The following is a 114,447-nucleotide window of genomic DNA, read 5'->3' as shown; positions in this document are numbered from 1 at the left end:
GCCGGCGGCGTACGGCAACGGGAACCCACCGCCGATATTGAGCACCGAAAGACTACCGAAGCCGGCGAATACCTCTGCTGCAGCATGGATTCCGACGTTCCAGGCGGACGGGTCGAGCTGCTGCGAGCCGACGTGGAAGCACAGCCCCTCCGGTCGCAACCCCAGCTCGCGCGCTTTCTGCAACAGCCCGACGGCCGCGTCGGGGGGGCAGCCGAACTTGTGCCCGAACGGCGTCACCGACACCGGAAACACCGGAGCCACACGGCATTCCACGACCGCCCCGGGCGCGTGCTCGGCGATCCGGGCCAGCCCGTCCTCGGTGTCGAAGGCGAACCGGCGCACCCCCCGGGCATACGCGTGGGCTATCGCGGCCGGCTTCTGAATCGGATTGCCGAATGCCAGGGCGCCACCGGCGATGCCGGCCCGCACGCACGCGTCCACCTCCCCGGACGAGGCGGCGTCGAATGCGGTGCCCGCCTCCGCCAGCAGGCGCAGAATGGGCTGCGCCGGATTCGCCTTGACCGCGTAGCGGATTTCGGCGTTGGGGAGGACGGTGCGCAATCCCTCAACCGCCACCCGCACCCGGTCGAGGTCGATGGTCAGGTAGGGCGTCTGAGGCACACCTGCAGACTAGTTCGGTGGATGCGCGGGCAGGGAGAAGTGTTCGGGCGGCACGTTGGGGCCGCTGGGGGCCTGGGTGGACAGGGGTGTGCTGATCCCGTCCACCACTTCGGTGACGTTTCCGGTGAGCCGCTCGAAGTTCAACGTTCCATGCTGGAAGTTCTGCGAAATCCGTAGCGGTTCTTGGATCTCGGCGCTGGTGGGCAAGCCCAGCGGTCCGCGCTCGTAGCTCTGTGACGCCCAGGCGTCATAGAGCGCCCCGGTCACCGGCTCGGCGCCGATCCCAGGCGCCCAGTACATCGCGCCCTTGGCGAACGTGGCATATCGCGCTCCGCCTGCGGCGTCGAGTTCCGGCGAGGTCGGAGCCCCGAGCACGCTGCCCATGCCGCCGATCTGTTGCCAGTGCTCATAGATCGCGCCGCCCTCGAGCGCCTTGATCAGCTCTTCCGGCGGATCGTTGAAATGCGATGCGATGTCTCGGATTTCATCCATCAGCGCATAGGCGGCATTGCCCGGGCAATCGGTGTTGCCGACGTCGCGGTGGGTGAATATGGTGGGCAACTTCGCTATCGCCCCGGCCGGGAATGTGGTGTAGGAGCCACCCACCGACTCCAGCTCCACCGTGCCCTTGGGATCGACGTCGTCCATGCCCAGCCGCCAACCGAGCAATCGGCCGACGGTACGCAGCTGGATCGGGGTGGGCGCCACGTCGTCGAAGTTGCCGAGCATGGCCACGCCCCAGGTCTCCCGGTTGAAGCCGCCGGTATGGAAGGCCTCGACGGGTTTCGTCAGGCCGCCGGCACTGCCCTCGAACACCTGGCCGTACTTGTCGACCAGCGCGTTGTAGGCGATGTCGCACCAGCCCAGCGTCTTGCTGTGGTAGGTGTAGATCGCTTTGACGATGCCCGCGGATTCCAGCGGCGAATAGTCGTTGCTTCCCGCGGTGTGGTGCACCACCCCCGCACGCACGCCCCGGTCGTATTGCGGTGTGCCGCAGCGTAAGGATTCGTCGGCGCCCCACTCCGCCCGGCTGATGATGGGCGGTGCCTGGCCGGGCATGTTGACTCCGGTCGGCGGGGTCCAATGCGTTTCTACCGGCGCTTGCGGCGGCGAGATGAGGATCGCCGAGATGTTCTGCCCGAACGGCTGTTCTTTCGTCACCGGGCGGTAACCCAGGTTGCCGGTGTCCGGCTTCGGGGGCGGCGGGGGCGGGGACTGGGTCACCGGCGCGTCGATCGGGCGAGTGACCGCGATCTGCACGGTGGTGGTGGTGCCGACGAACACCGGATCGGTGCTGCGCGGTCCGGAGCCGGGCTGACCGCCGTCGGGCGCGGCGGTTTCGTATTCGGCTTGGTACCAGGGTCCCCACGAACCGTCGGGCCGCTTGGCCCGGACCCGGGTCGACGTACCGGCCAGGTCGCCGGTCAGTGCGATGAGGGAGAACGGGGCGTTCTGCGTCAGCTCCCGAACCGTGACACCGCCACCCAGTCCGACCAGCGGCTGTTCGGCGAGCTGGGTTTCGGCGGGGTGAGGCAGCTGATGGTTGTCGTCAGCGGGGCGGTACAGCACCGACGCGACGATGACAACCGTCGCCGCAATAGCGGTGACCAGCATCGTCGGTGCGCGGTTGCGGGACGGCACCAGGCGATGTTACGTGTGTGTCTAATGTTTCCGATGGGACGACACGGTACTTAAGTGGAGAAACCTGTCGACGACACCGCAGGCAACCCTGCGGTGTCGTCAGGTGACAGGCTTTGTCAGACCGGGGGGAGCGCCGGAGCGGGCGCCGGGACCGCAGCCGCGGCCGCGGGCAGCGCGGCCGCACCGGGTACCGCCGCCGGCAGCGCCGGGACGCCGGGTACCGCCGCCGGGACTCCGGGCACGGCCGCCGCGCCGGGCAGTGCCGGCACCCCGGGAACCGCCGCCGGCAGGGCCGGAGCGGCCGCGGCCGGTGCACCCGCGGCGCCGCCGTTTTGCACCCCTTGCATGATCGCCGGCATCACCAGGCCCTTGAGCAGGTCGATGGCCTGACTGGCGCCCAACTGGTTGGCCGCCTGCATCAGGTCGTTGACCAGCCCGCCGCCGCCGCCGGATCCGCCCGAGCCACCGCCGCCGGTGCCCACCGGGCTGACCGGCCCCAGGCCGGTGCCGCCGCCCAGCGACGGGTCACCCAGGATGGGATAGGTGCCGTCGGCGCCGGGGTCCAACGCCGCAGGTGCGGTGATCGGAACCTCACCCGTGCCGGCCGCCGGGCTCACGCCTGCCGGACTGGTCAACCCGGGAGCGGCTCCGGTCGGACTGGTGAGCGCGGGGTTGGGCAGCCCGGGAGTGGTGGCCGCTCCGGGCGTGGGAGACGGCAGCCCGCCTCCGGGCGAGGCCAACGCGCCGGGCGTCGTGGGCGTCAGACCGGGCAGAGCGGGACTGGTCAGACCGGGGCTCGCCAGGCCGGGGCTGGTCAATCCGGGACTGGCGAGGCCAGGGCTGGTCAACCCGGGGCTGGCCAACCCAGGGGTCGTCGCGCCCAGGCCAGGGGTGCCCAGGCCGGTGCTGGCGCCGCCCGCACCGCCCAACGCGGGCACCGGTGGCAGGTTGACCCCGAACTGCGACAGTCCTTGCGACAGTGCGCCGATCAGTTCACCGGGCAGGTCGCTCATCAACGCCGCCTGTTTGAACTCGTGGTGCTGCGGCGGTGGATTCGAACTCGTCGATTCGTAGACAAGGAAGTAGGCACATGGACTCGCGACTGCCAGGGCGGCGACCGCGCTCATGGCTGTCGAAAGCTTGCGTCGGCGTCGGTTCGGCACGGAAGTCTCCTCAATCTGGATTAGGCGGTGCGTCGGCTCACGCCGATCTCGACCTTCGAGTGCACGGCAGGAAACCCACACGGTTGATGGTACGAGTGAGAATGGTGTGACTAGAGTGATGAGATCGAATCGTGAGGCAATCGCGACGTCAGTGGTTCATAGGTGTGACGTTCCGCTGATGTCGCCAAAGCGGGTTTTGGCCGCAGGGTCAGATACCCTAGGCAACCGATGACTTCTCCTACCGGTCGCTTTGACCTCTATGTCGTCGGCTCCGGCTTTTTCGGCCTGACGATTGCCGAGCGCGTGGCGACTCAGCTCGACAAGCGTGTCCTCGTGCTCGAGCGGCGCCCGCACATCGGCGGCAACGCGTACTCCGAGCCCGAGCCGCAGACCGGCATCGAGGTGCACAAGTACGGCGCCCACCTGTTCCACACCTCCAATAAGAAGGTGTGGGACTACGTGCGGCAGTTCACCGAGTTCACCGGCTACCAGCACCGCGTGTTCGCCATGCACGGCGGCCAGGCCTACCAGTTCCCGATGGGCCTGGGCCTGGTGTCGCAGTTCTTCGGCAAGTACTTCACGCCCGACGAGGCACGCCAGCTGATCAAGGAGCAGGCCGCCGAGATCAAGCCCGAACAGGCTCAGAACTTCGAGGAGAAGGCCATCTCGCTGGTCGGCCGACCGCTCTACGAGGCCTTCCTCAAGAACTACACCGCCAAGCAGTGGCAGACCGACCCCAAGGAACTGCCGGCGAGCAACATCACCCGGCTACCGGTGCGCTACACCTTCGACAACCGCTACTTCAACGACACCTACGAGGGGTTGCCGGTCAACGGCTACACCGCGTGGCTGCAGAACATGGCCGCCGACGACCGCATCGAGGTGCGGTTGGACACCGACTGGTTCGACGTGCGCGACGGGCTGCGCGCCGAGAACCCCGACGCCCCGGTGATCTACACCGGCCCGCTGGACCGCTACTTCGACTACGTCGACGGCCGATTGGGCTGGCGCACATTGGATTTCGAGGTCGAGGTGCTCGACACCGGAGACTTCCAGGGCACCCCGGTGATGAACTACAACGACGCCGACGTGCCCTACACCCGCATCCACGAGTTCCGCCACTTCCACCCCGAGCGCACGTACCCGACCGACAAGACGGTCATCATGCGGGAATTCTCGCGGTTCGCCGAAGACGACGACGAGCCCTACTATCCGATCAACACCGAGGCCGACCGCGCCCTGTTGGCCGCCTACCGGGCCAGGGCCAAGGCCGAGACCGCATCGTCGAAGGTTCTCTTCGGCGGCCGCCTGGGCACCTACCAATACTTGGATATGCATATGGCCATTGCCAGCGCTTTGAGCATGTACGACAACGTCCTTGCGCCACACCTGCGCGACGGCGCCCCCCTGAGTGAAGAAGGTTCGCGCGCATGACCGCCGTCAGCCTGCTGTCCCGGATCATCCTGCCGCGTCCCGGCGAACCGCTGGACGTCCGCAAGCTCTACCTCGAGGAGTCGACCACCAACGCGCGCCGGGCGCACGCGACGACGCGCACCTCGCTGCAGATCGGCGCGGAGTCCGAGGTCTCGTTCGCCACCTATTTCAACGCGTTCCCGGCCAGCTATTGGCGCCGCTGGTCGATCTGCAAATCGGTGGTGCTGCGCGCCGAGCTGACCGGATCCGGCCGCGTCGACGTCTACCGGACCAAGGCCACCGGGGCGCGCATCTACATCGAGGGGCAAGCCTTCTCCGGTACCGACGACACCCCCGCCGTCGTCGAGATCGAGGTGGGCCTGCAGCCGTTCGAAGACGGCGGCTGGATCTGGTTCGACATCACCACCGACACCGCGGTCACCCTGCTCAGCGGTGGCTGGTATGCCCCCACCCCGGCACCGGGCAGAGCCAACATCGCCGTCGGCATCCCCACCTTCAACCGGCCCGCCGACTGCGCCAACGCGCTGAGCGCGCTCACCGCCGACCCCCTGGTCGACGAGGTCATCGGCGCGGTCATCGTGCCGGACCAAGGGGTGCGCAAGGTCCGGGACCATCCGGACTTCCCCGCCGCGGCGGCCCGGCTGGGCAATCGCCTCTCCATCCACGACCAGCCCAACCTCGGCGGTTCCGGCGGCTACAGCCGGGTCATGTACGAGGCGCTGAAAAACACCGACTGCCAACAGATCCTGTTCATGGACGACGACATCCGCATCGAGCCCGACTCGATCCTGCGGGTGCTGGCCATGAGCCGGTTCGCCAAGACCCCGATGCTGGTGGGCGGCCAGATGCTCAACCTGCAGGAGCCCTCGCACCTGCACATCATGGGTGAGGTGGTGGACCGGGCCAACTTCATGTGGACCGCCGCCCCGCACACCGAATACGACCACGACTTCGCCGAATACCCGCTGAACGACAAGAGCGACAAGAGCAAGCTGCTGCACCGCCGCATCGACGTCGACTACAACGGCTGGTGGACGTGCATGATCCCGCGGCAGGTCGCCGAAGAGCTCGGGCAGCCGCTGCCGCTGTTCATCAAGTGGGACGACGCCGACTACGGCCTGCGCGCCGCCGAACGCGGCTACCCGACGGTGACGCTGCCGGGCGCGGCGATCTGGCACATGGCGTGGAGCGACAAGGACGATGCCATCGACTGGCAGGCCTACTTCCACCTGCGCAACCGGCTGGTGGTCGCGGCGATGCACTGGGACGGTGACGTGTCCGGCCTGGTGCGCAGCCACCTCAAGGCGACGCTGAAACACCTTGCCTGCCTTGAGTATTCGACGGTGGCGATCCAGAACCGGGCCATCGACGACTTCCTGGCCGGCCCCGAGCACATCTTCTCGATCCTGGAATCGGCGCTGCCGGAAGTGCATCGCCTGCGCAAGCAGTACCCCGACGCGGTGGTGCTGCCCGCCGCCAGCGAGCTGCCGCCACCGGTGCACCAGAGCAAGGCGATGAAGCCGCCGGTCAACCCGATATCGATCAGCTACCGGCTGGCCCGCGGGATCCTGCACAACATGACAAAGGCCGACCCGCAAGCCCATCAGCGCCCGGAGTACAACGTGCCGACCCAGGATGCGCGCTGGTTCCGGCTGTGCATGGTCGACGGGGTCACCGTCACCACAGCCGACGGCGCCGGTGTCGTCTACCGCCAACGCGATCGCCGCAAGATGATGACGCTGCTGCTGCAGTCGTTGCGCCGGCAACGGCAGTTGGCCCGCCGGTTCGACGAAATGCGCCGCGTCTACCGCGAGGCGTTGCCCGTGCTGTCCAGCAAGCAGAAGTGGGAGACGGCCCTGCTGCCCGCCGCGGACCCGCCCACCGACAAAAAGCGAAAACATGCCTGAAGCCCCTTCCTCAGGGGCGCCGCGCGGTGAAGTGGCCGCGATGGTGGCCGTCCAGTCGGCGTTGGCCGACCGTCCCGGAGTCTTGCCCGCGGCGCGCGCCCTGTCCCACTTCGGCGAACACAGTCTCGGCTGGCTGAGCGTGTCGCTGCTCGGCGCGCTGCTGTCGGTTCGCCGGCGCCACGACTGGCTGCTGGCCGCCGCCGGCGCGCTGGCCGCGCACGCGGCCGCCGTCCTGGTCAAGCGCGTGGTGCGCCGCCGACGTCCGCATCACCCGGCCGTCGCGGTCAACGTCGGGACCCCCAGCCGGCTCAGTTTCCCGTCGGCGCACACCACCTCGACCACGGCGGCGGCGGTCCTGATGGGACGGGCCACCGGGTTGCCGCTGCCGGCCCTGCTGGTGCCGCCGATGGCGCTGTCGCGGGTGCTGGCCGGGGTGCACTACCCCAGCGACGTCGCCGCCGGTGTGGCTCTGGGCGCCGCCGTCGCCGCCGTGGCGGTCCGGGCCGACGCCCTGATCGAAGGAGGTGCGGCCGGATGAGCGAAGACGTGGTCCCGGTGACCCAGCCTCCGGGCAATCTGATCGCCGGTGTCGTCAAGGCGATCCGTCCGCGGCAGTGGGTGAAGAACGTGCTGGTCCTGGCCGCTCCGCTGGCCGCGTTGGGCGGCGGCGTCCGCTACAACTACACCGAGGTGCTGATCGAGGTCGGCGTGGCCTTCGCGGTGTTCAGCCTGGCCGCCTCGTCGATCTACCTGGTCAACGACGTGCGCGACGTGGAGGCCGACCGCGAACACCCCACCAAGAGGTTTCGCCCCATTGCGGCCGGAGTGGTGCCGGAGTGGCTGGCCTACACCCTGGCGGCCATCCTGGGCGCCGCGGCGCTGATCATCGCGTGGCTGCTGACGCCGAACCTGGCGTTGGTCATGGCGGTCTACCTGGCCATGCAGCTGGGCTACTGCTTCGGCCTCAAACACCAAGCCGTCATCGACATCTGCATCGTCTCCTCGGCGTACCTCATCCGGGCGATCGCCGGCGGCGCGGCCACCAATATCCAGCTGTCGCAATGGTTTTTGCTGACGGCGGCGTTCGGGTCGCTGTTCATGGTGGCCGGCAAGCGGTATGCCGAGCTGCAACTGGCCGAGCGCACCGGCGCGGCCATCCGCAAGTCGCTGGAGAGCTACACCAGCACCTACCTGCGCTTCGTCTGGACGATGTCGGCCACCGCGGTGGTGCTCTGCTACGGCTTGTGGGCCTTCGAACGGGATCGGCACTCCGGCTCCTGGTTCGCGGTGTCGATGGTCCCGTTCACGATCGCGATCCTGCGCTATGCGGTGGACGTCGACGGCGGACTGGCCGGGGAGCCCGAAGACATCGCGCTGCGCGACCGGGTGCTGCAACTGCTGGCGCTGGCGTGGATCGCAACAGTTGGTGCTGCCGTTGCCTTCGGCTAGCGCCACACTCAAGACGCTGCGCGCCGGTGTGCTGGTTCCCCGACGGCCGGTGGTGCGCCGGGTCAGCTGGCCCACCTTCCCGTATGACCCCTTGGTCCGCATCAGCCTGTGGAGCAGCGTGGTCGTCGTCGTGGCGCTTTTCGGCTACGGGGCATGGCAACGACGCTGGATCGCCGACGACGGACTGATCGTGCTGCGCACCGTGCGCAACCTGCTGGCCGGCAATGGGCCGGTGTTCAACCAGGGTGAGCGGGTGGAAGCCAACACCTCCACGGCCTGGACCTATTTGCTTTACGTGGCCAGCTGGGTAGGCCAGCCGATGCGGCTGGAGTACGTGGCACTGGTGATGGCGCTGACGCTGTCGCTGCTGGGCGTCGCGTTCCTCATGCTCGGCGCTGCCCGGTTGTACGCGCCCAGTCTGCGCAGCCGCCGGGCGATCATGCTGCCGGCCGGGGCGCTGGTCTACATCGCCGTGCCCCCGGCCCGCGACTTCGCCACGTCCGGGCTGGAGAGCGGGCTCGTGCTGGCCTACCTGGGCCTGCTGTGGTGGCTGATGGTCTGCTGGGCGCAGCCGCTGCGGGTGCGGCCGGAGAGCCCGGCATTCATCGGCGCCCTGGCCTTCGTCGCGGGCTGCAGCGTGCTGGTTCGCCCGGAGCTGGCGCTGATGGGCGGATTGGCGCTGATCATGATGCTGATCGCGGCCCGCGACTGGCGTCGCCGCGCGCTGATCCTGCTGGCCGGCGGGCTGCTGCCGGTGGCCTACCAGATCTTCCGGATGGGTTACTACGGGCTGCTGGTGCCGGGCACCGCGCTGGCCAAGGATGCCGCCGGGGACAAGTGGTCCCAGGGCATGATCTACCTGTCCAATTTCGACCGGCCCTACCTGCTGTGGGTGCCGCTGGTCCTGCTGGTCCCGCTGGGCATCGTGCTGATGGCCGCTCGCCGCCGACCGTCGTTCCTGCGTCCGCTGCCCGCGCCCGACTACGGCCGGCTGGCCCGCGCGGTGCAGAGCCCGCCGGCCGCGGTGGCCTTCGTGCTGGTCAGCGGGCTGCTGCAGGCGCTCTACTGGATTCGCCAGGGCGGTGACTTCATGCACGGCCGGGTGTTGCTGGCGCCGCTGTTCTGCTTGCTGGCGCCGGTCGCGGTCATTCCAGTGGTGATCCCAGACGGCAAGGACTACTCGAAAGAGACGGGCCGCTGGGTGGCCGGTGTGGTCAGCCTGCTCTGGCTGGGTGTCGCGGGATGGTCGCTGTGGGCGGCGAATTCGCCTGGAATGGGTGACGACGCGACGCACGTCACCTACTCCGGGATCGTCGACGAGCGCCGCTTCTACGCCCAGGCGACCGGGGTTGCGCACCCGCTGACCGCGGCCGACTACCTCAACTACCCGCGGATGGCCGCCGTGCTGGTCGCGATCAACAACACCCCGGAAGGCGCGCTGCTGCTGCCGTCGGGCAACTACTACCAGTGGGACCTGGTGCCGATGATCCCGCCGGGCAGCGCGCCCAACGTTCCGGCCACCCAAAAGCCGCAGCACGCGGTGTTTTTCACCAACCTGGGCATGGTCGGCATGAACGTCGGACTGGACGTCAGGGTGCTCGACCAGATCGGACTGGCCAACCCGGTGGCCGCGCACACCGAACGGCTCAAGCACGGCCGCATCGGCCACGACAAGAACCTCTTCCCGGACTGGGTGGTGGCCGACGGTCCATGGGTGAAGTGGTATCCGGGCATCCCGGCCTATCTGGACCAGCAGTGGGTGGCCGAGGCGGAATCAGCCCTGCACTGCCCGAAGACCGAGGCGGTGCTCAACTCGGTGCGCGCCCCGATGACCCCACACCGGTTCGTCTCCAACCTGGTGCACTCGTTCGAGTTCACCCAATACCGGATCGACCGGATTCCGCTCAACGAACTGATCAAGTGCGGACGACCGGTGCCCAAGACGCCGCCTACGCCACCGCGCGGGGACTGATCTTGATCGGCTGCCTCGGGGTGCGAGAAAAAATTTTTTGCCGCACCGTCCGACCAGCGCCGAAAGCCGGTCTCCGGCGTGGCGCCGACACTGACAGCAACCTCACATCTAACCCGTTACCAGCGGCCACGCGGTGCTCGGCACATGCGGAAACCGCGCTGCCGGAGGCCGTTTCGGGCGCTCGAATCGACGCCGGTTTTGGCCCGGTAAGGTCGCCAGCGACATACTCGAGGAGAGCGCGGCCACAAAGGTGTGGTTGACTACACGGGCACTGCCGAGCACTGCGCGTGCAGTTCGACCTAGTTCAGGATGCGCCCAACACATACGGATGCGCCTAAAAGAATGAGGATGAGGAAGCAAGGATGAAGCTTGTTGACAGGTTTCGTGGCGCCGTGACCGGCATGCCGCGCCGTCTCATGGTGGGTGCCGTTGGTGCGGCCCTGCTGTCGGGCCTGGTGGGTGTCGTCGGCGGATCGGCGACCGCGGGGGCGTTCTCGCGCCCGGGCCTGCCGGTCGAATACCTTCAGGTGCCCTCCGCGGCAATGGGTCGCAACATCAAGATCCAGTTCCAAAGCGGTGGTGCCAACTCGCCGGCGCTGTACCTGCTCGACGGCATGCGCGCGCAGGACGACTTCAACGGCTGGGACATCAACACCCCGGCGTTCGAGTGGTACAACCAGTCCGGCATCTCGGTCGTCATGCCCGTCGGTGGACAGTCCAGCTTCTACAGCGACTGGTACAACCCGGCCTGCGGTAAGGCCGGCTGCACCACCTACAAGTGGGAGACCTTCCTGACCAGCGAGCTCCCCGCTTACCTGTCGTCGCAGAAGGGCGTCAAGCCCACCGGTAGCGCCGCTGTCGGTCTGTCGATGGCCGGTTCCTCGGCGCTGATCCTGGCTGCCTACCACCCCAACCAGTTCATCTACGCCGGCTCGCTGTCGGCGCTGCTGGACCCCTCGCAGGGCATGGGCCCGTCGCTGATCGGTCTGGCCATGGGTGACGCCGGTGGCTACAAGGCCTCGGACATGTGGGGTCCCTCCAGCGACCCGGCGTGGCAGCGCAACGACCCGTCGCTGCAGGTCGGCAAGCTGGTCGCCAACAACACCCGCATCTGGATCTACTGCGGTAACGGCAAGCCGTCCGACCTCGGTGGCGACAACCTGCCCGCCAAGTTTCTGGAGGGCTTCGTGCGGACCAGCAACATCAAGTTCCAGGACGCCTACAACGGCGCCGGCGGTCACAACGCGGTGTTCAACTTCGACGCCAACGGCACGCACGACTGGCCGTACTGGGGCTCGCAGCTCAACGCCATGAAGGGTGACCTGCAGAGCACGCTGGGCGCCACGCCCGGCTCCGGTCCGGCCACCGCCGCTCAGGTCGGGGTCAACCAGCAGGGCACCGGCACCTAAACCGCTGGACGCGTGAAACCGCAACAAACGGCGGCGACCTCTGGTCGCCGCCGTTTGTTATTGCGCCGCAACCGTCCCTTTATCCAGTTGTGCACGGTGTGGTTAGCTACGTTGCGGGCCGGGGAGGCCGCGATACACATGGAGGTGGACATGAGGCGTCTGTCGGTCCTGGTGCGGCTGCTCTGCGTTGCCGTGCTGTCAATCGCTTTGGGCGGTATCACCGCGACCGTAGGGTCGGTGGGGAAGTCCCAGGCCGCCCCGTACGAGACGCTAATGGTGCCGTCGGGAGCGATGGGCCGCGACATCCCCGTCGCATTCCTGCCCGGCGGCCCGCACGCGGTCTACCTGCTGGACGCGGCCAACGCCGCCCCCGACGTCAGCAACTGGGTCACCGCCGGCAACGCGATGAACACGTTGGCCGGCAAGGGCATCTCGGTGGTGGCGCCCGCCGGTGGCGCGTTCAGCATGTACACCAACTGGGAGCAGGACGGCAGCAAGCAGTGGGACACCTTCCTGTCCAGCGAGCTGCCTGACTGGCTGGCCGCCAACAAGGGCCTGGCGCCCGGCGGTCACGCCGCCGTGGGGGCTTCCCAGGGCGGTTACGGCGCCATGGCGCTGGCCACCTTCCACCCCGACCGGTTCGGCTACGCCGGGTCGCTGTCCGGGTTCTTGTACCCGTCGGAAACCTTCACCAACGGCGCCATCCTGGCCGGCCTGCAGCAGTTCGGCGGCGTCGACGGCAACGGCATGTGGGGAGCCCCACAGCTGGGCCGGTGGAAGTGGCACGACCCGTGGGTGCACGCCGCGCTGCTGGCGCAGAACAACACCCGGGTGTGGGTCTACAGCCCGACCACCGACGCCGGAGACGCCGCCGCCATGATGGGTGCCGCGAGCGCCGCGATGGGCAACAGCCGCACCTTCTACCAGCAATATCGCAGCGTCGGCGGACACAACGGTCACTTCGACTTGGGCGGCGGCGACAACGGCTGGGGTTCCTGGTCGGCCCAGCTGGGCGCCATGTCGGGCGACATCGTCGGCGCCATCCGCTGAGCCCCAGCGGCCGCAGCGCGGAGGCCGTGCTCCGGCGAGCCGGTACGGTGTAGATCGAGCAGCAGAGGCGTCACTTTGTTGCGCGGGTGAGTAGGGCGCGACGGTGCGCGTTACCGATGCCCACCGGTATTCGCACACGGGACCGTACCGACGGACCTCCAACGCTGCTGGCAGGAGAAGATGGCCAAGACCGCGCGTCGTCGCAGACGCCACCGAATTCTGGCGTGGTCCGCGGCCGGTGCGATGGCCCTGGTCGTGGCCCTGGTCATCGTGGCCGGGGTGATGTTGCTGCGCCACAAGGACGCGCCGCCCAGCGCGGTGCCGCCCGGTGTGCTGACCCCAGGGCCCACCACCTCGCATCCGCACAAGCCGCGGCCGGCCTCGCAGGACGCTTCGTGCCCGGACGTGCAGCTGGTCTCGGTGCCCGGCACCTGGGAGTCGTCGCCGACCGACGATCCGCTCAACCCGACGCAGTTTCCCCGGGCGCTGCTGCTCAATGTGACCGGACCGATCGGTCAGCAATTCGGATCGTCGCGGGTGCAGACCTACACCGTGCCCTACACCGCGCAGTTCCGTAATCCGCTGTCCGCCGACAACCAGATGAGCTACAACGACAGCCGCGCCGAAGGCACCCGGGCGACGGTCCAGGCCATGACGGATATGAACAATAAGTGCCCCTTGACCAGTTACGTGATCGTCGGGTTCTCCCAAGGGGCGGTGATCGCCGGCGACGTCGCCAGTGACATCGGCAACGGCCGCGGACCCGTCGACGAGGATCTCGTGCTGGGCGTGACGGTGATCGCCGACGGCCGTCGCCAGCAGGGCGTGGGCAACTTGATCCCGCCCAACCCGCCCGGTGAAGGCGCCGAGATCACCTTGCACGAGGTGCCGGTGCTGTCCGGGTTGGGGTTGACCATGACCGGCGCGCGACCGGGCGGCTTCGGGGACCTCAACGCGCGGACCAACGAGATCTGCGCGCAGGGCGATCTGATCTGCGCCGCACCGCGCGAAGCGTTCAGCCCGGCCAACCTGCCGACCACGTTGAACACCTTGGCCGGCGGCGCCGGACAGCCGGTCCACGCGATGTATGCCACGCCGGATTTCTGGAGTTCGGATGGGCAGTCAGCCACGGAATGGACGTTGAATTGGGCCCACGGTCAGGTGGACAAGGCGCCGCACCCCAAACACGGTTGACCAAGCAGTCAGACACAGCCTCGGCTGCGGCGATTGTCACTCAAACGGCGGTACCTTGTGATTTGGTGTGCCGCGCACGGCCCCTTAACATTAAGAGACTTTTAAGAGCATGTGGTTGGCCCGGTCGGGTCGAGGTAGGCAACGACGGACGCTCACGTGGGAGAGCGCCGGTCGGGGCGGCCGCGCGTAGAAGTAGATGTCGGTATAGCCGGCGACCAGAGATGTTCTGACAGGAGAGAGCGGCATGGCGTACCACAACCCATTCATCGTGAATGGAAAGATCAGGTTCCCGGACAACACGAACCTGGTCAAGCACGTTGAGAAGTGGGCGAGGGTCCGTGGCGACAAGCTGGCCTACCGGTTCATCGACTTCTCCACCGAGCGCGACGGCGTGGCCCGCGACATCTCCTGGGCGGACTTCGGGGCGCGCAACCGCGCCGTCGGCGCCCGGCTGCAGCAGGTGACCCAGCCCGGTGACCGCATCGCCATCCTCTGCCCGCAGAACCTGGACTACCTCATCTCCTTCTTCGGCACCCTGTACTCCGGCCGCATCGCCGTGCCGCTGTTCGACCCGGGCGAGCCTGGCCACGTCGGCCGGTTGCACGCCGTGCTCGACGACTGCACCCCGACCACGATCCTGACCACCACCGACGCCGCCGAAGGGGTGCGCAAGTTCATCCGCAGCCGCTCGGCCAAGGAGCGCCCGCGCATCATCGCCGTCGACGCGGTGCCCAACGAGGTCGCCTCCACCTGGGAAGAGCCGCAAGCCAACCAGGACACCATCGCCTACCTGCAGTACACGTCGGGCTCCACCCGCACGCCCACCGGTGTGCAGATCACCCACCTGAACCTGCCCACCAACGTGCTGCAGGTGCTGGTCGGACTCGAGGGCAAGGAAGGTGACCGCGGCCTGTCCTGGCTGCCGTTCTTCCACGACATGGGTCTGATCACCGCACTGCTGTCGCCGGTGCTCGGCCACAACTTCACCTTCATGACGCCGGCCGCGTTCGTGCGCCGCCCCGGCCGGTGGATCCGGGAGATGGCCCGCAAGCCCGAGGACGGCCCGGACACCGAGGTGTTCACCGTCGCGCCGAACTTCGCCTTCGAGCACGCCGCGCTGCGTGGCGTGCCCAAGGACGGCGAGCCGCCGCTGGACCTGAGCAACGTCAAGGCCATCCTCAACGGCAGCGAGCCGGTGTCGCCGGCCTCGATGCGCAAGTTCTACGACGCCTTCGCGCCCTACGGTCTGCGCGAGACGGCGATCAAGCCGTCCTACGGTCTGGCCGAGGCGACGCTGTTCGTCTCCACCACGCCGATGGACGAGGCGCCGACGATCATCCATGTCGACCGCGACGAGCTCAACAACCAACGCTTCGTCGAGGTGCCCGCCGATGCCCCCAATGCCGTCGCGCAGGTGTCGGCCGGCGTCATCGGCGTCGACGAGTGGGCGGTCATCGTCGACCCCGACACGGCCAGCGAGTTGCCGGACGGCCACATCGGCGAGATCTGGTTGCACGGACAGAACCTGGGCACCGGCTACTGGGGGAAGGAGGCCGAGACCTCCGAGACCTTCAAGAACATCCTCAAGTCGCGGATCAGCCAGTCGCACGCCGAAGGCGCCGCCGACGACGGGCTGTGGGTGCGCACCGGTGACTACGGCACTTACTACAAGGGCCACCTCTATATTGCGGGCCGCATCAAGGACCTGGTCATCATCGACGGCCGCAACCACTACCCGCAGGACCTCGAGTACTCGGCGCAGGAAGCCAGCCGGGCGCTGCGGACCGGCTATGTGGCGGCCTTCTCCGTCCCGGCCAACCAATTGCCGCAGGTGGTGTTCGACAACCCGCACACCGGGCTGAACTACGACGCCGAGGACACCTCCGAGCAGCTGGTGATCGTGGCCGAGCGGGCCGCCGGAACGCACAAGCTCGACTACCAACCCATCGCCGACGACATCCGGGCCGCCATCGCGGTGCGCCACGGCGTCACCGTCCGTGACCTGCTGCTGGTGCAGGCCGGAACGATTCCCCGTACCTCCAGTGGAAAGATCGGCCGCCGCGCGTGCCGTGCCGCCTACATCGACGGCAGCCTGCGCAGCGGCATCGGATCGCCGACTGCCTTCGCTACCGAATCGAGCTAGAACCCACCACCATGGCTGATACAGACGCTGATCCTCAGGAGAACGCACCCGCCAAGAAGACCGAGATGCGCGCCGGCGACGATGCAGAGCGAAGCGATGCGGAGAAGCGGCGCATAACGACGGTCCCCGAGATGCGCGAGTGGCTGCGCAACTGGGTGGGCAAGGCCACCGGCCAGTCCCCGGACAAGATCGACGAGTCGGTGCCCATGGTGGAGCTGGGCCTGTCGTCGCGCGACGCGGTGGCGATGGCCGCCGACATCGAAGATCTGACCGGCGTCACGCTGTCGGTCGCGGTGGCGTTCCAGCATCCGACCATCGAGTCGCTGGCCACCCGAATCATCGAAGGTGAGCCGGAACGAGTCGACGACGGCAGCTTCGACGACGCCGACTGGTCCCGCAAGGGCCCGGCCGAACGCGTCGACATCGCGATCGTCGGCCTGTCCACCCGCCTGCCCGGCGACATGAACACCCCCGACGAGACGTGGCAGGCGCTGCTGGAAGGCCGCGACGCGATCACCGACCTGCCCGAGGGCCGCTGGTCGGAGTTCCTCGAAGAGCCGCGGCTGGCCGCGCGCATCAACTCCGCGCGCACCCGCGGCGGCTACCTGAAGGACATCAAGGGCTTCGACTCCGAGTTCTTCGCCGTCGCCAAGACCGAAGCCGACAACATCGACCCGCAGCAGCGGATGGCGCTGGAGCTGACCTGGGAGGCGCTCGAGCACGCCCGCATCCCCGCGTCCAGCCTGCGCGGCGAGTCCGTCGGCGTGTACGTCGGCGTCTCCAACAACGACTACAGCTTCCTGGCGGTGTCCGACCCGACCGTCGCGCACCCGTACGCCATCACCGGCACCGCGACCTCCATCATCGCCAACCGGGTGTCGTACTTCTACGACTTCCGCGGTCCGTCGGTCGCCGTCGACACCGCCTGCTCCAGCTCGCTGGTCGCCATCCACCAGGCCGTGCAGGCGCTGCGCAACGGCGAAGCCGACGTCGCGGTCGCCGGTGGGGTCAACGCGCTGATCACCCCGGTGGTGACGTTGGGCTTCGACGAGATCGGCCAGGTGCTCTCACCCGACGGCCGGATCAAGTCGTTCTCCTCCGACGCCGACGGCTACACCCGCTCCGAGGGCGGCGGCATGCTGGTCCTCAAGCGCGTCGACGACGCCCGCCGCGACGGTGACCAGATCCTGGCCGTCATCGCCGGCAGCGCGGTCAACCACGACGGGCGGTCCAACGGTCTGATCGCGCCCAACCAGGACGCGCAGGCCGACGTGCTGCGCCGGGCCTACAAGGACGCCGGCATCGACCCGCGCACCGTGGACTACATCGAGGCGCACGGCACCGGGACCGTCCTGGGTGACCCGATCGAGGCCGAGGCGCTGGGCCGCGTCGTCGGCCGGGGGCGTCCCGCGGATCGTCCGGCCCTGCTGGGCGCGGTCAAGACCAATGTCGGCCACCTGGAGTCGGCGGCCGGCGCGGCCAGCATGGCCAAGGTGGTGCTGGCGCTGCAGCACGACAAGTTGCCGCCGTCGATCAACTACGCGGGGCCCAGCCCGTACATCGACTTCGACGCGATGCGGCTGAAGGTCGTCGACCAGGCCACCGATTGGCCGCGCTACGGCGGTTATGCGCTGGCCGGGGTGTCGAGCTTCGGCTTCGGCGGCGCCAACGCGCACCTGGTGGTGCGCGAGGTCCTGCCACGTGACGTGATCGAGCGGGAGCCCGAGCCGCAGGACGAGCCGGCCGCCCCGCAGGTCCCGGTGGTGTCCGCCGGCGCCGACCTGGCCGAGGGCCAAGCGCACTCGCTGCGGTTCGACGAGTTCGGCGAGATCATCACCGACGACCTGGTCGCCGAGGAAGAGCAGTACGAGCTGCCCGGCGTCACCGAGGAGGCGCTGCGGCTCAAGGCCGCCGCGCTCGAGGAACTCGCCGCCCAAGAGCCGGCCCCGCCGGTCATTGCGCTGGCCGTCTCGGCGTTCCTGACCTCCCGCAAGAAGGCCGCCGCCGCGGAGTTGGCCGACTGGATGGAGAGCCCCGAGGGGCAGGCGTCGTCGCTGGAGTCGATCGGCCGGGCGCTGTCGCGGCGCAACCACGGCCGTTCGCGTGCCATCGTGCTGGCGCACGACCACGAGGAGGCGATCAAGGGTCTGCGCGCGATCGCCGAGGGCAAGCAGCGGCCCGGGGTGTTCAGCACCGACGGGCCGGTGACCAACGGCCCGGTGTGGGTGCTGGCCGGCTTCGGCGCCCAGCACCGCAAGATGGGCAAGAGCCTTTACCTGCGCAACGAAGTCTTCGCCGAGTGGATCGAGAAGGTCGACGCGCTGGTCCAGGACGAGCTGGGTTATTCGGTGCTCGAGCTGATCCTGGACGACTCGCAGGACTACGGCATCGAGACCACGCAGGTCACCATCTTCGCGATCCAGATCGCGCTCGGTGAGCTGCTCAAGCACCACGGCGCCAAACCCGCCGCCGTGGTCGGCCAGTCCCTGGGCGAGGCCGCGTCGGCGTACTTCGCCGGCGGCCTCTCGCTGCAGGACGCCACGCGCACCATCTGCTCGCGCTCGCACCTGATGGGTGAGGGCGAGGCGATGCTGTTCGGCGAGTACATCCGGCTGATGGCGCTGGTCGAATACTCCGCCGAAGAGATCAAGACGGTGTTCGCCGACTTCCCGGACCTGGAAGTGTGCGTCTACGCCGCCCCCACCCAGACCGTCATCGGCGGCCCGCCCGAGCAGGTGGACGCGATCATCGCCCGCGCGGAATCCGAGGGCAAGTTCGCCCGCAAATTCCAGACCAAGGGCGCCAGCCACACCACCCAGATGGACCCGCTGCTCGGCGAACTGGCCGCCGAACTGCAGGGCATCAAGCCGATGAGCCCGACCGCCGGCATCTACTCGACCGTGCACGAGGGCCGCTACATCAAGCCGGGCAGCGAGCCCATCCACGACGTCGACTACTGGAAGAAGGGGCTGCGCCACAGCGTCTACTTCACCCACGGCATCCGCAACGCCGTCGACAGTGGGCACACCACCTTCGTCGAACTCGCGCCCAACCCGGTGGCGCTGATGCAGGTGGGTCTGACCACGGCGGCGGCCGGGTTACACGATGCCCAGCTGATCCCGACGCTGGCCCGCAAGCAAGACGAGGTCGAGTCGATGGTCTCCACCATGGCTCAGCTCTTCGTCTACGGCCACGACCTGGACATCCGGACGCTGTTCACCCGCGCCCAGGGACCCGAGGACTACGCGAACATCCCGCCGACCCGGTTCAAGCGCAAAGAACACTGGCTGGACGCGCACTTCGCCGGCGACGCCGCGGTGATCATGCCCGGTACCCACGTCGCGCTGCCGGACGGTCGCCACGTCTGGGAGTATGCGCCGCGGGACGGCCAGACGGACCTGGCCGCGCTGGTGCGGGCCGCCGCCGAACAGGTGTTGTCCGATGCGCAGCTGACCGCCGCCGAGCAGCGTGCGGTGCCCGGCGAGGGCGCCCGGTTGGTGACGACGATGACTCGCCACCCCGGTGGTGCCTCGGTGCAGGTGCACGCCCGCATCGACGAGTCGTTCACGCTGGTCTACGACGCGCTGGTGACCCGGGCGGGTCAGCAGTCGGTGCTGCCGACCGCGGTCGGCGCCGGTACGGCTGTTGCCACTCCGGCGGTGGCCACCCCGGCTCCGGCGGCGCCAGAGCAGCCCGCCGAGGACCCCGCCGCCGAGACCCTGACCGACAGCCTGACCAACCGGTATTTCTCGGCCAGCATGGGCAAATGGTCGCCGGACTCGGGCGAGACCATCGCCGAGCGCCTGGGCCTGATCGTCGGCTCCGCCATGGGCTACGAGCCCGAGGACCTGCCGTGGGAGGTGCCGCTGATCGAACTCGGCCTGGACTCGCTGATGGCGGTGCGGATCAAGAACCGCGTGGAGTACGACTTCGACCTGCCGCCGATTCAGCTGACCGCGGTGCGCGACGCCAACCTCTACAACGTCGAGAAGCTGATCGAGTACGCGGTCGAGCACCGGGACGAGGTGCAGCAGCTGCACGAGCACCAGAAGACGCAGACGGCCGAGGAGATCGCCCGGGCCCAGGCCGAGTTGGTCAGCGGCGCATCGGCGGCTTCGCTGGTGGCGCCCGCCCCGGATCCGCAGGCCGAGCCGGAGACCCAAGCCGAGCCGCAGGAGCAGTCCGCCGCGCCGCCGGCGTCGGACATCCCGATTCCGCCACCGCCGACGGACCCACGCGGCCCCGCGGGCTCCAACGGCAGCGCCGAGCAGCGCAACGGCACCGCGGATCTGAAGGGTGCCGCCGAGGCGCTCAACTCCGAAGCCGTCGCCAAAGCGCTGAACTCCGACGTGCCCCCGCGCGACGCCGCCGAGCGGGTCACGTTCGCCACCTGGGCGATCGTCACCGGCAAGTCCGCCGGCGGCATCTTCAACCCGCTGCCCAAGGTGGACGAGGCCACCGCCACCAAGATGGCGCAGCGGCTATCCGAGCGCGCCGAAGGACCCATCACCGCCGAGGACGTGCTGACGTCGAAGAACATCGAGGAGTTGGCCGACAAGGTGCGCGGCTACCTCGAGGCCGGTGTGGTCGACGGGTTCGTCCGCACCCTGCGGCCCCGGCAAGAGGGCAGCTCGAAGATTCCCGTTTTCGTCTTCCACCCGGCGGGTGGGTCGACGGTGGTGTACGAGCCGCTGCTGAGCCGGCTGCCCGCGGACACGCCGATGTACGGCTTCGAGCGGGTCGAAGGCACGATCGAAGAGCGTGCCGAGCAGTACGTGCCGAAGCTGATCGAGATGCAGGGCGACGGGCCCTACATCCTGGTGGGCTGGTCGCTGGGCGGGGTGCTGGCCTACGCATGCGCGATCGGGCTCAAGCGGCTGGGCAAGGACGTCCGGTTCGTCGGGCTGATCGACGCCGTGCGTGCGGGTGAGGAGATCCCGCAGACCAAGGAGGAGATCCGCAAGCGCTGGGAGCGCTACGCGCGGTTCGCCGAGAAGACCTTCAACGTCACCATTCCCGAGATCCCTTACGAGCATCTCGAGCAGCTCGACGACGAAGGCCAGGTCCGGTTCGTGCTGGAGGCGGTCAGTCAGAGCGGGGTGGAGATCCCGGCCGGGATCATCGAACACCAGCGCACGTCGTACCTGGACAACCGCGCCATCGACACCGCGCAGATCCAGCCCTACGACGGGCATGTCACCCTCTACATGGCCGATCGATACCATGACGACGCGATCATGTTCGAGCCGCGGTACGCCGTTCGCCAACCGGACGGCGGCTGGGGCGAGTACGTCTCCGACCTCGAGGTCGTGCCGATCGGTGGCGAGCACATCCAGGCCATCGACGAGCCGATCATCTCCAAGGTGGGGGCACACATGACCCAAGCGTTGGCACAGGTTGAGGCCGAGGCAGCAGCCGGACACGTCAAAAGTTAGGTAGGCAACCAGTGACAGCCGTAGAGCCGTCTCGCGCCCACACGACAGCTGAGAAGCTGGCCGAGCTACGCGCTCGCTTGGAGCTGGCCAAGGAGCCGGGTGGCGAGAAGGCCGCCGCCAAACGCGACAAGAAGGGCATCCCGAGTGCCCGGGCCCGCGTGCATGCGCTGGTCGACCCGGGCAGCTTCTTCGAGATCGGTGCGCTGTGCAAGACCCCCGGTGACCCCAATGCGCTGTACGGCGACGGCGTGGTCACCGGACACGCGCTGATCGACGGCCGCCCGGTCGGGGTGTTCTCCCACGACCAGACGGTGTTCCAGGGTTCGGTCGGGGAGATGTTCGGCCGCAAGGTCGCCCGGCTGATGGAGTGGTGCGCGATGGTCGGCTGCCCGATCGTCGGTATCCAGGACTCCGGTGGGGCTCGCATCCAGGATGCGGTCACCTCGCTGGCGTGGTACGCCGAGCTGGGCCAACGTCATGAGGCGCTATCGGGAGTGGTGCCGCAGATCTCCCTGATCTTCGGCAAATGCGCTGGGGGCGCGGTCTATTCGCCGATCCAGGACGACTTGCTGGTTTCGGTGCGCGACCAGGGCTACTTCTTCGTCACCGGTCCCGACGTGATCCGCGAAGTCACCGGCGAAGAGGTCACCCTCGACGAACTCGGCGGCTCCGACGCCCAAGCCCGCTACGGCAACATCCACCACGTGGTGGACTCGGAAGCCGAGGCGTTCCAGTACGTGCGGGAATTCCTGTCGTTTCTGCCGTCCAACTGCTTCAGCACGCCGCCGGTCATCAATCCTGGGCTGGAACCGGAGGTCACCCCGACCGACCTGGAACTGGACTCGATCGTGCCGGACTCCGACAACGCGGCCTACGACATGCACGAGATCTTGCTGCGCATCTTCGACGACGGCGACTTCCTGGAAGTCGCCGCGCAGCACGGCCCGTCGATCATCACCGGGTATGCCCGGGTCGACGGGCGCCCGGTCGGCGTGATCGCCAACCAGCCGATGCACATGTCCGGGGCGATCGACAACGAGGCCTCCGACAAGGCCGCGCGGTTCATCAGGTTCTGCGATTCGTTCCAGATCCCGCTGGTGTTCGTGGTGGACACCCCCGGTTTCCTGCCCGGTGCCGAGGAGGAGAAGCGGGGCATCATCAAGCGCGGCGGCCGGTTCCTGTACTCCGTGGTCGAGGCCGACGTGCCGAAGGTGACGATCACCATCCGCAAGTCCTACGGCGGCGCGTACGCGGTGATGGGCTCGCGGCAGCTGACGGCCGACTTCAACTACGCCTGGCCCACCGCGCGCATCGCGGTGATCGGCGCCGAGGGAGCCGCGCAGTTGCTGATGAAGCGCTTCCCGGACCCCACCACGCCCGAGGCGCAGCAGATCAAGAAGGACTTCATCGAGGGCTACAACCTCAATATGGCGATCCCGTGGACCGCCGCCGAGCGCGGATTCATCGACGCGGTGATCGATCCGCACCAAACCCGGCTGCTCATCCGCCGGTCCATGCACCTGCTGCGAGACAAGCAGCAGTGGTGGCGGGTGGGCCGCAAGCACGGCCTGATCCCGGTCTAGGTCGTCGTTTGGGCGCGAGCAGACACAGAATCGCGTCCGTTACGACGGATTAGCGCGATTCTGCGTCTGCTCGTCGAGGCACAGCGCGCCCGCGACCAGCTCGTCGAAGCGCTCCAACGCCTCGTCGGTGTCCGCGTCGATGCCGCGCAACGGCCCCGGGTCGGCGAGGTAGCGCCGCGCGTACAGGCGAGCGACCAGCGCCTTACGGTCGGTGCCGCGGGTTTCCCGCTCCCAGGCCGCCTGCTCGGTGAGCAGCGCGCCCGCATAGACGTCGCCCATGAACTGGGCCAGCGGCAGCAACCGCGCCTCGGCGATGTCGCCGTCCAGCTTCGACCATGCGGTGATCGCCGCGTCGAGATCTTCGATGCGCCCGGCGACCAGCCCGGTGGTGTCGTCGTCGTGGGACACCGACACCGCGTCGCGCATCCGCGCCAGCAGTGGTTCGTGGGCGCGGGACTGTTCGATACCGCGGCGCACGTCCAGCGACAAGATGTTGTCCGAGCCTTCCCAGATGGTGTTGACCTGCGCGTCGCGCAGTAGCCGGGCAACCGGCCAGGTCTCGATGTAACCGTTGCCGCCGTGCAGCTCGATCGCGTCCGACGCCGCGGTGATCCCCAGCCGGCACACCTTGAGCTTGGTCACCGGCACGGCGATGCGTTGCCGGATGGCTTTGGGCTGACGGTGGTTCGGGAAGCCGATCCCGTCGAACACCATCGCCTGGGTGGCTTCGACGTCGACGATCAGCTCGGCCAGCTTGCGCCGCACCAGGGGCTTGTCGATCAGCGCGCCGCCGAAGGCCTGGCGTTGCCGGGTATAGCACAACGACTCGACCAGCGCCCGGCGGGCATTGCCCAGCGCGAAGGCCGCAATACCCAGCCGCAGCCGGTTGGTCAGCTCCATCATCCGGCCCAGGCCCTTGCCGTCGGACGGGCCGGCTTCACCCTGGGGTGCACCGGAGAGCAGGAACGCCTCGGCGTCGACCAGCTCGATCTCACCGGAGGCCACCGAGCGGGTGCCGAGCTTGTCCTTGAGCCGGCGGATCCGCACACCGTTGCGGGAACCGTCGCGGCGCGTGCGCAGCACCAGGAAGCTGGCCACGCCCCGGCTGGAGTCGGGCGCCCCCTCGGGCTTGGCCAGGGCGATGAACGCCTCGCCGGCGCAATTGGAGGCGAACCACTTGAAGCCGTTGAGCAGCCAGGCATCGCCGTGCGGTGTGGCGGTGGTTTCGATCGCGCCGAGGTCCGAGCCGCCGGTGCGTTCGGTCATCAGCTGTGCCGCTTCGCCCTCCCACTCGCCGGAGTCGAGCTTGGCCAGCACGTAGTCCCGCACGTCGGTCGGGGCGAAGGCGCTGACCAGCGCGCGGACCATGTTGCCGCCGGTGCCCAGTGCGCACGCCAGCCCGATGTCGGCCTGGTTGAGCAGATAGTTCGACGCGAACAGCGGCAGCGACGCGCGAAAACCGGCCCGATGCGCCTCCTCTCGCAGCTCCTGCTGCGCATCGAGCACGGCGCGCTTGGATTGGGTGAACGAGGCCGGCATGACCACCCGGCTGACATCGTGGCCCCACCGGTCGTAGCGCTCCAGGTACGGCGGGTTGCGGTCGGTCTCCTCGGCCCAGCGGGTGACCGGGCCGCCCATCAGTTCCCCGATACGCACCAGATGTGGCTCGGCGACGGCCAATTCGTCGGGCGGCAGGTAGTAGGACATGATGAACTGCAGCGTCGGATCGGTGCGATACCAGTTGAGGCCGGTGGCGCCCTGATAGTTCTCCGTGCGGTAACGCTGTGCCTTCTCCGGAGTCGAGAACGGTAGCCGGTCGACGGCCTCGAACCCGTAGTGCGGGTCGTACTCACCCATGACGCGACCGTATTACAGCCGCGAGCTCAAAACAGCTATACCGGCACCACGAAGTCCGACGTGTACACCTCGGCCGGGTTCTGCGAATTCTCCGCGGGACGTGCGATCCAGATCCAGGTCCCGGTCTGGCCCGGTCGAATGGGCGCGGTGACGGTCGCGTTGCCCTGGCCGGACTCGTCGGTGACCAAGCTGGTGAAGGCGGTGCCCGGATCACCGGGCCCACAGGTGACCGACGAGGGCAGCGGCGCCTGGATCAACCCGACGTCGTAGCGGGTGCCCGGCTGGTTCTGCACAATCAAGTGGACATCGGCAATCACCGACGAGCCCGCGGTGCGCACCATGGCCATGCCGCCGCCCAGAGCAGGGGCTCGGATCTGGGGCGCAACACTGGACGCTCCGTAGTCGCAATGTCGCAGCACACTACGAAGGGCGACTCGGGTGGCGCTGCCGTCCGGTGCCGCGGTCGCGAAACCCGCGTCCCACGTGCCCAGACACGCCGCCATAGCGGTCGCGACGGCGAGTTTGCCCATCCGTTTCAGTCCGCGCATCTGCCGCACCCACTTCATCGTTGATCGAGTACTGACGAAACGTGAGATTAACCACATGGGCCCGTCAGGAAACATCAACGGTTTGCTACCTATGCCGGCTGACGTAGTCGGCGAGTGCGTCGCCGACCGCGGCGGCGCCCAGCGGCGTCGGGTGCAGGGGCACGGCGGGATCCTGGGTCACATAGCCTTCGACGTACCGGTCGGCGGGTGCGGCGCACATGTCGTGGCCCTCATGCAGGGGCCTGGTGTCGAAGAACTCAATTCCTTTGTCGGCAGCCAGTTTCCGCTGCCGGTCGTCGAGGTCGTTGAGCTTGGTCTGCAAGTAGTCGGAATCCTGCGGCAACACCGGTTGGGCGGGATAGCACCCGCCCGGGCGCAGCAGAATGCCGTAACCGACCAAGATGACGCGCGCTTTGCGCGCTTTGGCCCGCACCCGGTCGATCAGCGTGGCCCAACTCGGCGCATGGGCTTCGGTCAGGGCGGCGACGCGATCGACGTCGCCGACGACGAACTGCGTCTTGCACGGCGTGGGGTCGGGGCTCTTGACCTCGCACTGGCGCAGCTCGGTGACGAGCTCGATGTCGTTGGCGCCGATGGTGATGGTGACCAGATCGGTTGCGGCGGTGACGGATTCGATCTGCGGATCCACCGGCCCGGTCGACGTCTGCTGGGCGGCGCGCAAGATGTTGTCGGTGGTCGCGCCGCTGCAGGTGGCGTCGACGAAGGCGGCGACCTTCAGGCGGCGGGCCAGGATCGAGGGGTAGTTGTTGGTCGACTTGTGGCAGCCCTCCGGTGACCCCGGATCCGGTACGCCGGGGTCTGCGGCGACGGAGTCGCCCAGAGCGACGTAGTGGAGCCGTTCGGGGCTGGTGCCGGGCGGAGCGCAGGCCACGCCCAGCACCCCGAGCACGGATGCGATGACCAGTCGCCTCGAGCCCACGGGTGTCGGACTTAAGGCTTGATCCGGATCTGGCCGGGCGACCACAAGCCGCTGCGGGTCGCGGTGCCCAGGTCCAGGCGCGCCGGCGGGGCGTCGACCAGGGTGTCGAACTTGCGCAGCGATCCCCAGTCGCGCGCCCAGTCGCGGGACAGGTAGGTCGCCATCACGTGGGCGCGTAGCAGCAGGTCGGTGATGCCGAGCAGGCCCCCGTTGACGCCGTCCTCCCAGGTGTCGGTGTCCAGCTTCTTGGCCGAATAGTCCGGCGTAATACGGAATTTCGGGATCTCGGTGACGCCGTTGGTGTGCAGCATCGGCCGCTGGCACGGGAAGGCCAGGCCGACCGCCCAGTCCAGCAGGACCGGCTGGGTGGATCCCACGTATTCCTGCAGTGAACGCAGCTCGGGCACCCGCGGCGGGGTAACCGCGATCCAGTCCTCCGGGGTCAACGACAGGTCGTCAGCCACCACCCGCACCGCCACGGCGTCGGCCGGCATCTTCTCTCGGGCGAAGCGCAGGTTGCGCCACGCCTTGGGCTGCTCGCCGTACAGGTCGTCGGGCACCATCCGCCCGGCCGGCACCAGCGCGCCGCCGGGGCCGGGCTTGGCGTATTCCAGCTGCACGGTCTGCCCGGCGGTGTAGTGGTGCAGCACGCTGTTGCCCGCGATCTTGCCGGCGGCGGTGATCACCACCAGTGGGTGCCCGTCGTCGGCTTTGGGCAGCTGGTACCACGCGGACGCCAGCCGGCTTTGTTGCTGCGCGCCGGTGGTGTAGGTGCCGGCCAGCGGCACCCGGGTGGGGTCGAGTTGGTAGGGCAGCGGCACCGTCGACCCGTTGATGCCCGGGGATGTCAGCTTCGTCGGCGCATCCCAGTCGTAGTCGGTGCCGGGCTGGTTGGGCTTCATCACGATGGCTTCGGCCACCGTGTGTTCCGGTACGCCGTCGGGCGAGAAGCCGACGGGGTTGGTGCCGCCCAGCGGACCCAGCGGTCCGTAATCGCCGGGTAGCGGGGTCATGAAGCCGGCGTTGGGATCGGGTTCGACCAGCACGTCGTCGGCCAGCCCGCAGCCGCCGGTGAACGCACGCAGGTTGGACCAGCCGTTGGAGTAGGTCGGGTACTGACGCACGATGCCGATGCCCATCGATGCGACGAACACCAGCGCCATGAAGCCCGCCGCCAGCGATATCGGCGCGGTGGTCAAGGCGCGGGTGATCCGCCCTTCCCCGGCGTCGCGGGGCGCGAAGTGCAACCACGCCGCGTACAGCGCCGCGAACACGAACAGCGCGAAAAACATTGCGCTGACGGTGATTCCGGCGATCTTCGGCATGGCGCTGTTGAACGGGACGCCGTAGCTCGAGACATACCACCACCCGTTGGTGGTGGCGAAGCACAGCGCCAGCATGAACAGCAGCGCGGCCAGGAACGCCATCCGGTTACGCGACCAGCGCAACACCGATGGCGATACCAATACCGTCGTCAGCGCGGCCATCGCGGCCCCCACCGCGGCGAACAGCCCGAAGTGGTGCACCCACTTGGTGGGGGTGAACATCAGGAAGAACATGGTGCCGAAGATGACGCCCATCAGCCGCCAGGCCGGCCCGCGGGCCACACCCGGAACCCGTTTGCGGCGCAACATGATGAACACCGCGGTAAACAGGCACAGCGCGGTGATCAAGAAGCCCAGCCGCCGCGACAACGACCCGTCGACGGTGGGCAGGATCAGGTAGTAGTAGCGCAGGTTCTCGGTGTACCAGGCCTGGCTGGGCCCGATCTTGCTGCGCACCCGGGTGGCTTCCAACACCGTGGACAGCGTCTGGTCGACGAACACCACCGTCAGGATCACCGTGCCCGCCGCCAGCATCGGCGCCACCAACGGCAAGGTGCCGACCAGCCGGTGCCGGCGGACCAGGATGCGCAGGATGGGACGGCCACCGGCCACCAACGCGGCCACCGCGATCAAACCGGTGGGCTGCACACCCAGGGTGAAGGCGGCGGCAATGATCGCCAGGGCCGCCGGGGTCAACCGGCTGTACCGCATCGACCGTTCGATCAGCACATAGGTGACCAGCGAGCCGAGCGCGATGATGCCTTCGGGGCGCAGCCCGTTGTTGAACGGCATCCACGCCGTCAACAGCACCATGGCCGCCGCCCAGTTGGCCGGCTTACTCGCCGCCACCGCCGGGCCCAGCCGGGGCAGCACCTCGCGGGACAGCAGCAGCCAGCAGATCAGGCCGGCGAACAGGTCCGGCAACCGCATCCAGATGCTGGAGTCGCTGACATGGGTCATCAACGCCAGCAGGTTGTAGTACCAGCCGAACGGGTCTTCCGGGCTGCCGAACCAGCGGAAGTAGTTGGACATGTAGCCGGCGCGGTCGGCGACGCGCGCCATGCCCAGGATGTAGCCGTCGTCGGAGGAGTTCGCGCCGATGACGTGCCAGAGCAGGAACGCGAACACCACCACGCCGTCGAGCAGGGTGAAGGTGCGCCAGTTCTGCGGAATCCAGCGGCGCATCCGGTGCCCGTCCAGCTGGTCCAGGCGCCACAGGGCCACCAGCGCGACGATGGTGGCCACGATCGCCCCGATGATGGCCAGCAGTTTCAGCGTGGTCGGCGTGGTGGAGAACCGGGTGTCGATGGTGGCGTTGACGCTCAGCCCGGGCGGTGCCGGACCGGTCAGGTCGGTGAACACCCCGACGATCTGGGGACGCAGGTTGGGGTCGGGGAAACCGCTGCGCACCGGCGCGCCCCTGGGGTCTTTCAGCCCGACGAACGTGGCGTAGGTGCCGGCGTGCGTGGAGGTGACCTCGATGCGCTCGCATTGCGGGGATGCGACCTGGTCCCGCGGCACCGACAGGATCACCACATTGCGGTCGGTGACGTCCACGCGCTGGCTGCTGACGACCACGAACAGCGCGTTGAGGTTGGCGTCCTTGCCCTGTTTGGGTGCGGTGCCCAGCACCACGCCGCCGGTCGGCGGCATGGCGCGCACCACGGCACACGGCACCGTGGCGGTGAAGTCGACCGGCGTCAGCGAGATCAGCGGCGCGGTCACGCTGCCCAGCTGGCCGTTCTGCGGCCAGTTGAGCGTCGCGGTGGTCTGCACGACCGGCAGCAGTGGCGTGGCCACCGACAGCACGAAGCCGATCAGGCCGGCAATGGTGGCCACCCAGCGCGTCAGGCGCAGCTGGCGCGGCGCCTCGGGTTCCCGCGCGGCGGCGGTCGTTTGTTCGTGATTGGTGACGGTCATGGCAGGGCCCTGATCGGCCCCTGCCGGCTCCAGCCTGGCACTGAGATCACACCCTCTTCGACGACGGCTTCCGGCGCCTGCTCGGCCGGCACCAGGCGGAAGTATTGCTCGACGGTTCCCCAGTCGCGGTACCAGTCACCGCGCAGATACGTGCCGATCGTCGAGGTCCGCAACAACGCCTGGGTGAACAGGAACGGCCCGCCGGTCGAGCTGGCCTGCCACAGGTTGGACGACGACGCGGTCTGCTTGTGGTCGGGCAGGATGCGGTACTCGGGCAACTCGGCGATGCCCAGGTGCTCGGTGAAGGGCCGTTGGCAGGGGAAGTTGGCGGCCGTCGCGATGTCCATCAGCACCGGCGTCTGCGAGCCGATCAACTGCTGCAGCGTTTCCAGGACCGGGACCCGCGGCGGGGTGAATGCGAACCACTGCTCGTTGCTCAGGTTGGGGTCGTAGGCGACGATGCGCGCCACGTTGGCCTCCGGCGGCGCCCCCGCCAGCGGGAAGCGCAGGTTGCGCCACGCGGGCTGCGGACCCAGGTCGATCGGATACACCTCGCCCAGTGGCTGGGTGCTGCCGTCGGGCCGGGTGCTGCCCCACTGCAATTTGAGCTGCTGGCCGTACATCAGCCCGCCGTCCTCTTTATAGGACCAGATCGCGCCGGCGGCCGAGAGCACCACCAGGGGCCGGTCGGGGCTGCGCGGCGGCAGCTGGTACCACGCCGAGGTCGCCGTCGCGGCCAAGTTGTTCTCGCCGTAGCTGCCCATCACCGGCGTGCGCGCGGGGTCCAGCCCGAAGGGCAGCGCCGCGTGCGAGCCGTTGACCCCGGCCGGGCCCTTGCCGCCGGCGGTGCCGGCGGAGTCGCTGATCGCGGCGTTGGGCTTGTTGGGCGAGGCGTCGGAGTTGACCACACCCGGCTTGCTGACCACCGGGTCGGATTTGAGGTCTTCGCCCACGCCTTCGGGCTTGAACCCGACGGGGTTGATGCCGCCGAGCGGGCCGTCGGGCCCAAAGGTCTGCCCGGGAACCGGTTGCAGCATCCCGGCGTTGGGGTCCGGCTCGGCCAGCACGTCGTCGGCCATGGCGCAACTGGTGGGGGACAGGCTGGTACTGAGGGCGGCCGCGTTGGCCTTGCCGGTGGTGTAGAGGGGATAGCGGAAGGCCGCGGCTTTGGCCATCGACCCGACTTCGCCGAGCACCATGATGATCGCCACCACCAGCAGCGGTGTGGCGGCCAGCACCCGGTTGCGCCGGCTGTTCTTCACCTCGGTGTGACCGGCGTAGTCCATCCGGAAGTGGTACCAAGCGGCCAGCAGTCCGGTCAGTACCGACAACGCCAAGAACATCGACGTCACCGGGTGGCTGGCGATGACCGGCTGGATGTCGTACCACGGCACCCCGTAGTTGCCGACGTAGAACCAGCCGTTGATGCCCGAGGTGGCCCACGCCAGGATGAACAGCAGCGCGGTGACGTACAGCGCCAGGTTGCGTCGGCTGTGCAGGCCGATGCGGGCGAACGCGAGCGCGGTGATCGCACCGAGCGCCCCGGCCAGCCCGGCGAACGCGCCGAATTGCACGGCCCACTTCGTCGGCGTGAACGTCAACAGCAGCAGCCCGATCGCGGTGGTGCCGATCAGCCGCCACGCCGGTCCGCTGGCCAAGCCGGGCACCCGGCCGCGGCGTAGCAGCACCGCCAACATCCCGAACAGGCACAGCAGCATCACCAGCACGGCGAACCGCCGCGACATCGACGCGTCGGCGTTGCTTTCCACGGTCAGGAAGTAGTAGCGCAGGAAGTCCTGATACCAGGCGATGGTCGGGCCGACGGTGTACTTGATGCGCGCCGATTCGGCGACGGTGGCCAGCGTCTGGCTGCGGAACACCACGACGGTGATCAGCGACAACGCCGCGGCCAGCACGATCAGCGGTGGCAGCACGCCGTCGGTGGCGCGGCGGCGACGGATCGTTCGGGCGATCACCCGGGCGCCGGTGAGCAGCGCGGCCACCGCGATCAGTCCCTGCGGCGCCAGGGTCGCGGTGAGCAGTGCGACGAAGATGGCCACGGCCGCGGGGGCCAGCCGGTCCAGCGAGATCGCGCGCTCCACCAGCACCCAAGTCACCAGCACGCCCAGGGCGATCAGCGGCTCGGGTCGCAGCCCGTTGTTGAACGGCAGCCAGGCGGCCAAGAAGACCGCGCCCGCGGTGAGCACGGCCACCGGGTTGCCGGCCACCCCAGCGCGGCCGGGACCCAGCCGGCGCAGCATGCAGCGACTGATGATCAGCCAGCACGCGATGCCGGCCAGCAGGGCGGGCAGGCGCATCCAGACCCCGGCGGTGCTGATCGAGGCCAGCCGGGCCAGCCACGCGTAATACCAGTCGAACGGCGCTTCGGTGGTGCCGAAGTAGCGGTAGTAGTTGGCGAAGTAGCCCGCTTTCGGCGCGACGCGGGCGATGGTCAGGTTGTACCCGTCGTCGGTCGAGGTGGCGCCGATGACATGCCAGACCAGCAGCGTGGCGATCACCGCGAGGTCGGCCAGCCAGGTGGCCGGGCCGCCGCGCAGCCAGCGCGGCCGTTGCCCGGCGCGGTACCGGGCCAGCAATTCGGTCGGGGTGCGCCAGGTGCCCCCGCGGCTGTGGCGATCCAATGCGCTCAGCGCGACGACGGCGGCCAGGACCGCCAGCGCGCCCAGGACCATGGCGGCGGTCTTGAGCAGGCTGGGCGTCGTGATGAACCGGGTGTCGACGTCGACGCGCGCCGACAGGCCCGGCTGGGCGCGCAGCTTGAGGTCGGTGAAGATGCCGCCCACTTGCGGCTTCTTCTCCGGGGAGAGCTTGCCGGCGGCACCGGGGATGCCTTCGAAGTCCGCGCCGGCGCCGCCGGCGTCGGCCCACAGGTGCAGCACGCGGCAGGCGCCGGCCGTGATGGCCGTGCGGGGCGCGACCGCGGCGACCGTGTCGCGGAACGCGACCACGACCGTGTCGTTATTGGCCCGCACGAACAGCCCGTGTTTGCCGGTGTCCACGCCTTCGCTGGGCAAGGTGGACACCACCAGGCCGCCGCTGGCGGGCAGGGTGGCGATGGCCGAGCAGGGGATGGAGATGTCGAGCGCCCGCGGCGCCCCGGACACCAGCGGCGCGGTGATCTGGCTGACGTTGCCGTCGGCGGCGGTGCCCTGGGGCCACCGGATGGTGGCGGTGGTCTGCTTTACCGGCAGCAGCGGAACCAGCAGGCACAGCAGCAGACCGATCAGGCCCGAGACGACGGCAACCAGCCGGGCGATTCGATGGAATCGCTGTCTACCGTCGAAGGACACGAGGCTCGATGGTAGGCGAAGCTGCTGAGTGGGTTGAGGATGCGGGGCCGCGCACGAGCTGACTAGGTGTTTCGGCTCAGCCTTTGCGCAGCGGCGCGGGATCCCACAGTCCGCTGCGCGTCACGGTGCCCAGCTCGAGCCGCGCCGGTGGGGCGTCGGAGTAGTACGGCGTCAACCGCTGCAACGCACCCCAGTCCCGGAACCAGTCGTCCTTGAGGTAGCTGGCCACCGTGGTGGCGTGGGCCAGCAACTCGGTGACGCCCAGCGGGCCGCCGCCGAGGTAATCCATCACCGGCGAGTTGGCTTCGGCGCCGAACCGGTCGGGCAGGATGCGCCACTTGGGCGTCTCGTCCACGCCGTACTGATGGCCGAACGGACGCTGGCAGGGGAACGCCAGGCCCACCAGCCAGTCCAGGAACACCGGATCCTTGGAGCCCACCACATCCTGCAGCGTGCGCAGTTGCGGTATCCGCGGCGGCGTCAGCGCGATCCAGTGCTGCGGGGCCAGGTCGTCGTCGTCGGCGACCAACCGGATCTGGGTGGCCGAGTCCGGGATCGCCGACAGCGGAGCCCGCAGATTGCGCCAGGCCGGCACCGCGCCGACGTCGGCGAAGCCCATCGAGCCGCCGTGACGTCCGGCGGCCGCCTCGGCGTCGGTGGCCCACTGCACCTGCACTTCGCGGGGATCGAACCGGCCGGCCGCGGTGAGCACCAACAGCGGCGACGCGCTGCGCTGGTCCTTGGGCGGCAGGCGGTACCAACCGGACCGCAACATCGCGGGCACTTGGATACCCGAGCGCCAGCTGCCCAGGATCGGCGTGCGCGCCGAGTCCAGGTTGAACGGCAGCCGCGCGCGCGAGCCGTTGATGCCGGGCGCGGCGGTGGTGCCGCCTTCGGTACCCGGATCGCTGCCAGTGACGACGCCGTCGTCGCTGGCGAAGTTGCGGTCACCCGGGCGTTCCATCACCGGGTCGGCGGAGACGTCGGCGGGGATGCCGTTGGGGGTGAACGCCTCGGACAGGCCGGCGCCCAGTGCGTCGGCCGGCGCGGCGCCGACCGGGGGCAGCATCCCGGCGTTGGGGTCCATCTCGACCAGGACGTCTTCGGCCAGCCCGCAGGTCTTGCCGGTCAGGGCCTGCAGATTCGACCGGCCCACCGACCAGGCCGGGTATTGGGTGATCATCGCCTGGGTCAGCGAGACCACCTCGAACAGGACCAGCACCCAGGTCGCGATCGCCAACGGCGACTGCACCACGCGGGCCAGCCGCGGCCGCTCGCGGATCTGGCGGCGCGGCCCGCCGTTGGCGGCGAAGTGGAACCACGCCGCGATCAGCAGCACCGCCACCGTCAGCTCGAGGAAGGCGGTGGTGAGCGACCACCGCCATTTCGGGAACGCGTTGGACCAGGGCACGCCGAAGTTGGACACATACCACCAGCCGTTGACGCTGGCGAAGGACAACGCCATGACGAACAGCACCACGGCGGCGAACAGGGTGCGGTTGCGCCGGGACCGCATCGCGGTGCTGGTGACCGCGACCGCGGCCAGCGCCCCCAACGAGCCGGCCAGCCCGGCGAACACCCCGAAGTGGTGGGTCCACTTGGTGGGGGTGAACATCATCGCCAGGAACGAGATGACGGTGATGCCGATGATGCGCCGACTCGGCCCGGCGGCGGTGCCGGGGATGCGGCCCTTGCGCAGCGACATGGCCACCGCGACCGCCAGCGCCAGCAGCAGCGCCAGCACGGCGAACCGGCGGGCCACCGAACCATCCGGGCTGGCCATGAACAACCGCTCGTAGCGGATGTGCTCGTCGAACCACTTCAGGCTGGGGCCGACGGCTTGTTTGAGCACGGTGGCTTGGCTCTCGGCCGCGAAGCTCTGGTCGCGGAAGATCAGGATGGCGGTGACGGTGCCCGCCGCCAGGATGGGGGAGATCAGCGGCAACAACCCGAACTGCTTGGAACGCCGGTGCAAGATGGTGCGCAGCGGCCCGATCGCTACCAGCAGGGCGCCGATAGAGGCGATGCCGGTGGGCCCGGAGAACAAGGTCAGCGCGCCGACGACGCAGGCGATCGCGACGGGCAGCAGCCGGCTGGTGGCCACCGCCCGCTCCACCGAGCACCAGGTCAGCAGGATGCCCAGGGCGATGATCGGCTCCGGGCGCAGGCCGTTGTCCAGCGGCAGCCACACCGCCAGGAACATGCCCGCCGCGGTCCACGCTGCGGCCCGGTTGGTTTTGACCGCATGCCCCAGGCGCGGAATGACTTCCCGGCTGATCACCCACCAGCAGGTCAGCGCCATCGCCAGGGTGGGCAGGCGCATCCACACGCTGGCGGTGCTGACGTGCGCCCACATGGCCAGCAGGTTGTAGTACCAGCCGAACGGGTCCTCGGGGGTACCGAACCAGCGGTAGTAATTGGACATGTAGCCGGCGTGCTCGGAGACCCGGGCCATGGTGAGGATGTAGCCGTCGTCGGCGGTGTTGGCGCCGACGAAGTGCCACCACACCAGCACGACCAGCACCAGGGCATCGAGCGCGCCGACCGACCACCAGCGCGCGGGCAGGAAGCGCCGGTGCCGGGTGCCGTCGGCGGTGTCCAGGATGTGCAGCGCGATCAGCGCGGCGCCGGTCAGCACGACGCCGAGGATCATCGCGGCCATCTTCAGCGGCGTCGGGCTGGTGCTGTAGCGGGTGTCGACCGTCGCCGAGAAGCTCAGGCCCGGCGGCGCGGGCCCGGACAGGTCGGTGAACACCCCGACGATCTGCGGCCGGAAGTCGTAGCCGCTTTTCTCCCCGCGCAGCGGTTCACCGGGGTGCTCGCTGTTGGGGCCTTGGCGCAGTCCGACGAACTCGCCGGTGACCTTGTCGGCGTGCGCGGTGAACGTCAACCGCTGGCAGGCCGGGCTGAGCACCTGGCTCAGCGGGGCCGCGACCACCGGGACGTTGCGCACGATCAGCACCAGGTCGTCGTTGACGCGCTGCAGCAGCAGTCCTCGGTCGACGGCTTTGGGAGCCTGCTTGGGCACCGTGGACAGCAGCACCGTCTTGGCGGCGTTGTCCGGACCGGTCAGCCCGGCCGCCGCCTGGCAGGGAACGGTGATGTTCAGCTCGGTGGCCACATAACCGATCAGGGGCGCCTCGACGCTGCCGAACGTGCCGTTCTGCGGCCAGTTCAGCTGGGCGGTGGTCTGCGTGACCGGAAGGAAGGGCGTGGCCAGCGCGAGCGCGGCGCCCAGCAGACCGGCGACGACGGCCACGAGGCGAGCGATCCGGTAGTTCCCTCCCGCGCCGCTCACGGAGGTAGATGGTAATTGTTCGATCGCGTCGATCGAGGTGTCGGTCGCCATCAGCGGTTCGGCCCCGGTTTGCGAACGGCCAGGACGAACGGGCCGATGGTGTCGACGGCGAAGCGCGGGTCGGCGAACAGCGCCGCCTTGAGGTCCACGGTGTAGCGCCGCACGTTGGGCTGGTTGGGGTAGACGTCCTCGGCCAGCCGCAAGGTGTAGGTGTTGCCCGCGCCGCGGCGCATCAGGAAGACCGTCGGCGGCGGCCAGGGCAGCTTGTCCAGCGCCTTGACCAGCTCGTCGGCCGTCTTGAGGTTCGACCAGCTTTCGATCTGGGCGGCCCGCTTGTCGAACTGGGCCAGCGGATTGGCGTAGTGCGACGTCAACCCCTGGAAACCCCAGTACGGATAGAAGGACAGGAAGCTGTAATCGGCGGTCAGCACCACGGTCTGGTTGCGCGGCCGACCGGTGGTGCGCTGGATGGCGGCGTCGATGTCGGCGTAGTACTTCTCCGCGCCGGGGGGCCGGCGGTCCCCGCGCTGGCCGTGCCCGTCGGTGTCGGTGTAGGCGACGGTGAGGTCGGGGCGCAGCACGTCGGGGATGTCTTGGCTGAAGGCGATCGCCCCGGCCAGGCCGATCGCTCCGGCCACGGGCAGGACGGCTCTGCGGCGCGCGGCCAGCGCGAGGGTGGCTTCGGCGAACCCGAATACGCCCGCGGTCGCCAGCAGCACGGTCAGCGTCGGCTGCAGCCGGAACGACAGCAACGTGGTGCGGGCCAGCGTGGTCAGCATCGACAGCAGCGACCACAGGTAGACGGCCAGCACACCCAGGGCCAGGCCGCCGGCCCGTACCGAAGTCCGGGCCCGCACGATCAGCCACAGGATGCCCAGCAGGCACAGCGCCCCCAGCAGCGAGAACTGCAACATCGGGAAGGTCAGTTCGGCGCCGTCGGCGGGCAGGTAGTGCTGGGCGCTGCCGCTGTTGCTGACCGGTCCGCGCACGGCTCGCAACAAGTACGGCAACCAGGTGATGGATCCGATGGCCGCGGCGATCAGACCGATGACGACGAGCCTGCGCAGCGGGTCCACGGCCGCTTTCCGGTCGCGCCGCCAGCGCGCCGCGGCGAGCACCAGCGCCATCAGCGTCATGGTGAACGCGCTGTAGGCAACCAGCAGGGTGTACCAGGTGGCGGCGAAGCCCAAAAAGATGCCCGCGCCGATCACCGCGCCCCACCCGCGGGCTTGCGGCGCGAGCGTGCGGCCGGCTTCACCCTCGGGCTCGAGCGTGCGGCCAGCGGCACGCTCGCCGGCGCGCAGGCCCGACCAGGTCAGCACCAGCACCGGTGGCAGCAACACCGCGATCATCGCCGCATACGGTTCCGGCGAACTGTAGGCCAGGGTCACCGCGGTGGTCGCGATGGTGACCAGCAGCGCGTATTCGAATCGGATCATTCGCCACCACAGCACCAGCGCGACCGCGACGGCCACGGTGATCGAGGTGATCGCCCACGGCTTGAACGCCTCCCACGCGGGCGCGCCGGTCAGCGCCGCGACGCGGCCACCGATCCAGAACCAGCCCGGCGGGTAGAACGGCGGTAACCCCAGGTAGGTCATGTCGTGCAGGGCGGCGCTGTCGGTGAGCCGGGTCAAGTACTCGGTGCGGAACTGCTGGTCGACGGAGATTCCGAACAGATACAGCTTGGTCGCGCCCAGCGGCATCCCCAGCGTCACGACGGCGAAGGCCGAGACGAACACCACCCCGGCGGACTGGGCGAGCAGCCGTAGCCGCCCGCCCCGGCGCCACGCCCAGCCCGCCGCGATCAGCCCGGCCAGGCAGGCCACCTGCCCGACGGTGGTCAGTGCGTGCAGTTGGTTGGACGACGGGAAGGCGGGCCACTGGACTTTGGCGATGGCGTCCAGCGAGATGACCGACACCACGACGGCCGCCAGCGCCGCCAGCGCCATCTGGCCCAGGCTGGCCAGCGCGTTGCGCATGCTCAGATGGGCAGCTTGCGGAAGACGCTCCGCGGGATGTGACGCAACACCATCATCACGTACCTGAATGCTGTTGGCGCCCAAACCAGTTCCTTACCTTTTGCGGACGCGGTCACCGCCAGGTTGGCGACGTACTCCTTGTCGACGGTCAGCGGAGCCTCCTTGACATGCGCGCTCATGCGGGTGCGCACCTGGCCGGGCCGGATCACCAGCACCCGAACACCGTACTCGCGCAACGCCTCGCCCAGCCCGAGGTAGAAGCCGTCCAGGCCGGCCTTGGTAGAGCCGTAGACGAAATTGGAGCGTCGTACCCGTTCACCGGCGACGGTGCTCATCGCGATGATCTGGCCGAAACCTTGCGCGCGCATCTTTTCGCCCAGCAGCACCCCGACGGAAACCGCTGCGGTGTAGTTGACTTCGGCGATCTGCACGGCTTTGCGCTGGTTCTGCCACAGCTCTTCGGCGTCACCAAGCAAGCCGAAGGCGACGATGGCCACGTCGACGTCGCCGCCGGCGAAGCATTGGTCGATCACCTTGGGATGGGTGTCGGTTTCCACGGCGTCGAAGTCGACGAGCTCCACCGAGCGCGCGCCGGCGGCCTCCATCTGCGCCACGGCGGCAGCACGGCCGGGGTCATCGGGCATGGCGGCCAGAATGATTCGCGCCCGCGCGGTGCGCAGGTAGCGCTCGCAGATGGCGAGCCCGATCTCCGACGTGCCGCCGAGCAGCAGCACCGTCTGCGGGTTTCCTACGGCATCTAGAACCATCGGCGCACCATCTAGAGCAACTCCAAACGTCGGGCCATGTCGGAGGCGAAGACCCGCATAGGATCGACCTTGCGGCGCAAGGCAATCCACTCGTCGATGCGCGGATACATGGCGTGGAAGGTTTCGGCCGTGGTGCGCGAATCCTTGGCGGTGTAGACCCGGCCGCCGAATTCCAGGACCCGGCGGTCGAGTTCGGTGAGGAACTCGTTGAGTCCGGGCCTGATGGGGAAGTCGACGCACACGTTCCAGCCCGGGATCGGAAAACTCAGCGGCGCCTGGTTGCCCGGGCCGAACAGCTTGAACACGTTGAGAAACGAGTAGTGCCCGGACTTTTGAATGTCGCGGATGACCGCTTTGAACTCCTCGACGGCGGTGGTGGGCACCACGAACTGGTACTGGCCGAAACCTGCGGAGCCGAAGGCGCGGTTCCATTCCCCGAACATGTCCAACGGGTGATAGAACTGCGTCAGGTTCTGGATCTTGCCCCGGTAGGTGCCCGACTTGCGGTACCACAGTTCCCCGATCGGGATGAACGTGTACTTGTTGGCCAGCCCGTTGGGAAAGATGTCGGGAAACGTGAGTAGTTGCGGCGCATCGAATTTCAGCGGGTTGCGCTGCAGTTTCGGCGGCAGCTGGTCCACGGTGGCCAACCGGCCCCGCGATACCGCAGCGCGGCCGAGCTTGGGTGGGGCGCTGATGGCGTCGAACCACGCGCTGGAATAGGTGTAGTTGGCTTCGCTGCCGTCGCTGTGCAGGGCGATGGTTTCGTCGAGGCCGGAGGTGATGTCGCCGTCGGCGATGAAGTAGGCCGTCTCGGTCGGCGTCATCTCGATGGTGGCCCGCAAGATGATTCCGGTCAGGCCGTTGCCGCCGACGGTGGCCCAGAACAGTTCGGATTCTGCACCGGTGGGAGTCAGGTGCCGGATCTGGCCGTCAGCGGTCAGCAGGTCCATGCTGCGCACGTGGTTGCCGAAGCTGCCCGCGCTGTGGTGGTTCTTGCCGTGGATGTCGCACGCGATGGCGCCGCCGACGGTGACCTGCCGGGTGCCGGGCAAAACCGGCACCCACAGCCCGAACGGGAGGGCTGCTTTCATCAGCTGGTCCAGGTTGACCCCGGCGTCGAGGTCGGCGAGCCGGGTGTCGGCGCAGATGGAGTGGATGGTGTTCAGCGCGTTCATGTCGACCACCAGGCCGCCGCCGTTTTGGGCGTTGTCGCCGTAGGAGCGGCCCAGACCGCGCGCGATCACCCCGCGCCCGTTGGGTGATCCGCCGGCGTCGGCGACCCGGGCCACGGCCTTGGCGATGACCTCGGGGTCGGGGGTGCGGAGCACGTGAGCCACCGACGGCGCGGTGCGGCCCCACCCGGTCAGCCGGGTAGGCGTGGTCGGAATGTCGGTGCTCAACATCGTGAAAGAGGGTACCGCCTGCCCGGTCGGGTCAGCGCATGCGGAAGATAACGGCTCGCTGCACGACGAAATTGATGACCGTCGCGGTGCCCTGCGCGATGACGAACGCCACGGGTATCGCCCAGCTGCGGTAGTGGAACAGGGCCAGGAACAAATGGTTGAGCCCGACCTGCACCGCGAAGGTGACGCCGTACAACCCCATCACCGCGGCAAATCGCGCCCTGCTGGGCGGGGCCTGGAAGGTCCATCGGCGGTTGATCAGGTACGCGGTGATGGTGCCGACCACGACGCTGATGAATTTCGCGAGGTCGACCTGCAGGCCGGCCCCTTTGTAGAGCGCGACGTAGACGCTGAAGTCGACGATCGCGGCGAAGACGCCGGTGATGATGAAACGCGTGACCTGAGTCGTCAGATGCAGATGTGCACGGGCGGGCACGGCATCGGGCTCAGGAGGGATCATCGCCCCGAAGTCTAAACGGCCCGAGGAGGCGTTAGCGGGCCAACGACTCCGGGCGCTCGGAGTTCTTCCGGGCCAGCGCCAGAAATTCGCGCTGCTCTTCGGCGCTGCGGCGCAACGAGCCGTAGAACGCCATCGTGGTGGTGAGCCGGCTGACGGCGGCGCCGCCGAATGCCGTGGCGCAGCCGTAGTCGCCTTCGACCAGCACCCCCAGTCCGCGCGGTGCGATCTCGTTGTGCAGCCACAGCGCAATGCGGGTGGTCATCCACTGTTGTGCCTGGATGCCGCCAGAGCAGGCGTCGACGACGCGGTTGAACTCGCTGAGGTGGAGCTGGTTTCGGCCGCGCACGTAGCCGATGTGCACGACCCCGTCGAAGGGAAGCAGGTGATCACCGCAGAGCGCCTGGAACGGGATGGGTCCCACGATCTCGAACTCGGACTCTCTGGTGACCGGCGGCGTGACCGTGACGCGCCCGATGGGGAATTGCAGCAGGGTTCCGCCGGTGTGTGCGGATTCGTTGTCATGGCGCAGCATGGGAGACCTTTCGGCGTCTTCTTCGGTGGGGTGAAGCACGGCCTAAGCCTGTCGAGGGCGCCTTGGTAAATCCTCAAAGGATTCTGGCTAGCTCATCGCGCGGCCGCCAAGGAAACGCAAAGCTTCCCAAGAGGTGACCGGCCGAGCCTGTTGGGCATGTTCACCTTGACCGGAAAAGCCGTACGCAAAGCCGGGCTCGCCCTTGCGGGCGCCGCGCTGATCCTGGGGTTGGCGACCGCGTGGGCCGACGCGGCGTTCGCCGCCCAGGCGGGCAGCGGCCACGGCGGGATGGTCGGTGACCCGGCCGGCGCCGCGCCGTACTGGCGCCAACAAACGCTCGACGACTGCGGGCTGATGGCCGCCGCGGACGTGATCGGCCAGCTGACCAACCGCGAGGTCACCGAACCGGAGATCACCGCCGTCGCCCAAACGCTGCCCAGCCGGGTGCACCCCGGACCCCTCTACACCCTGCCAGCCGACGCCGGCGACGCGAATCGAACCGGGCGGGGCACCGACCCGCGCGACCTGCCCACGGTGCTGGCGCAGTACGGGATTCGGGCGGCGTTCACCGCCGGTGGCGACGACGCGATGAGGACACTCGAGCGCTACCTGGCCGGCGGGCACAAGGTGATCGCCGGGGTCAACGCGGAGCTCATCTGGGGCATGCCGGTCGAGATCACCGACGGCTACGGCAACCCCGCCGCCGACCACGCCGTCGTGGTGACCGGCATCGACACCGCGACGGGCAAAGTGCACCTCAACGACAGCGGCACGCCGTTCGGCAAGGACGAAACCGTCTCCGTCGAGGCGTTCGTCAAGTCGTGGGCGGCCGGCGGCGACAGCATGATCGTCACGCTGAGCTGAGGGCCTCAGCCCAGTGCGCGACCTGCGATGACCTTGGCGGTGACCACTCCGAGCTTGAGCATGCCCACATAGGTGGATGGCCGCAGCACCGTCGGCAGCACGGCGCGGCGGTTTCGGTGTTCGAGGGGATGGCCGGCGAATCGGTCGCCCAGCCATTGCAGGGCCACGGGCGCCGCCAGCGGATGCAACAGCAGGTGCCCACAGAACCGATCCCGCCGGTAGGTCACCGCGACACCGCCGTGCCGGTATGCCGCCACCAGCTTGTCGATCGCGTCGACGTTGATGATCCGGTCATGGGCGGACTGCACCACCAACAGGGGCGCGGTCGGCATCGTCTGGCCCAGCTTGGTGGCATCGAAGACTTCCTGCACCTCGGGCAGGTCCCAGAGTTCGTCGGCGGTCATGTCGACAAAGGAGCCGATGTCGAGGTGGCGCAGCCACCACACGGCCTCCATCGTCGTCATGTGGTGCAATTCGTCGAGCAGTCGCTTGCCTTCCTCGGTGGCGTGCTCGTCGACCACCCGCTGGGCACCGGGGAAGACATGGGTCAATGCCGCGATCATCAACGCGGCGAGCCCGGCGAAGAACGTCTCGTTCAGGCTGCGCGCGACGCTGCCGCAGTCACCGACCGGTGAGCCCAGTACGGCGCCGACCACGTTGAGTTCCTGGGCGTAGTCGGCGTGGTGTTCGGCGGCCCACGCGGAGGCCAGGCCTCCGCCGGAATACCCCCACAGCGCGACCGGGGCCGACGGTGACAAGCCGAGACGGTCGCAGTGCAACGCCGCTCGGATGCCGTCGAGGATGCGGTAACCCGGCTCGTGCGGCGCACCCCACATGCCGTGGCACCCCTCGTGGTCTGGCACCGAGACGGCCCAGCCGTGCGCCAACGCGGCCGCGATCAGCAGATACTCGGCCTGCACGAAGGCGCCGATGGGTCTGGCGCCGCGGCGCAGCGCATACGAGGGGAAGCACCGCGGGGTAACGGCGTCGATCGCGCACTGGTAGGACAGCAGCGGACGCACCGCTGTCGGATCGGATCGGTCCGGCAACAGGACGGTGGTGACGGCGACCTCGGCCTCGCCGTGCAGATTGGTGCTGCGGTAAAGGAGTTGAGTAGCCTGCACCGGCTGCTTGATCAAGCCCAGAAAGCCCAGCTCAACGGGGCGGGAACGGAGCAACGTCCCAGGCTCGGACTGTTCGAAATCGGGCGGCGCCGAATAGAACGGGTCTTCGTCGGGGGTGAGCAGCGGGTCGTCCAGAAGCAGCTGCTGATGCGGTGCATCGGCAGCCACCTCGGCCACCGAGGAGAAATTGCTCATCGCCAACCCGTCGCTCGTAGCGGATCGTTTGTACTGCCTCCCGTGGCAGTACCGCCGGTACTGGACAATTGCCCGGGAATCGGCGTCCTAAACCAGGGAGCTCGTCACACCCAGTAGGGCACCCGGGCGCGGTACTGGCGCATCGCGAACGCCGCCAGGGTCCAGCCGATGCCGGTCAGCACGATCACCACGGCCCAGTGCCGCAGCTCCTGGTGAGCGCCCAACAGGGGGGCGCGCACGATGTCGAGGTAGTGCAACAGCGGGTTGAGCTCGATGATGCTCGACCATCTGCCGGCCCCTTGCTGCCGCAGCGTGTCGTCGTTCCAGATGATCGGGGTCATGAAGAACAGCAGCTGCACGACGGAAAACAGCAGCGGCCCGATGTCGCGGTAGCGGGTGGCCAGGATGCCGAAACACAGTGACACCCAGATGCAGTTGAGCATGATCAGGGCCAGTGCCGGGAACACGGACAGGTCCGCCCATGACCACGGTTTGGGAAAGATGATCGCCACGACGACATAGATCACGATGTTGTGTGCGAACAGGATCATCTGTCGCCACACCAGCCGGTACACGTGCACACTCAGCGGCGTCGGCAGCTGTTTGATCAGGCCTTCGTTGGCGACGAACACGTCGGCGCCCTCGAGGATCGCGGCGTTGATCAGGTTCCAGATGATCAAACCCAAGGTGACGTATGGCAGGTGCACGGACAGCTCGAGATGAAAGAGCTGGGAGTACAGCGCACCCATGGCCACCGCGGTGGTGCCCGTCGCGATGGTGATCCAGAACGGGCCCAGCACCGATCGGCGATACCGCTGCTTGATGTCCTGCCAGCCCAGATGCAGCCACAGCTCGTGCCGGCGGAACCCGTCGACCAGGTCGCCGCGGGCTCGGGCCAGCGTCTTGGACTGAGCCGCGGCGTCAACGAATGTCATCGCGCTCCTTCGGGTCGGCTGAACTGTTCACGGCGTCCCATGCGGCGCAACCGGATCCACTCGGCCAGACCCTTGGGATCACGGCGCGTCACCAGGAAGAACCAGCCGAACCGCACCCATTCCTGCGCCAGCAGCTTGCGCAGACCGGGTTGGGCCAGCACGTAGCCACGGTTGCGGTAGGTGAAGAACCGCTTGGTGAAGTCGTCGGGGTACTGAGTGTGCATGCGCCCGCCGAGGATCGGCTTGAACTCGTCGGATCCGCACGGGTGCAGGTACACCGCGTTCAGGCAGGTGCCGAACGGTAGCCCGGATCGGACTAGTCGCCGGTGCATTTCCACCTCGTCGCCGCGGATGAACAACCGCAGATCGGGCACGCCGATCGCTTCCAGCGTGGCAGCCCGGAACAACGCACCGTTGAACAGCGACGCGATCCCGGGCAGCAGGTCTGCGTTCGCCTCGGTGCGCAATTCGCTGACCCGCCTGCGCCACACCAACCCGCGCCGCAGCGGGAACGCGAGCCGCTCCGGGTCGTCGATGTTGCACACCATCGGCGACACCTCAGCCAGGCCGTGCTTGTGCGCGCACGCCAGCAACGTCGCCAGCACATCGGGGTCCTGGGCGTGGCCGTCGTCGTCGGCCAGCCACACCCAGTCGGCGCCGTGCGCCAGCGCGAGCAACATGCCGAGCGCGAAACCGCCTGCGCCGCCGAGGTTCCGGCGAGAGTTGAGGTAGACAGACGGAATGCCTTGCGCCTCAACCAGATCCTGGATGCGGCTGTGCCCGGAATCGTCGTTGTCGATGACGATGAGCTGGTCCGGGACGCGGGTCTGGGTGGTCAGCAGTCGCAGCGAACGGGCGAGTTCCTCGGGGCGCCGGTGGGTGACCACCACGGCGACGACGGTCTCACTCATCCACGGATGCTTGTTGCGCCATTGGTTTTTCGGTGTTGTCGACGGTTCGGGTCTCGGCCAGCACCTCGCGCACGTGGCGGGCGGCGTCCTCGCCCTCGTAGGCGCGCACCACGTCCTCGATGCCGCCGGTGAGCCGGATCCCGCCGTGGTCGATCCACATCGCGGTATTGCACAGCCGCGCCAGAAATTCGTTGGAATGGCTTGCAAAGACCAGGATTCCGGAACGTTCGACCAGACTCTGCAACCGAGACTGCGCCTTTTTCAGGAAGTCCGCGTCCACCGCGCCGATGCCCTCGTCGAGCAACAGGATCTCCGGGTCGATGCTGGTCACCACCCCCATCGCCAGGCGCACCCGCATACCGGTGGAATAGGTGCGCAGCGGCATGGACAGGTAGTCACCCAGCTCGGTGAATTCGGCGATCTCGTCGACCTTGGCGAGCATCTGCTTGCGGGTCTGCCCGAGGAACAAACCGCGGATGACGATATTCTCGTAGCCCGAGATCTCCGGGTCCATACCGACGCCGAGATCGAAGACGGGAGCCACCCGGCCGGTGACCTTGGCCCAGCCGCGGGTCGGCTCGTAGATGCCCGAAAGCAGCCGCAGCAGCGTCGATTTCCCGGCTCCGTTGTGCCCGACCAAACCCACCCGGTCGCCGAGGTGCAACGACATGGTGATGTCCCGCAGGGCCTCGATGACCACGACGTTGGAGTCGTTGCGCCCGATGGTGCCGCCCGCTTTGCCCAGAAAAGCCTTCTTCAGCGATCGCGATTTGGCGTCGAATATGGGGAATTCGACCCAGGCGTCGCGTGTCTCGATGTGCGGGCCGGACACGGTTTACAGGTACTGTCCGGTGCCGTGCTGGCCCGGCCTGCCAATTCCCGGCGGCAGGGCGCCCTGTCGCATCTGCTCGAGCTGCGCGCGGGCGGCCATCTGCTGTGCGAACAGGGCGGTCTGGATGCCGTGGAACAGGCCCTCCAACCAGCCGACCAGCTGCGCCTGGGCGATGCGCAGCTCGGCGTCCGACGGGGCGGACTCTTCGTTGAACGGCAGGGTCAGCCGGTCCAGCTCTTCGCGCAGCTCCGGCGCCAAGCCTTCTTCGAGTTCCCGGATGCTGGTCTGGTGGATGTCGCGCAGCCGGGTGCGGCTGGCTTCGTCCAGCGGTGCGGCGCGGACTTCCTCGAGCAGCTGCTTGATCATGGTGCCGATGCGCATCACCTTGGCGGGTTGTTCCACCAGGTCGGTCAGCGAGCGTTCGTCGTTGTCGTCGTCGTCCTGGGCGACGATGCGCCGCGGATCGAGGCCGCCGATTACCTCGATGCCGTCGTCAGGGCCGTCGTCCTTGCCGGAAGTCAACTGTCCTCACCATCCTCTGCCTAGCCGCTATGGGTGCGTCGCTGCGGTGTTCCCGCGCCATTCGTAGATACGCGCCCCGCCGTTGTCGTAAATCATCATCCAGTCCGGCGATTTATCTAGAGAGACTAGTCCGTCGGGTATCACGAACCCGCGCACGATCGGGCTGCTCACCAACACGTATCGGATGTTGAGCGCCTTGATCGACTCGACCACCCGCGGGTCGCTGGTGCCCCGGCGGGCATACGCCCAGAAGATGAAGCGGTGGTAGCCGGGCCCCATCTGCACCGGGTAGTCGTAGTGCGTCCACAGCGGGTGCAGCCCGGCCACGGCGTACATCCAGGCGGTGCCGTCGGTGTTGCCGTTGCCGATCAGCGTGTCGTGGGCGCCGGGCAGCTTGGCCAGATAAGCCATGGCGTCCAGGTCGCGCTGGTCGATCATCACCGAGTCGTATTTGTCGCCGAACAAGAACCGGTGCCGCGGGAAGTAGTGCCACGAGCTGACCACGCAACCGAGCACCAGCAGCGCCGCGGTGGCCGCGGCCCACACCGGATTGCGCACCGGCCGCACTCGGTGGGTCAGTCGCTTTGTCACCCCGACCGCCAGCGCGACCACGGCGAACAGCCCCAGACCCGCCCCGGCGGTCAGCAGCAGCGTGGTGGCCGCCGCGATGCGGCGGGGGTCTTTGTAGAAGAACTCGTTGAGGCCGCCGACCACCACGCCGATCGGGCCGCCCAGTGGGGTGCCGGCGTCGACGTTCATCGCGATCAGCAGCAGCCACACTGCCAGCGGCCACCAGATCTTCTTGACCAGCAGCATCACGCCGCCGATGACGGCCAGCGCGGTCAGCCCGTACTGCACCGGGAAGTCGTTGAGGTGCCGCGAGTGCTGGAAGACGGCGTCGAACAGCCCGCGCCGCTTGCTCAGATAGGTGAGGAAGGAGTGCCCGGCGATGATGTCTTCCTGCTGCTTCACGCTGAGGAACTGCGGCAGCATGATCAGTCCGGCCGCCACCGCCACCCCCGCCAGCGTCACCACGTCGGCAAGCCGGGTGCGGACCGGATGCCACAGCACTTCCAGCAGCCACCACCCGCCCAGCAGCAGCACCACCACCATGCCGCCGGTGATGTGCACCGAGAACACACCCACCAACGCCAGCACCGCGACCGGGATTCGGTCGCGGTGCCGCAAGGTGGAGGCGATCAGCGCCATCGTCGGCACGGCGACCCCGTAGGCCGCCAGGTTCGGCATGGCCGCGGTGTCGAACTCGACGTAGGGCACGGCGGTGAACGACGCCGACAGAGCGGCCGCGGTGGCCGCCGCCCCGGCCGTGCGCCATTGCGTGGTGTGGGAACGCAGCGTGCGCCAAACCAGGACCGCCGCGCTGACCGGGAAGAGCCAGATCGCCGCCGCCACCGAGTTCAGCGTGTAACCGGTGGTGGCCGCGGCGCCGGTGAGCTGACAGAACACCGCCGTCAGCGCGTGGAACACCGAGGGGTAGTACAGCAAGGCGTGGGTTTCGACGTTGCGCAGCTCGCCCATGTGCGTCGACGACGCCTGGCCGGTGTCCAGGATCCACCGCACGGTGTTGGCGTGCCACACGGCGTCCCACGTGCTGGGAATTGACTGCCAATGCGTGATGCCGCGGTAGGCCGCCCACCCGATCAGCAGGGTGCCCAGCAGCACGCCGGCCGCCACGGCGAGCGCCGGACCACGGGCGACGGCCCGCGCTTCGGCGTCGGTGTCACGGAAGCGGCTCAGCACCAGCTGCAAAGCCGTTGCTATGGCGCATGTGACGGCCAGCGCGGCCAGCGCGGTCCACCCGTTCCACGGAATGCCCAGCGCGCCGTAGGGGATGATCGCCAGTGCCACTACGCCGTACGTCAGCGGCGGGCCGACCGCGATGGCGATTGGCCAGTTCAACTGCGCGATCCGCGCGATCATCGCTCCCGGTGCGATCAGCAAAATCAGTGCGATCAGCGTTCCGATCCACAAGGTCACTGGACTAGTATGGCTGGCCGGGTGTCCTGGCTCGGGAGGCCGGAACGGCTGGAACGTCTGTGGCACACCCGCTACCGTCACCAATCTGCGGAAAAGAGCGAAAGCTTTAAGGTGGCTGGCATGGCTTACGACGTCGCCCGGGTGCGTGGGTTGCACCCTTCCCTGGGTGACGGGTGGGTGCACTTCGATGCGCCGGCGGGCATGTTGATTCCCGACTCGGTCGCCACCACGGTGTCGACGGCGTTTCGCCGCTCCAGCGCCAGCACGACGGGGGCGCACCCGTCGGCCCGGCGCAGCGCCGCGGTGCTCAACGCGGCGCGCGAGGCGGTCGCCGACCTCGTCAACGCCGACCCCAGCGGTGTGGTGCTCGGCGCCGACCGCGCGCTGCTGCTCTCCGCGCTCGCCGAGGCGTCTTCGTCCCGCGCGGGGCTGGGGTACGAGGTGATCGTCAGCCGCCTCGACGACGAGGCGAACATCGCGCCGTGGCTGCGGGCGGCCCACCGCTACGGCGCCAAGGTGAAGTGGGCCGAGGTCGACATCGAGACCGGTGAGCTGCCGACCTGGCAGTGGGAGAGCTTGATCGGCAAGGCGACGCGCCTGGTAGCCGTGACGTCGGCGTCCGGAACCTTGGGTGCGGTCACCGACCTGCGCGCGATGACCAAGCTGGTGCACGACGTGGGCGGCCTGGTGGTGGTGGACCACTCCGCCGCCGCGCCCTACCGGCTGATCGACATCAAGGAGACCGACGCCGACGTGGTAGCGGTCAACGCGGTCGGGTGGGGCGGCCCGCCCATCGGCGCCATGGTGTTCCGCGATCCGTCCCTGATCAACTCGTTCTCCTCGGTATCCACCAACCCGTATGCCACCGGGCCGGCCCGCCTGGAGTTGGGGGTGCACCAGTACGGTCTGCTGGCCGGCGTGGTCGCCAGCATCGAATACCTGGCGTCGCTGGACGAGGCGGCCCGCGGCACCCGGCGCGAGCGGCTGTCGGTGTCGATGCACAGCGCCGGCTCCTATCTGAACCGGGTGTTCGACTACCTGATGGTCTCCTTGCGGTCGCTGCCGCTGGTGATACTGCTCGGCCGGCCCGAGGCGCGGATACCGGTGGTCAGCTTCGCCGTCCACGAGGTGCCCGCCGAACGGGTGGTGCAGCGGCTGGCCGACAACGGCATCCTGGCCGTCGCCAACGCCAGTTCCCGGGTGCTGGATGTGTTGGGAGTCAACGACATTGGCGGCGCGGTCACGGTAGGGCTGGCGCACTACTCGACGATGGCCGAGGTGGACCAGTTGGTCCGCGCGCTGGCGTCGTTGGGCTGAGGTCCTAGACCGTCAGCACGATCTTCCCGACGAGGTCCCCCGACGTCATCAGTTGGTGCGCTGCGCCGGCTTCTTGGATGGGCATCCGCGCACCGATGATCGGCCGGACCTTACCGGCCGCGATCATCGGCCAGACCGAGGCCGTCACCTCCTGAGCGATGGCGCTTTTGCTGTTGGGTCCGCTGACCGGGCGCGCGCGCAGCGTGGTGCCGATGACCCGCGCCCGTTTGGGCAGCAGCTTGCCCAGGTTCAGCTCACCCTTGATCCCGCCCTGCATGCCGATGATCACCAACTGCCCGTCGGTGGCCAGCGCGTCGAGATTGCGGTCGAGATAGGAGGCGCCCATGATGTCGAAGATGACGTCGGCCCCGTCGGTCTCTTCCCTGAGGCGGGCGACGAAGTCTTCGTCGCGATAGTTGATGGTGATCTGCGCGCCGAGTTGTCGGCAGAATTCCAGCTTCTCCGCCGATCCCGCGGTGACGGCAACGCGCGCGTCCAGGGCGCGGGCCACCTGGATGGCATGGGTGCCGATGCCGCTAGCTCCGCCGTGCATGAGCAGCAGTTGCCCGGCACTCAAATGCGCGGTCATCACCAGGTTGGACCACACCGTGCACGCCACTTCCGGTAGCCCGGCGGCGTCGACGAGGTCGACGGATTCCGGGACCGGAAGCACCTGGCCGGCTGGGACGGCGACGTACTCGGCGTATCCACCGCCGGCCAGCAGCGCGCAAACCTCCTGTCCCGCAGAGTAATTCGTCACTTCAGGCCCGACGTCGGCGACGACACCGGACACCTCCATGCCGATGGTCTCACTGGCGCCCGGCGGGGGCGGGTACATGCCGGCGGCCTGCAGTACGTCGGCGCGATTGACGCCGGCGGCCACGACTTTGATGAGCACTTCGTCGGGTCCGGCGGAGACGTCGGGAACTTCTTGCCAGAGCAGGTGATCGGCTGATTCGGCGACGATGGCGCGCATGACGGTCACGCTACCGGGCGCCGTCACGTGCGCCACATCCGTCTGCGCCGGAAGGGTGTTGGGTGTGCCCACCTCACAGCGACAACGGGATCGGCACCGGAAGTTGTCGCTCGGAGGCGGGCACATTGGGTGCCGCCCGGTCGAGATGCTGAAGTGACAGCTGTGACTGGCATGGGCGGAATCGGCACCGATGGCCCGCTACCCTTGTCTGCGGTGGCGTGGCAGAGCGGCCTAATGCACTCGCCTTGAAAGCGAGAGACGGCTAAAACCGTCCGGGGGTTCAAATCCCTCCGCCACCGCGGCGACATCAGTAACATACGACGATGGTTCGGATGGTCCGCACCGCATGCCCGTGACGTCATAGCGAGTCAGGGGCGTCAAGATGCGGTCGATCGGCGTGTGGTGGCGGCAACCCGATCACTATGACTGGCTGTCGGAGTACCTGGCAGCGCGTGGACTGCAACCCTTCGTCCGCTACCTGCTGGTCGCCATTCTGACGACACTGGCCGTCGCGACATTGCTGATGTTGGTCAGCCCGTCGGGTCCGCAAACCCAGGTAGCGCGCGGCATCGCCGTGGCGGTCGTCTTGTGCCTGGTGGCGATGGCGCTGGTATGGCTGTTGAGTTGGCCGACGCCGATCCAATCGAAGATGTTCTCGATCGCCGGCGCGGCCGGTATCGCGTTGATTTGCGTGATCGAGCGCGATCCGCGCTCGGGAATGCTGGGCTGTGCCGCCTTCGGCGGCCTGGCCGGGTACGTCGCGTTCTTCCACTCCGCCCGTCTGCTGGTCGCCACGTTGGCGACCGGGTTGGGCACCGCGGCGGTGTGCGCCGCCCGGATCGCCGTGGCCGGAGATGCTTCGATGGCGGCGGCGAAGCTGTTGGTGCTCAGTGCCGGAATCCTGGCGGTGCCCGTGTGTGGGCAAGTGCTCGTGCATTGGTTGTCCGTTGACGCGTTGAAGTCCTCGACCGACCCGCTGACCGGGTTGCGCAACCGGCGGGGCTTCTATCGGTCGGCGTCAAAACTGGTCGCCTCGGACGGCCCCACGGTGTGTCTGAGCGTTGCGATGGTCGATCTCGACAACTTCAAGCGCTTCAACGACACTCACGGTCACGCCACCGGGGACCGCATGCTGGTGGCCGTCGCCGACACCCTGCGAAAAATCGGCGGCGCCCAGACGGTGATCGCCCGCGTCGGCGGTGAGGAATTCCTCGTGGCAGAGACCACTGCCGGCAAGGACGTACTGCGCACCGCCGAGGCGATACGAGCGGCGATAGCCGCCACCTCATGGGGCGTGACGGCCAGCCTCGGTGTCAGCAGCGTCCAGTTGCCGTCGCAAGACAAGTCGGGCCGGCAGGTCATCGAGCGCCTCGTCGAGGCCGCTGACACCGCGATGTACGTGGCCAAACGCGCCGGCGGCAACCAGGTTCGTCATGCCGTCTTGCCGGTGCCGCTGCACCGCTGAAAACCGCCGCGCGTCAGTGCAGCGTCGGTGCGTACCGCAGCACCGCGGCGATACCGTCGGCCGGTGCGATCCGCTCGTCGGTGCGCAGCAGCGAGGCCCCCACCTGAATCGCGAACAGCGGTAGCGCCTCATCGGCGCGCAGCGTCTTGTCCGGCGCCGCACCCTGTTCGGAGAGCACGTCGGCGTTGGGCGCGACGGTGGTCAGGCCCTCGTCGGCGACCACGGTGGCATCACCGATCTCCCCAACGATCAAGGTCTCCACCGCGCCTTGACGCAACGCCGAGCACACCGGGCCCAACCCCTCGGCGGCCAGCCCGGAGTCCCGGCCGACCTCGGCGGTGAACCGCTGCGCCGCATTGTCGAGCACCGCCAATTGCCGCTTGGTGAAAGCAGATTCGATGGCGTCTTGAACTTCGCCGAAATCGTGCCCGCTGTGGCGCGCCCCGACTTGCAGTTCCTCGGTCCGCTGCGCGACGCGCTCCGGCAATTCCGACACCAGGTCCGAGCGCGACCGCACCTCACCCACCACGAACACCACGTCGGCTTCGGTCTTGTCGACGAGTTCGGTGATGCGGTCGGCCACGGCGCGCATGTTCTTGCGGGCCGCTTCGTCGGTGCGCAACTGCGGGTCGCCGTACCCGGCATTCTCGGCGCCGGCGGCCTTGTGCACCGGATAACCGCCACCGTCGACGGTCTCCGAACTGAGTTTGCCGTTGTTGCGCACGGTGAGGTCCGCGCCCGCGTGGTCGACCACCGCCAGGACGTAATTGCCCTGTGCGTAGCCGACTTCCAGGATCGGCACCAGATACGGCAGCTCGGAGACCCGGACGATCGTTGCCGCGGGCGGGCGCACCAGGTGCTCGTTGATGAGCACCCCGGCAGAGCTGGCGACCACCGCGCGTCCGCTGCGACCGACCGGCGGACGCAAATCCGTTACCGCGCGCTCGATTTCCGACACCACCGACTCGTCGGCGCCTTGCTGCTCGAGTTCCTCACGCACGGCGCGCCACTTGAGCGCCAGCTGTTCTTCGGCGTCGTGGGTGTCGTGTGAGTCGTCGAAATAGATCGAGACGAACGGTCCGGGGGCGTCCAGGAGCGGGCGGAAGCGTTGGGAATCCATGCTGTGTTGGTTGCCCGACGAGTCAGGGCACAAACACTAGTAGCTTCGATCGCCTTCACTGTTGTCGATGAAGCGCCATTCGCCTTCGGCCTCCACTTCCATGCGCCAGCCGAGTTCGTTGCCCGGGACCGCTTCGTCGGCGAACCAGGCGTGTGCTTTGTCAGCGCTCTCGATGTCCTTGGTGGCGACGACTTCGCCTTTGGGGTTGAGCACTCGGTAAGTAGCCATACCTCCCTATTACCCGCGTCCGGGCAACCAATCACTCAAACCGGCGGGATCGTCGCGGTGATGGTGTTCATCAGCGCGCCGTAACGGCCGGCCTCGGGGTCCCGGCCCGGCTTGCCGCTGCTGATCACGGCCGCGGCCAGTTCGCGCTGCGGGTCGGCCCACACCGCGATGTTGACCAGCCCCAGGTGACCGAACGCGGCGGGCGCGTTGCGACCGAACGGGCCGAACCTGTTGGACCCGAGCATGTATCCGGTACCCCAGCGCAACGGCACCAGGCCGGTGGCGAAGTCGGGCCGCAACCGTCGGGCTTCCTTCACCGCCCCGCGCAGCGTTTCCGGGCTCATCACCCGGACTCCGTCCAACTCGCCGCCGCGGCGCAGGATCTCCATGAAGCGCGACAACTCGTTGGCCGTCGACACCGTGTTGGACGACGGGATGATGGTGCGCAGGAACAGCGGCTCGTTGGTGAGCGGGATCACCTCGTGAATGGTTCCGCCGATGGCCTTGCGGAAGATCTGTGCGATCACCGGCGGCAGCGTGCGTCCGGTGGCGTGGCTGGGCGCGACCAGCGGCAGGTCCTGTTTGGAGACGCCGAAGTTGGTCCAGCGGAAGCCCAGCGGGTCCAGGATTTCGGTGGCCAGGATCTCGCGGATCTCCTTGCCGGTGGCCCGCCAGATCAGCTCGCGCATCAACGGCCCCCAGGTCAGCGCGTGGTAGATGTGCACCAGGCCCGGTCGGTAGATGGGTCGCAGTTCGCCGAGCTTCTGCAGGGCGTAGTCGTGGTCGTCGGCGCGGGTGACGTCGGGCCGCCGCCCGGGCGGGAACGGCACGCCGGCGCTGTGCGTCATCACGTGCCGGATGGTGATGCAGTCCTTGCCGTGACTGATGAAGGTGGGGATGTACTCGCAGACGCGGTCGTCGAGGGAGAAGGCGCCGCGCTCCACCAGCATGTGCACGACGGTCGAGGTGATGGCCTTGGCCGAGGAGTAGGCGCAGAACGCGGTGTCGGGGGTGACGGGAACCTTCTCGGCATCTGGCGCATCGGTTGGGGCGTTGCCCCAGCCGTGCCCGATCGCGCGGTTGAGGATGACTTTCCCGTTCCGGCGCAGGCATACCTGGATCGCCGGGTGCATGCCCGCCTGGTACCAGTGCCGGGCGGCCTGCCAGATGCGGTCGACGGCCGCTGGGTCGATCTCGGAGTGGTCTTCGGTGCCGATCGCCGTGACGGCGTCGAGGTCGGCCGGGACGCGAATTCTGCCGTCTGGGGTAGAGGTTGTTGCCACCCAGCGAGGGTACGTGCCGGGCGTGGCGGGGCGCGTTATTCGCCGGTGAACTGCGGTGGGCGCTTGGCGAACGTCGCCGAGATCCCCTCGGTCAGGTCCTTGGACGGCAGGAACGCCGCGTTCCAGGCGGCGACGTAGCGCAGGCTTTCCGACACCGCGGAAATGCGTTGCTGGTCCAGGACATCCTTGATGCCGTGCACGGTCAGCGGTGGGTTGGCGGCGATTTCGGCTGCCGTGGCGTGCGCGGCGGCCAGGGTGGCGTCGGCGTCGTCGTACACGTCGTTGACCAGGCCGATCTTCTCGGCGCGGGGGGCGTCGATGTCCTTTCCGGTCAACGCCAGTTCGCGCAGATGGCCGTCGTTGAGGATCAGCGGCAGGCGGGCCAGGCTGCCGACGTCGGCGACGATCGCGAGTTTGACCTCACGCACGGAGAACTTGGCGTCGGCGCTGGCGTAGCGGATGTCGACCGCAGAGATCAGGTCGACCCCACCGCCGATGCACCAGCCGTGCACCGAGGCGATGGTGGGTGTGCGGCAGTCGGCGACCGCACTGATCGCGTTCTGCATGCGCTTGATCTCGGCATGGAAAGTCGCACGCGGCCCGGCCAGCGCGTCCCCGGACAGCAGCGGGGCGAAGGACCCGCCCATGGCGGGCACGTCCAGGCCGTAGCTGAAATTGCGGCCCGATCCGGTGAGCACGATGGCGCGCACATCGCGGTCGGCGTCCAGTGCGGCGAACAGCTCCGGCATCTCCGACCAGAACGCGGGTCCCATCGCGTTGCCCTTGCCCGGTCCGATCAGCGTCACCTGCGCGACCTGATCCTTGATCTCGACGGTGACGGACTCATAAGTTTCGGCAACCATATCGAGACCGTAGCGTGGCGAACATGCCTCGTGACTTGCGACCCGGACCAGATTCCCCGCCCACCGACGAGCTGCGCAGCGCCGAATTGGCACTGGGCATCATGCAAGAAGTCGTACAGACGATCTCGCGCGACGACCTGTCCCGGCAGACGCCGTGCACCGAGTACGACGTGGCCGCGCTGACCACGCATGTGGTGAACTCCATCACCGCCATCGGCGGCATGGTGCAAGCGGAGTTTCCGCCGCATGACGAGGACGATTCGGTGGAGCGGCAGATCATCATGCGGGCCCGTCCGGCGCTGGACGCCTGGCACCGCCACGGCCTGGACGGCGCGGTGCAGCTGGGCGACGGTGAGATGCCGGCGAAGGTCGCGGTGGCCGCGCTGTCCCTCGAATTGCTGGTGCACGCCTGGGATTACGCGGTCGCGCTGGGCCGCGACGTCGAAGTGCCCGATTCGCTGGCCGAGTATGTGTTGGGTTTGGCGCAGCGGATCATCAAGTCAGAGCAGCGCAGCGTCGCCGGGTTCGACGACCCGGTCGACGTGGCCGCGGATGCCCGGGGGCTGGACCGGCTGGTCGCCTTCACCGGGCGTAACCCGGCCCGCTAGCCAGCTTCACGCTCGAGGCCCGGCGGCTACACCCGCTCGAGGTAGAAGTAGAAGTATCGGCCGTTCTCGACCACACCTTTGCCGTTCATGATGCCCATCACCGCGTCGTCGTCGATGACCTTGAAGTGGTCGTGCACGGGCTGGCCGTCGTAGACCATCGTCGCGGTGACCTCGCCGCGGAAGTCTTCCAGCCACAGGCTGGCTTCTCCCTTGCCCATCGCGACGTTGGAGAACTTGTTGCCGTCGTCGTCCAGGCAGACCAGCGGCTGCACGTCGGTGATCGACTTGAACGTCTTGCCGAACCACTTGGCCTTCTCCAGTCGGCCGTTCATCTTGTGGCCGGTGACGAACTCGCCGCCGCGCCATTCGCCGATCATGTCGTCCACGGTGGCGGGCGGCAGGCCGGCCCAGAATTCGTCGAGCTCCTGGTCGGGGATGGCGCCGCTGCGTTGGGTGAACTCGGTGAACTTCGCGCGGGCGTCACTCACAGTGCTCTCCTTCATTCGGCGTTCGCGATCCAGCCGCGGGCGAATCGCAGCAGCGCGTCGTTCTCGTCCGGCGCGCCGATGGTGACTCGGACACCGTCGCTGCCATACGGGCGGACCACGATGCGGGCAGCCGCGGCCTGCTCGACGAAGTCCTGGGTGCGCGATCCCAACGGCAGCCACACGAAGTTGGCCTGCGACGGCGGCAGGGAGTACCCCGCGGCGCGCAGTTCGGCGCTCACCCGAGCCCGCTCGGCGACCACCGCGTCGGTGCGCGCCAGCAACTCGTCGGCGGCCTCCAGTGACGCGATGGCCGCGGCCTGCGAGAGGCTGGTTGCGGTGAAGGGCACGTAGACCTGGTCCAGCGCGGTGATGACGTCGGGATGGCCGACCGCGTAGCCGACGCGCAGACCCGCCAATCCATAGGCCTTGGAAAAGGTCCGCAGCACAACCACATTGCTGTAGGTGCGCACCAGCCCCAGGCTGTCCGGCTGCAGGCCGTCGCGGATGTACTCGACGTAGGCCTCGTCGATCGCGATCAAGATGTGCGGCGGAACCGAAGCCACGAAGCGGTGCAACACCTCGGGGTCGACGACGGTCGACGTCGGATTGTTGGGATTGCAGACGAAGATCAGCCTGGTGCGGTCGGTGACGGCGGCCAGCATCGCGTAGAGGTCGAAGGTGTGGTCGGTCAGCGGCACCTTGACGGCGGTGGCGCCGGCAACCTGCACCTGGGGCGGGTAGAGCTCGAAGCTGCGCCACCCGAAGACCACCTCGTCGCCCACGCCGGAGGTGATCTGCACGAGTTGCTGGCACAGGCTCACCGACCCGCAGCCGACGGCGATGTGTTCGGGGGCGAAGTCGGGGCCGACGTGGGCGGCCAGCGCCGCTTTGAGCTGCACGCAGCCGTTGTCCGGGTAGCGGTTGATCAGGTCGGTGGCGTGTTCGATGGCCGCGCGGACACTGGGCAGCGGGCCGAACACCGTCTCATTGCTGGCCAGTTTGATGGCACCGGGCACGGTCTTGCCGGGAACATAAACTGGCAGCCCGGCCAGCTCGGGCCGCAGGCGGGCGGTCACGTCGACAGCATATGTGGCGCCTGTGTACGCTGAGCCTCCGGCGGCCCCGGGGATTCCGGAGTCGGGTACCCTCAGGAAGTTCATGGAGGCGTGCCAGAGCGGCCGAATGGGGCTCACTGCTAATGAGTTGTCCCCCTCAAAGGGGACCGGAGGTTCAAATCCTCTCGCCTCCGCTGCGCCCTTTCGAGGGCACAACTAAAGACCGGCGCCCGTAGCTCAACGGATAGAGCATCTGACTACGGATCAGAAGGTTGGGGGTTCGAATCCCTCCGGGCGCGCTTCGCCGTCTCCGTCGGGCCCGTCCTCGGGCGGATACCAGCCACCGTCGCATTTTTCCAGCCAATTAATTGGGACACCAGTTGCCAGGGCCCACGCGTTCAAAACGATTTTGCGCGGGGGTCTTTTGCCTTTTTCGGCGTCCGAAATTACGGTCCGGCCGACGCCCATTAGCGCGGCCAGTTCCTCTTGCTTCAAGCCCGCTTCGAGGCGGGCAATCAGGAGCCGATACGAGAGTCGGCTAGGTGGGACCTGTCCCGCGTTCAGTGCTGTTGACATAAGCGCGATCATACGCACTACGCGCGCGTAGGCGCAATATGTGCGCAAAGCAACACTTGTTCGTAACCTAGTCGCGGCGCCGTGTTTCGGGCAAACGTCAGCTAGCGGCGCTTCGTAACGAAACGGCACGTTCCGCGCAACGATGTTGTGTCCAAAAGCGACATATGTCGCTATGGTGGCGAACATGACTCCCACCGAAACCCCCGCACCGCCGACCGAAGGCACCGTCACCGAAGCGTCCAACGCGTTCGACATTCCGAAGCGCTCCCTACACCGCGCAATCGAACGCGGCATGATCCCCGCCCGCAAGATCGGCCCGCTGTTCGTCGTCGACATGGAAGCCGCGCGTCTCTACGGCGAAGTGTTCAAAGCCCGCCGCGCCCTGGACGCCTACACCGGCCGCGCCGGCGGCGACGAGTGATCGCCGCACTCAAAGCGGTCGGCGACGCAATCAAGTCCGCGCGCCGCGCCCGCCGCGAAGCGTTCTCCGACTACGAAGCCGGCGACTTTCTGATAACCGGCACCGGCCGCATGGAATTTGACGGGCCCGACGCTGCCGCGCCAATCGCCGTCGCTGAAGTCCGCTCCGCTCTCCACGAGCTGCCCGACTCGGAACTCTTCGGCGTCGCAGCGCGCGTGATTGAAGCCTGGGCGCCGCTCATGTTGCCGACCGTCCGCGCGGCGACCGATGTCGACGTCCTGATCGACGCGCTGCGTGATCGCGCCGTGCAATTCGAAGCCGTCGAGCGCGACGCCGACGAACCGTTCCCGACCCCTGCCCACCTGGGCGCCACCCTGACCCGCTTGCCGCGCCGCGGCGAGTGATTGGAAAACGGCCGGCGCCCCGCTGTGAACGGAACGCCGGCCGACGACACCCGAAGGAATATTTCGCATGTCTGAACAGACCCTAGTTCGACCGATCTGGACACCGGAGGACGCGCGCCAAGCTGCGCGCGATGCAGCTGGTCACACCAGCTACCCGGCCGAGCCTTGCAACTGTGAATCCGTCGATTGCCGGCACGCCTACATGGGCGTTCCGGCCGGCGACGTCCGCGTGATGTACGTCGGTCGCGTCTGCGACGACTGCGCGGCATCGCACCTGGCGCCCTACGTCGCGAACGGAACAGGCCAGTGATTATCGGGAAGTTTGAGACTGAAAACGGCGCGCTGATCGAAGTCAGCTGGGAAGAAGTGACGCCGGAAATTGCCAGCGAATGGCTTGCGGTCAACGCCGAACACAATCGTTCGCGCAACCGCGCGCAAGTCGAGGCAATCGCGAACGACATCACCGACGGGTTCTGGGCATTCAACGGCGCGACCGTCTCGTTCGACCAGGACGGCGTGATGCTCGACGCGCAGCATCGTTGCAGCGCAATCGTCGCTGCCGGCATCCCTGTCTACATGCTGGTACTACGTGGGCTCGAACCCGGCGCAATTCAACTGATGGGACAAGAGCGGCCCCGCTCGGCGCACGACCTGCTGACCACCTCGGGCCGCGCTATGCCTTACGCGCGGGAATGCGCCGCAATCGTCAACGTGCTACGCCAGATCGACCCCAGCTTGTCGCATATCAAGACGCGACCGCACCTGGCCGATTACGTCTGGCAGCACCGGACGACGTTGCAGCCGCTCGCCACCTGGGCGAAAAGCGTCACTGATGCGACGAGCCTCTGGATCTCACCGTCGCACGCGTTTTCCGGCCGTCGGAAGGACGCAAAGAAGGCCGTCAACGTGTCCACGTTGGCATCGCTGGTTTACGTGATGACTGTTCACCACGGCGCCGACGTGGACACCGTGCAACGGTTCTGGGAGAGCGTTTTCTCGGGGATCGCGCCGACGGCGGAAGACGTTGCAGCCGTCGGCGCGATCCGATCGCACTTACAGAACAACGCGCCGCTGATAAACACCGGCGGACGTGGCGGCGCCACGTCTCTGCTGCCAACCTTCGACACCTTGATTCGGGCCTACAACCGCCGGCAAGACGGCGAAGTAATCACGCGAGTCTCGGCGCCGAAAACCGTCGCTAAACGACTGGGCGAAATCGCTCGCACTAGCCAGAAATCAGGCCAGTGATGCGGCCCCGCCGCGCGCGGCGAATCACGAAGGCGATCGTCGCCGCTGCCGTCCTGGTCCTGGTCCTCACCGTCGGCGCGCTCTGGGCCGCGCAGCGCGCCGAAGCGGGCCCCGCCGGGATGCAATGCGTCGATCAGTTCTGGCTGGTCCCGTTCCAAGCGAACCGGCGCACCATCTGCGACGGGCCGATCCTGCCCGATGGCAGCTGGCAGCGGCTCCGCGAGTTCTACACGCCGGCGCACGACGTCCCGCTGCGGTCCTACTGCTCCGGTGGCGCCTATTCGAGCACCTGCACCTACAGCGGCGGTTACTGGCAGCCGCGGACGTCGCTCGGAATCGAGGCTTACCACGTCACGCCGGACTCAGTGCTCGCCGACGAGCCCGGACACATTGGCGGGGTGCTGTGAATGGCGCGGTCCCTGCCCGGTCAAGGCGGGCACCGGCTGTCGAACCCGAACGACCCGCTGGTCCGCTCCGCGCTGAAACGGGATTGCCCCGAGTGCGACGCGCACCCGGACCAGTGGTGCGTCGGCATCGCCGCGGAAAGCCGGACGCGTGGCCGGCGGCGATCGCGATTGCACTTTGCTCGCTGCTCATACGAGCCGGCGGACTGATGGCGCCGATCTTGGGCGGCGCCGCGGCCGGCGTGATGGTCGCCGCGGTGGTCCTGGCGCTCGGCGTTACCCCGGCGGCGTGGTTCGCGATCGGGCTCGCCGTGCTGGCGATCGGCGCCGGCGCCGCCGACTACGTGCGGACTCACTGATGCCGGACGGCCGACGGTGGCCGGGATACGCGACCCGCTTTTGCCCTGTGTGCGGCCGGCGCGTCGGCACGCATCGAGAACCCATCAACGACAACCGATTGGAATTAGTTGTGTACCACCAGCACGACGACACGCTCCGCAAACCCTGCCGGATGAGCGACAAGCGCGCAGCGATCGGCGCCGTCGCGTTCACCAGCGTTACCGACGCCGGCGCGTTCCCGATCCGCGAATACCGGGAGGCGATCGCGTGATCGGCGACGTGAACGTGAAGCTGAGCGGGCCGACCGCCGCGCGGATCGACTTCTTGGTCGCCGCGCTCGATCGGCAGGCCGCGGCGAACGAGCGCCTGGCCGCTGCGATCGAAGCGCACACCGCGCTACTGGACGGCGCGCACAACGGGCCGCGCGGATGACGCCGGCCCGCGGGCCCGCCCCGGAACGCTGCGAAAACTGCGGCTACGCCGAGAAATACCGCCGGCAATCCACCGGCGAACGGCCGGCGTTCTGCACCGGGCACGAAGCCTGGCTGTGCGCCGGCTGCCGCGCGCACATGGGTTGCGGCGACCTCGGGCACCGGGTCGAAGCGATCCCGCCGCGCGTCGACGTAACCGGAATCCCTGCCAACGACGGGATTTACTCGTCGATCGACGACGACGTTTATCACTCGGATCTGGCGTCGTTGTCCTCGTCCGGGGCGCGTGACCTGCTCGGTTCGACGCCGGAAGAGTTCGACTACCACCGGCGCGTTCCGCGGGATCCGAACCGGAACTTCGACTTCGGGCACGCAACTCACAAGATGGTCCTCGGCAAGGGCTCGCGGCTGGCGATGCTCGACCCGAAAGTCGTCGGGCTCAAAGCCGACGGGAAACCGGCCGCGGTCCCGACGTCGACGTCGATGTGGAAGCAGGCCGCAGCGAAAGCCCGCCGCGATGGCCGGCTGCCGATCGCTAAATCCGACATGGAAAAAGCGCAGACAATGGCCGGCCGCGTTTTCCAGCACCGGATCGCGGCGCGGCTGCTATCGAAAGGGCAAGCCGAGCACTCGATTTACTGGCACGACGACGCGACCGGCGTCCGGCTGCGCTGCCGGCCGGACTTCCTGCCCGAGCTGCCAGGCCGGCCGATCTGCGTCGACTACAAGACCGCGACGTCGGCGAACCCGAAGCAATTCCAGCGCGCCGTTTTCGACTACGGCTACCACCAGCAGCAGGCGTTCTATGAAGACGGGCTCGCTGAACTCGGACTCGAAGACGTCGGATTCCTGTTCGTCGTCCAGTCGAAAACGGCGCCCTACACCGTGTCGGTGTGCTCGATCGAACCCGAAGTCGTCGAGCTCGGCCGGCGCCAAAACCGCGCAGCGATCGAACTGTTCGCCCGCTGCATCGAGGCGGACCGCTGGCCCGGATACGAGGGGATTCAAACCGTCGGGATGGCCGGCTGGGCAGTGAAGCAGATCGAAGACTCCCTCGAAGAGATTTACCAACCCACCAGATAGGAAGGCACCAAACCGCATGACCAGCAACGAGATAGCCGAGCGCGACGACTCCGGGACGCTCGAAGTTTTCCCACCAGCGCGCCCGCATTCAACGACCGCCGTCGCCGTGCTGTACGAGCACGCCGAGGTTTATAACACCGCGTGGAAACTCGCCGGCCAGCTGGTAGCGACGACGATGGTTCCGAAACGCTTCTTCGGCAGACAGAAACAGGGCGACGCGACGGCGGCGATCCTCTACGGCTCCGAACTGGGACTCAACCCGATTCAGTCGCTACAGCGTGTCGTGCCCATTCACGGAATGCCATCGCTCGAAGCGCGAACGATGGTCGGGCTGCTCAAGTCGCGCGGCTACAAGGTCCGCACCGTCGAGCAGTCCGACAAGTCGGTAACCGTCGAAGGCGTTGCGCCGGACGGCGAAACGGCGTCGAGCACCTGGACGATAGAGCGCGCAATTCAGGCCGGGTACGTGCCGATGCCGTCTTCGCAGGACTCGAAGCGTCGGCCGGACATCAAAGAGGACTGGATCACGACGTCGAAGACGTGGGACGGCAAGACGACCGTTTCGATCGTCGGAAACATGAAGTACATCACCGACCCGCAAACGATGCTGAAAGCCAAAGCGCAAGCAGAGGTTTGCCGGGAACTGGCGCCCGACGTGCTCATGGGGATCAGCTACACCCGCGAAGAGCTCGAATCCGAGGACCAGCGGCAATTCGACCGGGAACCCGCGCCGGCGCGCGTGCAATCGTCGCGCGTCACCGAGGACCAGATTTTCGCCGAAGAGGCGCCGTTGTCGTCCGACGGAATCGCCGGCGACAACCCGCCCACCGCAGAGGAAGTGCGGACCCACCAGGCGCCGGCCGGCGACGTGACGCAGGAAAGCGGCGAAGGGCCCGCCGATCCCGAGCCGTCGCCGGCCGAGCAATCCGAGACGGTACCCGAGCCGCCGGCCGAGCCCTCAAACGTGAGCGCGAAAGTTGAACCCGCGCAGGTCAAAGAGCCGGAAACCGAGGCGAAGGCGAAGTCGCGCAAGATCGCGGCGAAACGCTCGACGGCGCCGGCCGCGGATCCCGACCGGCCGAAATCCCGTATGCGGCAAGCACTTGAAAAGCGGCTGTTCACGCTCTGCGGCGACGCCGGGATCGCCGGCGACAAGGACCGCGACGGCCGGATCGCTGTCTACCGCTCGATTCTCGAACGCGACGACGTGACGTCGACGGACGACCTCGACGACGTTGCAGTCGGAAAAGTCGCCGACCAGCTCTACGCCTGGTCGCAGCAAGAAGGCGTCCTCGACGAGCAGATCGCCGGCATCTTGTCCGACGCTGCGCGCGAGGCGAATCAGGCCGGCGACGCCGGCGCCCCCACCAGTGAAGGAACCGAGTAAATGGCGCTGATAACCGACAAGCCCGAAGACATTCCGACGGGCAACGACCTCGACAACCTCGACCCCGAAGACGTCGAAGGCGGCACCGCCGGCGCCACCCGCGAGCGCGCGGAAATCTATCTGTCCGGCGCGCACGTAGCGACCCTCGACGACGCGCCCGACGGGCTCGAACGGATAACGATGATGGTCGAACTCGAAGTCGTCGAAGAGTCGATCCGCTTCACCGAGAACGGGGAGAAGGAAATCCCGATCCGCCGTTGCCGGCGCGTCGGCGACATGTGGCGACCGGGCACCGCGCGACCGCCGACAAAAGAACAGATCCTCGCCGAGCAGGCCGCGGCGAAGGCGAAGGCGGCGCGCGAGCAGGCCGAGCGTGAAGAGGCCGAGCGCGCCGAGAAGGAGCAGAACGAACCGCCGATGTTCGACGAAGACGGCGACCCGATCGACCCGGACGCCAAGCACCAGAACGACCACGCCCCCGAGGACCAGGGCGACGGCGACCAGCCGGATCCCGAACCCTCGAACGTCGTCGCGTTCTCGGACGGCGGCAAGAAATGAGGCCGGTCGTCGTCCGCCAGTCCGAAGCGGGCCCGAACGCGAGCAACACCGGCGACTACTGGTTCACCGTGTCTATGGGCAACGGCGAAACAGTGCTTACGTCGAAGATGTACCGGGCCCGCTGGCTCGCCAAACGGGCCGCTCGCGCGTTCATTGCCCGGATCGAAGGCGAAGTGACGTTTACCTACTGGACGGGCTACACGCCCGTTCAGGAGGCCGAAGCGGCTGCGCTGGGCCGGAAGCCCCGCGGGAAGCTGCAACACGTCACCGAGCGGATCCGCTACCGCGGCACTACGGGCCCAATCATCACTCGGGCTGCCTGATGGTCGACGTCGACGGCGCCGAGCACTGGTATTCCGAGTGCGCGAAGTGTCACCGCATGTTCCGCGACGGGCCGGAAACGGCCGGCGTTTGCCCCTGCGGGCACGAAAACACGTTCGTCGACGAGTAAATCCGGGCGCCGGCCGGTTCAGCAGCGTAGCCGGCCGGCGTCCCTCAAACCACCACCAGAAAGGCCGTAAATGGGGCTGCCGTGGGTTCGACTCGATACCCAATTCCCAAGCAATCCGAAGGTTCTCGCGCTCGTCGAAGAGAAGAAGTTCCGCCCGCTGTTCGTCTATGTCTCGTCGCTGGCCTACGCCGGCGCGCACGGTACCGACGGATTCTTGCCGGCCGCGTCGCTGCCGTTCCTGCACGCCACCAAGGCCGACGCGAAAGTCCTTGTCGACGTTGGTTTATGGGATCCCGCCGGCAACGGCTGGGAGGTTCACGACTGGGCCGAGTTCCAGCCGTCGACCGCCGAAACGCAGGAGCGCAAGAAACGCGCGATCGACGCTGCGCGCAAGGCCGCGAACGTCCGCTGGCATGGCAACGGCAATGCGGAATCCGCCTAGCGGCGCAATGCGATTCGCACATGGCGCCGAGCGATGCGGTCCGCATACGGATTCGATGCGGTCCGCCGATGCTACGGACGGACGGACGGACTAACGAAGAACTAACTCACCACAAGCGGATCGGTCACCTAAGCCAACGCGCACGACGCGCGAACGATTTTCACTCGAAAGGTTCGAACGATGAGCACCGAACACGGCGACCGGCTGGCGCCGGCGCCGATCGGATCCGCGTTATCCACAGGCCAGCAATGCCCGCGCTGACTTCCAAGGGGATGCAAGCGAACTGGACCGCGACCCTGGCAGCGTGTCCGGGCTGCGGCGCCGCGATCGGCGACGAGGACCAGGACGTCGAGCACCGCCCCGACTGCACCGTCGAGCCCGCCCCGCTGCTCTGCGAAGACTGCGGCGCAATCCGGCTGCCATCCGAGAAGGGCGGCAAGCCGTGGCAATACCGCCCCGACACCCGCACGTATCACTGCCCAACCCACCAGAAAGGCACGAAATGACCGACCAGCTCCCCGAATACGGACCAGGGCCCGACCTACGCGCGAACGCGTTCGTCGGCGCCTGGGACCGGATCGAAGCCGCTCAGAAACTCAAGCTCGACCACCGGAAGAAGCTCGTTGACCCGCTGCCCGAAATCTATTGGGCAACCATGCTCGAAGCCGACGTCCTGGCCCGCCTGGCGACCGCCGACGAGGATCCCGGCCGCGACGCTGGCCGCTACGTGCTCGACCGCGAGCAGCGGGCCATCAAGCGGCGCACGCGCGCGAAATCGGCGTTCGAAGAGAAGCTGCGGAAACCGCCGCGCGTGGCTGGCGAGCCGAAATCGGACATGCTTTCCGAGACGGATCCGCCGGCGAAGCTGCACCCGGACGACGAGCCCGCCGTAGGGCAGCGGGTCCGCGTCAAGCGCGGCGATTGGGTCGGCCGCACCGGCAAAGTGACCGAAGTCCGCTGCGCTTACGGCGAACCGCCGATCGCCGACGTCGCGCTCGACCTCGAAGAGTTTTCCGATACGCCCGTCGATACCAGCATCCCGACGGCCGACCTTGAAAGCGTTGAGCGATGACCGGCGAGCGCGAGCACGTCGCGATATTCAACCCGCTCGTTCTGCCGCTGCCGGCCTGGCACCCCGACGGGCCCGACGGCGCGATCGACGGGTACGTGATCCCGTTCGTCATGCCGCCCGACACTGCCGGCGGCGAACCTGATCGCGGGCACCGTCTGCGGATCTACCCGAACGACGCTGGCCCCGGCTGGCTCGCTTCGATCTGGGATGGCAAGGACTACGCAAAGAACGCCGAGCAGGCACGCGCGCTGGCCGCGGCGTGGATCCGCGCGGCCGAAGTGCTCGAAAACGTGAAGCCCGTCGTAGACGCCGAAGACGCCGAAATGATCGCGGACGCCGAGCCCCCGGACGACGACTTCCAATGTCTCGGCTGCGGCAAGCGCACCACAGTTGACACTCCGACGGGCTGGCGCTGCACCGAATGCGGCGCCAGTGACGATGCCCGATGATCGCCGTCGGTATTGACCCGTCGCTGACGTCGACCGGCGTCGCCGTCCTGGCAGACGGCAAACTCGCGCACTATGGCCGATACGGGCGAGAAGGGCACAACGGCGCCACCTACGTCACGCGATCACGCCGCGTCCGCCGAATGATCCGCGAGGTAACCGAGGCCGCGTTCACTGCCGGCACCCCGGACGTGTTCGTGATCGAAGAACACCCCTACGCCGTAGGCAACCAGGGCAACGAGTTCGACCGCGCCGCGATCTGGCACGGCATTTACGGCAACCTCGACGCGCGCGGCGTCGCCGGCGTCGTCGTGAACAACTCGACCGGGAAAGCGTGGGTTACCGGCGCCGGCCGCGCATCGAAGCGCGACATGATGGCAGCGATCGACGCTTGGTATGCCGGCCAGATCAACCCGCCGCTGTTGAAGCTGCGAATCACCGTCGACCACCCCGACGACCTGGCCGACGCGATCGGCTACGCCACCATGGGCGCGTTCAAGCTCGGCGACCCGATCCCGTTCGAGCCCAAGAAACGCCACACAACCGCGCTAGCGCTGCTGCCGTGGCCGAAGATCGCGCGGGCACGATGAAGTGCCCCTGTTGCGGCGCCTGGTCGCTGACGCCCGACGTGCGGCGAAACGGGTTCATCTGCCACGTTTACGCCGCGTTTGTGCCGGCCGAAAGGATGCCGCGATGAGCGAAGCGACGTCGGGCTGGTCGGCGGAGTGCCGCGACTGTGACTACACGATCGGGATCGACTACGGCGAACGGATCTATCCGCGATCGGAGTCGGGCGACCGCGGCGACGTCGAGTTCTGGGCCGAGCAGCACCGCCGGCGCAACCCCGGACACCGGCCGAGGGTCAGCGCGTTTACGCGGATGACGTTCGACGCTGCCGACGTGAACCCGGACGCGTTGAAGATGATCTTCGGGATCGACCGATGAATCCGCCGTGTCGCCGCTGCGGACACCTGGCCCGCTGCCTGATGTGTCTCGACGATCCCGAGCATGAGTTCCGGCACGACCCGCACTGCCGAGCTGACGCCGGCGGCGACCACCCTCCTACCAGCGAGAACAGGAACGCATAATGGTTCGCATGTCACAGGACGAACGGGTTGCTGAACTCGAAGAACTCGGCCGGCAAATCTGGGAAGTGCTGCCCGTCGAGCAGCGTGAGCGGCACCGGATCGACCCGCAGCGAATCACGAAGGGCGCGCAATGCGTCTGCACCTGTGGCGCCGCGTGCCCGTCGTGGGTCGGGCATCTGCAAGACGTCCGCGAGCACGCCGATTACTGGGCCCGCGTCGTCGCCGCCGGCCGGCACCCGATCCGCGTCCTACTCGGTGACGGACAAGCGGATCTGATGGACGCGCTGCTCGGCGCCGAAGAAATCCTCGAAGCGCTGTCAAACCGCGGCACCCGCGGCGTAGAACGCGAGTGCGACGCCGGCCGAATCGCCGACGTGCTGGCGAAGGTGCGCGCCGCCAAGCGCCGGCAACTGGCAGGATTCGAGGCCGACGCGTGAGCACCGCGATTGCGCGCGAAGACGACGCCGGCTGGTACTACCTGCTGCGCTACCCGGACGGGCTCGTCGTCCAGTGCGCCGGCGACTGGAACGTCGCGCACGAACACCTGAAACAGATTCGCGCCGAACCGCACTGGCCGAAGGGCGGGCCGGTCCCCATATTGATTGGCGCATACGGGCCGAATCGAGTCGGCGGTCCCGACGGCCGCGGCGGCGTATTCAGCTACGGTTACAGCCCCAAACTGATCGGCTCGATCGACGTCCCGCGCGAAGAATGGATCCCGGCATGAGCCGTATATGGGCCGCGCTGCCCGAGCTGAACCCGCTCGACCCGGACACACCGAACCCGCCGGCCGGCGCCTGCTGGTGGCGCCACCCGCTGATACGCAACGCCGAAGGCAACGAGCTGATAATCCGCACCGATAGCACGTCCGACAGGCAGGCGCCGCGGCTCGGATGCTGGGAGTTTTTCGACGGATCCGACGAGCAGCTGATCGCCGGCGTCGACGTGTTTCGCATTCTGGTCTGCCAAAACACCTACGGGACATCGCATATCGACGTCCTGGCGCTCGACGTCCCAACGCGCTCGCCGCGGTGGCTCAACCTCACTGAGCCCGGAGATTGGAACTTGCGGCACTGCCGGTTTGATATTTCAGCCGAAGTGTTCCGCCACTCCTGAGCCGCTGCGCGTTGCGACCGATTCGAAACAGCGAAGCAAGGGTAACCGGCGCAAATGCGAATCCTGTGGACTGTTCTCGCGGCGTTGATGATGTCGAGTTTCTGCGGCGCCGGCGTGGCCGCGGCCGACCCCGCCAACACGTACTACTGCCGGTTCTCCACCTTGGGAGGCGGGCCCTATTACGTGCAGGTCTACAACCTCAAAGTCCCAGGTAAAGGCATGTGTTCGGGCGCCGAAGTCGAATACAGCCAGAAGGACTTCCAGAACATCGACGGGCTGAAACGCCGCTGCAACCTGGACACAGATCAGCAGATCAAGCAGAAGGCCGCGCTCGTGTCGTTCTACAGCGACGGCACGCCAGCCAGCATCGCCGCCGCGCGGCTGATGTGCAGCAACGCCGGCAACCCGTTCATCGAGTAGAACTCTTTTCACGACGCGCGACAATCGCCTGCTTACGACATATGTCGTCCGACGTCTATCGTCGGTGGGGAACGCAACCGTTCACGACCAGGAGGTTTCCCCATGCCCGCACGCGACACCGACAAGGCTGACGCCGCCAAGGCCGACACCACGTTCGACAACGGCAAGCCGGACACCGGCGCCGCAGCATCCGACGTGAGCACCGCCACCGGGACGCCCGTATCCGGCCCCGCCATCACACCCCCCGCGGAGCCACAGCGCGTCATCGTCGAGCAGGCGCCGGCCGAACCCGCCGTCTACTACGGCGAAGGCGGACAGGTACCCGGAGCCGCATCCGCCACCGACCCGAACAAGCCCCACGTCAAGGCCGATTACCAGCCCTTCGAGTGGTGACCCGTCCGGGCTAGCCCGCGCTGATGGCCGGACAGCGGAACACAGCAACGCGCGACCGGCATCGCCGAGCCATCCAGCGCGGGCACCCGGACTGCGGCAGCCAGTACCACGACTGCTCACGCAAGCACCCCGACTGCGGGATCTGCGGCGAACCCATCGACTACGACCTGCCCTACCTCGACCCATGGGAATTCGTCGTCGACCACGTTGTCCCGCTCATCGCAGGCGGGGCCGACGAGCTGCACAACAAGCAGGCCGCGCACCGTCGGTATGGCCGGCCGCGCCGAGCGCGATCAGCTCGCCGAGTTCGTCGGAGCACGGCAGAACGCGGATCTTCCCGCCCTTGCCGTGGACGCGCAGCTGGTACCCGTCGAACGCTTCTGTGAGGTCCGACGTCGACACTTGGGCGACTTCGGCGCGGCGTAGGCCGAGTTCTGCGGCGAGTCTCAGCATGAGCATCACGCGCGGACCCGCGGCCATCAGCGCGGCTCGGTAGACGCGATCAGGCGCCGGCCGCGGCGTCGGCGCCGCGGGGCTGACTGTGGGTAGTTCACGCGACGGATCCGATTCGATTCGGCCGTCGGCGTGGGCCCACCCGAAGAACGACACGCAAGAGTTTCGATATCCGCGGCGAGTTTCACGCGCCCAATGTTGCTGCTTAGCAAAGAAAGCGACGAGCGACGCGCCGGTCACATTTTGCGGCGACACGCCGAGCCCGCGCGCGATCCGGCTGATGTGAGCCGAGCGGGTGGCGCGGGTGGTCGCCGGGTATCCGGCCGCGGCGAGAGTGTCCAGATAGTCGTCTAAGTGCCGAATCCAAGATTCCGGCGTCGGCATTGGTGCCGGTCCAGATTTGCGCATTTGCGCTGCGCCCCCAGTGGGTCTGAATTGCTGCCGGACTCATTGCTCGGTCCGCTCACCGACCCGACACTACGACAAAAATCCGGGCATCTGGACAGAATTCCGGACCTTTGTTAATTGCACGATTGTGATTCCGCGCCGTCGCCCGCGGCGCTTGCTGGGATGTCAGGATGCGGAAGCGAACTCGTCTGGGAACGGGCCGCGGGCCAGCTTGCGTCGCTCATCGAGGGAGGTCACGCCGCGTGCGACTCCTATACAGAAGGTTAGGGGTTCGAATCCCTTCGGGCGCGCTCTCATTCCGGCGAATTCAACGCCGCTACGTAGAACCACCGGCCCGCGCGCCGCTCGAAACGACTCCGCTCGTGCAGCACCTCGGCGCGGCCGTCGAACTCGAAGCTGGCGGTGAATTCCACTTCGCCCCGATCGTCGTCCGCGCCGCCCGCGACGGTGTCGATCACCCGCAGGCCCGTCCAGGTGATTCCGGGATCGACCACCACATCGCTGGGCCGGGTGCGCGGGTGCCAGGTGCGGAACAGGTAGTCCGCGTCAGCGCGGGCGTAGGCCGAATACCTCGAGCGCATCAACTCCTCGGCCGATGCGGCTTGCCGTTCCCCCTGGTGCAAGGGCCCGCAGCACGCGAGATAGTCGGTTCCGCTGCCGCACGGACAGTCGGGTCGCAGGTGGTGAGTCATCAGCACAAGTTTGCGGCTCTTCGGCCTCAACGCCCACCATTAACAACGCAGACGCCGACCGGCCATTTAGTATCCGTCTGGTGTTCATTGGCGAGGAGCGACGTACGCAGTCGACTGCTGCGCCGACTCGCTCCTGGGTGACCCTCGCCGTCGCGGCCGTCGTCGTGACGCTGGTCGCGCTGCAGCTTGCCGCCCACCGGGGCGGCTTCCAAGGTCCGCTGCACAGTTTGCTCAGCGACTACCTCGCGACGCCGAAATCGGCGACGGTGCCCTGGGTCGGGCTGGGTATTGCCCTGGTCGGGTGCACGAATCGGGCCCGGCTCTGGGCGCTGTCGGTGGCGGCCGGCCTGGACGTCGTCTTCGCTGCGGAACGGGTGACGCGCGGCGGTGTATTGACCTTCGGCAACGGACCCTTGATCGTGCTGACCGGCTTGTGCCTGGTGGCGTGGCGGCGTCTGGCCGGAGCCGAACGCACCACCGCCTTCCGGGCGATCGCGCTCGGTTTCCTGGTGATCATCGCCACCAAGGTCGGCGATACCTGGCTGCGCATCACCGCGACAGCTCGTCCGATGATCCTGGACGAGTACGCGCTGTTGGCCGATCATGCACTGGCACAACCGTCGTGGTTACTGGGCCGGCTCGTCGCAGCGGGCGGCCCGGTGCTGCATGCGGTGTTGCACTGGGTCTACATCGAGTTGCCCGCCGCGGCGCTGGTGGTCGCCCTCTACCAGCTGCGCAACGTCACCACCGAGGGCTGGCCGCGTCACTATCTGGTGCGAACCTTCCTGCTGCTGGGGCTGATCGGTCCGGTGATCTACCTGTTGTTCCCGGTGGTCGGCCCCGACTTCGCGTTCGGCACCGCGGGCCGGGGCTTCCAGGTCGGTGACTACTGGCCACACGCGTTGCCGCCGGTCGACCTGACACCCCGAGCGGTCATCTTCGACGACACCACCGCGCGCAACTGCATGCCGTCGATGCATACGGCCTGGGCACTGGCGGTGTTCATCCACTCCCGTGGTGCCCGGCCCTGGCTGCGTATCGCCGGCACCGTCTGGCTGATCTGCACCGTCGCAGCGACGCTCGGCTTCGGCTACCACTACGGCGTCGACCTGCTGGCCGGCGCCACACTGTGCCTGACCGCCGAGACGGTGTTACGTGAACCGGTGCGGGGCGGTACCTGGTCGCGGGTCGGGCTCGTTGCGTTCGGGGCGACGTTCTTGGCGTCGATCTTGGTGTGCTCCCGTTACCTCGCACCTGAAATTGTGCGCCATCCATGGGCTTTCGGCCTGCTGCTGATCGGCACCATGGCGGCGCTGGGTGCCGCGTTCTACGCGACGTTCTTTCCCCGGTCCATCGGCGCTGTGGTGGCGCACGGCACGCTGTCGGTGCGCAGCAGTCTGGCCGCGGCCGCCTTGGCCGGACCGGCAACGGCTCCGAACGAGGCGCCGTAGCCGCCGTCAGGCCTGCGCATCGATCATCGTCAGGGCCCGCTCGAAGAGATGCACCGTGGCCGCGTGGAGCTGATCGCCGACCGCTTTCTCGGCCTTGCCCGCACAGGCGCGGGCCAGCGTCCCCTCGATCACGATGCCGAGCTTGAAGCACGCCAGCACCGTGTACCAGGTCATGTGGGACAGGTCGCGGGTGGTGTTCTGTGCATACCGCTGCAGGAGTTCGTCGGTGCTGGCCAGCCCATCCATGCCGCCCAGGGCGTGGCTGAACACGCTGGACCCGTCGGGCTGGCGCCAGGTCGCCAACAACCAGCCCAAGTCGAGCAGTGGGTCACCGATGGTGCACATCTCCCAGTCACAGATCGCCACGACCTCGGGCCCGGTGCGGGAGAACATGACGTTGGCGGCGTGGTAGTCGCCGTGCATGATGCCGGGCGTCCAGGTCGTCGGCCGATTGGCCTCCAGCCAGGACGACACCTCGTCGATGCCGGGTATGTCGGGGCCGGGATAGCCGTCGTACTCGGAATAGGACTGCAGTTCGCCGAGCCAGCGCGGTACCTGGCGCTCCAGGAAGCCCTCCGGCTTGCCGAAGTCCGCCAGCCCGACGGCGACGTGGTCGACGGCGCCCAGTTTGGCCAGCGCGTCGGCCATCGACAGGCCCATGCCGTGCCGGACGTCGGCGTCACCGGTGTGCAGCGGCGGCAGCCCTTCACCGGCGTTGAAGCCGTCGATCGGCTCCATCAGGTAGAAGACCGCATCACCGAGCACGGCGGGGTCTTCGCACGCGGCGATCAGCGGCGGATGCGGGACGTCGGTGCCGGCCAGGGCCGCAAGCACTCGGGTTTCTCGCAGGATCACCACGTTGCTGCGCGGCCGTAGGTGGCGCGGTCCCCGGCGCAGCACATAGGGCCTGCCCGAGCGGGTGAACCTCAGCATCACGTTCTGCGTCCCGCCGGTAACCGGGCGGACGTCTTCGATGGGGCCTTCACCCAGTCCCTGTTCGGACATCCACCGCGCTACCGCATCTAGGTCCACGCGCCCGAACCTACTCCGGGGGTACGGTCTGCCCACTTAGTGCCGCGAGTGGAACCTGGGTGTCAATCCAAGCGGGCAATCTAGCGGTGCGGTTCCATTCGCGGGCCACCACTGCGATGCGGAACCTGTAGACCATCGGGGAGGAAGCTTAAGTCAGCGGCCGCAGCGGTCGGCCGCTGGAAGAATAGTTCGCGAAGCTCACTTTCGGGATGGGAAGGGACGGCGATGCCGCGTACCGATAACGACACGTGGGACATCACGCAGAGCGTGGGGTCGACCGCTCTGGGTGTCGCGGCGGCGCGTGCCGCGGAAACCGAAAGCGACAATCCGCTCATCAACGACCCGTTCGCCCGGGTGTTCGTGGAAGCGGCGGGCGCGGGCATGTGGAGCATCTACGCCGACCCCGAGCTCATGGCCAAGGCGGCCGAGATCGATCCCCAGGTGCGGGCCCGGGCGCAACTCTTGATCGACTTCATGGCCACCCGCACGGCGTTCTTCGACGAATTCTTCCTCGGCGCGGCAGACGCCGGTGTTCGGCAGGTGGTCATTTTGGCCTCCGGTCTGGACGCGCGCGCCTGGCGGCTGCCGTGGCCCGACGGGACGGTGGTCTACGAACTGGACCAACCCAAGGTGCTGGAGTTCAAGAATTCCACCTTGCAGCAGCACGGCGCGACTCCGACGGCCCGGCTGGTCAACATCGCGGTCGACTTGCGCCAGGACTGGCCGAAAGCGTTGCAGGATGCGGGTTTCGATCCGACGCAGCCGGCGGCCTGGTCGGCCGAGGGGCTGGTCCGGTATCTGCCCGCGCAAGCGCAGGACCTGTTGTTCGAGCGGATTGTCGCCCTGAGCGCGCCGGGCAGCTGGTTGGCGTCCAACGTGCCGGCCGAAGGTTTCATCGACCCCGACCGAGTGCAGCGTCAGCGCGAGGAAATGCAGCGCATGCGCGCCGTGGCCGCCCAGCTGGTGGATTCGGATATGCCTGCGGTGGAGGACCTTTGGTACGCCGAAGCGCGCACCGCCTTGCCCGAGTGGCTGGGCGAGCAGGGCTGGGACGTTTCGGCGGTGGACTTTCCGGGACTCATGGCGCGCTACCACCGGCAAGTGCCTGCCGGAAACGAAGACTCGATGCCGCCAACGCTTTTCGTGTCCGCGCGACGGCCCCGGCCTTAAGCCCGCCGCGGCACCAGACGCTCAGCTCGACGGCTCGAGGCTTTCCACGTCCTTCTTGATCGCTGCGATGGCGTCTACCGGCGTCAGGTTCTGTCCGTCGCTGTTCTGTCCGAGTTGGGGCCAGCCGGCGCCGTCGGGGCCGCGCAGTTGGTCCCAGATGTCGCGGACCTTGGTCAGCAGTTCGGCTTGCTCGTCGTCGGTGAGCGCCATCAACCATCCTCCGTTCGTAGCGATGCCGCAGGCCGCGGCGAATTGTTGCGGTGTCAGCCCGTCCGCCGAGTTCATGTCGCACCGACCGAACGGCGGACACCCTTGCGGCAGGTTGGGGCTATAACCCTGGCCGTCGGTGTACTGATGGGCGACCTGACCGGGGAGATTCGGATTCGAGCCGTAGCCCGCGGCGATGACGCGCAACCCCGGCGGCCGCACCCGCCACATATTGAAGAAGTCATAAGCGTTGGCATAACCGATGATTCGCGCGGCCGAGCCGGCGTAATCGGCCAATCGCCAGTACAGCTGGTTGATCCAGCTCGACCCGTCACCGGGCGGGTTGCCCCCGGATTCCACGTCGAGCATCAGCGCCACCCGTGGGTGTAAACCGCCTGCCGCGTCGATCATCGAACACACGGTGTCGGCGTTGGCCGACCAGTTCGGCCGGACGTAGGTGTACACGATTCCGAACGTCAACCGGCCGCTGTCCAAGGCGGCGCGCATCCACCGGTAATTAGAGGCGAAGTTGTGGTCCCGGTAAGTGCCATCGCTCACCCGAATCGAGAGCACCTGGTAAGGGTAGGAGTCATCCACCGGCACTTGATATTCGGAGACGTCAGCGAACAAAGTGTCGGGCACGTCAGCTCAATCCTCCTCCCTCGCAATGCTTGTCGAGCCATGTTACCGACGGCGTCTGACGAGTACTGTCACCGTATGGCAGATCGACCCGCCCGAGTCGCCGACGTGCATCGACTGGCCGCGTCGATGCCCCACGTCAAGCGAATAGAGGGCCCGAAGGGAAACGCGATCTATCAGGTGGGCGGCAAGTCCTTCGTCTTCTTCCGCACCCCACAACCCGACGCGACAGACCCCGTATCCGGGGAACGCTATCCCGACGTCATCATGATCTGGGTGGAGTCCGAAAGCGACAAGTTGGCACTGGTGCAGGATCCGGCGTCGCCGTTTTTCACCACGCCGCGCTTCGATGGCCATCCCTCGGTGCTGGTGCGCGAAAGTCGGTTGGGCGAGCTGCAAGTCAGCGAGCTGGCCGAGCTCATCCAGGACGCGTGGCTGTCGCGCGCCTCGCAGCGGCGCGCCGCCGCATGGCTTGCTGAACGCCATTCATAGCCGGGGCACAACAACCTACTACAAACGGTCGCAATTGCCGTTTGTCCAATGTTTAGACATAGGTACAACGGGTATCTCCGCAGCTACGGGCTAATTGAACACGACGGAGGTCACCATGGTGCGCGGTCGCGGAATCCTCGGTGCGATTGTTCTGGTATGGCTGCTTATCGGCGTAATCGCAGCGTGGCAGCGCGACTACTTCAAAGGGCAGGAAACTAGTTGTGCCTCAGCGGGAACCGTTGCGGTCACCGTCATCGCAGGGCCCCTGAACTACCTGGGCGTCAATCCCAAAGTAAAGGACTGCCATATACCGCAGCCCAGTGCATCGCAAATTGACCGTATCCCCTCAATGTAAAGGAGACCGCCGTGATTGTCCTCGGTGCAATCTTACTCATCCTCGGATTTGTCTTCGGAATCCATTTATTAACCGTTCTCGGTGTCGTTTTGCTCGTCATCGGTGCGGTGATGTGGGCGCTGGGCTCAATGGGCCGCCCGGTAGCAGGCCGGCGTTACTGGTACTAAGCGCCCACCCCGTCGAGTCGCGTGACCGCTGAGCGGTCGCGCGGCTCGCTGTTTCACAGGCTTCGCATAGGAATGGCATAGCACCACCTCAGCCCTGGTGCGGATACTAGAACCTGTGGCGGCTCCCAAGACTCCAGCTGAACGAGTGGTGATGTGCCGCGCCGACGGTGAACCGGTTTCGGTGCTGGTGGTGGACGACGAACCCGTTCTCGCCGAGATGGTCTCGATGGCGTTGCGGTACGAAGGCTGGAATATCGCCACCGCCGGTGACGGTGCCGCGGCCATCGCAGCGGCACGTACCCAACGTCCCGATGTCGTCGTCTTGGACGTCATGTTGCCCGACATGAGTGGGCTCGACGTGCTGCAGAAGTTGCGAAAAGAAAATCCGCGCCTGCCCGTCTTGCTGCTGACCGCGAAAGACGCGGTCGAAGACCGTATCGCCGGATTGACCGCTGGCGGCGACGATTACGTCACCAAACCCTTCAGCCTCGAAGAAGTGGTGCTGCGTCTGCGCGCACTGTTGCGGCGCACCGGTGTGACGACCGTCGACAGCGGCGCTCAACTGGTGGTCGGCGACCTGGTGCTCGACGAAGACAGCCACGAGGTGACCCGCGCCGGGGAACCGATCTCGTTGACCTCCACCGAATTCGAGCTGTTGCGTTTCATGATGCGCAACTCCAAGCGGGTGCTCAGTAAGGCGCAGATCCTCGACCGCGTGTGGAGCTACGATTTCGGCGGTCGATCCAACATCGTCGAGCTCTACATCTCCTACCTGCGCAAAAAGATCGACAACGGACGCGAACCAATGATCCACACGCTGCGCGGCGCAGGCTATGTCCTCAAGCCGGCGCGCTAGGGCGCGGCGAGTCTGGTCGCTGCGGCTGCGGCTGCTGGTCGGGCAGGTCGTAGTGCTTGCCATCGTCTGTCTGGGCATTACGGCGGTCACGGAATTGGCGTTGCGTCACCATCTGGTGGCCCAGCTCGACGGTCAACTCAGCGGAACCTCCTACCGCTCGGCACTGCTTTATCCCGACCAGCCGCGCCGGCACGAATCGCGTTTCCCGCGAACGGGTCCCGGGCCCAGGTTCTTGGACGCACCGGGCCAGCCGGCAGGCATGGTGGCTGCAGTGGTCAGCAACGGCAAGACGGTCGACGCGGGGTACCTGACCAGCAGCGGTTCCCGTGCCGCGTTGACGCCCGCCGCGCAGGCCCAGCTCGAACAGATCGCCGACAGCCGCAGCCCGGTGACCATGAATCTCGATGGCCTGGGCCGCTATCGGGTCGTCGCAGCACCCAGCCGAAACCGCGCCGACGTGATCGTCACCGGCCTGTCGATGTCCAACATCGACGCCACCATGTTCCGGACGTTGATCATCTTCGGCATCGTGACCGTCATCGCCCTGGCTGCCGCCACCACCGCCGGGCTGCTGATCATCAGACAAGCGCTGGCACCGTTGCGGCGAGTCGCGCAAACCGCGACCAAGGTGGTCGACCTGCCGTTGGACCGAGGTGAAGTCGAACTCCCGGTCCGGGTTTCGGAGTCAGACGCCAACCCGTATACCGAAGTCGGACAACTCGGTTCGGCGGTGAACCGGATGCTGGACCACATCGCTGCGGCGCTGTCCACCCGGCAAGCCAGCGAGACTCGGGTGCGCCAATTCGTCGCTGACGCCAGCCACGAGTTGCGCACGCCGCTCGCGGCGATCCGCGGCTACACCGAACTCGCGCAACGGATGGGCAAAGACGGCAGCGATGCCCAAGCCGTCGAACATGCGATGGGCCGGGTCGCCTCGGAGACCGAACGCATCACCCGGCTGGTCGAGGACCTACTGCTGTTGGCGCGACTGGATTCCGGCCGGCCCCTGGAACGTGAACCGGTAGACCTGTCGCGGCTGGCCGTCGACGCCGTCAGCGACGCGCACGTGGCCGGACCGGATCACCAATGGGAGCTGGACCTGCCCCCGGAGCCCGTCGTGGTCACCGGAGACGCCGCACGGCTGCATCAGGTGGTCACCAACCTGCTCGCCAATGCACGCGTCCACACCGGCGCCGGCACCGTCGTCACGACGCGTCTCACCACCGAACCGACCGAGACGGTCCTGCAGGTGATCGACAACGGCCCCGGCATTCCGGCCGAACTGCAGTCGGAGGTGTTCGAGCGGTTCGCCCGCGGAGATACCTCACGCTCCCGCAAGGGTGGCAGCACTGGACTGGGATTGGCCATCGTCTCCGCCGTCGTCAAGGCTCACAACGGCACGATCACGGTCAGCAGCGCTCCCGGACATACCGAGTTCGCGGTGCGGTTGCCGCTGAACGGATGGCAACCGCCCGCATCCTCGCAGAGTTAGCTAGGAACAGGTGACGTCGATCTCGAAGGGCTTGTTCACCGGCTGCGTCGGGTTAGCCATGTCCAAGCCCGTCGCCGTGCCGGAGATCTTGTAGCTATTGCCATTCTTGGTCGCCTCAGCCTTGCCCTGGCCGGTGCCCGAGGTATATCCGAGCGACACACCACTGACGTTGCCCAGCGCCACCGACTTCACTTCGGGGGGGTTGCCGTCGGAGAGCACCGCGCCGATGCCGGTCGCGGAGCCGCCGATCGCAATGTTCACGGTCCCACCTACCGTCTGGCAGACCACCGAACCGGTGACGTGCTGGTCTTGGCCGTCGATGAGGACCTTGGGACCCGAGGCGCCGCCGCCCCAGCCCGATCCTGACGTGGCGCTCACGCTCGAGCTGCTGCTACCGCCGGTCGAGGACTTGTCCCCCGAACAGCCCGAGAGTCCAGCGGCCAGAATGGCCGCCCCAGCTACCGCGATCGTCAGTCCACGCTTCACCTGTTCTCCTTTGCCCGTTGTAGCGGCCCATCCGCATTGAGGACCGCCACGGCATTATGCGGGTTAACTGGACGCGATATCTAGGGACCGAGGAGAAGTCCTTTCGAGTTCATCAGCTCGTCGCCGGAGCGCATCGTTTCGCGCCGGTCGGATTGATGGCAATGTATTGCCGGTGAACCCCAAGCCTCCCAGCGCGGTCATCGAATCGGCGCACGCCGCGCACTCGCTACCGTTCCACGACACAAGGGATTTCGACGACGCCGATCGGGGGTTCGTCGCCGCGCAGTCGCCCTGCGTGATCAGAGCGGCCGACGGCCGCGTGGTGTGGGACAACGACGCATACGCCTTTCTGAACGGGCCCGCGCCCGCGTCGGTGCATCCCAGCCTGTGGCGACAATCGACGCTGGCTGCCAAGCAGGGCCTGTACGAGGTGGTGCCCAGCATCTATCAAGTGCGCGGGTTCGACATCTCCAACATCAGCTTCGTCGAAGGCGAAACCGGCATCATCGTCATCGACCCGTTGGTGTCCACCGAGGTGGCGGCCGCGGCCCTGGCGTTGTACCGCACGCACCGGGGCGGTGACCGGCCCGTCGTCGCGGTGATCTACACCCACAGCCACGTCGACCATTTCGGCGGCGTGCTGGGCGTGACGAGCCAAGCCGACGTCGACGCCGGGAAGGTTGCCGTGCTGGCGCCGGAAGGCTTCACCGCACACGCCGTGCAGGAGAACGTGTATGCGGGCCCGGCGATGCTGCGTCGCGCGACCTATATGTACGGCTCGTTGTTGCCCCGCGGTCCGCAGGAGCAGGTCGGCTGTGGGCTTGGCCAGATCCCGTCGTCGGGGGAAGTAGCCATCATCGTGCCCACGATCGACATCCGCGAGACGGGTGAAACCCACACGATCGACGGTGTCGAGATCGAGTTCCAGATGGCGCCCGGCACCGAGGCCCCTGCCGAAATGCACTTCTACTTCCCGCAATTGCGCGCACTGTGCATGGCCGAGAACGCCACTCACAACCTGCACAATCTGCTGACGCTGCGCGGGGCTCTGGTCCGTGACCCGCGTGCTTGGGCAGGTTATCTCACCGAGGCGATCGATACCTTCGCCGACCGCGCCGAGGTGGTGTTCGCCTCGCATCACTGGCCGACCTGGGGTCAGGAGCGCATCGTCGAATTCCTGTCCCTGCAGCGCGATCTGTATGCGTACCTGCATGACCAGACGCTGCGCCTGCTCAACCAAGGTCACACCGGTGTCGAGATCGCTGAAATGTTCCAGCTGCCACCGGCATTGGACCAGGCCTGGCATGCTCGCGGCTACTACGGATCGGTCAGCCACAACGTGAAAGCGGTCTACCAGCGCTACATGGGCTGGTTCGACGGCAACCCCGGCCGGTTGTGGCCGCACCCGCCCGAGGCACTGGCACCCCGCTACGTCGAAGCCATCGGTGGAATCGACCGGGTGGTCGAGCTGGCGCAAACCGCCTTCGACGCTGGTGACTTTCGCTGGGCCGCAACGCTGCTCGATCATGCCGTCTTCACCGACGCCGACCACGCTGCCGCCCGCGCCCTGTACGCCGACACCTTGGAACAGCTGGGCTACGGTGCCGAGAACGGCCCGTGGCGGAATTTCTTCATGAGCGGCGCACGCGAATTGCGCGAAGGCAACTTCGGCACCGCCGGCCAGGTGAGTTCACCGACACTGCTTTCCCAGCTGACACCGGAGCAGGTCTTCGACGGTCTCGCCATCCGCATCAACGGACCGCGCAGCTGGGACTTGGCTCTGAGTATCGACGTGACGTTCGACGACCTGGCCACCAACTACCGGCTGACGTTGCGCAATGGCGTGCTGGTGCATCGCAAAGCCGCCGCCGAGCCGGCCACGGCGACGGTAACGGTCAAACTGGCCACTAAGTTTCGGCTGCTGCTGGTGGCGATCGGTGACTTCGATTCGCCGGGCCTGCAGATCACCGGTGACCAGTCGGCGCTGCAGTCGTTGCTTGGTGTGCTGGATCAGCCGGACGCCGATTTCGATATCGTCACGCCGTAGTCGTCGCGGCCACTTGGCCCAGGATCAAGTCACGTCAATGACGACCTTGCCCAGCACCTTGCGTTCGGCCACCTGGCGCAGCGCCGCGGCGGTTTCCGCCAGTGGGAACCGTGCACCGATGTAGGGCCGAATCTTGCCCGCGGTGAACATCTCGGAAAGCTCGGCGATGTCCCGCGCCGCCGCGCTGGGGTGGTCGGTGGTAAAGGTGCGAATCTCCATGCCGCGCACCGTGATGCCTTTGAGCAGCACCAGATTCAGTGGAATCGCCGGGATGGTGCCGGCAGCATAACCCAGGGTGACGAACACTCCGCCGCGCGCCAGTGCCCGTAGCGCCGGCTCGGAATACCGACCACCGACGGGGTCGAGCACCACGCGGGCGCCGTCGCCGGTCAGTTCGCGAATGCGGATCTTGAGGTCTTCACGCTCATAGTCGACGGTGGCCTGTGCGCCGCGCTGGCGGCACAACTCCAGCTTTTCCTGGCTCGACGCGGCGGCCAGCACCCGCGCTCCCATGGCCACCGCCAAGTCGACGGCGGCCAGCCCGACCCCGCCGGCGGCGCCGAGCACGACCACCCAATCTCCTTCGGCCACTTGGGCGACCGAACGCAGCGCGTGATACGCGGTGCGATAGGTGACACCGAACGCCGCCGCCGACGCGAAGTCGACGTCGTCGGGGGCAAGCCCCGCCGACGCCGCATCCAGCAGGGCGCACTCGGCGAATGCTCCCATGGTGGGACCGAACACCCGCTGCCCGGGACGCAGCGGCGAGTCGGGCCCGGCGCCGATGACCTCACCGGCGATCTCGTTCCCCGGAACGAACGGCGGCGGAATCCGGATCTGGTATTTCCCGGCGATGAAGAGCACGTCGGGGAAGTTCACCGCCGCCGCGTGCACCCGAACCAGCACCTGGCCCGGGCCGGCAACAGGTTCGGCAACCTCGGTGAGCACCAGGTCTTCCGGTGGACCGTAGGCACGGCAAACGATGGCGCGCATCAACTGAAACCCAACCCGCGCAGGCAAAATCGCGCCACATGCTCGATGTCGGCAGGTCCGGGCCGGTCCGCTGATCCCAGGTAGCGGCGCATCATGGCCGATGTGCAGCCGAAGACGGCCTCGACGTCCCGATCCACGTCGGTGCTGCCCAGCGCGCCGACTGGGGCTACCAACAGGTTTCGCAGCGGCCGCATCATCTCCTGGTCTGCGGCGTGCCAACTGGCGCCGTAGGACATCTGACCTGCCGCCGCCCGGCTCATGCTGCTCAACTGCGGGTCGGCCACCTGAGCCAGCGTGCCTTCGATCCAGCGCGCGATCTTGTCTTGAGGCCGCGACTCTTTGGCCATCTGATGTTCCAGGTAGGAGACGACGATGCTGACCCCGCGTTCCATCACCGCCAGGATGAGATCGTCCTTGCCCGCGAAGTACCGGTAGAACGCCTTGTTGGACGATCCGGCCTCGGTGACGATGTCGCTGACCCGAGGCGGGTCGGGCGCCACTCGCTCCATCACCCGCACCGCCGCGGCCAGGATGCGCTCCACTTCCTCGGTGGCCTCGCGTTGCCGCTCGTCGAGGGCCCGCTCGACCGCCGCGACGACCCTGCTGGTCATGGTGAATCGGGCAGGGAAGGAACCGACGTGACGAGGTCGCCGTATTTTGCGCGGGCGGCTTCTTGGCGAACGCTCAACAATTCGCTGGGCAGTTCCGGGTCTTCGGCGTCGTAGTTCTTCAGCAGCATTTTGGCGAGGTTCACCTTGTGCGCTTCGGTCGGCCCGTCGGCCAACCCCAGCGCCACACCGCCCAGTAGCACATTGACCAACGGCAGCTGATCGGTGGTGCCCAGCGCGCCATGTACCTGAATAGCGCGCAGCCCGATGGATTTGAGCACCTGCGATGCGAGGATTTTGCAGGCGGCGATCTCGGTGCGCGCGGCGTGCTCACCGACGGTGTCGATCAGCCACGCGGCGTGCAGCACCGCCAGCCGAAACGGCATGAGTTCGGTGTAGGAGTCGGCGATGAATTGCTGCACCAACTGCTTGTCGGCTAACGCACTGCCTTGGGTGAAGCGGCTTTTCGCCCGTCGCGACATCATCTCGACCGCACGGTGAGCCACTCCGATCGATCGCATGGCGTGGTGTAGTCGTCCGCCGGCCAGCCGCGTTTGCAGGATGAGGAAGCCTTGGCCCGGCTCACCCAGCAGCGCATCCGGACCGACCCGCACCCCGTCGTAACGCACCACGGAGTGGCCCGGCTCATGCGGCAGGGCGCCGACCAGGTGGTGGTTGGCTTCGACGGTCAAACCCTCGGCGTCGGCGGGAACCAAGAAGGTCGAGGCGCCGTGGTGCACCGCCACGTCGGGATTGGTGATGGCGACCACGATGAAGAACGACGCCACAGCGGCGTTGGAGGAGAAGAACTTTCGGCCGGTGATCACCCAGCCGTCCCCATCACGGACGGCGCGCGTGGTGAACACCCGCGGATCGGCGCCGCCTTGCGGCTCGGTCATCGAGAAACAGGAGAAGATCTCCCCGGACAGCAACCCCTGCAGATATCGGTCTTTCTGCTCTTGGGTGCCGAACCGGGCGAGGACTTCGGCATTGCCGGTGTCGGGTGCCTGCGTCCCGAAAATAATTGGGGCCCAGGGGCTGCGGCCGAGAATTTCGTTGATCAGCGTCAACTTGACCGCGCCGAAACCCTGCCCGCCGAGTTCGGCGCCCAGATGCGGCGCCCACAACCCCTGGTCGCGTACCTGCTGCTTGAGCGGGTCGACGATGCGGCGACGTTCGTCGTTGAGCGGCAGGAATTCGCAGCCAGGGAACAGCACTTCGAGCGGTTCCACCTCTTCGCGGACGAATTCGCGGATCCAGTCCAGTTTCTTTTCGAACTCGGGTTCGGTGGAGAAGTCCCATGCCATCGATTACTCCTAGTCGTCAGGGGATACCGCCGTCGGCGCGCACAATCGAGCCGGTGGTGAAGCTGGACGCGTCGGACGCCAAAAACAAAGCGGCGCCGATAATCTCGGGCGGATTGCCGGCGCGCCGCAGGGACAGGTGATCGAACGGATTGTGTGTCGCGGCGTCGAGATTCCAGGCCTTGCTCACATCGGTGAGAAACGGTCCGGCCATCAACGTGTTCACCCGCACGGCCGGCCCGAACGCCTTGGCCAGTCCCTCGGTCATAGCGTTGAGCCCGGCTTTGGCCGCCGCATACGGGACGATATCGGCGCCCGGGCGCAGCGATCCGGCCGAGCTGACGTTGATGATCGAGCCGCGACCGGCGGTGACCATCCGTTCGCCTACCAAGGCTGACAACCGGAACGGTCCTTTCAGATTCAGGTTGACCACCGCGTCGAACAGTTTCTCGGTGACGTCGCTGAGCTTGTCGTAGAGCGGGGACATGCCCGCGTTGTTGATCAACGTATCGATCTTGCCGAACCGTTCGTACGTCGCGTCGACCAGGCCGTCGAGCTGATCCCAGCGGCCGACGTGGACCTGATATGCCATGGCGCTGCGCCCGGTTTCGGCTTCGATCTCCTTGGCGGTGGACACACAGTTGTCCATGTTGCGGCTGGCGATCACCACATCGGCGCCGCAGCGGGCGACGCCGAACGCCATCTCGCGACCCAGGCCGCGGCTGCCGCCGGTGATCAGCACCACCTGGCCGCTGAGGTCGAAAAGCTGGTCGGCATAACCCATGTCAGCCGGCCTTGGCAGGTAGCGAGCGAGCCAGTTCGGCCGCGGTGGCGATCAGCTGCGGGATCATCGCGCCGAACGCATCCTGGATCTTCGGATCGACATTCCCGGTGCGCACCCCCGCGGCATAGGTCTTCTCCAGCACAATGCCGAGTTTCCAGTTGGCCAGCACCAAGTAGTAGTCGATGTTTTCGGTAGACAGCCCGCTAACCGACTCGTAGTGGGACAGCAACTCGGTTCGCGTGGGCATGCCGCGCATGTCGAGGTAGAACCCGTCGGCCCGCGGCTCTTCGCCGTCATAGCCGAGCAGCGACCAGGCCAGGTCCAGCAGCGGATCACCGACGGTCGTCATCTCCCAGTCCACGATCGCGGCCAACCGCGCCGGCTCGCCATGAGCGAACATCACGTTGGCGAATTGATAGTCCCCATGCATGATGCCCGGGGTGTAATGCGTCGGCCGGTTGCGCCGCAACCACTCGGCGGCCTCGTCCAGGCCGGGGAGGTCGCGCACCCGGTAGGCGTCGAGGAACTTCAGCCAGCGATCGACCTGCCGCTCGTGGAAGCCGTCGGGTCGGCCGAAGCCGTCGAGGCCCTGCGCGCGCCAATCCACTCGGCCCAGCTTGGCGGCGCCTTCGACGAGCTGGAACGCCAAGCCACGGCGGGCGGTGAGGTCGGTATCGAACGGCGCTCGCCAGCCGCCGTCCATCGGGCTCCACCCGTCGATCGCGCGCATCACGTAGAACGGCAGTCCCAGCACCGATCCCGACTCGTCGGCGGCGATGAGCTCCGCATGCGGCACATCGGTGCCCTTCAGCGCTCGAACCAGCCGGATCTCCCGTAACAACCCGTCGACACGGGCGGCGTCGGCGCGCGGCCCGGGCATGCGCAGGACCATCGATTCGTCACCGCGTCGCACCAGGTACAGCGTGTTCTGCGAGCCGCCGCTCAACTGCTCCAACACGGGCTGCGCGCCGGCACCCGGAGCGTCATTGCGGTCCAGCCAGGGGCCGAGAACTTCTGGATCCGGTTCGGTTCTGCTCGCAGTCGCCATCCTCAGCACACCCCACTCTCCGTGCGGAGAATAGCATTCTCTGACCAGGGCTCAAAGAGCCGCAGAACTCGCGTGCGAGGCTTGGCGCATGCAACTGCTTCTGGTCCGCCACGCCTTGCCGCTGCGCAGCGACCACGGTCAGGGCGCAGATCCGGAGTTGTCCGAGGAGGGGTTGGCTCAGATTGCGCGGCTACCCAACGCCTTGGCTCGCTTCCCCATCTCCCGGGTGCTCAGCAGCCCCCAGCGGCGGGCGATCCAGACCGCCGAACCGGTCGCGGCCGCTCATCAACTGAAAGTCGACATCGACGACCGCCTGGCCGAATACGACCGCGACATGGCCCACTACATCCCCGTCGAGCAGATCCGCGACGAATTCCCGCAGGAGTGGGCTCGCATGGCCCGAGGCCAGTTGCCCAGCGCCGTCGACGAAGACGCCTTCCGCGCGCGTGTCCGTGCGGCGATCGACGACCTGGTGGCGGCCGCCGACCCGGACGACACCGTTGCGGCGTTCAGCCACGGCGGCGTCATCAACGTGATCCTGCACGAGATCTTGGGGACCGCGCGCTTGCTGTCGTTTCCCATCGACTACGCGTCGGTCACCCGATTGTTGTTCTCCCGCAGTGGGCAGGCGACGGTTGCGACCGTCAATGCCACCGATCACGTGTGGGATCTGCTGCCGCGGAATAAGCGCTAGCTCGGCTTTGGTAAACAAGTCTCGTGACATCGGCTAACCAACTCGACGGGCTGGACCTGCCTGCGCTGGACGGGTATTTGCGTTCGCTGGACATCGAACGCGACGGCGAGTTACGCGGCGAGTTCATCTCCGGCGGCCGCTCCAACCTCACCTTCCGGGTCTACGACGACACGACGAGTTGGCTGGTGCGCCGCCCACCGCTGCATGGCCTGACGCCGTCCGCGCACGACATGGCCCGCGAATACAAAGTGGTTGCCGCGCTGCAGGACACCCCGGTGCCGGTAGCGCGGACCATCGCGCTGTGTGAGGACGACTCGGTGCTCGGCGCGCCGTTCCAGATCGTCGAATTCGTCGTCGGCCAGGTGGTGCGGCGGCGGGCTCAGCTGGAATCGCTGAGCCGCACCGTCATCGACGGCTGCGTCAACTCGTTGATCCAAGTGCTCGTCGACCTGCACAGCATCGACCCCGAGGCGGTCGGCCTCGGCAACTTCGGCAAGCCCAGCGGCTACTTGGAGCGCCAGGTCCGTCGCTGGGGTTCGCAGTGGGAGCTGGTGCGGCTACCCGACGACCACCGCGACGCCGATGTCACCCGACTGCACCAGGCCTTGCAGGAAGCCATTCCCCAGCAGAGCCGAACCTCGATCGTGCACGGCGACTACCGGATCGACAACACCATCCTCGACAACGACGATCCGACGCGGGTGCGCGCGGTCGTGGACTGGGAATTGTCGACGCTGGGCGATCCGCTCAGCGACGCCGCGCTGATGTGCGTGTACCGCGACCCGGCGCTGGACCTCATCGTCAATGCGCAAGCCGCCTGGACGTCGCCGCTGCTACCCACCGCCGACGAGCTGGCCGACCGCTACTCACTGGTTTCCAAGCAGTCGTTGGGGCACTGGGAGTTCTATATGGCCCTGGCCTACTTCAAACTCGCCATCATCGCCGCGGGCATCGACTTTCGCCGGCGGATGTCGCTGCTGGCCGAGGGCAAAGACGAGTCGGACGACGTGGCGCCCGAGGTGGTGGCGCCGCTGATCTCGCGCGGACTAGCCGAGATTTCCAAGCCGGTTTCCTAGCGGTCGGCGGCTTGCGGACTAGCGGGCCGCGAAGTTCCTCTTGGCGGCGTGGCGCAACTGCACAATGCGTGCGGTGCCCGCGGCGACGGTGATCAAGCCGCCGACGACGGCCGCCAACAGGATGGCGACACCCAGCGGCAGGGTCCAATGCCAGCCCAAGAACTGGAACTGGCCCGACGCCGTGTTCTGGGCGATGAAGATCAACAAGAGAATCAAGATCAGGAAGCCGGCGATCAACGCCGACCAGAGCGCGCCGGTCCGAGTGAACTTGGACGTCGGGTCCTTGACCGCCGCGCGGGATGCGGGCGTCGGGGGCTCGGGTGGTGGGGGAGGCGGGGGTGGCTGTGCAGGTGTGCCAGGGGGAATGCTGGTCATAGTCCCATCTTTGTCCCCTTCAGCACGGATTGAAACCAAACTTGGCGGGGAAAGTGTCAGCAAGCGGCGTCGCGGCGTCTCTGACGATACTGTCGACGGCATGAGGACGCTGCGCCGGGCGACGTTCGGTGCGGTCGTGTGGCTGACGACGGTGTTCTTTGCGGTGGCCTGCGGGAGTGCGGATCCGCTCGGGTCGACCACGGGCAGCATCAAATCAATCGTTGTCGGTTCCGGGGACTTCCCGGAGTCTCAGATCGTCGCAGAAATCTACGCACAGGCCTTGCAGGCCAACGGCTTCGACGTGGGGCGGCGAATGGGCATCGGCAGCCGTGAAACCTACATACCGGCGCTGAAGGACCACTCCATCGACCTGGTGCCGGAATACATCGGCAACCTGTTGCTGTACTTCGCTCCCGACTGCAAAGAAACGGTCCTCGACGCCGTGGAATTGGGGCTCTACAAGCGTCTGCCCGGCGACCTGTCGATTCTGACACCGTCACCGGCCTCGGACACTGACACCGTCACGGTGACCAGTGCGACCGCTGCTGCCTGGAAACTCAAGACCATTGCCGACTTGGCCGCTCACTCCGCGGAGGTGAAGTTCGCCGCGCCCTCGGCCTTCCAGAGTCGGCCCGCCGGCTTGGCTGGGCTGCGCCAGAAGTACGGCCTGGACGTCCGCCCCGGCAATTTCAAGATCATCAACGATGGCGGCGGCGCGGTCACCGTGCGGGCGCTGGTGGACGGAACCGTTACCGCCGCCAACATTTTCAGCACGTCACCGTCCATCGCGCAGGATCATCTGGTGGTGCTGGAAGACCCCGAGCACAACTTTTTGGCCGGCAACATTGTGCCGCTGGTGAATTCGCAGAAGAAGTCCGACCGCCTCAAAGACGTGCTGGACGCGGTCTCGGCGAAGTTGACCACCGCCGGGCTGGCCGAACTCAATGCCGCCGTGTCGGGCAACTCCGGTGTCGATCCCGACCAGGCGGCGCGGAAATGGGTGCACGACAACGGCTTCGACCGATCCTTGGGCGCCTAGTACCGATGATCACCTTCGCCGACGTCAGCAAGGTTTTCACCAGCGGCGCCACCGCGGTCGACAAGCTGAGCATCGAGATACCCGCCGGCGAACTCACCGTCTTCGTCGGTCCGTCCGGATGCGGCAAGACGACGGCGCTGCGGATGATCAACCGAATGGTCGAGCCGACATCGGGCACCATCACCGTCGACGGGGCGGATGTGTCGACCGTCAATCCGGTTGCGCTGCGCCGCGGAATCGGTTACGTGATCCAGAACGCCGGACTGATGCCACATCAACGGGTGATCGACAACGTCGCAACGGTGCCGGTGCTCAAGGGGCAATCGCGCCGCGCCGCCCGCGCCGCGGCCTACCAGGTGCTCGAACGCGTCGGCCTCGACCCGAAACTGGCGACCCGCTATCCCGCGCAGCTCTCCGGCGGTGAACAACAGCGCGTCGGCGTGGCGCGGGCGCTGGCCGCCGACCCGCCCATCCTGTTGATGGATGAGGCGTTCTCGGCCGTCGACCCCGTCGTTCGGCACGAACTGCAAAGCGAAATGCTGCGCCTGCAAAACCAATTGCACAAGACGACGGTGTTCGTCACCCACGACATCGACGAAGCCGTCCGGCTTGCCGACAAGGTGGCGGTCTTCGGGCCCGGTGGGGTGCTACAGCAGTACGATCCGCCCGCCCGGCTCCTTTCCCATCCGGCGAACGACTTCGTCGCCAAGTTCATCGGGCTGGGCCGCGGCTACCGATGGCTTCAGCTGCTGGACGCGACTGGCCTGCCCCTGCACGAGATCGAGCGGGTGAGCGCGAAAGAGCTTGGTTCCCCCCGACTCTGCAACGGCTGGGCGCTGGTGGTGGATGACGGCGGCGCGCCGCTGGGCTGGATCGACGCCGAGGGGCTGCAGCGGCACCGCGCCGGCACCCCGCTATCCGAAGCGGTGAGCGCGGTCGGATCGGTGTTCCACCCGAGCGGCAACCTCAGCCAGGCGCTGGACGCCGCGCTGTCCTCGCCCTCATCGATAGGTGTCGCCGTCGACGAGGCGAAGCGAGTCGTCGGTGGTGTGCTGGCCGCCGACGTGTTGGCCGCCGCGGCAGCCCGGCGGCGGGACTAGACGGTGCACTACCTGTTGACGCATCAAGGCGCGGCGTGGGCGCTGGCCGTCATTCATCTGCGGCTTTCCCTCGTCCCGGTACTGCTGGGCATGCTGATCTCGGTGCCGTTGGGCGTTTTCGTGCAGCGCAGACCACTGCTGCGCCGGGTGACGACCGCGACCGCCAGCCTGGTGTTCACCATTCCGTCGCTGGCGCTGTTCGTCGTGCTGCCGCTGATCATCAAGACCCGCATGCTCGACGAGGCCAATGTCATCGTCGCGCTGACCGCCTACACCACCGCGCTGCTGGTGCGGGCGGTCCTCGAAGCGCTGGACGCCGTGCCGGACCACATCCGGGACGCGGCCGCGGCCGTGGGCTACACCCCCATCGGCCGGATGATCAAAGTCGAGCTGCCGCTGTCCATTCCGGTGCTGGTAGCCGGGCTGCGGGTAGTAGTGGTGACCAACATCGCGATGGTCTCGGTGGGTGCGGTGATCGGCATCGGCGGGTTGGGTACCTGGTTCACCGCCGGCTATCAGACGAATAAGACCGATCAGATCCTGGCCGGCATCATCGCGATGTTCGCGCTGGCGGTCGTCATCGACACGCTGCTCAATCTGGCCGGCTGGTTGGCCACGCCGTGGCAGCGCGCGCGGACTCGCCGGCGCCGGTTGGTCAGGGCCCCGATCGTGGGCGGCGCCCGATGAACTTCATCGGACAGGCGCTGTCCTACCTGACCACCGCCGGCAACTGGGCCGGCCCCGACGGGCTCGTGGCGCGCATCACCGAACACGTGCAGTACACCGCGCTGGCGGTCGCGGCCTCGGCGCTGATCGCCATCCCGATCGGGCTCCTCATCGGCCACACCGGCCGTGGTCAGCTGGTGGTGGTGGGCGCGGTGAACGGGCTGCGCGCGCTGCCGACGCTGGGCGTGCTGCTGTTGGGTGTGCTGGTGTTCGGTCTGGGCATGGGTCCGCCGATCGCCGCGCTGATGCTGCTGGGGATTCCGTCGCTACTGGCCGGCACCTACGCGGGCATCGCGGCCGTCGACCCGCTGGTGGTCGACGCGGCCCGTGCCATGGGCATGACCGAGACCCAGGTGTTGCTGCGCGTCGAGGTGCCCAATGCGCTGCCGCTGATCCTCGGCGGGCTGCGCAGCGCGACGCTTCAGGTGGTCGCCACCGCCACCGTCGCCGCCTACGCCAGCTTGGGCGGGCTGGGCCGCTATCTGATCGACGGGATCAAGGAGCGTCAATTCCACGTCGCTCTGGTCGGGGCGGTGCTGGTCGCGGCGTTGGCGCTCATCCTCGACGGCGCCCTGGCTTCGGCGGTGTGGGCGGCGGCTCCGGGCACCGGCCGACTGCGGCGAGCGTCACTTCGGGACAAAGTCACCACGGTTGATCGACACGTCTTACGGTAGGGGTGTGAACGCAGCCCCTTCTGACCCGACACCCGCCACCTACCCAGCGATGCTGACGTGGCGCGCGCAAGACTGCTCGCGCATGGAATCTGTGCGTGTTCAGCTGTCCGGCAATCGAATTCGGGCTAACGGCCGGATTGTTTCGGCTGCCACGGAGACCAGCCCGGCGTTCGGCGCCTTCTACGAACTGCAGACCGACGAGACCGGCGCCACCAAGCGGTTCGGGCTGACGGTGACCCTGGCCGAGCGGGAACGCCAGCTGGCGATCGCACGTGACGAAGAGAACATGTGGCTGATCACCGATCACCAAGGTGAACGGCGCGCGGCCTACAACGGCGCCTTGGACGTCGACGTGGTGTTCAGCCCGTTCTTCAACGCGTTCCCGATCCGCCGCCTGGGTCTGCACCAGCGCGCCGAGTCGGTCGCGTTGCCGATCGTCTATGTCAACGTGCCTGAGATGACGGTCAGTGCGGCCACGGTCAGTTACACCAGCGAGGGACGGCTGGACGGAATCAAGTTGCGGTCGCCGGTCGCCGACACCGTGGTGACCGTCGACGGCGACGGCTTCATTGTGGACTATCCAGGGTTGGCAGAGCGGATCTGATCACGCCGCCGGCTCGGCCCGCGGCCGCCAACTGCTCACGCCAGTCCTCAGCGCCGATGGTGACGGTGACGATGTCGGAGCGGGGGAAGCTTTCGTAGCGTTTCCGGGCGGCGTGGCCCGCGTTGACCAGCTCCGCCACCGAGTTGTTGCTCGCCAATGAGTCGCGCGCGCGGTTGAGCAGTTCGATGACCCGATCGGCTGCTGGCAGCAGCTGGCCGGAGTTCGCTTCGCACATCGCGCGGACCAGGTCCGGAGCGGTGCCGGCGACGCGGGTGGCATCGCGGAAGGACCCGGCGGCCAGTGCGAACGCGAGCGGGACTTCCCCGGCGATGACGGCCAGCGCCTCGGCCAGCAGGTGGGGCAGATGGGAGATGGCGGCCGCGGCGGCGTCATGTTCGTCGGATCGGGCCGGCACGACGACGGCGCCGCAGTCCAGCGCCAAGTTCATCGCCAGCGTCCACACCCGCGGATCGACGTGGTCGTCGACGCTGAGCACCCACGGTGCCCTGGTGAACAGCCCGCCGTGCCCGGCCGACCAGCCCGAATGTGCGGTGCCGGTCATCGGGTGACCACCCACGAAGCGCTGCAGCAGGCCGGCCTTGCAGACTTCGTCGAGTACCGCGCCTTTGACGCTGGTGACGTCGGTCAGCGGGCAGTCCGGCGCCGACTCACGGATGTGGTCGAGCATGCTGGGCAGGGCCGGCATGGGAACGGCGAGCACGATCAACGCTTGCGCCTCGGCGGCGCGGCTCAGCGTTTCGCTCAGCTCGGTGCTGGCGTCGAATCCCGCCGAGCGGGCGCCCTGGGCGCCCTCGACCGACCGGTTGTAGCCGAAGACTTCGCGGCCCGCGCCTTTCGCGGCTCGCATGATCGAACCGCCGATGAGGCCCAGCCCGAGCACGCACACCGGTGTCGTCGCCACGGTTCCAGGTTGGCACAATTCGGCGGCGAGCGGGGCTGGCGGGTGGGGCCGGGCCGAACGCTCCCTGTCTGGTCAGAGCGCTTGGCGGGGACTAGCGTAGGCGCCCATGGGAGCACAACGGGCTTCAGCAACAGGCCCGTCGGCGGACAATCCGGACGGCTTCGCGGTAGCTGTCGTGCGCGAAGAAGGACGATGGCGCTGTTCGTTGATGGGCCCTAAGGCACTGACGAGTCTGGCCGCCGCCGAGAGAGAATTGCGCGAGCTGCGCAGCTCCGGGGCGGTGTTCGGACTGCTGGACATCGACGATGAATTCTTTGTGATCGTGCGCCCCGCGCCCGCGCGGACGAGGTTGCTGCTGTCCGACGCGACCGCCGCGCTGGACTACGACATCGCCGCCGAAGTGCTGGACAATCTCGACGCCGAAATCGATCCCGAAGACCTCGAGGATGCCGACCCGTTCGAGGAAGGTGACGTGGGCCTGCTGTCCGACGTCGGCCTTCCCGAAGCGGTGCTGAGCGTCATCCTCGACGAGACCGACCTGTACGCCGACGAGCAATTAGGGCGCATCGCCCGGGAGATGGGCTTCGCCGATGAACTGTCCGCGGTGATCGACCGCTTGGGTCGGTGACCAGCGACGAAGAACTGATCCGCGCCGCCTTGGCGGTTGCGGCGACGGCAGGGCCCCGGGACGTGCCCATCGGTGCCGTCGTCGTCGACGCCGATGGCACCGAACTGGCCCGCGCGGTCAACGCCCGAGAGCTGCTCGGCGACCCCACCGCGCACGCCGAGATCCTGGCGTTGCGGGCGGCCGCGGGCGCGCTCGGCGACGGATGGCGGCTGGAGGGCGCCACGCTGGCCGTTACCGTCGAACCGTGCACCATGTGCGCGGGCGCGCTGGTGCTGGCCCGGGTGGCCCGGCTGGTGTTCGGCGCCTGGGAACCCAAGACCGGTGCGGTGGGATCGCTGTGGGATGTGGTGCGTGACCGTCGGCTCAACCACCGGCCCCAAGTGCGTGGCGGTGTGCTGGCCGCGGAGTGCGCCGTTCCGCTCGAGGAGTTCTTCGATCGGCAGCGATTGGGGTGAGGGGCGTCCGGTTGGGTAAGCTGCTCGACGGTGGCGTGTCCGAGCGGCCTAAGGAGCACGCCTCGAAAGCGTGTGACGGCTAACACCGTCCGAGGGTTCAAATCCCTCCGCCACCGCCACAGCCCCCTCGATCTGCACTGCAGGTCAGAGGGGCTACTTGAACTCAATCGATGTGCCGCTCGTGAAGTCGTCACAATGAGCGCCCGCGGCCGCCGCTTAGCTGTGTGTTTTGCTTTCCCGGCTTGGAAGGGGCCGAGCAGGCCGGCCTAGGCAGCCCGCGCGGCCGCTTCAACGCGGTGTGGTCCCGACATGCGCGCACCAAATCGGTGCGGGCGTGCGCGTCAGTGCTCCCGCGGGGACGGCCGCCGCAGGGCGAGGTGGATTGCTGACAGCGACGCCGCATCGCCGGCCCCGGTCGTGCCGTCTGGCGCGAGGTACGACAGGTGCATGACGAGGGCGCTCAGTAGCTCGTCCGGGAACGGACCCTCGGGTAACAGTGTCCAGGGGCCATCCAGCCGCTGACCATTTCGGTCCACAGTAGCAGTGCGCTGTGGGGGCCCACTCACGCGAAAGAAACTCTGCGGCAGCAATTTTGGGCGCTGATCCATTCCGCGTGTTGGCCACGGCCGCCGCTTTCGAACCCGGGTTACCGAATGCTCCGCGCCCGCCTCACTCGGTTACTCGACACCGAAAACTCTTATTTCTCACAGCAATTGGCCTCAGCACCTTGGGACGCGCTGTCCGGCTCCTGCTTGAAGGCTGTCAGTTCGAGGCGATTTGGCGTCCGCTGGCGTGACACACAACACGACACGGGCGCAGATCGAACCGATACCCCGTCGAATGCGTGGAGTAGATGAACGACATCACTAGATCAGTGACAATCACAACCCTGGAGCCGAATATGAGCGCTTACATCACGGCCACCGGTAGCTTTCTCCCCGGCGACCCTGTGCCTAACGACGAAATAGAGGATTACATCGGAAAGGCGGGACGCTCGACCTCTGATCTCAAGGACATCACTCTCGCCAACTGTGGCATCAAGACGCGCCACTACGCGATCGACAAGAAACAGCAGACGGTCATTTCCAACGCGGCGATGGCGGCCAACGCCGTTCGGAGCGCAGCCGAGCACGTCGGCCTCGGTCCCGACGACGTCGAATTGTTGTGTGCCGCCACCACGATGCCGGACCTGCTGGCGCCCGGACATGCCAGCATGGTGCACGGTGAGCTGGGCTACGGCCCCCTCGAAATCGCCACCCTGCACGGGATCTGCAGCTCCGGAATCATGGCGCTGAAGAACGCCTACCTGCAGGTGGCGATGGGTGAGAAGCGCACCGCGGTCAGCGTGGCCAGCGAATTCGCTTCCCGCTTCTTCAAGAACTCCCGTTATGAGGAGATGGGTGTGGTCGCCGAGGAGGGAACCCTCCCACTGGAGGCCGCATTCTTGCGCTACATGCTCTCGGATGGGGCCGGCGCAGTGGTAATCCAGGACGAGCCCAAAGCCTCTGGCATCAGTCTGCGCATCGACTGGATCTCACTGACGTCCTACGCCAACACCGAGAAGACGTGTATGTACGGTGGCACTCCGGACACGGGAGCCACGAAGTCATGGGGGGACTACCCGAACGCTTCGGAGGCCGCCGCCGATGGCGCGTTGGTGCTGCGACAGGACCTCGCCCTACTGCCGCACCTGGTGAAAGTCGGCGTCGACGAGTATGACCGCCTGCTCCGACTGGGCAAATTCGATCCGTCGACGTTGACCTGGATCCCAGCGCACTATTCCAGCGAGCGCATGAAAGACACTGTGATGAAGGAGTTTTCGCGACGGGGCGTCGACGGTGGCCGGCCCGATATGTGGTACAGCAACCTGACCAGCGTCGGAAACATCGGCAGCGCTTCCATTTACGTCATCCTCGACGAGATGATGGAGCAGGGTCTGATCAAAGACGGCGACACGATGCTGTGCATGGTTCCCGAGTCCGGCCGCTTCGCGGTCTCGTTCATGCACGTCACCGCGGTGTCGTCGGAAACGTCACGGTGACCAGGGTTTTGGCGGCGGCACCGACCGAGCGGTTGCAACGCCGGGCAGTTGTCTACCTGTACACCCAGACCGGACAGTTGCGCGAGGTGGCCCAGGCGCTGACGGCCCCGCTGGAAGCGCGCGGGTGGGACATCCGCTGGGTTGATGTGCGGCCGCGCAACGCGTTTCCGTTCCCTTGGCCGATTCGCCGATTCTTCGGAGTGTTTCCACAAGCGGTTGACCCACAGGCGCTCGTGGAGCTCGTCGAGCCGGCTGGTGGTTTCACCACGGCTGCAGACGAATTGGTCATCCTGGCCTACCAGGTGTGGTACCTGGCACCCTCGCTTCCCATCCGTTCACTGCTGAAAACGCATCCCGAGGCGGTCCAGGGCCGCACCGTCGTGTCGCTGATCGCTTGCCGCAACATGTGGTATTCGGCGGCAATCGAGGCGTGCGGGCTACTGCGATCCGCTGGTGCCCGCCGCGTCGACGTGGTCGCGGCTACCGATACGCGACGGTCATCGACAACCCTGGTGACAACCCTGCGCTGGCTGCTGACCGGGAAACGCGCACCGTTTCTATGGTTCGGGCGGGCGGGTGTCGGCGATGACGAACTCGCGAGGGTCACCGCCGTGGGGCAGTGCATCGCTGAGTCGCGGTCGTGCCCGGCAGATGCGGCGCCCGTCGTGCCGGCGTTGGCCGCGGCGGACATCATTGCCGGCAAGGTGTTTCGCAGGTGGGGCAGAACTGCCAGGTCCATGCGCCGATTCGGCAGTACCGCGGACGCCGCCAGTCTGATCGCCTTCGCGCTTAGCCTGGGGATCGCCATCGTGATCGGTCTGCCGTTGATCGGATGCGCCGCAGTCGTCGGCGGTGAGCGCTTCGCTATCCGCGTTCGCGGGTTTGTCTACCGTCGGATCTCGTTTCACCTGCCGGTATTCGACGATGTGGTGGTCGCATGAGGACTGCACACCCCGAGTACCAGGAGCTCGTGGACTGGCTGTCCGCGAAGGTGGCCGCCCAGCTCAATGTCACACCGGACACCATCGAAATCGACTGCCCGTTAGCGGATTACGGGATTGACTCCGCGGCGAGCCTGACGCTGTGCGCCGATCTGGAGGTCGAGATGGGAATACCCGTCGAAACCACGATTGTGTGGGATTACGCCACCATTGATGCCATCGCGGCGTACCTCGTCACCGAGGGCGTGCTGCAATGATGCCGATCGCCGTGGTCGGTGTCGATTGCCGCTTTCCCGGCGCGCCCGACAAGGACGCGTTCTGGCGATTGCTGATGGAGGGCGCAGTGACCGACAGCGAAGTGCCCTCGCAGCGTTGGGATGTTGACGCCTATTACCGGACCGACGGTGCCCCCGGATCGATGAACACCCGGCGCGGCCATTTTCTCGACAACGTTGACACATTCGACAACGACTTCTTCGGGATAGCGCCCATCGAAGCCGGGGGGCTTGACCCCCAGCAGCGCCTGCTCCTGGAATCATCTTGGCGCGCAATCGAAGATGCCGGAATCGACCCGCGGTCGCTGACCGGCACGCCGACCGGAGTTTTCGTCGGCATCATGTCAAGCGAGTGGAGCAACCTACAAATTCTCGACTTCGCCGGCCTCACCGCGTTCCGCGGCACGGGCAGTGGCTATTTCATGACTGCTAACCGTATCTCCTACCACCTGGGCCTCACCGGACCAAGCGTGGCCATCGATTCGGCGTGCTCGTCATCACTGACAGCCGTCCACCAGGGCTGCGCAGCCCTTCGCTCGGGCGACGCCGATACCGTCATCGCAGCCGGTGCGAATCTCATTCTGACGCCCTCGCTTTCGATCTTCTACACCCAGGCAGGGCTGTCCGCGCCGGATGGTCGCTGCAAGCCGTTCGGGCTGGGCGCCGACGGCATCGGGCGAGGCGAGGGTGTTGCCGCGGTGGTGTTGCGCCGACTCGAGGACGCCCTTGCCGACGGGCAACCTATCTATGCCGTCGTAAAGAGTTCGGTCATCAACCACGACGGCCGCAGCAACGGGATCACGGCCCCGAGCCGCCGGTCGCAGGTGGAGCTGATGCGTCGGGCTCTGAGCCTGGCAGAGGTCGATGCCGGAGATATCGGCTTCGTCGAGGCGCACGGCACCGGCACGGTGCTGGGCGACATGATCGAAGCCAACGCCCTTGGCGACGTGCACAAGACGCGAGCCGGCGAGCCCTGCCTGCTCGGTTCCGTGAAGGGAAACATCGGACACACCGAAGGCAGTGCGGGGATCGCGGCGTTCATCAAGACGTGCCTGGCGTTGCACCATGGGGTGCTGCCGCCAACAGTGTTCGGCGGCAGCGCCAATCCGGCCTTGCGACTGACCGAGCACGGTCTGCAATTGGCCGACGGTCCGCGGAAACTGCCGGTGGACGGCACGCTGGGCGCGGTGAGTTCGTTCGGTCTTGGCGGCAGTAACGCCCACGCGGTATTGGAGACGGCGCCGCCCACGGCGCTGCCCGCCCCGGGTGCGACCGGCGTCCTTACCATCTCGGCGCCGTCGGTGCAGGCGCTGCGGCGCAACGCGGAGTCGATGACGGCCGCGCTGCAGAAGCTCGACACCACGCAAGTGGCCTCCTGGTGCCGCTCGACCAACGTCGTCAAGCGCTCAAACCGGCATCGCCTTGCCGTTGCGGGCGACCGCGACACCCTGGTCGACGGGATCCGCCAATTTGCGGCCGGCGCCGGTGACCATCTGGTGTCGTCCGCCCCGCTGCACCGGGCCCCGCCCAGCGTCGGGCTCCTGTTCTCGGGTCAGGGTGCCCAGTACCCAGGCATGACGCGGCGGCTCTACGACGCGCATCCGAGGTACCGGGAGAATCTCGACTCCGCGGCGGCCGCGCTGGATCCGCACCTTGGATCCGATCTGCTCGCAGCGATCTTCGGCCCCGCGCCCGGCCTTGATCACACCAGTCTCGCGCAGCCAGCATTGTTCGCCGTGTCCTACGCGCTGGGAAAGACTCTGTTACAGAGCGGAATCCGAGTGCCCTTCGGGATCGGCCACAGCGTGGGAGAAATCGCCGCCGCCTGCCTGGCCGGTGTACTGACCCTGCACACCGCCGCAAAGCTCATCGCGACCAGAGCGCGACTGATGGGCGCGTTGCCACCAGGTGGGGCAATGATCGCGGTTGACCTCGGCGTTGAGCAGGTGAAAGCACTCGTCGCTGAGGAACCCGGGTGTGGGATCGCGGCGGTCAATGGGCCGCACTCCCTGACCATCTCTGGTGATGCCGATGCCGTGGCTCGAGTGCAAACAACGGTTCGGCAACGGGGCGGCAAAGCAGTGAACCTGGCGGTGTCACACGCCTTTCACTCGCCGCTGATGGAGCCGATGGTGGCCGACTTCCGGCGCGAGACAGCCGGACTCCAACCAGCGCCCGCCGAGTTTCCGCTGTTCTCCACGGTGCTGGGCCGCGAGGTCAATGGCACAGAGATGACGGTCGACTACTGGGCCGCGCAGATCTGTTCTCCGGTGCTGTTCTTCGACGCGGTACAAGCTGCTTTGCGGACCGGACGCGTCGACTATCTCGCCGAGGCCGGTCCGAAATCAGCGCTGCTCACCCTTGCCCGACGGGGCGGACTTCCGCCGCAGACCCGCTCGCTCATGCTGTGCAGCGGACCGGATTCGGACGGGACGGAACTGCTCGGTGTGGCTGCAACGTTGATGCGCGACGGCTACTCACCGGATCTGACGGCGCTGTACGGCGGACCGGCCGGGCCGCGGCATCGGATCCCGCCGTATGTCTTCGATACTTCCCGCCGGTTCTGGTTCGACGGTCCAGTCAGCTACCCCTCACAGCTGGTGCGGTCCGCCGCGGCGCAACAAGGCGATCGAGTCGACGAGCCTGCGGATGCCGAGCAACCGCAGACCGGTACGCGGGGCGGGGTGCTCGCGCTGATCGCCGATGTCGGCGGCTATTCGGTCACCACGCTCAGCCGATCTCAACGGCTCGCGGATGACTTGGGTTACGACTCGTTGCTGCAGCTTCGCCTCTTGGATCGGCTGCGTGCGGAGTATCCGCCACTACTGGACACCACTGTCGCCGAGGTGCTGCCGAGGATCCACAGCGTCGGTGATCTCATCGACTTCGTGATGGAGCGGCTCGATGAGGCCGGTACAGCACCATGACGCCCGTTGCATTGGTGTGCTTTCACCACGCCGGTGGCGGGGCCGCGTCGTTTCATCCGCTGCGCCGAGCGTTGGCGGACAGCGGCGCCGAGCTGGCGTTTACGGCGGTGACACTGCCGGGACGGGAGTCGCGCCGCGACGAGCCCCGCCATGTCGACGCCGAGAACTGCGTGCGGGCGCTCGGTGACGAACTCGACGAGCTACTGCGTCGGCCCCACATTCTGCTGGGTCACAGCATGGGCGCCATACTGGCATACTTGCTTGCGCAACAACGGATCTCACGTGGCCTGCGGGCACCGGAAGCGGTCATCGTCGCGTCCTGCCGCGCCCCGCACCTACCCTCTCCCCGGCTTGATCTGCAGCTGCTCGACGATTACGAGCTGGCCATCGAGCTTGCGCGCTATGGCGGGCTGCCGACCGAAGTCCTGAACCGTCCGGACTGGCTGGCGCTGCTGATGCCTACGGTGCGTGACGATCTGCGGATCTGCCAGTCCCAGTGGGGAACTGATGCGCCACCGCTGCCATGTCCACTGCACATCGTCGGGGGCTTCGGTGACACTGTGGCGCCGCCTGACACGGTGGCCGCCTGGGTGTCGCACTCGGTGCAGCCTGCGCCGGTTCGCTTTTTCCCCGGCGGCCACTTCCTATTCCGTTCCCCGGAACCGGCGTTGGTAGCCGCCATTGCACGTGTCGCCGAGGAGGCGGCGCGGGAAAGGAGCCCACTCCCGTGAGTGTGTTAACCCGTGAAATGTCTACCGCAGCGAAACTTTCACCGCGGCACTTGACCGCCGGCACTGTCGCCGACCCGATTCGGTTGACCTGGCGTGAAGTCCACGAGCAGGCCAAACGGATGGCCGGGGGTCTGGCCGCGCGGGGAATACGCCGCCATGGTTCGGTCGCCGTGCTGGCCACCGATGCCGCTGATATCGCGCCGCTCGCGCAGGCCGCCTGGCTGAGTCGCGCCGCGCTGACGATGCTGCAGCAACCAACTCCCCGCACCGACCTGGCGGTCTGGCTGGAAGACACGGTTCGGGCGACGGTGATGATCAAGGCCGACGTGGTCGTGATCGGCGAGCAATTCCTGGGTGCGCTGGATCCGCTGACGGCTCAGGGACTGAAGGTCTGCACGGTCGAGTCCTTGCGTCGTGCCGACCCGATAGAACTTGACATGTCAGATCAAGCCGCCGAGTCGGATATCGCGTTGCGGCAGTTGACGTCTGGATCAACCGGCGTACCCAAAGCCGTCGAGATCAGTCACGGCAATCTCGCTGCGAACGCGGTCGCCTTGCGCGACGGGCTCGAACTCGACATCAACACCGACGTGATGGCGAGCTGGCTGCCGCTGTCGCATGACATGGGGATGATCGCCTTCGTCTGCTTCCCTATGCAGCTGGGTATCGAAACCGTCGTCGTCCCACCGGAGGAGTTCCTCAAACGACCGCTCGTCTGGGCAGAGTTGATCAGCAGGCATCGCGCGACCATCACCTCTGGCCCCAACTTCGCGTACTCCGTGCTCGCTCGCGTGCTGCAGCGCGCCGACCCGGACGCCATCGACCTTTCGTCGCTACGCATCGCGGTGAACGGAGCCGAACCGATTGACCACCGCGACATGACCGCCTTCTCTGCGATCGGCGCGCGCTTCGGCCTGCGCCCGACGGCGCTAACACCCGCCTACGGACTTGCCGAAGCCACACTGGTGGCGTCGCTAGGGTCGGCATCCGACCAGGCAATCGTCGACCGGGTCTCGCGGCGGGCCATTGCGGAAGCGCACCGCGCACAGCCGGTGCCGAATGGCTCCGCGGACATACAGCATGTGGTGTGTGTGGGGTTACCGGTGACGGGCCTGGATCTACGGATCAGCCGGAACGGAACAGCGTTGGCGCCCCGCGAGATCGGCGCAATCGAACTGCGCGGCCCGATGATCGCCGACAAATATCTGACCTCCGACGGTGTATTGCCGTTGGCGACGGATGGCTGGTTCGACAGCGGAGACCTGGGTTACCTCGACGAGGAGGGGCGGCTCTATGTCTGTGGCCGCACCAAGGATCTCATCGTGCTGGCCGGCAGGAATCTCTATCCGCACGATATCGAGCGCGCGGCCGAGAGTGTCGAGGGCGTGCGAAAAGGCTGCGTGATCGCGCTGCGTGTCGACGCCGATCGAGAGGGCTTCGCGGTGCTCGCCGAAATACGCAACGCGACCGACGACGACGCACGAGCACGGATCAGCCGCGAGATTGCCGCCCGGGTGAGCAGTCAAGTCGGGCACCGCCCGCGTGACATCCTGTTGTTCCCCGCCGGCACCTTGCCGAAGACACCGTCGGGCAAGCTACGCCGCAGCAGCGCTCGAAAATTGCTCCCTACCTACACCCCCGCCTCAGCGATCCGACAGCCGGCTCGACTTCAGGTGCTGAACACGTGAGCGACACTTGCGATGTCGTTGTCGTCGGCGCCGGACCGGTGGGTGCCACGGCGGCGCTGCTGCTCGCGAGCTATGGCATCGACTGCACCGTGGTGGAAGCACGCCATGAGCCACAACGCCACCCCGCTGCGCACGTGCTCTCGACGCGGTCTATGGAGATCTGGCGCGAGATCGGCCTCGAGCGCGACATCCGCGGCCTCAGCGCCCCCATGCACGAGCTGCGGTGCATCGTGTACTGCACAAGCTTGGCCGGGCCCGAGCTCGGGCGGGTGCCACTGGCCGACTTGCCGGTCGCGCAGATGGACGCGATCGAGTCGATCAGCCCGACCCGCAGCGCACACCTACCCCAGAACGTCCTGGAACCGCTGCTCTGGCAACACCTGAAAAACAGCGACCGCATCGATATGCGGACCGGCTGGCGGTACCGCTCTCACACCGACGGCCCAGACGGCGTCGCGGTCACTGTCGCCGACCCCACTTCCGGAACCTGCCGAATGATACTGGCGCGCTACCTCATCGCCGCCGACGGCGCAGCCAGCACAGTGCGCCGCGCGCTGGGGATCGCGATGGAGGGTCCGTTGCTGCAGAATGTGATCAGCGTCCTTTTCTCGGCCGATCTCGAGGCATTCCGCCGCCACCGCCGCGGCCCGGTCATGTGGACCCACACCGCTAAGGGCGTGGGCGCCACCATCGTGCACCGGCCGCCGGAGGACCTGGTATTCCAGATTCCCTACTTCCCGCCCTTTGAGTCGGTGGAAGACTTCCCGGCGGCGATCTGCCGCCGGCACATCGTCGATGCAATCGGTGATCCCGCTGTTCGGGTTGACATCAAGTCGATCCAACCGTGGGCGATGACCGCCCAAGTCGCCACTCACTATCGGGTAGGACGCGTGTTCTTGGCCGGCGATGCCGCGCACCGGTTTCCGCCCACCGGTGGGCTGGGACTCAACACCGGTGTCGCCGATGTGCACAACCTGGCCTGGAAGCTCGCTTGGGTCATCGCCGGCCGCGCCGACGAAGCACTGCTGGACACCTATGAGCGAGAACGCCGTCCGGTTGGCGCGGCCGCCACCGCCGACTCGGTGACCAATTTTGACGGGATGTTCGATGTCGTTGCGGCACTGGGGTTGCCGCGGCCAGCGGTGCGCATGCTGCCGCAAGCCGTCGCTGCTATTCCGGACTGGGCACCCAGACGTCCCGTGCGTGCCGTGATCCGTGGCGCCACCACGCTGGGATACCAGCGGTTTCGCCTGGCCCAGTCACCCGGCCGGATCGGCCAGCGAATCCGCCGCCGGGCTGCGGCGGCGATCGCCAAGCAGGGGCCGCACTATCACAGCTGGGGCCGCGACCTCGGGGTGAGTTATGGGCGCGGCGCCGTGATCGCTGATCGGCTGCCACCACCGCTCAGCGATCCGGAGTTCTATATCCCATCTGTGCGCGCCGGCGGCCGGCTGCCGCACGTCTGGCTCGAGGACGGTGATCGGCGGGTGTCCACACTGGATCTGGTCCACCGCGATGTCCTGACACTCCTGGTATCCAAAGCAAGTCAATTTGTGTGGTCGTCTGCGGCTGAGGGACTTTCGTTGTCGGTGGTGCCCGTCGGTGATGCCGGACGTGCCGTATTTCACACCGGCGTCGCTGGTGCCGATCCGGATGCCTTGCTGGTCCGTCCCGATGGCCATATCACCGCCCTGCTGCACTCGGGCCGGGATGGCGCGCCACTGCTGCGGCTGGCATTGCAGGTCGTTGGCGCCCTTGCGGCGAGTCACAAGGGACTGATCGCATGAACGACGTTGGGGCACAAGTGGTCGAGTTGCGGTTACTCACCCACCGGGCGGCAGAGATGACGCAGTGGTGGGCGGCGTTGCTCGGCGGGGTTCCCCGAACACAGAATGCCCGCATGACCGCCATTCACGGCGATTGCCTGCGGGTGGTGATCGAGCGTTCGCCGATCGCACTCGATTACCATCCCGAGGCCAGTGGTGTCACCTCAATCAATCTGGTACTGAGCGATCTGCACTCAGCACGTCCGGCGTTGAATCGATTGAGCCAGTTGGGTTCTGTGCCCCACCGGGCGACCGGCCAACCCGGGACAACAGCGCTGTGGTTTCGCGATCCCAATGGCACCGACGTGTCCTTGCACCTGCCCGTAGTCGTCGGCCACCAAGCCACCGCAGCCGGTGTGTGGCCCGATGAGGTGGATCCGAAAGACGTGCTGGCCTACATCGACAGCGATTCGTCAACAACCATCCAGCAACCGCCCGAATTGGAATAGCACAGGCGTCCGCATAGCGCTGTTCGACCGAGCGGACCAGATCTGGCGAAGGGAAAACAATTGGCGGCGCAATACATCAATAGGAAATCGTGAAAGCTTGCGGGCCAGCAACTTTTCAGTTCTACCTCAGTGGCTCAACTGGTAATCGGTCAGGCTCGCGCCACTAATCGCTTCTAGGTCTAGGTCTAGGTCTAGGTCAAGGTCAAGGTCATGGTCACTATGTCTGTAAGAATTCCCCCCACAAAACTGGTGCGACTCGTCGAGCGTGCTCGCCATCGTCTGGCGCTGATCCATCTAGGGACGGTCCCTGCCTATGCGGCGATGATGGAGTTAATCGTCGGTGCCTGGACGTCACAAGCCATCGCGGTAGCCGTGGAACTCGGTATCGCCGACGCCCTCGACAAGGGGCCGCTGCGGTTGGAGGAGTTGGCGTCTCGGGTGCAGGCGGATCCCGACGCGCTGCGCCGACTGCTGCGAGCATTGATCGGCCGCGGCATATTTCGTCAGCGCCGTGACGGTCGCTACGCGCTCAACGCGCTCGCTAAGTCGTTGCGCGCCGACGTTCCACTGTCGGCGGCGTCCATGGCTCAGCTGGTGGGTTCGCGCCAACACCGCGAACATTGGAGCTATCTGGTGGATGCAATCAGAACCGGAAAGGCGGTTGTTCCGGTCCTGCACGGCATGGAAGCCTTCGACTACCTCGTTGGGGATCCCGAGCTCAATGAGATTTTCAACCGCGCCATGGCCGACACCACCGAGATGACGGTGGATTACCTGATGGCCGCCTATTCGTTCGACGACTACCAGACAATCGTCGATGTTGGCGGTGGGGTGGGGCGGCTGCTTTCTGCCATCCTCAACGCAACCCCGACTGCCCGCGGGATCCTCTACGATCTGCCGCACGCGCTCGCCGAAGCCCCACCGGTGCTGCGGCAGCACAATGTCGCAGATCGCGTGGAGTTACAGCAGGGATCGTTCTTCGAAAGCGTTCCCACGGGTGGCGATGTCTACGTGCTCAAGATGATCCTGCATGACTGGCCCGACGACAGGGCGGTCGAGATTCTCCAGAGCGTCCGCTCGGCGGCGAAGGTCGGCACAAAGGTATTGGTGATCGATTGCGTGATCCCGGACCACGACCGCGAATTCTTCGGTCATTGGACGGATCTGGAGATGCTGCTGCTGCAGGCTGGACGCGAGCGAACGGTGCCCGAGTACCGCGCGCTTCTCGAGCGCGCCGGGTTCCGGCTGACCCGATGGGTGCCCACTGCATCGCCATTGAGCTTCATCGAGGCCGAGGCCGCCTAGCTTCAAAGTGGCGATCACTCTGGGGCATTGAACAACTCAGGGTGCGCGGCCGTTGTGGTAGTAGACGGTCGGAGCATGTTGACACCATAGGGGCGTCGACAGCGAGATCGGTTGCCGTTGCGGTCATTCGGACGGCGGCATCGAAAGCGAAAGTTGATTTCCCGATGGCGTTCTCGCTAGCTCTGTCTGATGAACAGCAACAACTGCGCGATTGGGCGCATGCGTTCTCCCAACAGGTGATTCGTCCGGCTGCGTTCGACTGGGACGACCGCGAGGAGACGCCGTGGCCCATCTTGCAGGAGGCTGCCGGCATCGGGCTTTATGGCGACGACATATTGATGACGCTCCTCAGCGACCCGACCGGACAGGGTTTTCCGATCTTGGCCGAGGAGCTGTTCTGGGGTGATGCCGGAATCGCACTATCGATCATGGGAAGCACGCTCGCTGCCGTTGGCATCATCGCCGCCGGCACTGCCGAGCAGATCGCACACTGGGTACCGCAGTGTTATGGCACCGACAAGGACGTCAAGGTGGGCGCGTTCTGTTCATCAGAGCCAGAGGCCGGTTCCGACGTGGCGAACATGCTGACTACGGCCAAATATGACCAAGCGTCCGATGAATGGCTGATCTCGGGCCAGAAAGCGTGGGTGACCAACGGTGGTGTGGCCGACGTTCTGGTCGTCCAGGCGGTGGTCGAACCCAGTCTCGGTACACGCGGACAGGCCGCGTTCGCCATGAGTGCCGACACTGCCGGTATTGCCGCGCCGCGGAAGCTGCGCAAGCACGGCGTGCGTGCCTCGAACACCGCGGACATATTTTTCGACGGTGTGCGGGTTCCCGGCAGTGCGCTGCTGGGCGGCAAAGACAAGCTCGACGAGAGGCTCGCGCGTGCACGCGAAGGGCGGAAGACGTCCCGGCAGCCGGCGATGGCCACCTTTGAGCTATCGCGGCCCACCGTCGGGGCGATGGCCGTCGGAGTCGCCCGCGCCGCCTACGAATACGCGCTCGACTACGCGAAGGAACGAGTGGTGTTCGGGCGACCCATCATCGAAAAGCAAGCCATTTCGTTTCTCCTCGCCGATATCGCCACCGAGATCGATGCAGCGCGGTTGCTCGTCAGGCGCGCTGCCTGGATGGGTGCGACCGGTCAGAAGTTCGCCTCAGCGGAGGGTTCGATGAGCAAGCTGAAGGCCGGCCGGGTAGCGGTGTGGGCGACCGAGCGGGCTATCCAAATCCTCGGCGGCAACGGTTACACCCGCGAGTATCCGGTCGAGCGGATGCACCGCGACGCCAAGGTCTTCGACATCTTCGAGGGCACCGAGCAGATTCAACAGCTGGTTATCGCCCGCTCGATCACCGGGCTCCGGCTACAGTGACGCCGCCGGGACCAGCCGCCTCGAGGCGGCCCTGGACCTGGTCGGGCACGCGGGTGAAGTTAGGGGTTCAGTGCCGAGCGCGAACGACGGCGCCAACCGGCCTAGTCCCGGGTTTGCCCCCCACCGACCGCCGCGCGAATCGTCTGCAGCTCGCCCTGACTGAACGGGCGGCCATCAGGGTTCACCAAGTCGCTGAACCACACCTTCGGCACCGACGCGTACGGATGATCCCAGGAATCCCAGGGGAAGTACGTCTGCGTCTTTCCTGCGACGAATCCCCAGTTGAACGCGCCGACGTTGTGCCGGCGGGCGACCGGCAGAATCCCTTCGACCGTGCTGCCCTGGGAGCGAGCCAGATACTCGGTGCAGATGATGGGCCGGCCCAGCGGCGCCAGCTCGGCGATCCGGCCCTCGAACTCGGCCGGCTTGGCATACGAGTGGAACGTGATCACGTCGGCGTTGTCGAGTTGAATACCGGCGATGGCGCTGCGCTGGCCGGGATCCCCCCAGCTGCCCTGCCAGACACCGCTGGTCAGCGGTTGAGCGGGGTCTACGGCCCGCGCCCAGCGGAACACCTGGGGGAGTAGGTCCGCCACGCGGTCCAGCTTGTCGTTTCGTTCCACCCTGCGGTACACCTTGGCGGGGTTGTCGGGTTCATTCCACAGGTCCCACCCCAGCACCCGGTCGTCGTTGCGGAACTGGCTGAGCACTCCGGTGACATAGTCGTACAGCACCGCGGCGTAGCGCTTGTCGTCCAGTCGCTCGGCGCCCGGGCTTTGCACCCAGCCGGAGTTGTGCACCCCGGGCCGGGGCGCGCGTTGCCGCCCGGCTCTTGGAATCGGGTCCCAGCACGAGTCGAACAGCACGAACAGCGGTTTGATGCCGTGGCGGGCGGTGATGCTGACAAACTGCGCCAGCCGGGACTGGAATCCGGCGCGATCGGCGGCCCACAGCTGGTCGTGCAGGAACACCCGCACCGTGTTCAACCCGAAGAACCGCGCTGAATTCATCTCCCGGTCGATGCGCGCCGGGTCATAGGTGCCGGCCTGGAACATCTCCAGCTGGTTGATTGCCGTCGAGGTGACGTAATTGGCGCCGACGAGCCAGCCTTGCGCCTGATACCAGGTGTTGGCGCGGTCGGGCGACCACCGGCCCGCTTCCGCGGCCGCACGGGGGGTGCGGGCCAGCGCCGCACCTGCCGCCAACACCAGCGGTAGCTTGAGGGCGGTTCGACGGTCCACGCAGTGACCGTAATTTCCTTCGCCGACCAGTCAGCCCGGCGTACCGGCGGCAAATGAGAATTGTTATCTGGCCGTAGCCCAGCAGTTTTCAGTGCCCCTCAGCCAGCAACCACCAGGGGTAGCGAAATGACCCCGGCGCCCCCGGTCACCACCAGCACCCAGCGGCCATCGACCGGCAGATTGGCCTCGATCCCATAGATCGCGAACCCCACCTCGGCGGTGACTGCGGCTTCAGGTAGCTCGAATTCCAGCTGCTCGACCTCATCACCGGTAGGCGAATGAATCTCGACGTTCACCCGTCGGTCGGACGTGCCCGTCTCGGTCTGGGTCAGCACCACCAGCAGAAACCGGGCGAACCGGTCCGGGCCCACGGCGTACCTCGATAGGACGCCCCCGGTCACGGTGAGCTTGTTATCCACCGCGGCCGCCGACTCGGCCAGGAAGGCCCCGACTATCACCCGCCGTGCGGCTGTTGTTGAGGCGGTGGCTGGGCCGGGCCGCCGTAACCCAGCTGCGATGCGGTGTAGCGGGCGGCGTCGGTCATCGGCACGGCTTGCACCGCGGTGCCGTAGGCGCAGATCTCCGTCCAGACGTCGCCGAGTTCGGTGGTGTCGAAGCGCATGGCGACGATCGCGTTGCCGCCCTTCGTGCGGGCTTCGTTGATCAACCGCGCCATCGCCTCATTGCGGCTCTCGGCGAGATTTCTGGTCATGCCCTGCAACTCGCCGCCGAACATGGATTTGAAACCGGCGCCGAACTGCGCGAGGGCATTTCGCGATCGAACGGTCAGTCCGAAGACCTCCCCGCACACGCGCTGGATCTCCCAACCGGGAATGTCATTGGTGGTGACGACGAGCACCGCAGCACCTTCCTGCCGGAACGAGCAATGGTCTGGTGCAGGGTACCGCGACGGTCTAACGCAGCTTGCGGCCGTCGCCGTCGGCGACATTGCCGGTGAACATCATGATCGCGTCGACGAATGACCAGATCAACACACCGAACAACAGGGGCAGCCCGAGAAAGCAGAACACCGTGAAAAACAACCCGAACAGGCCCAGGACCAACTGCACCGCGGCAAGCGCGGTCGAGCCGATGTAGAAGCGTCCGATGCCCAGATAGCCGAAGAACAACTGCAGACAACCGGCGACCACGGCCGACTTGTCCGAAAGCGGCTGACCCGTCACTGGGTGACGCCCGAAGGGCGCGTAAGGCTCGAAGGCATTGCCTGGATATCCGTTGTGCGGATACCCCCAGTTGCCCGGGTACGGCGGCGGGTGTTGCTGCCAGCCTGGACCGTATGGCTGCGACCCCCAAGGTTCCTCACCGGGCGGGTTCGGTGTCGCCATCTGCTTCACCCCCGTTGCTGTCGACGCCGCATACGCTACCTCGGCTCCGATTGACGACGGTTCGGCGAGCAGGTCTAACGTCTCTATATCTCGATCGACACGTCGAAGTGGGGATCCGGTGGGCAATGCGGGCGGGGACATCGCCGACATCGGTGACATCGATTTCGACGACCTGACGTCCCCCAAGCTGACCGACGTCCAGCGGCAAATCCTGCACTTCACCGAAGCCCGGCACGTCGACTTCGACATCCAGCGGATGCTCACCGAAGCCAGCGAGCAGGCCGGTGCGGCCGACCTCGACGACGCCGACGGTTTCACCGAACGCCTGACCAGGCACGTGGCCGCGATCGAAGCCGACCATGGGCTGACCCAGCTCATCCGCTCGTCCCTGCGCCAGCGGGTGGTTCGGCTGTTGCGGAACCGGTTGTCGTTGACCGATCTGATCAAGCGGTACCCCGAGATCGAGTCGATTCCCATCGAGAAGCCCTTCATCGTGGTCGGGATGCCCCGCTCCGGTACCACACACCTGGTCAATCTCATCGCCGCCGACCCGCGCCGGCGGGCTTTGCCATATTGGGAAAGCCAGGAGCCGATACCGGCGCGCGGGGAGGGTCCCGACGTCTTCGGTGTCGATCCGCGCTACACGCGCAGCAAGCGCGAACACGACGCCCTGATGGTCAGCGCGCCGGTGGTGGCCGCCATGCATGACCGCTTCCCCGAGGCCATCGAAGAAGAGGTCGAACTGCTCGACCTCGACCTGGCCGGCTACGTGTTGGAATGGCATGCGCGCGTGCCGGATTGGCGGGACTACTACTTAGGTCTCGATCACCGTCGGCACTACGCCTACCTGCGCAAGGTGCTGCAAGCGCTGACCTTCCTGCGAGGACCGCGGACCTGGGTGCTCAAAAGCCCGCAACATTGTGAGCAATTGGGCCCACTCATGGCCACGTTCCCGGACGCGACGGTCGCCTTCACCCACCGAGACCCCGTTGCGGTGATCCAGTCGGCGATCACCATGATGGCCTACTCGGATCGACTACGCCGCACCAGCATTGATCCCGAATGGCTGGTCGACTACTGGAGCGACCGGGTGCACCGGCTGCTCAGCGCCTGCGTGCGCGACCGCGACCTGGTGCCCGCCGACCGCAGCATCGACATCGGCTTCCACGACCTCAACGGCAACGAAATCCCCCTGCTGACACAGCTTTACGAACGCGGCGGAGTCGAGTTGACACCGCAGGTGCGAGCGGAATTTCAGAAGTACTTGGAGACCAACCCGCGCGGCAAACACGGTCGCATCCGCTACGACCTGACCCGCCACTTCGGTATTGCGCCCGACGAGCTGCGCGCCCAATTCGGCTTCTACTTCGACAGATTCGACGTCCGTGCCGAATGAAGGAGGATTAGCGATGCCCGAACCGGTCTATCGCAGCCGGCCCGGTGCCGAGGCCATGCGGCCCGCGTCCGCCCAGCAAGCCGAACAGGTCGCGCCGGGAATCTGGTGCTCACCGGGCTTGTCGAACGCCTACCTGCTGACCACGGATGACGGCCGGGTCATCGTCAACACCGGCATGGGCTTCGAAGGGCCGGTCCACCGCGCCAACTTCGACGCCGTCGACTCCTCGCCGGTGCGCTACGTCATCTTCACGCAGGGGCACGTCGACCATGTCGGCGGCCTGGACAGTGTGCGCGACCCCGACACCACCGTGGTGGCACAAGCCAACTGGACCCGCTGGCGCGACGACAACGAACGGCTCATCCCGTACCGGGCCAACCGCAGCGCGTTTGCCTTCAAAGACACGCTGGCCTCGGGCATCCAAGCCATTCAACGACGCCTGGGCACCAGGCGCCTGCCCGGTCAGAGCGTGCCGGTCGTGGACCTGGACTTCGAGGACACCCTGACCCTCGATGTCGGGGGCCGACGGCTGGAACTGATCGCCGTTCCCGGCGGAGAAACCAACGACTCGCTGGTGGTCTGGCTGCCCGAGGAGCGAATATGTCTGTGTGGCAACACCTTCGGGCCTTTGTTCGGCCACATACCCAATCTGGTCACCATCCGCGGTGACCGATACCGCGACGCCTTGACGGCCATCGCGTCGGTGGAACGAGTGCGCGACCTGCAACCGGAACTGTTGGTCACCGGTCACTTCGATCCGATCACGGGCGCAGATCGCATATACGCCGAGCTGACCCGACTGCGTGACGCGATCCAATACATTCACGATGAGACCGTGGCCGGCATGAATGCGGGTAAAGACGTCTTGACGCTGATGCGCGACATCAGGTTGCCCGCCGAATACGAAGTGGGGCAAGGATATGGAAAGGTGGCGTGGGATGTACGGGCCATCTGGGAGAACTACTCGGGCTGGTTCCACCACCGCTCGACCACCGAGCTATATCCCGTCGGATTCGACGCCGTGACCGCCGACGTCGCGGAACTGGCGGGAGCCGACGCGCTGGTCGATCGGGCGCGGGCGCATCTGCAGGCGGGTCGGCCCCTGCATGCCATTCACCTGGCGGAACTGGTGCCGTCAGATCACGGGCAAGCGCGCAACGTGCTCAGGCAGGCCCACGAGACCCTGTTGGCCGGCAGCGTCAACTTCTGGGAGACCGCCTGGCTCAACCAACAGATTGCGAACTACTCATGACCGCGCGGGTACGCTTCGACTTCACCGGCACCGCGGCACTGATCACCGGCGGCACCAGCGGTATCGGGCACGCCGTCGCGACGCTGTTCCGCGATGCCGGTGCGCACGTCACCATCACCGGAACAAAGGAGCGGGCAGGCGATTACGAAGCCGACCTGTCGGGCATGGATTACCAGCAACTCCAAATCACCGACCACGATTCGGTGGATGCCTTGGCGCACCGGTTCACCCGGCTTGACGTCTTGGTCAACAACGCCGGGGCCAAC

111 protein-coding genes, 4 tRNA genes and 1 pseudogene (2 of these 116 only partly in view) are annotated in these 114,447 nt (G+C 67.1%); 72 read left to right on the top strand and 44 right to left on the bottom strand.

All coding sequences use genetic code 11. The features are described 5' to 3' along the window. The 3 genes from I2456_RS28840 to I2456_RS27470 form a co-directional block, all read right to left on the bottom strand. On the bottom strand, positions 1–621 hold the start of the coding sequence (locus tag I2456_RS28840; RefSeq protein ID WP_241007816.1) for a spermine/spermidine synthase domain-containing protein. It extends 1,296 nt beyond the left edge of the window; 621 of the gene's 1,917 nt are visible here — the first part of the coding sequence; the start codon lies at positions 619–621; its stop codon lies beyond the left edge, outside the window. A gap of 9 nt (positions 622–630) precedes the next feature. Then, positions 631–2,262: an LGFP repeat-containing protein gene (locus tag I2456_RS27475; protein ID WP_186246589.1), complete on the bottom strand. Its 1,632-nt coding sequence runs from the start codon at positions 2,260–2,262 to the stop codon at positions 631–633. A 116-nt stretch (positions 2,263–2,378) separates the two neighbouring features. After that, positions 2,379–3,425: a PirG gene (locus I2456_RS27470; RefSeq protein ID WP_139823245.1), complete on the bottom strand. Its 1,047-nt coding sequence runs from the start codon at positions 3,423–3,425 to the stop codon at positions 2,379–2,381. A gap of 228 nt (positions 3,426–3,653) precedes the next feature. Between I2456_RS27470 and glf the strand changes: the two genes are divergently transcribed. The 11 genes from glf (at position 3,654) to I2456_RS27415 (ending at position 23,001) form a co-directional block, all read left to right on the top strand. After that, entirely contained in the window at positions 3,654–4,859 is a 1,206-nt protein-coding gene (gene glf / locus I2456_RS27465) for a UDP-galactopyranose mutase (RefSeq protein WP_085074897.1), read from the top strand. Beyond that, positions 4,856–6,766 carry a glycosyltransferase gene (locus I2456_RS27460; protein ID WP_068034113.1) on the top strand — a complete coding sequence of 637 codons (1,911 nt, stop codon included), beginning with the start codon at positions 4,856–4,858 and terminating at the stop codon, positions 6,764–6,766. Before glf ends, I2456_RS27460 begins: the two co-directional genes overlap by 4 nt. Then, entirely contained in the window at positions 6,759–7,304 is a 546-nt protein-coding gene (locus I2456_RS27455; protein ID WP_085074898.1) for a phosphatase PAP2 family protein, read from the top strand. Before I2456_RS27460 ends, I2456_RS27455 begins: the two co-directional genes overlap by 8 nt. Continuing rightward, complete coding sequence (locus I2456_RS27450) at positions 7,301–8,215, top strand: decaprenyl-phosphate phosphoribosyltransferase (protein ID WP_068157872.1); 915 nt, start codon at positions 7,301–7,303, stop codon at positions 8,213–8,215. The genes I2456_RS27455 and I2456_RS27450 overlap by 4 nt, the downstream gene beginning before the upstream one ends. Next, a complete protein-coding gene (aftB, locus tag I2456_RS27445; protein ID WP_371869963.1) occupies positions 8,196–10,187 on the top strand; it encodes a terminal beta-(1->2)-arabinofuranosyltransferase in 1,992 nt (663 codons plus the stop codon). Before I2456_RS27450 ends, aftB begins: the two co-directional genes overlap by 20 nt. Before the next feature lie 362 nt (positions 10,188–10,549). After that, the gene (ag85A, locus tag I2456_RS27440) at positions 10,550–11,596 is read left to right on the top strand and encodes a diacylglycerol acyltransferase/mycolyltransferase Ag85A (protein WP_068034119.1); all 1,047 of its coding nucleotides are present in this window, start codon (positions 10,550–10,552) and stop codon (positions 11,594–11,596) included. A gap of 150 nt (positions 11,597–11,746) precedes the next feature. Beyond that, on the top strand, positions 11,747–12,646 hold the full coding sequence (locus I2456_RS27435) for an esterase family protein (protein ID WP_085074953.1): 900 nt from the start codon (positions 11,747–11,749) through the stop codon (positions 12,644–12,646). Positions 12,647–12,826: 180 nt separating this feature from the next. Continuing rightward, positions 12,827–13,840: a carboxylesterase Culp6 gene (gene culp6, locus I2456_RS27430; protein WP_085074899.1), complete on the top strand. Its 1,014-nt coding sequence runs from the start codon at positions 12,827–12,829 to the stop codon at positions 13,838–13,840. Between the two features lie 244 nt (positions 13,841–14,084). Beyond that, positions 14,085–15,983 carry a long-chain-fatty-acid--AMP ligase FadD32 gene (fadD32, locus tag I2456_RS27425; protein ID WP_068157863.1) on the top strand — a complete coding sequence of 633 codons (1,899 nt, stop codon included), beginning with the start codon at positions 14,085–14,087 and terminating at the stop codon, positions 15,981–15,983. Positions 15,984–15,994: 11 nt separating this feature from the next. Then, positions 15,995–21,418, top strand: a complete 5,424-nt coding sequence (gene pks13 / locus I2456_RS27420) for a polyketide synthase Pks13 (protein ID WP_085074900.1) — start codon at positions 15,995–15,997, stop codon at positions 21,416–21,418. An 11-nt stretch (positions 21,419–21,429) separates the two neighbouring features. Then, the gene (locus I2456_RS27415) at positions 21,430–23,001 is read left to right on the top strand and encodes an acyl-CoA carboxylase subunit beta (protein ID WP_068157654.1); all 1,572 of its coding nucleotides are present in this window, start codon (positions 21,430–21,432) and stop codon (positions 22,999–23,001) included. 39 nt (positions 23,002–23,040) lie between these two features. On the opposite strand, the gene I2456_RS27410 is transcribed toward I2456_RS27415, so the two are convergent. The 11 genes from I2456_RS27410 to I2456_RS27360 all read right to left on the bottom strand — a co-directional run bounded on the left by I2456_RS27410 (position 23,041) and on the right by I2456_RS27360 (position 41,386). Further along, complete coding sequence (locus I2456_RS27410; protein ID WP_085074901.1) at positions 23,041–24,858, bottom strand: acyl-CoA dehydrogenase family protein; 1,818 nt, start codon at positions 24,856–24,858, stop codon at positions 23,041–23,043. A 35-nt stretch (positions 24,859–24,893) separates the two neighbouring features. Beyond that, the gene (locus I2456_RS28835) at positions 24,894–25,406 is read right to left on the bottom strand and encodes a hypothetical protein (protein ID WP_068034543.1); all 513 of its coding nucleotides are present in this window, start codon (positions 25,404–25,406) and stop codon (positions 24,894–24,896) included. Between the two features lie 85 nt (positions 25,407–25,491). Beyond that, complete coding sequence (locus tag I2456_RS27400) at positions 25,492–26,346, bottom strand: SGNH/GDSL hydrolase family protein (RefSeq protein ID WP_163703890.1); 855 nt, start codon at positions 26,344–26,346, stop codon at positions 25,492–25,494. An 11-nt stretch (positions 26,347–26,357) separates the two neighbouring features. Beyond that, on the bottom strand, positions 26,358–29,591 hold the full coding sequence (gene embB, locus I2456_RS27395; RefSeq protein ID WP_085074903.1) for an arabinosyltransferase EmbB: 3,234 nt from the start codon (positions 29,589–29,591) through the stop codon (positions 26,358–26,360). Beyond that, the gene (locus tag I2456_RS27390; RefSeq protein WP_085074904.1) at positions 29,588–32,902 is read right to left on the bottom strand and encodes an arabinosyltransferase domain-containing protein; all 3,315 of its coding nucleotides are present in this window, start codon (positions 32,900–32,902) and stop codon (positions 29,588–29,590) included. Before I2456_RS27390 ends, embB begins: the two co-directional genes overlap by 4 nt. A 76-nt stretch (positions 32,903–32,978) precedes the next feature. Next, entirely contained in the window at positions 32,979–36,251 is a 3,273-nt protein-coding gene (locus I2456_RS27385; RefSeq protein ID WP_085074905.1) for an arabinosyltransferase domain-containing protein, read from the bottom strand. Further along, positions 36,251–38,182: a galactan 5-O-arabinofuranosyltransferase gene (locus I2456_RS27380; protein ID WP_085074906.1), complete on the bottom strand. Its 1,932-nt coding sequence runs from the start codon at positions 38,180–38,182 to the stop codon at positions 36,251–36,253. The genes I2456_RS27385 and I2456_RS27380 overlap by 1 nt, the downstream gene beginning before the upstream one ends. 2 nt (positions 38,183–38,184) lie before the next feature. Further along, a complete protein-coding gene (locus I2456_RS27375) occupies positions 38,185–38,949 on the bottom strand; it encodes a decaprenylphospho-beta-D-erythro-pentofuranosid-2-ulose 2-reductase (RefSeq protein ID WP_085074907.1) in 765 nt (254 codons plus the stop codon). Between the two features lie 11 nt (positions 38,950–38,960). Further along, the gene (locus I2456_RS27370; protein WP_085074908.1) at positions 38,961–40,355 is read right to left on the bottom strand and encodes a decaprenylphosphoryl-beta-D-ribose oxidase; all 1,395 of its coding nucleotides are present in this window, start codon (positions 40,353–40,355) and stop codon (positions 38,961–38,963) included. 31 nt (positions 40,356–40,386) lie between these two features. After that, complete coding sequence (locus I2456_RS27365; protein ID WP_068034144.1) at positions 40,387–40,815, bottom strand: GtrA family protein; 429 nt, start codon at positions 40,813–40,815, stop codon at positions 40,387–40,389. A 31-nt stretch (positions 40,816–40,846) separates the two neighbouring features. Then, positions 40,847–41,386 carry a GTP cyclohydrolase I gene (locus I2456_RS27360; RefSeq protein WP_085074909.1) on the bottom strand — a complete coding sequence of 180 codons (540 nt, stop codon included), beginning with the start codon at positions 41,384–41,386 and terminating at the stop codon, positions 40,847–40,849. A 117-nt stretch (positions 41,387–41,503) separates the two neighbouring features. Here I2456_RS27360 and I2456_RS27355 point away from each other — a divergent pair, with 117 nt between their 5' ends. After that, a complete protein-coding gene (locus tag I2456_RS27355; RefSeq protein ID WP_085074910.1) occupies positions 41,504–42,211 on the top strand; it encodes a C39 family peptidase in 708 nt (235 codons plus the stop codon). A gap of 5 nt (positions 42,212–42,216) precedes the next feature. Here I2456_RS27355 and I2456_RS27350 read toward each other — a convergent pair whose 3' ends face one another. The 6 genes from I2456_RS27350 to I2456_RS27325 form a co-directional block, all read right to left on the bottom strand. After that, positions 42,217–43,536 carry a lipase family protein gene (locus I2456_RS27350; RefSeq protein ID WP_371869941.1) on the bottom strand — a complete coding sequence of 440 codons (1,320 nt, stop codon included), beginning with the start codon at positions 43,534–43,536 and terminating at the stop codon, positions 42,217–42,219. A 98-nt stretch (positions 43,537–43,634) separates the two neighbouring features. Continuing rightward, positions 43,635–44,465 carry a galactan export ABC transporter permease subunit Wzm/RfbD gene (gene wzm / locus I2456_RS27345; protein WP_068034152.1) on the bottom strand — a complete coding sequence of 277 codons (831 nt, stop codon included), beginning with the start codon at positions 44,463–44,465 and terminating at the stop codon, positions 43,635–43,637. Then, positions 44,462–45,376 carry a galactofuranosyltransferase GlfT1 gene (glfT1, locus tag I2456_RS27340; protein WP_068034154.1) on the bottom strand — a complete coding sequence of 305 codons (915 nt, stop codon included), beginning with the start codon at positions 45,374–45,376 and terminating at the stop codon, positions 44,462–44,464. Before glfT1 ends, wzm begins: the two co-directional genes overlap by 4 nt. Then, positions 45,369–46,208 (bottom strand): galactan export ABC transporter ATP-binding subunit Wzt/RfbE, encoded by an 840-nt coding sequence (gene wzt / locus I2456_RS27335; protein ID WP_068034156.1) that lies wholly within the window; start codon positions 46,206–46,208, stop codon positions 45,369–45,371. Before wzt ends, glfT1 begins: the two co-directional genes overlap by 8 nt. 3 nt (positions 46,209–46,211) lie before the next feature. Continuing rightward, positions 46,212–46,730 carry a bacterial proteasome activator family protein gene (locus I2456_RS27330; protein WP_085074912.1) on the bottom strand — a complete coding sequence of 173 codons (519 nt, stop codon included), beginning with the start codon at positions 46,728–46,730 and terminating at the stop codon, positions 46,212–46,214. A gap of 27 nt (positions 46,731–46,757) precedes the next feature. Next, positions 46,758–48,728 carry a DUF6541 family protein gene (locus I2456_RS27325; protein WP_085074913.1) on the bottom strand — a complete coding sequence of 657 codons (1,971 nt, stop codon included), beginning with the start codon at positions 48,726–48,728 and terminating at the stop codon, positions 46,758–46,760. Between the two features lie 120 nt (positions 48,729–48,848). Here I2456_RS27325 and I2456_RS27320 point away from each other — a divergent pair, with 120 nt between their 5' ends. After that, complete coding sequence (locus I2456_RS27320; protein ID WP_085074914.1) at positions 48,849–50,045, top strand: cysteine desulfurase-like protein; 1,197 nt, start codon at positions 48,849–48,851, stop codon at positions 50,043–50,045. 4 nt (positions 50,046–50,049) lie between these two features. Here I2456_RS27320 and I2456_RS27315 read toward each other — a convergent pair whose 3' ends face one another. Beyond that, a complete protein-coding gene (locus I2456_RS27315; protein WP_085074954.1) occupies positions 50,050–51,021 on the bottom strand; it encodes an NAD(P)H-quinone oxidoreductase in 972 nt (323 codons plus the stop codon). A gap of 212 nt (positions 51,022–51,233) precedes the next feature. Between I2456_RS27315 and I2456_RS27310 the strand changes: the two genes are divergently transcribed. Next, a tRNA-Ser gene (locus I2456_RS27310) sits at positions 51,234–51,320 on the top strand. An 83-nt stretch (positions 51,321–51,403) separates the two neighbouring features. Continuing rightward, positions 51,404–52,486 carry a GGDEF domain-containing protein gene (locus I2456_RS27305; protein WP_085074915.1) on the top strand — a complete coding sequence of 361 codons (1,083 nt, stop codon included), beginning with the start codon at positions 51,404–51,406 and terminating at the stop codon, positions 52,484–52,486. Between the two features lie 13 nt (positions 52,487–52,499). Here the strand turns inward: I2456_RS27305 and I2456_RS27300 are convergent, their stop codons facing one another. Genes I2456_RS27300 through I2456_RS27285 form a run of 4 tightly spaced genes read right to left on the bottom strand, consistent with a single transcriptional unit; the run spans position 52,500 to position 55,980 of the window. Next, a complete protein-coding gene (locus I2456_RS27300; protein ID WP_085074916.1) occupies positions 52,500–53,606 on the bottom strand; it encodes an Rv2629 family ribosome hibernation factor in 1,107 nt (368 codons plus the stop codon). A gap of 36 nt (positions 53,607–53,642) precedes the next feature. Next, positions 53,643–53,834: a hypothetical protein gene (locus I2456_RS27295; RefSeq protein WP_068034168.1), complete on the bottom strand. Its 192-nt coding sequence runs from the start codon at positions 53,832–53,834 to the stop codon at positions 53,643–53,645. Between the two features lie 35 nt (positions 53,835–53,869). Beyond that, positions 53,870–55,117, bottom strand: coding sequence for a lipase LipE (gene lipE / locus I2456_RS27290; RefSeq protein ID WP_085074917.1), 1,248 nt, complete (start codon positions 55,115–55,117; stop codon positions 53,870–53,872). Between the two features lie 35 nt (positions 55,118–55,152). Continuing rightward, the gene (locus tag I2456_RS27285; RefSeq protein WP_085074918.1) at positions 55,153–55,980 is read right to left on the bottom strand and encodes a crotonase/enoyl-CoA hydratase family protein; all 828 of its coding nucleotides are present in this window, start codon (positions 55,978–55,980) and stop codon (positions 55,153–55,155) included. Between the two features lie 23 nt (positions 55,981–56,003). On the opposite strand from I2456_RS27285, the gene I2456_RS27280 reads away from it, so the two are divergent. Continuing rightward, on the top strand, positions 56,004–56,588 hold the full coding sequence (locus I2456_RS27280; protein ID WP_085074919.1) for a TIGR03086 family metal-binding protein: 585 nt from the start codon (positions 56,004–56,006) through the stop codon (positions 56,586–56,588). 26 nt (positions 56,589–56,614) lie between these two features. On the opposite strand, the gene I2456_RS27275 is transcribed toward I2456_RS27280, so the two are convergent. Together I2456_RS27275 and I2456_RS27270 are read right to left on the bottom strand one after the other, a co-directional pair. After that, on the bottom strand, positions 56,615–57,076 hold the full coding sequence (locus I2456_RS27275) for a DUF4334 domain-containing protein (RefSeq protein WP_139823247.1): 462 nt from the start codon (positions 57,074–57,076) through the stop codon (positions 56,615–56,617). An 11-nt stretch (positions 57,077–57,087) separates the two neighbouring features. Further along, on the bottom strand, positions 57,088–58,152 hold the full coding sequence (locus I2456_RS27270) for a pyridoxal phosphate-dependent aminotransferase (protein ID WP_085074921.1): 1,065 nt from the start codon (positions 58,150–58,152) through the stop codon (positions 57,088–57,090). An 84-nt stretch (positions 58,153–58,236) separates the two neighbouring features. Between I2456_RS27270 and I2456_RS27265 the strand changes: the two genes are divergently transcribed. Together I2456_RS27265 and I2456_RS27260 are read left to right on the top strand one after the other, a co-directional pair. Further along, positions 58,237–58,325 (top strand) — tRNA-Ser (locus I2456_RS27265). Between the two features lie 32 nt (positions 58,326–58,357). Further along, positions 58,358–58,430, top strand: a tRNA-Arg gene (locus tag I2456_RS27260). On the opposite strand, the gene I2456_RS27255 is transcribed toward I2456_RS27260, so the two are convergent. Beyond that, positions 58,396–58,707 carry a helix-turn-helix domain-containing protein gene (locus tag I2456_RS27255; RefSeq protein WP_085074955.1) on the bottom strand — a complete coding sequence of 104 codons (312 nt, stop codon included), beginning with the start codon at positions 58,705–58,707 and terminating at the stop codon, positions 58,396–58,398. The two genes, I2456_RS27260 and I2456_RS27255, sit on opposite strands and share 35 nt — an antisense overlap. A 184-nt stretch (positions 58,708–58,891) precedes the next feature. On the opposite strand from I2456_RS27255, the gene I2456_RS27250 reads away from it, so the two are divergent. The 23 genes from I2456_RS27250 to I2456_RS27145 all read left to right on the top strand — a co-directional run bounded on the left by I2456_RS27250 (position 58,892) and on the right by I2456_RS27145 (position 70,410). After that, positions 58,892–59,128, top strand: coding sequence for a hypothetical protein (locus I2456_RS27250; protein WP_205880191.1), 237 nt, complete (start codon positions 58,892–58,894; stop codon positions 59,126–59,128). After that, complete coding sequence (locus tag I2456_RS27245) at positions 59,125–59,532, top strand: hypothetical protein (protein ID WP_085074923.1); 408 nt, start codon at positions 59,125–59,127, stop codon at positions 59,530–59,532. The genes I2456_RS27250 and I2456_RS27245 overlap by 4 nt, the downstream gene beginning before the upstream one ends. Positions 59,533–59,599: 67 nt before the next feature. Continuing rightward, positions 59,600–59,842: a hypothetical protein gene (locus tag I2456_RS27240; protein ID WP_139823248.1), complete on the top strand. Its 243-nt coding sequence runs from the start codon at positions 59,600–59,602 to the stop codon at positions 59,840–59,842. Beyond that, positions 59,839–60,780 carry a hypothetical protein gene (locus tag I2456_RS27235; protein WP_163703891.1) on the top strand — a complete coding sequence of 314 codons (942 nt, stop codon included), beginning with the start codon at positions 59,839–59,841 and terminating at the stop codon, positions 60,778–60,780. The genes I2456_RS27240 and I2456_RS27235 overlap by 4 nt, the downstream gene beginning before the upstream one ends. Further along, positions 60,780–61,187, top strand: coding sequence for a CDGP domain-containing protein (locus I2456_RS27230; RefSeq protein ID WP_139823249.1), 408 nt, complete (start codon positions 60,780–60,782; stop codon positions 61,185–61,187). Before I2456_RS27235 ends, I2456_RS27230 begins: the two co-directional genes overlap by 1 nt. After that, positions 61,188–61,394, top strand: a complete 207-nt coding sequence (locus I2456_RS29265; protein WP_139823250.1) for a zinc finger domain-containing protein — start codon at positions 61,188–61,190, stop codon at positions 61,392–61,394. Then, positions 61,394–61,543 carry a hypothetical protein gene (locus tag I2456_RS27225; RefSeq protein ID WP_169717208.1) on the top strand — a complete coding sequence of 50 codons (150 nt, stop codon included), beginning with the start codon at positions 61,394–61,396 and terminating at the stop codon, positions 61,541–61,543. The genes I2456_RS29265 and I2456_RS27225 overlap by 1 nt, the downstream gene beginning before the upstream one ends. Before the next feature lie 247 nt (positions 61,544–61,790). Next, complete coding sequence (locus tag I2456_RS27220) at positions 61,791–61,955, top strand: hypothetical protein (RefSeq protein WP_163703892.1); 165 nt, start codon at positions 61,791–61,793, stop codon at positions 61,953–61,955. Then, complete coding sequence (locus I2456_RS27215; RefSeq protein ID WP_085074927.1) at positions 61,952–63,037, top strand: PD-(D/E)XK nuclease-like domain-containing protein; 1,086 nt, start codon at positions 61,952–61,954, stop codon at positions 63,035–63,037. The genes I2456_RS27220 and I2456_RS27215 overlap by 4 nt, the downstream gene beginning before the upstream one ends. 16 nt (positions 63,038–63,053) lie before the next feature. Beyond that, positions 63,054–64,424 (top strand): dihydrolipoyllysine-residue succinyltransferase component of 2-oxoglutarate dehydrogenase complex, encoded by a 1,371-nt coding sequence (locus tag I2456_RS27210; RefSeq protein WP_085074928.1) that lies wholly within the window; start codon positions 63,054–63,056, stop codon positions 64,422–64,424. After that, positions 64,425–64,982: a hypothetical protein gene (locus tag I2456_RS27205; protein WP_085074929.1), complete on the top strand. Its 558-nt coding sequence runs from the start codon at positions 64,425–64,427 to the stop codon at positions 64,980–64,982. Beyond that, a complete protein-coding gene (locus I2456_RS27200) occupies positions 64,979–65,305 on the top strand; it encodes a hypothetical protein (RefSeq protein WP_085074930.1) in 327 nt (108 codons plus the stop codon). The genes I2456_RS27205 and I2456_RS27200 overlap by 4 nt, the downstream gene beginning before the upstream one ends. Positions 65,306–65,503: 198 nt before the next feature. Further along, entirely contained in the window at positions 65,504–65,875 is a 372-nt protein-coding gene (locus I2456_RS27195) for a hypothetical protein (RefSeq protein ID WP_085074931.1), read from the top strand. Between the two features lie 248 nt (positions 65,876–66,123). Continuing rightward, positions 66,124–66,381, top strand: a complete 258-nt coding sequence (locus I2456_RS27190; RefSeq protein ID WP_085074932.1) for a hypothetical protein — start codon at positions 66,124–66,126, stop codon at positions 66,379–66,381. Beyond that, on the top strand, positions 66,378–66,947 hold the full coding sequence (locus tag I2456_RS27185; RefSeq protein ID WP_174814210.1) for a hypothetical protein: 570 nt from the start codon (positions 66,378–66,380) through the stop codon (positions 66,945–66,947). The genes I2456_RS27190 and I2456_RS27185 overlap by 4 nt, the downstream gene beginning before the upstream one ends. Next, positions 66,944–67,396 (top strand): hypothetical protein, encoded by a 453-nt coding sequence (locus I2456_RS27180; RefSeq protein ID WP_085074933.1) that lies wholly within the window; start codon positions 66,944–66,946, stop codon positions 67,394–67,396. Before I2456_RS27185 ends, I2456_RS27180 begins: the two co-directional genes overlap by 4 nt. Then, complete coding sequence (locus I2456_RS27175) at positions 67,393–67,983, top strand: hypothetical protein (protein WP_085074934.1); 591 nt, start codon at positions 67,393–67,395, stop codon at positions 67,981–67,983. The genes I2456_RS27180 and I2456_RS27175 overlap by 4 nt, the downstream gene beginning before the upstream one ends. 103 nt (positions 67,984–68,086) lie before the next feature. Then, on the top strand, positions 68,087–68,338 hold the full coding sequence (locus I2456_RS27170; protein WP_085074935.1) for a hypothetical protein: 252 nt from the start codon (positions 68,087–68,089) through the stop codon (positions 68,336–68,338). 151 nt (positions 68,339–68,489) lie between these two features. Next, positions 68,490–68,918, top strand: coding sequence for a hypothetical protein (locus tag I2456_RS27165; protein WP_139823251.1), 429 nt, complete (start codon positions 68,490–68,492; stop codon positions 68,916–68,918). Then, a complete protein-coding gene (locus tag I2456_RS27160; RefSeq protein WP_174814211.1) occupies positions 68,915–69,208 on the top strand; it encodes a hypothetical protein in 294 nt (97 codons plus the stop codon). Before I2456_RS27165 ends, I2456_RS27160 begins: the two co-directional genes overlap by 4 nt. Next, entirely contained in the window at positions 69,193–69,597 is a 405-nt protein-coding gene (locus tag I2456_RS27155) for a hypothetical protein (protein ID WP_085074937.1), read from the top strand. The genes I2456_RS27160 and I2456_RS27155 overlap by 16 nt, the downstream gene beginning before the upstream one ends. Positions 69,598–69,651: 54 nt before the next feature. Beyond that, positions 69,652–70,017, top strand: a complete 366-nt coding sequence (locus tag I2456_RS27150; protein WP_085074938.1) for a hypothetical protein — start codon at positions 69,652–69,654, stop codon at positions 70,015–70,017. A gap of 102 nt (positions 70,018–70,119) precedes the next feature. Next, positions 70,120–70,410, top strand: a complete 291-nt coding sequence (locus I2456_RS27145; protein ID WP_085074939.1) for a hypothetical protein — start codon at positions 70,120–70,122, stop codon at positions 70,408–70,410. A 216-nt stretch (positions 70,411–70,626) separates the two neighbouring features. Here the strand turns inward: I2456_RS27145 and I2456_RS28825 are convergent, their stop codons facing one another. Then, the gene (locus I2456_RS28825; protein WP_241008043.1) at positions 70,627–71,019 is read right to left on the bottom strand and encodes a site-specific integrase; all 393 of its coding nucleotides are present in this window, start codon (positions 71,017–71,019) and stop codon (positions 70,627–70,629) included. Between the two features lie 545 nt (positions 71,020–71,564). Next, entirely contained in the window at positions 71,565–71,963 is a 399-nt protein-coding gene (locus tag I2456_RS27135) for a YchJ family protein (protein WP_085074957.1), read from the bottom strand. An 80-nt stretch (positions 71,964–72,043) separates the two neighbouring features. Here I2456_RS27135 and I2456_RS27130 point away from each other — a divergent pair, with 80 nt between their 5' ends. Then, a complete protein-coding gene (locus I2456_RS27130; protein ID WP_371869942.1) occupies positions 72,044–73,414 on the top strand; it encodes a phosphatase PAP2 family protein in 1,371 nt (456 codons plus the stop codon). A 6-nt stretch (positions 73,415–73,420) separates the two neighbouring features. Here I2456_RS27130 and I2456_RS27125 read toward each other — a convergent pair whose 3' ends face one another. Beyond that, positions 73,421–74,419: a phosphotransferase family protein gene (locus I2456_RS27125; protein WP_085074941.1), complete on the bottom strand. Its 999-nt coding sequence runs from the start codon at positions 74,417–74,419 to the stop codon at positions 73,421–73,423. A gap of 252 nt (positions 74,420–74,671) precedes the next feature. Here I2456_RS27125 and I2456_RS27120 point away from each other — a divergent pair, with 252 nt between their 5' ends. After that, entirely contained in the window at positions 74,672–75,616 is a 945-nt protein-coding gene (locus I2456_RS27120) for a class I SAM-dependent methyltransferase (RefSeq protein ID WP_085074942.1), read from the top strand. A 21-nt stretch (positions 75,617–75,637) separates the two neighbouring features. Here the strand turns inward: I2456_RS27120 and I2456_RS27115 are convergent, their stop codons facing one another. After that, positions 75,638–76,465, bottom strand: coding sequence for a glycoside hydrolase family 25 domain-containing protein (locus I2456_RS27115; RefSeq protein ID WP_085074943.1), 828 nt, complete (start codon positions 76,463–76,465; stop codon positions 75,638–75,640). 75 nt (positions 76,466–76,540) lie between these two features. On the opposite strand from I2456_RS27115, the gene I2456_RS27110 reads away from it, so the two are divergent. The 5 genes from I2456_RS27110 (at position 76,541) to I2456_RS27090 (ending at position 79,824) form a co-directional block, all read left to right on the top strand. Further along, positions 76,541–76,954, top strand: coding sequence for an MmcQ/YjbR family DNA-binding protein (locus I2456_RS27110; protein WP_068157729.1), 414 nt, complete (start codon positions 76,541–76,543; stop codon positions 76,952–76,954). Positions 76,955–77,069: 115 nt separating this feature from the next. After that, entirely contained in the window at positions 77,070–77,309 is a 240-nt protein-coding gene (locus tag I2456_RS27105; RefSeq protein WP_082952400.1) for a hypothetical protein, read from the top strand. 11 nt (positions 77,310–77,320) lie between these two features. Continuing rightward, entirely contained in the window at positions 77,321–77,476 is a 156-nt protein-coding gene (locus I2456_RS27100; RefSeq protein WP_165605636.1) for a DUF6131 family protein, read from the top strand. Between the two features lie 151 nt (positions 77,477–77,627). Then, complete coding sequence (gene tcrX, locus I2456_RS27095) at positions 77,628–78,332, top strand: two-component system response regulator TcrX (protein WP_067408978.1); 705 nt, start codon at positions 77,628–77,630, stop codon at positions 78,330–78,332. Continuing rightward, positions 78,310–79,824 (top strand): sensor histidine kinase, encoded by a 1,515-nt coding sequence (locus tag I2456_RS27090; protein ID WP_068034186.1) that lies wholly within the window; start codon positions 78,310–78,312, stop codon positions 79,822–79,824. The genes tcrX and I2456_RS27090 overlap by 23 nt, the downstream gene beginning before the upstream one ends. On the opposite strand, the gene I2456_RS27085 is transcribed toward I2456_RS27090, so the two are convergent. Continuing rightward, entirely contained in the window at positions 79,825–80,310 is a 486-nt protein-coding gene (locus I2456_RS27085; protein WP_085074944.1) for a lipoprotein LpqH, read from the bottom strand. Between the two features lie 166 nt (positions 80,311–80,476). Here I2456_RS27085 and I2456_RS27080 point away from each other — a divergent pair, with 166 nt between their 5' ends. Next, the gene (locus I2456_RS27080; RefSeq protein WP_085074945.1) at positions 80,477–82,357 is read left to right on the top strand and encodes an alkyl/aryl-sulfatase; all 1,881 of its coding nucleotides are present in this window, start codon (positions 80,477–80,479) and stop codon (positions 82,355–82,357) included. 24 nt (positions 82,358–82,381) lie between these two features. Here I2456_RS27080 and I2456_RS27075 read toward each other — a convergent pair whose 3' ends face one another. The 5 genes from I2456_RS27075 to I2456_RS27055 are packed head-to-tail and all read right to left on the bottom strand — an operon-like array spanning position 82,382 to position 87,094. Further along, positions 82,382–83,350, bottom strand: a complete 969-nt coding sequence (locus I2456_RS27075; RefSeq protein ID WP_085074946.1) for an NADPH:quinone oxidoreductase family protein — start codon at positions 83,348–83,350, stop codon at positions 82,382–82,384. Beyond that, on the bottom strand, positions 83,350–83,961 hold the full coding sequence (locus I2456_RS27070) for a TetR/AcrR family transcriptional regulator (protein ID WP_085074947.1): 612 nt from the start codon (positions 83,959–83,961) through the stop codon (positions 83,350–83,352). Before I2456_RS27070 ends, I2456_RS27075 begins: the two co-directional genes overlap by 1 nt. Then, on the bottom strand, positions 83,958–85,265 hold the full coding sequence (locus tag I2456_RS27065) for an acyl-CoA dehydrogenase family protein (RefSeq protein ID WP_085074948.1): 1,308 nt from the start codon (positions 85,263–85,265) through the stop codon (positions 83,958–83,960). Before I2456_RS27065 ends, I2456_RS27070 begins: the two co-directional genes overlap by 4 nt. A 16-nt stretch (positions 85,266–85,281) precedes the next feature. After that, on the bottom strand, positions 85,282–86,046 hold the full coding sequence (locus tag I2456_RS27060; RefSeq protein ID WP_068034197.1) for an SDR family NAD(P)-dependent oxidoreductase: 765 nt from the start codon (positions 86,044–86,046) through the stop codon (positions 85,282–85,284). Position 86,047: 1 nt separating this feature from the next. Next, the gene (locus tag I2456_RS27055) at positions 86,048–87,094 is read right to left on the bottom strand and encodes a phosphotransferase family protein (RefSeq protein WP_085074949.1); all 1,047 of its coding nucleotides are present in this window, start codon (positions 87,092–87,094) and stop codon (positions 86,048–86,050) included. 88 nt (positions 87,095–87,182) lie between these two features. Here I2456_RS27055 and I2456_RS27050 point away from each other — a divergent pair, with 88 nt between their 5' ends. Next, a complete protein-coding gene (locus I2456_RS27050) occupies positions 87,183–87,788 on the top strand; it encodes a histidine phosphatase family protein (RefSeq protein WP_085074950.1) in 606 nt (201 codons plus the stop codon). A gap of 23 nt (positions 87,789–87,811) precedes the next feature. Continuing rightward, positions 87,812–88,864, top strand: a complete 1,053-nt coding sequence (locus tag I2456_RS27045) for a phosphotransferase family protein (RefSeq protein ID WP_068034203.1) — start codon at positions 87,812–87,814, stop codon at positions 88,862–88,864. 18 nt (positions 88,865–88,882) lie between these two features. On the opposite strand, the gene I2456_RS27040 is transcribed toward I2456_RS27045, so the two are convergent. Next, positions 88,883–89,239, bottom strand: a complete 357-nt coding sequence (locus I2456_RS27040; RefSeq protein WP_068034205.1) for a LapA family protein — start codon at positions 89,237–89,239, stop codon at positions 88,883–88,885. Positions 89,240–89,339: 100 nt separating this feature from the next. Here I2456_RS27040 and I2456_RS27035 point away from each other — a divergent pair, with 100 nt between their 5' ends. The 5 genes and pseudogenes from I2456_RS27035 (at position 89,340) to I2456_RS27015 (ending at position 93,382) form a co-directional block, all read left to right on the top strand. After that, positions 89,340–90,278 (top strand): ABC transporter substrate-binding protein, encoded by a 939-nt coding sequence (locus I2456_RS27035; protein ID WP_085075511.1) that lies wholly within the window; start codon positions 89,340–89,342, stop codon positions 90,276–90,278. 5 nt (positions 90,279–90,283) lie between these two features. Next, positions 90,284–91,397, top strand: a pseudogene (locus I2456_RS27030) (ABC transporter ATP-binding protein). Then, complete coding sequence (locus tag I2456_RS27025) at positions 91,382–92,065, top strand: ABC transporter permease (RefSeq protein ID WP_085075509.1); 684 nt, start codon at positions 91,382–91,384, stop codon at positions 92,063–92,065. The pseudogene I2456_RS27030 and the gene I2456_RS27025 overlap by 16 nt, the downstream one beginning before the upstream one ends. Beyond that, positions 92,062–92,778 (top strand): ABC transporter permease, encoded by a 717-nt coding sequence (locus tag I2456_RS27020; protein ID WP_085075508.1) that lies wholly within the window; start codon positions 92,062–92,064, stop codon positions 92,776–92,778. The genes I2456_RS27025 and I2456_RS27020 overlap by 4 nt, the downstream gene beginning before the upstream one ends. Positions 92,779–92,782: 4 nt before the next feature. Next, positions 92,783–93,382 (top strand): putative glycolipid-binding domain-containing protein, encoded by a 600-nt coding sequence (locus tag I2456_RS27015; protein WP_068034216.1) that lies wholly within the window; start codon positions 92,783–92,785, stop codon positions 93,380–93,382. On the opposite strand, the gene I2456_RS27010 is transcribed toward I2456_RS27015, so the two are convergent. After that, a complete protein-coding gene (locus I2456_RS27010; protein WP_085075507.1) occupies positions 93,345–94,289 on the bottom strand; it encodes a prephenate dehydrogenase in 945 nt (314 codons plus the stop codon). The genes I2456_RS27015 and I2456_RS27010 overlap by 38 nt on opposite strands. A gap of 121 nt (positions 94,290–94,410) precedes the next feature. Here I2456_RS27010 and I2456_RS27005 point away from each other — a divergent pair, with 121 nt between their 5' ends. From I2456_RS27005 to I2456_RS26945, 13 genes are all read left to right on the top strand, one after another. Continuing rightward, positions 94,411–94,932 carry a tRNA adenosine deaminase-associated protein gene (locus I2456_RS27005; protein ID WP_085075506.1) on the top strand — a complete coding sequence of 174 codons (522 nt, stop codon included), beginning with the start codon at positions 94,411–94,413 and terminating at the stop codon, positions 94,930–94,932. Next, positions 94,929–95,387 carry a nucleoside deaminase gene (locus tag I2456_RS27000; protein WP_085075505.1) on the top strand — a complete coding sequence of 153 codons (459 nt, stop codon included), beginning with the start codon at positions 94,929–94,931 and terminating at the stop codon, positions 95,385–95,387. The genes I2456_RS27005 and I2456_RS27000 overlap by 4 nt, the downstream gene beginning before the upstream one ends. Positions 95,388–95,416: 29 nt before the next feature. Then, positions 95,417–95,506 (top strand) — tRNA-Ser (locus I2456_RS26995). A 782-nt stretch (positions 95,507–96,288) separates the two neighbouring features. Next, a complete protein-coding gene (locus I2456_RS26990) occupies positions 96,289–97,428 on the top strand; it encodes a StlD/DarB family beta-ketosynthase (protein WP_085075503.1) in 1,140 nt (379 codons plus the stop codon). Then, positions 97,425–98,369 carry a hypothetical protein gene (locus tag I2456_RS26985; RefSeq protein ID WP_085075502.1) on the top strand — a complete coding sequence of 315 codons (945 nt, stop codon included), beginning with the start codon at positions 97,425–97,427 and terminating at the stop codon, positions 98,367–98,369. Before I2456_RS26990 ends, I2456_RS26985 begins: the two co-directional genes overlap by 4 nt. Beyond that, positions 98,366–98,626, top strand: coding sequence for an acyl carrier protein (locus I2456_RS26980; RefSeq protein WP_085075501.1), 261 nt, complete (start codon positions 98,366–98,368; stop codon positions 98,624–98,626). Before I2456_RS26985 ends, I2456_RS26980 begins: the two co-directional genes overlap by 4 nt. Then, on the top strand, positions 98,626–101,571 hold the full coding sequence (locus I2456_RS26975) for a type I polyketide synthase (RefSeq protein WP_241007815.1): 2,946 nt from the start codon (positions 98,626–98,628) through the stop codon (positions 101,569–101,571). The genes I2456_RS26980 and I2456_RS26975 overlap by 1 nt, the downstream gene beginning before the upstream one ends. Beyond that, positions 101,568–102,302 carry a thioesterase II family protein gene (locus I2456_RS26970; RefSeq protein WP_085075499.1) on the top strand — a complete coding sequence of 245 codons (735 nt, stop codon included), beginning with the start codon at positions 101,568–101,570 and terminating at the stop codon, positions 102,300–102,302. Before I2456_RS26975 ends, I2456_RS26970 begins: the two co-directional genes overlap by 4 nt. After that, a complete protein-coding gene (locus tag I2456_RS26965) occupies positions 102,299–103,990 on the top strand; it encodes a fatty acyl-AMP ligase (RefSeq protein WP_085075498.1) in 1,692 nt (563 codons plus the stop codon). The genes I2456_RS26970 and I2456_RS26965 overlap by 4 nt, the downstream gene beginning before the upstream one ends. Next, complete coding sequence (locus I2456_RS26960) at positions 103,987–105,777, top strand: FAD-dependent oxidoreductase (protein WP_163703893.1); 1,791 nt, start codon at positions 103,987–103,989, stop codon at positions 105,775–105,777. Before I2456_RS26965 ends, I2456_RS26960 begins: the two co-directional genes overlap by 4 nt. Then, on the top strand, positions 105,774–106,265 hold the full coding sequence (locus I2456_RS26955; RefSeq protein WP_085075496.1) for a VOC family protein: 492 nt from the start codon (positions 105,774–105,776) through the stop codon (positions 106,263–106,265). Before I2456_RS26960 ends, I2456_RS26955 begins: the two co-directional genes overlap by 4 nt. A 210-nt stretch (positions 106,266–106,475) precedes the next feature. Then, entirely contained in the window at positions 106,476–107,570 is a 1,095-nt protein-coding gene (locus I2456_RS26950) for a methyltransferase (RefSeq protein WP_308203650.1), read from the top strand. Positions 107,571–107,734: 164 nt separating this feature from the next. Beyond that, on the top strand, positions 107,735–108,946 hold the full coding sequence (locus I2456_RS26945; RefSeq protein ID WP_068161115.1) for an acyl-CoA dehydrogenase family protein: 1,212 nt from the start codon (positions 107,735–107,737) through the stop codon (positions 108,944–108,946). Between the two features lie 101 nt (positions 108,947–109,047). On the opposite strand, the gene I2456_RS26940 is transcribed toward I2456_RS26945, so the two are convergent. The 4 genes from I2456_RS26940 to I2456_RS26925 all read right to left on the bottom strand — a co-directional run bounded on the left by I2456_RS26940 (position 109,048) and on the right by I2456_RS26925 (position 111,533). Next, positions 109,048–110,187, bottom strand: a complete 1,140-nt coding sequence (locus I2456_RS26940; protein WP_085075495.1) for a glycoside hydrolase 5 family protein — start codon at positions 110,185–110,187, stop codon at positions 109,048–109,050. A gap of 98 nt (positions 110,188–110,285) precedes the next feature. Further along, a complete protein-coding gene (locus tag I2456_RS26935; protein WP_068034241.1) occupies positions 110,286–110,645 on the bottom strand; it encodes a hypothetical protein in 360 nt (119 codons plus the stop codon). Further along, entirely contained in the window at positions 110,642–111,046 is a 405-nt protein-coding gene (locus tag I2456_RS26930; RefSeq protein WP_068034244.1) for a YbjQ family protein, read from the bottom strand. The genes I2456_RS26935 and I2456_RS26930 overlap by 4 nt, the downstream gene beginning before the upstream one ends. A gap of 55 nt (positions 111,047–111,101) precedes the next feature. After that, a complete protein-coding gene (locus tag I2456_RS26925; protein WP_085075517.1) occupies positions 111,102–111,533 on the bottom strand; it encodes a TM2 domain-containing protein in 432 nt (143 codons plus the stop codon). Between the two features lie 118 nt (positions 111,534–111,651). Between I2456_RS26925 and I2456_RS26920 the strand changes: the two genes are divergently transcribed. The 3 genes in view from I2456_RS26920 to I2456_RS26910 are tightly spaced (at most 13 nt apart) and all read left to right on the top strand, a layout consistent with a single transcriptional unit that may run on beyond the window. Continuing rightward, positions 111,652–112,929, top strand: a complete 1,278-nt coding sequence (locus I2456_RS26920) for a sulfotransferase family protein (protein WP_085075494.1) — start codon at positions 111,652–111,654, stop codon at positions 112,927–112,929. A 13-nt stretch (positions 112,930–112,942) separates the two neighbouring features. After that, complete coding sequence (locus I2456_RS26915; protein WP_085075493.1) at positions 112,943–114,181, top strand: MBL fold metallo-hydrolase; 1,239 nt, start codon at positions 112,943–112,945, stop codon at positions 114,179–114,181. Beyond that, a protein-coding gene (locus tag I2456_RS26910; protein ID WP_085075492.1) for an SDR family NAD(P)-dependent oxidoreductase crosses the window boundary here: on the top strand, positions 114,178–114,447 show its start. 480 nt of this gene lie beyond the right edge of the window; the window shows 270 of its 750 coding nt (coding positions 1–270); it begins with the start codon at positions 114,178–114,180; its stop codon lies off the right edge, out of view. The genes I2456_RS26915 and I2456_RS26910 overlap by 4 nt, the downstream gene beginning before the upstream one ends.

Origin of the sequence: Mycobacterium kubicae (assembly GCF_015689175.1) — a bacterium.
In the GTDB taxonomy this organism is placed as follows: domain Bacteria; phylum Actinomycetota; class Actinomycetes; order Mycobacteriales; family Mycobacteriaceae; genus Mycobacterium; species Mycobacterium kubicae.
This window is presented reverse-complemented; position numbering and strand designations above follow the sequence as displayed.

Coding starts and splice junctions, on each gene's coding strand:
- glf (WP_085074897.1), top strand. CDS start 3,654: ATGACTTCTCCTACCGGTCGCTTTGACCTCTATGTCGTCGGCTCCGGC.
- I2456_RS27460 (WP_068034113.1), top strand. CDS start 4,856: ATGACCGCCGTCAGCCTGCTGTCCCGGATCATCCTGCCGCGTCCCGGC.
- I2456_RS27455 (WP_085074898.1), top strand. CDS start 6,759: ATGCCTGAAGCCCCTTCCTCAGGGGCGCCGCGCGGTGAAGTGGCCGCG.
- I2456_RS27450 (WP_068157872.1), top strand. CDS start 7,301: ATGAGCGAAGACGTGGTCCCGGTGACCCAGCCTCCGGGCAATCTGATC.
- ag85A (WP_068034119.1), top strand. CDS start 10,550: ATGAAGCTTGTTGACAGGTTTCGTGGCGCCGTGACCGGCATGCCGCGC.
- I2456_RS27435 (WP_085074953.1), top strand. CDS start 11,747: ATGAGGCGTCTGTCGGTCCTGGTGCGGCTGCTCTGCGTTGCCGTGCTG.
- culp6 (WP_085074899.1), top strand. CDS start 12,827: ATGGCCAAGACCGCGCGTCGTCGCAGACGCCACCGAATTCTGGCGTGG.
- fadD32 (WP_068157863.1), top strand. CDS start 14,085: ATGGCGTACCACAACCCATTCATCGTGAATGGAAAGATCAGGTTCCCG.
- pks13 (WP_085074900.1), top strand. CDS start 15,995: ATGGCTGATACAGACGCTGATCCTCAGGAGAACGCACCCGCCAAGAAG.
- I2456_RS27410 (WP_085074901.1), bottom strand. CDS start 24,858: ATGGGTGAGTACGACCCGCACTACGGGTTCGAGGCCGTCGACCGGCTA.
- I2456_RS28835 (WP_068034543.1), bottom strand. CDS start 25,406: ATGCGCGGACTGAAACGGATGGGCAAACTCGCCGTCGCGACCGCTATG.
- embB (WP_085074903.1), bottom strand. CDS start 29,591: ATGACCGTCACCAATCACGAACAAACGACCGCCGCCGCGCGGGAACCC.
- I2456_RS27385 (WP_085074905.1), bottom strand. CDS start 36,251: ATGGCGACCGACACCTCGATCGACGCGATCGAACAATTACCATCTACC.
- I2456_RS27380 (WP_085074906.1), bottom strand. CDS start 38,182: ATGCGCAACGCGCTGGCCAGCCTGGGCCAGATGGCGCTGGCGGCGCTG.
- I2456_RS27375 (WP_085074907.1), bottom strand. CDS start 38,949: ATGGTTCTAGATGCCGTAGGAAACCCGCAGACGGTGCTGCTGCTCGGC.
- I2456_RS27370 (WP_085074908.1), bottom strand. CDS start 40,355: ATGTTGAGCACCGACATTCCGACCACGCCTACCCGGCTGACCGGGTGG.
- I2456_RS27365 (WP_068034144.1), bottom strand. CDS start 40,815: ATGATCCCTCCTGAGCCCGATGCCGTGCCCGCCCGTGCACATCTGCAT.
- I2456_RS27355 (WP_085074910.1), top strand. CDS start 41,504: ATGTTCACCTTGACCGGAAAAGCCGTACGCAAAGCCGGGCTCGCCCTT.
- wzm (WP_068034152.1), bottom strand. CDS start 44,465: ATGACATTCGTTGACGCCGCGGCTCAGTCCAAGACGCTGGCCCGAGCC.
- glfT1 (WP_068034154.1), bottom strand. CDS start 45,376: ATGAGTGAGACCGTCGTCGCCGTGGTGGTCACCCACCGGCGCCCCGAG.
- I2456_RS27320 (WP_085074914.1), top strand. CDS start 48,849: ATGGCTTACGACGTCGCCCGGGTGCGTGGGTTGCACCCTTCCCTGGGT.
- I2456_RS27315 (WP_085074954.1), bottom strand. CDS start 51,021: ATGCGCGCCATCGTCGCCGAATCAGCCGATCACCTGCTCTGGCAAGAA.
- I2456_RS27305 (WP_085074915.1), top strand. CDS start 51,404: ATGCGGTCGATCGGCGTGTGGTGGCGGCAACCCGATCACTATGACTGG.
- I2456_RS27300 (WP_085074916.1), bottom strand. CDS start 53,606: ATGGATTCCCAACGCTTCCGCCCGCTCCTGGACGCCCCCGGACCGTTC.
- I2456_RS27295 (WP_068034168.1), bottom strand. CDS start 53,834: ATGGCTACTTACCGAGTGCTCAACCCCAAAGGCGAAGTCGTCGCCACC.
- I2456_RS27285 (WP_085074918.1), bottom strand. CDS start 55,980: ATGGTTGCCGAAACTTATGAGTCCGTCACCGTCGAGATCAAGGATCAG.
- I2456_RS27280 (WP_085074919.1), top strand. CDS start 56,004: ATGCCTCGTGACTTGCGACCCGGACCAGATTCCCCGCCCACCGACGAG.
- I2456_RS27255 (WP_085074955.1), bottom strand. CDS start 58,707: ATGTCAACAGCACTGAACGCGGGACAGGTCCCACCTAGCCGACTCTCG.
- I2456_RS27250 (WP_205880191.1), top strand. CDS start 58,892: ATGACTCCCACCGAAACCCCCGCACCGCCGACCGAAGGCACCGTCACC.
- I2456_RS27240 (WP_139823248.1), top strand. CDS start 59,600: ATGTCTGAACAGACCCTAGTTCGACCGATCTGGACACCGGAGGACGCG.
- I2456_RS27230 (WP_139823249.1), top strand. CDS start 60,780: ATGCGGCCCCGCCGCGCGCGGCGAATCACGAAGGCGATCGTCGCCGCT.
- I2456_RS29265 (WP_139823250.1), top strand. CDS start 61,188: ATGGCGCGGTCCCTGCCCGGTCAAGGCGGGCACCGGCTGTCGAACCCG.
- I2456_RS27225 (WP_169717208.1), top strand. CDS start 61,394: ATGGCGCCGATCTTGGGCGGCGCCGCGGCCGGCGTGATGGTCGCCGCG.
- I2456_RS27215 (WP_085074927.1), top strand. CDS start 61,952: ATGACGCCGGCCCGCGGGCCCGCCCCGGAACGCTGCGAAAACTGCGGC.
- I2456_RS27210 (WP_085074928.1), top strand. CDS start 63,054: ATGACCAGCAACGAGATAGCCGAGCGCGACGACTCCGGGACGCTCGAA.
- I2456_RS27205 (WP_085074929.1), top strand. CDS start 64,425: ATGGCGCTGATAACCGACAAGCCCGAAGACATTCCGACGGGCAACGAC.
- I2456_RS27200 (WP_085074930.1), top strand. CDS start 64,979: ATGAGGCCGGTCGTCGTCCGCCAGTCCGAAGCGGGCCCGAACGCGAGC.
- I2456_RS27195 (WP_085074931.1), top strand. CDS start 65,504: ATGGGGCTGCCGTGGGTTCGACTCGATACCCAATTCCCAAGCAATCCG.
- I2456_RS27190 (WP_085074932.1), top strand. CDS start 66,124: ATGCCCGCGCTGACTTCCAAGGGGATGCAAGCGAACTGGACCGCGACC.
- I2456_RS27185 (WP_174814210.1), top strand. CDS start 66,378: ATGACCGACCAGCTCCCCGAATACGGACCAGGGCCCGACCTACGCGCG.
- I2456_RS27180 (WP_085074933.1), top strand. CDS start 66,944: ATGACCGGCGAGCGCGAGCACGTCGCGATATTCAACCCGCTCGTTCTG.
- I2456_RS27175 (WP_085074934.1), top strand. CDS start 67,393: ATGATCGCCGTCGGTATTGACCCGTCGCTGACGTCGACCGGCGTCGCC.
- I2456_RS27170 (WP_085074935.1), top strand. CDS start 68,087: ATGAGCGAAGCGACGTCGGGCTGGTCGGCGGAGTGCCGCGACTGTGAC.
- I2456_RS27165 (WP_139823251.1), top strand. CDS start 68,490: ATGTCACAGGACGAACGGGTTGCTGAACTCGAAGAACTCGGCCGGCAA.
- I2456_RS27155 (WP_085074937.1), top strand. CDS start 69,193: ATGGATCCCGGCATGAGCCGTATATGGGCCGCGCTGCCCGAGCTGAAC.
- I2456_RS27150 (WP_085074938.1), top strand. CDS start 69,652: ATGCGAATCCTGTGGACTGTTCTCGCGGCGTTGATGATGTCGAGTTTC.
- I2456_RS27145 (WP_085074939.1), top strand. CDS start 70,120: ATGCCCGCACGCGACACCGACAAGGCTGACGCCGCCAAGGCCGACACC.
- I2456_RS27135 (WP_085074957.1), bottom strand. CDS start 71,963: ATGACTCACCACCTGCGACCCGACTGTCCGTGCGGCAGCGGAACCGAC.
- I2456_RS27125 (WP_085074941.1), bottom strand. CDS start 74,419: ATGTCCGAACAGGGACTGGGTGAAGGCCCCATCGAAGACGTCCGCCCG.
- I2456_RS27120 (WP_085074942.1), top strand. CDS start 74,672: ATGCCGCGTACCGATAACGACACGTGGGACATCACGCAGAGCGTGGGG.
- I2456_RS27110 (WP_068157729.1), top strand. CDS start 76,541: ATGGCAGATCGACCCGCCCGAGTCGCCGACGTGCATCGACTGGCCGCG.
- I2456_RS27105 (WP_082952400.1), top strand. CDS start 77,070: ATGGTGCGCGGTCGCGGAATCCTCGGTGCGATTGTTCTGGTATGGCTG.
- tcrX (WP_067408978.1), top strand. CDS start 77,628: ATGTGCCGCGCCGACGGTGAACCGGTTTCGGTGCTGGTGGTGGACGAC.
- I2456_RS27090 (WP_068034186.1), top strand. CDS start 78,310: ATGTCCTCAAGCCGGCGCGCTAGGGCGCGGCGAGTCTGGTCGCTGCGG.
- I2456_RS27075 (WP_085074946.1), bottom strand. CDS start 83,350: ATGCGCGCCATCGTTTGCCGTGCCTACGGTCCACCGGAAGACCTGGTG.
- I2456_RS27070 (WP_085074947.1), bottom strand. CDS start 83,961: ATGACCAGCAGGGTCGTCGCGGCGGTCGAGCGGGCCCTCGACGAGCGG.
- I2456_RS27065 (WP_085074948.1), bottom strand. CDS start 85,265: ATGGCATGGGACTTCTCCACCGAACCCGAGTTCGAAAAGAAACTGGAC.
- I2456_RS27060 (WP_068034197.1), bottom strand. CDS start 86,046: ATGGGTTATGCCGACCAGCTTTTCGACCTCAGCGGCCAGGTGGTGCTG.
- I2456_RS27055 (WP_085074949.1), bottom strand. CDS start 87,094: ATGGCGACTGCGAGCAGAACCGAACCGGATCCAGAAGTTCTCGGCCCC.
- I2456_RS27050 (WP_085074950.1), top strand. CDS start 87,183: ATGCAACTGCTTCTGGTCCGCCACGCCTTGCCGCTGCGCAGCGACCAC.
- I2456_RS27040 (WP_068034205.1), bottom strand. CDS start 89,239: ATGACCAGCATTCCCCCTGGCACACCTGCACAGCCACCCCCGCCTCCC.
- I2456_RS27035 (WP_085075511.1), top strand. CDS start 89,340: ATGAGGACGCTGCGCCGGGCGACGTTCGGTGCGGTCGTGTGGCTGACG.
- I2456_RS27020 (WP_085075508.1), top strand. CDS start 92,062: ATGAACTTCATCGGACAGGCGCTGTCCTACCTGACCACCGCCGGCAAC.
- I2456_RS27005 (WP_085075506.1), top strand. CDS start 94,411: ATGGGAGCACAACGGGCTTCAGCAACAGGCCCGTCGGCGGACAATCCG.
- I2456_RS26990 (WP_085075503.1), top strand. CDS start 96,289: ATGAGCGCTTACATCACGGCCACCGGTAGCTTTCTCCCCGGCGACCCT.
- I2456_RS26980 (WP_085075501.1), top strand. CDS start 98,366: ATGAGGACTGCACACCCCGAGTACCAGGAGCTCGTGGACTGGCTGTCC.
- I2456_RS26975 (WP_241007815.1), top strand. CDS start 98,626: ATGCCGATCGCCGTGGTCGGTGTCGATTGCCGCTTTCCCGGCGCGCCC.
- I2456_RS26970 (WP_085075499.1), top strand. CDS start 101,568: ATGACGCCCGTTGCATTGGTGTGCTTTCACCACGCCGGTGGCGGGGCC.
- I2456_RS26955 (WP_085075496.1), top strand. CDS start 105,774: ATGAACGACGTTGGGGCACAAGTGGTCGAGTTGCGGTTACTCACCCAC.
- I2456_RS26950 (WP_308203650.1), top strand. CDS start 106,476: ATGGTCACTATGTCTGTAAGAATTCCCCCCACAAAACTGGTGCGACTC.
- I2456_RS26945 (WP_068161115.1), top strand. CDS start 107,735: ATGGCGTTCTCGCTAGCTCTGTCTGATGAACAGCAACAACTGCGCGAT.
- I2456_RS26925 (WP_085075517.1), bottom strand. CDS start 111,533: ATGGCGACACCGAACCCGCCCGGTGAGGAACCTTGGGGGTCGCAGCCA.
- I2456_RS26915 (WP_085075493.1), top strand. CDS start 112,943: ATGCCCGAACCGGTCTATCGCAGCCGGCCCGGTGCCGAGGCCATGCGG.